Origin of the sequence: Burkholderia sp. 22PA0106 (genome assembly GCF_047497155.1) — a bacterium.
Lineage (GTDB): Bacteria > Pseudomonadota > Gammaproteobacteria > Burkholderiales > Burkholderiaceae > Burkholderia.
Genome location: NZ_CP163162.1, coordinates 803,062 through 917,697, shown reverse-complemented (window position 1 = coordinate 917,697; position 114,636 = coordinate 803,062). Strand labels below are relative to the sequence as shown.

The following is a 114,636-nucleotide window of genomic DNA, read 5'->3' as shown; positions in this document are numbered from 1 at the left end:
GTAGGCCTTGATCGCGTCGTCCGTCTTGCGCATCACGCCGGCGCCGGCATCGATGCCGACGATGCGGCCGGCGAAATCGGCCTTCTCGGCTTCCAGATCGGCGATGCTCTTCGCCTTCACGTAGGTCGGCACGATCAGGCCGATCTTCGCGCCCGGGTAGTTCACGCCGAGGTCGACGACCTTGGTCTTGAACTGATCCCAGTACGCGCCGTGCGTCACCGGCAGCCAGGCCGACAGCGTCGCGTCGAGGTCGCCGCGCGCCACGCCCTGCCACATCACGCCTGCCGCCACCGGCACCAGTTGCACCGGGTAGCCGAGCTTCTTCTCGATGATCTGGGCGGCGACGTTCGAGGTGCCGACGCTGTCGTCCCACCCTTCCACGTAGCCGATCTTGATGGTGGGCTTCGTGTCGGCGAAGGCGGAGGGGGCGGCGGCCGTCAACAGCGCGGCAAAGGCCCCGCACCAGGCCAGTTTTGCGATGAATTTCATGGTCGATCTCCTTGGGGTGGTCATTGGCGCGACGTTGCACGCCTTGTGGGTCTCTCTAGGTTCCGCAGCCACAATTCATCGGTATCGTCGTTTTCCGACACGTCCTTGTCGATAAGCGACGTGGGGTGTTGCCGGCTGCGTAGCCTCGCCCTACTTACTTGTCCACCACGAGATCGGACAGCGGCCTGCTGCAGCACAGCAGCACCATGCCGTTGTCGATTTCGCGCTGGCGAATCCCGCCGTTGTGCTTCATGTCCACCTGCCCCGACACCAGCTTGACCTTGCAGGTGCCGCACATGCCCTGCGAGCACGACGACGGCAAACGCACCCCAGCCTGACGCGCCGCGTCGAGCACGGTCTGGTCGGCGCCGCAGGCGATCTCGCGATGGCTCTTGGCGAAGCTGACCGCGTAGTGCGTGGTTTCCGGCACAGGCACGCCTTCCTCGACCAGCGTTTCCACGGTTTCGGGCGCGGCCTCGTCAAGCATGGTTTCGAACGAGAAACTTTCCTCGTGATACTGCTGGCGGTCGAAGCCGGCCTCGTCGAGCAGGTCGCGCACCGCCTTCATGTACGGCGCGGGGCCGCAGGTGAAGATCTCGCGCTTCATGAAATCCGGCGCGATCAGCTTGAGCAGCGGCAGCGACAGGTAACCCGTGATGCCCGGCCAGTTGGTTCGGCTTCCTACGCGTTCGCAGACGAACGCGGTGCGGAAGTTGTTCTGGCTCGACGCGATCATGTCGATTTCGCGCGGGAAGATGATGTCGTCCGGCGTGCGTGCGCTGTGCACGAACACGATGTCGCGATCCTCGGCCAGATCGTAGTGCGCGCGGCTCATCGACATCAGCGGGGTGATGCCCGAGCCGGCCGACAGGAACAGGAACTTGCGCGCGGGGTGGCGCGCGCAGGTGAATTCCCCGGCCGGGCCGAGCACGCGCACCGATGCGCCGGCCTGGAGGTTGTCGTGCAGCCAGTTCGACACCTTGCCACCCGGCACGCGCTTGACCGTGATCGACAGCGTATGCGGCCGCGCCGGCGACGACGAAATCGTGTAGCAGCGGTTGATCGTCTCGCCGTCGATATCGAGTTCGAGCGTGACGAACTGGCCCGGCTCGAACGCGAACGTGCGCCCCGACGGCGAGCGGAAAAAGAAGCTCCGCACGTCGTGCGTTTCCTGCCGCACATGGCAGCAGATCAGTGTTTCCTCGACGTCGCTCGTCCAGAGTTCGGGCAACGCCTTCCAGAAATCGGGCTGCGTCACGCGGCTGTCTACCGGTTCGAAATTCGCGGCATCTCGCATCATCTCTTGCTCCGCCTGTCCTGTCCGTGCTGGGGGTGTGCTGGGTGTAACGGCTATCAAGCGCCGAGGTGCGCGGCCATGCGGCCGATGTACCACGCCGAGAATTTCTCGACCAAACCTTCCGTGAACGGCGAGTACGGGCCCGGTTCGTAGGCGCTGCTCGATGCGCCGCGCTGCGAGAATTCCACGAGCGCGCGATCCTGATCGTTGGTGGCGTTCCACACGGCCGTGAGGTTCTTCACGTCGTAATCGATGCCTTCCTTCGCGTCCTTCTGAACCAGCCACTTGGTGCGCACCAGCGTCTTGCCGGCCGACAGCGGGATCACCGAGAACGTCACGATGTGATCGGCCATGAAGTGGTGCCACGAGTTCGGTTGCGTCCAGAACGACAGGCCGCCGAGGTCGGCGCGTTCGAATTCGCCGAGCAGCTTCTTCGAAGCCGCCTTGGCGTCGAGCGTTTGCGATTCGCCGGCGCGATCGAGCGGCAGGCGCTGAGTGCGGAAGCCGGTGACGTCGAGCAACTGTTCGACCTCGACCGACGGCAGGCCCAGCTCGGCCCATTGCTTCTCGCGCGTTTCGCAGGTCTGCTCGAACGCGGCCATGCCTTCGGCGGTGGCGGGCGACGGCTGATAGCCGAAGCCATATTCGTACAACGAAATGGTCAGCTCCGGATGGTTCGCGACGCAGTGGTAGCACTCGCGGTTGTTCTCCATCGTCAGCTTCCAGTTGCCTTCCTCGATGATGTCGATCTGCGCGGCGATCTTCGTGTTCGGCAGATCGTGCGGCAGCAGGTACGGCTCCATCGCGGCGCGCAGGTTCTCGAAGTCGGCCGGCGGCTCGTCGGCCAGGCAGACGAACAGCAGGCCGCCGAGGTTCTGCAGATGCACCGATTTCAGGCTGTGCTTGCAGCGGTCGAACTTCTCGCCCATGTGCTCGGCGAACATCAGCGCGCCGGTCAGGTTGTAGGTCCAGCTGTGATACGGGCAGACGATGTTGCCGACCGAGCCTTTGTCTTCGTTGCAAAGGCGCGCGCCGCGATGGCGGCAGACGTTATGGAACGCACGGATTTCCATGTCGTCGTCGCGCACGATCAGGATCGAATCGCTGCCGAGCTCCACGGTGACGTAGTCGCCCGGTTCCGGCACGTCCGGCTCGATCGCGACCTGAATCCAGTGCTTGCGGAAGATCGCGTCCATATCGAGCTGGAAAATCTCCTCGCTCAGGTAGAACGGGGCCTCCAGGCTGTAACCCGCTTTGCGGCGCTCCACCAGCGCGCGAATATCTACCGTTTGATTCATCGTTTGCTCCGGACTCTATGCTTGGTTCCCGCCGACTGACAAAGGGTCAGCGATTCAGTAATCGATCAGTTGATGCTCGCGCAAATACGCCAGGATCACTTGTGCTTTTTCGACCGAACTCCCTTCATTTACGACGTTGCCGCCGCGGCTTTCGGTGGTGGTCGCGGACAGCATGCGGGCATGCCCCGAGCGCTTCTCGGCGGCCACCAGCTTGACGGGTTTGCGTTCGGTCGGCGCTGTTTTCCAGGCCGCGAAATCGGCCGATTCGGCGCTCGCCGCCACCGCTTCGGCGGGCACCGGCACGACGCTGCCGGCGCGCTGGCGTGCATAGGCGTAACGCGGCTGCGCGTTGGCGAGCGGATGCACGGCCACCACCGCGGGCAGCATCACGGCCGCCTTGCGGCGCAGGCCCTTCGGCAGGAATTGCCGGATCACCGCTTCGCCGTTGCGCACCTCGATATCGACGGCCGTGCCGGCCAGCCGGTAGTCGAGCTTCGCCGCCACCTGATACGGCAGCAGGCCGGTATCGAACGCGCCTTCGGCACGCGTGCCGGTCAGCACCAGGTCCACACCGGCGAGGCGGCCCGCCAGCGCCGCGACCGCGTCGTCGCCGGGGCGGCATGCGATCACCTCGATCTTGCGTGCGCCGAGCGCCAGATAGTCGGCCAGCGCCGGATCGTTCGGGTCGCCTGCGTGCAGCACTTCGAGTTGCGCGCCGTGCTCGCCGGCCAGCGTGCGGCCCAGTTCGAGCGCGGCCGCGTCGTTGCGGCTGTAGCGCGGCGCGCCGCTGACCGGGTGCCGGCCCACCGACACCAGCACCGCGATGCGCGACAGTTTGCGGGGGGCGTTCATGCGGCCACTCCTTCCAGATGCCGCGCACCGTGCTCGCTCGCACGGCCGCGTGCCGCACGGGCGGCGGTCACTTGTTCGATCAGCGCGGCGATGGTCGCCTGCGCATCGCCCACCACCGTGAGGTTCGCGCGCTTGGCGATCGGCGCGCTGGCGTCGAGGTTCACGGCGATCACATGTCGGCAGTCCTTGATACCTTGCAAATGCTGGACCGCCCCGGAAATGCCGAACGCGATGTAGAGGCTGGCCTCGACCGTCTTGCCGGTCGCGCCCACCTGCTTGTCGCGCGTGAAGTGGCCGTTGTCCACCGCCACGCGGCTCGCGCCGATCGCCGCGCCGAACACGCCGGCCAGCGTCTCGAACGCGCCCACGTCGGTCACGCCGTTGCCGGCCGACACGATGAAATCGGCCTCTTCGAGCGCCACTTGCGCGGCGTCGAGTTCTTCCATGCCGAGATCGCGATAGCCGTTGGCGGCGCCGGCCGTGCCGATCGCGAACGGCGCGGCAAGCCGCTCGCCGGCCCCGACGAACGGCAGCTTCGGTTCGACCGCGTTCGGCGCGAGCAGCACCACGTCGGGCAAGGCCCGCGTGCAGAACTGGCGTTTGGCGTCGGCGTACGTGCCCACGTGCTTCGCGTCGATCTCCACCACCTGCGCGGCCACGCTCGCGCCGAGCGCGGCGGCATAGCGGCGGCCAAGATCGCCGTCGCCGGTGGCGTTGTCGGGCACCAGCACATGGCGCGGCGCCAGCGCGGCGGCGCAGGCCAGCAGCGCCTGAAGCTCGGTGTCGGGCGCGAAGCCGCGCCGGTCGAAACCGGGCAGCTCGATCAGCTTGTCGATGCCGAGTTCGTCGATCTCGTCCTTCAGTTCACCGAACGACAGCAGCACCACTTCGCTGCGCGCGTCGGCCAGCAGCGCGGCGGCGGCCGCCACCTGGCGCGTGTGATCGTCGAGCGAACCGCGCTCCGGGTGGCCCACCACCAGCAGCACATGCTCGGCGGCTTCCACGCTGCGTTTGGGCTTCGGTGCATCGTGGTGCGCGTGGCCGGTCCAGAGCGCGACGTTGCCGCCGGCCCCGCCCACCTCGCCCAGCGTGATGCGCTTGAGTCCGGCCGGCGTGACCACGAAGGGCCGGCGCGGATCGATACGTTTGAGGGTGTTCATCGATTCACTCCAGCGAGGCGGCGACGAGTTCGGCGACATCGAGCACGTCGGGGCGCGGGCCGACCACGCCTTCGAGCATCGCCGTGCAGTTCGGGCAACCCACCGCGACCACGTCGGCGCCGATCGCGCGCGCGTCCGCGATGCGGATATCCGGAATCCGCTGCTTGCCGGGGATGTCGGTCAGCGGCGCACCGCCGCCACCGCCGCAGCAGCGCCCGCGCATGCCGTTGCGTTCCATCTCCACCACCTGGATGCCGATCGTCTTGAGCAGCTTGCGCGGCGCTTCGATTTCGCCGTTGTAGCGGCCCAGGTAGCACGGGTCGTGATACGTGATCTTTTTCTCGCGCAGCGCCTCGTTGGCCTTCGGCGTGATGCGGCCCGCCTCGGCCAGCTCGGCCACGAACGCCGTGTGATGCTTGACCGTGTAGCGCGCGCCGAGCGCGCGGTATTCGTTGCGCAGGCTGTGCATCACGTGTGGATCGGCCGTCACGATCTGCTTGAACGACAGCGCGTCGAGCGTGCCGATCAGGCGCTTGGCCATCTGCTGGAACGTGGCCTCGTCGCCGAGCCGGCGCGCCGTGTCGCCGGTATCGGTTTCGGCGCGGCCGAGCACCGCGTAATCCACGCCGGCCTTGTTCAGCACCTTGATGAACGCCCGCAGCGTGCGCTGGTAGCGCATGTCGAACGCGCCTTCGCCGGCCACGATCAGCACGTCCACCGGGCGGCCCGGCTGGGCCACCGGCGCTTGCAGGTCCACCGACCAGTCGTAGCGCGCCGCCGTGTCGAAGCCGCCCATGGTGCCGGTTTCGCGCAGGTTCGCGATGGTTTCCGCGCCCTTGCCCGGCACCGTGCCGTGCACCAGCGTCTGGTTGCGGCGCATGTCGACGATCGCGTCCACATGCTCGATCAGCATCGGGCACTCCTGCACGCAGGCGCGGCAGGTGGTGCACGACCACAGCGTGTCGGCTTCGATCAGGCCCGAGACGATCGGCCCGTTCGGCTCGCCGCCGTGGCGGCCCACCGCGATGCCGGGCGTCGGGCTGCCGGCGTAGGCGGCGTCGGTGCCGCCGGCCATGCCGGTCACCAGATCCTGGATCAGCTTCTTCGGGTTCAGCGGCTGGCCGGAGGCGAACGCCGGGCAGGCGGCTTCGCACTTGCCGCACTGCACGCAGGCATCGAAGCTCAACAACTGGTTCCAGCGGAATTCCACCGGCTTGCCGACGCCGTATTCCTGCTGCTCGATATCGGGCAGCTTGAGCGCCGTGGGCGGCACGGCCGTGCCGTTGCCGGTGAAGCTCTCGCGAGTCGCCGCGAAACGTTCCTGACGCGGGTGGAACGCCAGATGCAGCAGGCCGGCGATGGCGTGCTTCATCGGGCCGCCGCGCGCCGCGCCGAACGTCATGGCGAACGCGCCGATCGCGATCAGCACCGCGCAGAGCACGGCCACCGCGCCCGACATCGCACTGGCCGGCACCACCGCGTACAGCGCGAGGCCGAACGCGAACGAGCCGAGCAGCCAGGGCAGCGTATTCCACGGGCCGCGCGACAGGCGCGCCGGCACGTTCTTCGCCGCACGGCGGCGCCACACGAACACCGCGCCCACCAGCATCGCGAGCGAGGCCAGCAGGATCAGCTTGTCGAGCCACGGCGAGTAGATCGCCAGGCCGTAGTTGACGAACACCAGCGCCATCGCGCCGATCGCCCCGCCCGCCGTCGCCACGTGGGTCTTGGCGATGTATGGGTCGCGGGCCACCACATGGTGCAGGTCGACGAAATAACGCTTCGGGATGGTAAATAAATGGCCGATGCCGAACGCGCCGGGCGCAGTGGCCCGGCCGACGCGCCAGAACGCCGAGCGCTTCGCGACGGCGAACGCAAGCCCCGCCACCGACAGCCACAGCAGGGCGGTAATCAAGAAAGCCGGATTCATCGTCAGAAGTCCTTCACGAGACGCAGCGAGTCGTAGATCGCGCCGTGGACGTTGTGCATCGAGATGCAGTCGCCGACGCGGAACAGCAGGAAGCGGCCGTTGCCGAGTTCTTCCGACAGGCACGGCTGCGGCTCGGCCGCGAACAGCGTGTGCGGATCGATCTGGCCGCGGTTCAGCGATTCCGGCTTGAGCTTCCAGTACAGCTCGTCGTTCGGCGACGAACCGTTCTCGACCACCACCTGATCGACCACGCGCTCTTCCTGCTCTTCCGTGTATTCGTTGCGCAGCACGGCGATCGTCTTGCCGTCTTCCACGTACACGCGATCGAGCATGTAGTTAGGTGTATGAATCACGCCGAACGCATACAGGCGGCGGTAGAAGATCGGGAACGTCGTGCCGCCGCAATCGTCGGCCACCTTCACGTCCGGCGTGACGATCTCGACCTGCGAGCCGCGGCTCGCCATGAAGTCGGCCACGCCCGCGCCGGCATGGGTGCTCACGCCGTCGAACAGCAGCACGTTCTTCTTCGGCTCGACCTTGCCGTTCAGGATGTCCCACGAGCTGACCGCCAGGCCTTCGTCCACGCCCCAGCCCGGCACCTGCCAGGTGAAGCTGGAGCCGCCCGTGGCCAGCACCACGATGTCCGGCTTCTCGGCCATGATCATCTTCTCGTCGGCGGCCACGCCGAGGCGGCGGTCCACGCCGAGGCGCTTGGTTTCCATGTCGAACCAGCGGATGATCCCCGACATCTGTTCGCGTTGCGGCGCCTTCGCCGCGATCATCACCTGCCCGCCCACTTCCGTGTTCTTCTCGAACAGCACCACGTCGTGGCCGCGCAGCTTCGCCACGCGCGCCGCTTCGAGGCCGGCCGGGCCGGCGCCGACCACCACCACCTTGCGCTTCGGGCCGCGCGACTTCTCGACGATGTGCGGCATCGTCGATTCGCGCGAGGTGGCCGCGTTCTGGATGCACAGCACGTCGAGGCCGTTGTACTGGCGGTCGATGCAGTAGTTCGCGCCCACGCACTGCTTGATTTCGTCTTCGCGACCGTCGCGGATCTTGATCACCATGTGCGGATCGGCGATCTGCGCGCGCGTCATGCCGACCAGGTCGATCATGCCGGTGGCCAGCAGGCGCTCGGCCTGGCCCGCGTCGCGAATGCTCTGCGCGTGCATCACCGGGATCTTCACGACCGACTTGATGCCGGCCGCGAGGTGGACGAACGGTTCCGGCGGCAGCGCCATCGGCGGCATGCAGTTGGCGATCGTGTTGTGGGTGTCGCCGCCCGAGCCGACCACGCTCAGGTAATCGATCAGGCCCGTCTCGGACATCGCCTGGGCGATTTCCTTGAGCGCTTCGTGATCGAGGCCATCCTCGTGGAATTCGTCGCCGCACATGCGCAGGCCGACGCAGAAATCCTTGCCCACCGCCTCGCGCACGGCCGTCAGCACTTCGATGCCGAAGCGCAGGCGGTTTTCGAGGCTGCCGCCCCATTCGTCGGTGCGGTGGTTCGAGCGCTTGCTCCAGAACTGGTCGATCAGATGCTGGTGAGCGGCCGAGATTTCGATGCCGTCCATGCCGGCGGCCTGCACGCGCTTCGCGGCGGCCGCGAAATCGCCGATGATGCGGCGGATTTCCTCGATCTCGATGATCTTCGCGTTGCCGCGGTGCACCGGCTCGCGCACGCCCGACGGCGACATCAGGTGCGGCCAGTGCTCGCCATGGAACGACGAGCGGCGGCCCATGTGGGTGGCCTGGATCATGATCTTCGCGCCGTGCTGGTGCATCGTGTCGGCCAGGCGCGTGAGCGGATCGATGATCTTGTCGGTCGACAGGTTGACCGACTTCCACCAGCCTTGCGGGCTGTCGACCGATACCGGGCTGGAGCCGCCGCAGATCGCGAGGCCGACGCCGCCTTTCGCCTTCTCCTCGTAGTAACGGATGTACCGGTCTCCCGGCAGGCCGCCCGGCTCCGCGTACACCTCGGCGTGCGCGGTGCTGACGATGCGGTTTCGCAAGGTCAGCTGGTTGAGCGTCATGGGCTTGAACAGGTTCGGGTAACGCATTGGGGGCGACCTCTGGCGGGCTCTGTCGTATTGGTATCGGGTATGAATCAGGCAGCGATCGGCGACACTTCGAACACGCAATGGCCGTGGTGGTCATGGTGTTCGCCGGCGCAATGCGCTTCGGTCGAGAACGCGCGCGGCGCGCCCTTGCCTTCCGGCGTGGTGTCGTTGACCCAGTCCATCGCGCCGGCGAACCAGCCCGCGAACATGTAGCAGAGCTTGCCGATCTTCTCCGGCTGCTGGAGCACGAACGACGAATGGCGCAGCTCGATGCGGGCGCGCGCGTTCACCGGGTCGGCCTCGATGATGCTGAACAGGCCCCAGCCGCGTTGCGACAGGCGGTTCAGGTAGTGCTCGAACACCGCCATGCCCTGGATGCCGTGCGCCGGCGCTTCCTTGTCGCACCAGTAGTAGGCGGACTTGTAGCCGGCCTTGTAGAGGATTTCGGCGTAGGCGTCCTGGCCCAGCGCTTCTTCCACGGCAACGTGGTTGTTCGTGAAGAAGTGGCGCGGCACGTACAGCATCGGCAGCGCGTCGGTGGTCCAGACACCGGTGTTGGGATCGACGTCGATGGGCAGTTGCGGTTGCATCGTTGACTCCGTGATGAGGCATGGCGCCCGGGTTCGGGCGCGACTTCGCCCGCGCGCCGTGGCTCGTGGAGCGGGCGCGTGGTGCGAATCGATTGAGTGAATGGCGGTGGGCCGGCCCGGGGCCGGCGTGGAATCAGGCGCCCCAGACGTCCTTGAACACGCGAACCCAGTTCTCGCCCATGATCTTGCGAATGCGCGACTCCTTCCAGCCGGCCTTTTCCATCGCCGCGGTCAGGTTCGGGAATTCGCCGATGGTTCGGATTCCTTCCGGGTTCACGACCTTGCCGAAATTGGTCAGGCGGCGGTAGCGGCCCTTGTCGTGCGTGAGCATGTCGAAGAATTCGGTGCTGTAGCCCTGCGTGAAATCGGTGCCGATGCCCACCGTGTCCTCGCCGATCAGGTTCACCACGTAGTCGATCGCCTCGATGTAGTCGTCGATCGTGGCGTCGATGCCGCGCTTGAGGAACGGGGCGAACATCGTCACGCCCACGAAGCCGCCGGCATCGGCGATCTCGCGCAGTTGCGCGTCGCTCTTGTTACGCGGGTGTTCCTTCAGGCCCGAGGGCAGGCAGTGCGAATACGTGACCGGCTTCTTCGAGAACGCGATCGCTTCGGACGACGTATTGCCGCCCACATGCGAGAGGTCGACCATGATGCCGACGCGGTTCATTTCGGTGATCACTTCGCGGCCGAAATCGGACAGGCCGCCGTCGCGTTCGTAGCAGCCGGTGCCGACCAGGTTCTGCGTGTTGTAGCAGAGCTGCACCACGCGCACGCCCATGTCGGCGAACGCTTCGATGTACGAGAGGTTGTCTTCGAACGCATGCGCATTCTGGAAGCCGAGGATCACGCCGGTCTTGCCTTCGCGCTTGGCGCGGGCGATGTCGTCGGTGGTGCGCACCAACGTCAGCAGTTCGCTGTTCTCGCGGATCGCCTGCTTCATCGTGCCGATGTTGTCGACCGTCTTGATGAAGCTGTCCCAGACCGACACGGTGCAATTGGCGGCCGTCACGCCACCCTTGTGCATATCCTCGAACACCGAACGATCGAACTTCGAGATGTTCAGGCCGTCGATGATGATGCTGTCCTGATGCAGCGTGCTCATGTGATTCTCCAGAATGGCGCGTAGTGTGGGCGATCGTGCGGGTTATCCCGGCGGCTGGCGCTTCCGGGAAAGGCCCGTCCTGCAAGGGATCGAGGCGGGTTTTCGCAGTGGCTGCCGACGGCTCTATTCTTGTCGTTCGGATTTTTGGCCGATTGATGAATTCAGACGCTTTCTTTGCCTTTTCCGACATGCGCGTCCGTTTTGTACAAGTCGGCCGGCGCGTCGTTTCCGGACAGGTGAGCGTCTACGGGTATGCACCGAGACGGCCCGCGCGAAAAAGCGCGCATGATCCGGCACCGGCACGGTGCTGCCCGCGCCTGGCGCGAGCCGGCGCGGTGCAGCGCATCCCCGCCGCGGTGCGCCGCCCCATCCGTTGCGAGGCCCGGCCCACGGTGCGATCAGGGTTTAGCCGTATGGCATGGTTGTTGCGCGGGATTCCACAATAACCGAGCCGTGTTCCCCCAGCGCGCCGATTCCCGATTCAAGGAACGCCCCATGTCCCCCGACCGCACCGCGAGTCTGTCTCACTTCGCGTTCGTTCCCCTGCCCAACTTCACGATGATCGCGTTCACCAACGCGATCGAAGTGCTCAGGATGGCCAACTACCTGAGCGGCCAGACGCTGTACCGCTGGTCCGTGGTGTCGCCGGGAGGCGGCCCGGTCACGGCAAGCAACGGCCTGAGCGTGGATACCGCGCCGGCCGAGACGCTGGGCATTCCCGACGTCGTGTTCGTGTGCGGCGGCGTGGATGTCCAGCGCGCCACCACGGCCGAGCATCTGGTCACGATGCGCCGCTTCGCGCGCGCGGGCGTGGCGCTCGGCAGCCTGTGCACCGGCACCTACGCGCTGGCCAAGGCCGGCCTGCTGTCGGGCTATGCCTGCGCGATCCACTGGGAGAACATGTCGGCGCTCAAGGAAGAATTCCCCGACACGCGCTTCCTGAAAGAGCTGTTCGTGATCGACCGCGACCGCATCACCTGCACGGGCGGCGTGGCGCCGCTCGACATGATGCTGAACCTGATCGCGCCGCGCGTCGGCACGGCGCGCGTCACGCAGATCGCCGAGCAGTTCATCGTCGAACACGTGCGCGATACCAGCGCGCAACAGCGCATGCCGCTCGTCGCGCGGCTCGGCTCGGCGAACAAATCGCTGTTCGAGGTGATCGCGCTGATGGAGAACAACATCGAGGAGCCGCTCTCGCGCGAGGAACTGGCGCGGCTCGCGAACATGTCGCAACGCCAGTTGCAGCGCCTGTTCCGCGAGCATCTCGGCATGACCCCCACGCATTACTATCTGACGCTGCGCCTGCGCCGCGCGCGCGAGCTGCTGCTGCAGACGGATATGTCGATCATGCACATTACAATGGCATGCGGTTTCCAGTCGGCCTGCCATTTCAGCAAGAGCTATCGCGATGCGTTCGGCACCGCGCCGACCCGCGAACGCCGCAAGCAGGTCGCACCGCTGGCGCAACCGATGCTGCCGATCGGCGCATCGCAACCGGCGCTCGTGCTGCACGCCTGACGCTCCCGCCCCGGCCGGACGCGGGTGGCGGCGCGCCGCCTCACCAGGACCGGATGTGCAACACGATACCGCGCTGGCGAACGCCTATCTCGCCTACCTGAACGCGCCCCACGGCGACGCCGCGCTGGCGCTCGCACGCCGGCTGCGCGAGGCCGGCCACGCCGCCGCCGCGCTCGAACAGGCCGAACGCGCCGCCGCCAGTGCATCCCGAAGCGGCACGCCGTTCGCACTGGCGCAGGCCGGCATCGAGATGAACTACCTCGGCCGCTTCGCCGACGCCGACGCGCTGCTCACGCGCGCGGAGGCCGGCCTCGCCGGCGACCCGAACCTCTACATCCTCCGCTTCGAGCAAACCGTCGCGCGTTTCGGCCAGGGCCGCTATCGTGACGCGCACCGGCTGTACCGCGAGCTGCGCGACGCGCCGCACCGGCGCACCATCGTCGAGACGCTGTATCCCGGCCACGGCGGCAGCTTCGACTGGGCCGAGCGCAAGTTCCTCGGCCACCACGATCCGGTCGAGGGCAAGCGCGTGCTGGTGTTGATGGAAGGCGGCGCAGGCGACCTGTTCATGCATGCGCGCTACCTGCAATGCCTGAAGGACGAGGGCGCCGCCTCGGTCGACGTACAGGTGGTGGACGCAGCGCGCGGCGTGCTGCGCCGCGACGGCTTCGTGCGCGAGAGCGGCCCGCATATCGGCGCACTCGCCGACGAATGCGACTACGTGACCTGGCTGTTCAATCTGTTCGCGCGCTACCAGCACACGCCGTACACGCCGCGCTTCGACACGCCCTACCTCGACGCGCCGCCCGCCTCCGCGCTGCCCGACGCCGTGCGCGACGCGCTCGACGCGCCGGGCCTCGCGCGCATCGGGCTCGTGTGGCGCAGCAATTCGGGCGTGCGCCATGAGCCGTATCGCTCCATCGCACTCGACACGCTCGCGCCCTTGCTCGGCCAGCCGGGCTGCCGCTTCTATTCGTTGCAGGTAGGAGAACAAAACGATGCCGAGCGCGAAACCATCGCGCGCCACGGCATCGTCGATCTCGCACCGGCGCTGCACAGCTTCGCCGACACGGCCGCCGTGCTCGACCGGCTGGACCTGCTCGTGTCGATCGATACCGGCGTCGCGCATCTGGCCGGTGCGCTCGGCAAGCCGGTGTGGCTGATGCTCTCGCAGGCGGGCGACAGCCGCTGGCTCAACCATGTCGATTACACGCCGTGGTATCCGAGCATGCGCCTGTTCCGCCAGCCGACGCTCGGAGAGTGGCACGCACCCGTGGCCGCCGCGGCCGAGACGCTGGCGGCACGCGATTTCGGCTGATTTCGGCCCCGCGTCGCTCCTCTCACAAACGCTTGCGCGCGCAACCAAAATGAAAACGGCCCGCGCCGAAGCGCGGGCCGTGTCTCTCAGGTTGCGGGCCTGGCGGCCTCAACCGATCGTCAAGCCGGGATCAGACCGTGCGGATCGATCACGAACTTGCGCGGCGCACCCCCGTCGAACTTGCGATAGCCTTCCGGCGCCTGATCGAGCGAGATCACCGTCACATTGACGATATCCGCGATCGGCAGGCGGTCGAACAGGATCGCCTGCATCAGGTTGCGGTTGTACTTGAGCACCGGCGTCTGGCCGGTATGGAACGAGTGCGACTTCGCCCAGCCCAGGCCGAAGCGGATGCTCAGGCTGCCGTGCTTGGCGGCCACGTCCTTCGCGCCCGGATCGTCCGTCACGTACAGGCCCGGGATGCCGATCGCGCCGGCCGGACGCACGATTTCCATCAGCGAATTCAGCACCGTGGCCGGCGCTTCCTCGTTGCTGCCTTCCGAACCGTGGCCATGCGCCTCGAAGCCCACGCAATCCACCGCGCAGTCGATCTCGGGGCGGCCGACGATCGCCGCGATCTGGTCGCCCAGCGGCGTGTCCTTCGACAGGTCCACCGTTTCGAAGCCTACCTTGCGCGCGTGTTCGAGGCGTTCGGCGTTCATGTCGCCGACGATCGTCACCGCCGCGCCGAGCAGGCGCGCCGAGGCCGCCGCGGCCATCCCCACCGGGCCGGCGCCCGCGATATACACCGTCGAGCCGGGCTTCACGCCGGCCGTGACGGCGCCGTGATAACCGGTGGGGAGGATGTCGGACAGGCAGGTCAGATCTCGGATCTTCGCCATCGCCTGGTCGCGGTCCGGGAACTTGATCAGGTTGAAATCGGCGTACGGCACCAGCACGTACTCGGCCTGGCCGCCGATCCAGCCGCCCATGTCCACGTAGCCGTACGCGCCGCCGGCGCGCGCCGGGTTCACGTTCAGGCACACGCCCGTGCTTTGCTCGCGGCACATCGGGCAGCGCCCGCAGGCCACATTGAACGGCACCGTGACGATGTCGCCGAGCTTCAGCGTTTCCACGTCGCCGCCCAGCTCGATCACTTCGCCCGTGATTTCGTGGCCGAGCACGAGGCCGACCGGCGCCGTCGTGCGGCCGCGCACCATGTGCTGGTCCGAGCCGCAAATGTTCGTGCTGACGACCTTCAGGATCACGCCGTGGCCGATCTTGCGCCCGCTCGGATCGACCATCTTCGGATAGTCGATGTTCTGCACTTCGACCTTGCCCGGGCCCTGATACACGACTCCTCGATTGCTGCTCATCGCTTCGTCTCCTGTCTCTCTGGCTTGGTGCTGCGCTTCGCCCGGCGCGGCCGCGCACGGGTCGGGCAGCAAGCCTTCAGAGGGTAGTCCGGGGGGCGGGGCGGGGGGCGTAGTAAACGCGACATGGGGTTGCTTGATGCCGACATGGGGGATGAGGCTCGAAACCCTCCATCGAATCGTTGTCGCGAAACGATCATGAGTTTTGTTGCGCTGCGATTTGCAGAAACACCCGGCGCGGCAGCAGGATTTTCATTTTGATGTTGGATGGCGTGCTGTAACGGATGAAGAATGGAGCCACGCGTATACACCGCAGCGACAAGACGAATCCCCCATTCGGATTCGTGCGTATATTTAATGCTCGCGGCTTTGACGATTGAACGATGAAGAACATTTCCAGGCTCTCCCCGCTCATTCTTTCCCTCGTGATCTGCGCATGCACGAGCAAGGAAAGTACCGTGGCGTCCACATTGCCTGACATCAATGCCGTGCGCGCCGATCTTGCCTTCACCTGCACGCACGAAGCCGACCATCTTCCGCCGCTCGATGCGAACGCCGACGCGCTTTTCCAATACGCAAGGTATCTTCAGAACGCCGATGGCTCGAAGGATTTCGACGCGATCGCCCGTTACTATCGGATCGCTGCGGCGTACGGGCACTACAAGGCCAATCACAATGCGCAGTTGCTGATCTCGCAGGGGCTGGCCGATTCGCCGGATGCGCCCAAGGAAAGCATCGACCTTGCCAAGCAACTGGTCGAACAGGGCATACCGGGCGGCTACTTCGACATCGGTCATTACCTGGAAGCAGGCTATGGCCTGAAGCAAGATCAGGAACTGGCCCTGCGCTATTTCCGCAAGGCGGCCGACCTGGGCAGCCCGGAGGCCCAAGCCTACGTCGCCGAGCAACTGGTGCCTCACGACAAGGCACCGGAGATTGCACGACAGATGCGCCAATGCGCCATGAATCAGGGTTATGGCGACGCGGCCACCTCGCTCGGCATCAATCAGAAGAACTCGGCGCATTATCCCGAAGCGATCGAGGCCTTCCAGAAAGGCACGATGGCCGGCGATACGCTCGCCGCGTTTTCACTGGAAAGCGCCTTCAAGGGCGTCCCGCCGTCGAATCGGATGTCGTATCTGGGCCTGACCGCGGATGCCGAGCGCGTCCGTCGATACAAGCTCATCGGGAAATTCATCGACAGTCACGACGGCCAGAATCCCAAGGTGCCCGATATCGACAAGATCGTCCCCTTGCCGCCGGCCAAGCTTCCCGCCTGGGACGGCACCTTCCAATGGGACAAGGAGCAGGCTGCCAAGATCGCGCCACTGGCGCCGCCGGAGGAACTGATCGCACAGCTCGCCAAGGCCCAGCACCTCGACCCGGCCACCGGCCTGCCGCTGGCGCACGAAACCAGGTAGATATGCCACATCAACCCAAACCACAACAATACAAGGCGCAGCACCACGCGCTATTGCGCAAAATCGCGCAGACATCCCAACATCTGAACCACGCCCAAAAAACCGTTAGTTCTGCCAGCTTGTTTCCAAACCCGGCTCTGCTAACTTGCCGCAGCCTATCCCCCCGCCCCAGGAAACCCGCCCAGTGAGCACGCCCACCTTCCTGTTCGATCTCGACGGCACGCTCGTCGATACCGACGCGCTGCACCTCAATGCCTTCAACGCCCTGCTCGCGCGCTGGCAGCGCAGCATCGATCTCGCCTATTACAAGACGCACGTGATGGGCGCGCCCGATTCGATGATCTTCGGCGGGCTGTTTCCGGGGATGCCGGTGGACGAATACACGGCGCTTGCGGCCGACAAGGAACAGATGTTTCGCGCGCAATTGAGCGCGCGGCTCACGCCCACGCCCGGCACCGAGGCCCTGCTCGACCATATCGAGCGAGCCGGCGCGCGCAGCGCCGTGGTCACCAACGCGCCGCGCGAGAACGCCACGCTGATGCTGGCCGCGCTCGGGCTCGACACGCGTTTCGAGGTGCTGGTGATCGGCGGCGAACTCGAACATGGCAAGCCACACCCGCTGCCTTATCTGACGGCGCTGGAACGCGTGGGCGGCGACGCCGCGCATGCGGTGGCGTTCGAGGATTCGGGCTCCGGCGTGCGCTCGGCCAGCTCGGCCGGCATCCACACGTTCGGCATGCTGACGGCATTGACCGACGCGCAACTGCGCGAAGCCGGCGCGCACGACACGATTCGCGATTTCGCCGATCCGACGCTGTGGGCGTGGATCGAGAACCAACGCGGCTGAAGCTCGCGCGTCAGCCGCCCTTGCGCGACGGCGCCTGCCAATGCAGTTCGAGTTCGTCCTGATCTTCCAGGAACGCAAACCCGTCGGCGGCCAGTTGCCGTAGATATTGGTCGAAGCCGTCAGCCAGCACGGCGTAACTGTCGGGATCGTGCAGGAAGCGAACCACCTGGCCGGGCTTGCCGCCCGGCGCGGGATCGAAATCGATATACAGCCGCGACGAGCCGCCGTTGTTCATGCAATGCGAAAAGCACAGGCGGCGGCCCATCGGCACGCCGGCATCGATGCGCGGGTCGAACAATTCTCCCGGCGCGAATTCTTCCAGATCGTAGATGTCGGCAATGCTTTCGCCGCCGAAAGCGCCGGCCGCCTCCTCGACGATCTGCTCGACCGACAGCAGATAGTAAGGATAGCTTTCGACATCGGAGCCGAGCACCAGCACGCCGATGCGGGTATCGCCGTACGTCTGGTGATACGTGCCGTTCAGGCGGCGAAGCAGGTCCACGAGCGTGGCCGGTGCGTGCGGATAGACGGCGCGGAGCACGTCGAGTTGCGATGGGCTCGCGCCGCTCGCATGGGCCAGCGCGGCGTTGCCTTCGTCGTTCAAGGCCTGGCGGAGCGCGGCGAGGTAAGTTTCGGCTGAGGTCATGAGTTGTCGTGGTTCAAACGCGATGGCACGTATCGATGGCAAGCAGGCGCGGTTACTTGTTCGCCCGAATCACCGCCGCCGCTGCCGCGTCCGCTTCCGACGCCACGCTGTCGTGCACCCGCGTGCTCTGCCCCGGCAACGGCTGCTCATTATCGAGCAAATGGCCGCCGCGCTCATGCGTATCCACCGTCACGCGCATCGACAGCCCGATCCGCAGCGGATGCGCGGCCAGATCGGCCGCATCGATCGAGATCACCACCGGCACGCGCTGCACGACCTTGATCCAGTTGCCGGCCGCGTTCTGCGACGGCAGCATCGAAAACGCGCTGCCGGTGCCGGCCGAAAAGCCCTCCACGTGCCCGCGATACACCACCTTCGATCCGTAGATATCCGAAACGATGCTGACGGGCTGCCCCGCGCGCATGTTGCGGATCTGCCCTTCCTTGAAGTTGGCCTCGATCCACAACGCGTTCAACTGGATCAGCGACAGCAGCGGCACGCCCGGCCCGACCTGCTGGCCGACCTGCACCGAGCGCTGGCCGACAGTGCCATCCACCGGCGCGACGATGGTGGTGCGCTTCAGGTTGCGCCACGCCAGCTTGAACTGCGCGGCGGCCTGCACGACGGACGGGTTGTCCTCCACGGCGAGACGGCTGCCGAGCACGCGCGCCGATTCGAGCTGCGCCTGCGCGGCGGCCAGTTGCGCCTGCGCGGCGATCACCTGCGCGCGGGCGCGCGCCGTCTCCTCCGGCGACACCACCTCCACGCTGGCATGCGCGCGCGCATCGTAGGCGCTGCGCGCAACGTCGAGATCGGCCTGGCGCGCGGCCACCGTATCGGCGTACATCGCGTTCGACACGCCCGCGTTGGCGGCCTGCCGCACCGCCTGCGCGAGCTGCGCCCTGGCCTGCGCCAGCGAAACGGCGGCCTCGGCATCGTCGAGCCGCACCAGCGTCTGCCCGGCGCGCACGCGCTGCGTGTCGCTGATCAGCACGTCGATCACGGTGCCCGGCACCTGCGCGCCCACCTGCACGATGTTGCCGGACATGTAGGCGTCGTCGGTTTCCTCGTAATAGCGCCCGCTCAGGAACCAGTAGATCGCGGCCGCGATGGCGAGTATCGACACGAGGCTGAAGAACAGCGCGAAGTGGCGCCGGCGCGCAGCGCGTTTCGCGTCGAGCCGGCCGGCATCGTGCGGGGCGCCGGCGGGATCGCGGCGCGCGTTGTTGTTGTCGTCCATGCGGTCAGTCGAAATGCGAGTCGGTCAGTCGGTCGTGGGGAGGGAATGCGAGTTCGTCGTGGGCAATCGCGGGCGCGGCCATCTTCGTCACGTCGAAGCCGCCGCCGAGCGCATCGATCAAGCCGATGCGCAGCGCGCGGCGCTTGGCGAGCAGGTCGATCAGTTGCGTGCGCTCGTCCACCAGCGTCAGGCGCGCGGTATTGACGTCCTTTTCCATGCCGAAGCCGCGGCGGTGGCGCTCGTCGGCGATATCGACGATCTTCTGCGCGGCGGCCACCGAATGCTGTTGCTCGGCAAGCAGGGTGTCGATGGTGCGCAGTTGCGTCAACTGCCGCGCGACCTGCCCGAGCGCCTGGTCGACACTTTGGTTGTAGAGCGCGATGCTCAGGTCGGCGTTGGCCACCTCGCCGGCCAGCTTGGCCTTCAGGCGGCCACGATCGAAGATCGGCAGCGTGACGGCCGGGCCGATCGAGCCGCCGAACGCGCGGCCACGCAGCAGCGCGGCCGGCGTCAGCGCGAACAGGCCGCCCACCGCCGACAGGTTCACGTTCGGATAGAACTCGGCCTTTGCGCCATCCACGGCCGAGAACGCGCCCTGCACGCGCAGGCGCGCGGCGACGATATCGGGCCGGCGGCCGAGCAGATCGACGGGCAGCTTCGGCGGCAACGGCGCATCGACCAGATCGCCCGGATGCGGGCGCTTGAGCGCGAGGCCGCGCTCGGGGCCCTTGCCGGTCATCACGCCGATCTGCACTTCGGACAGCGTGATCTGTTCGTCCATCATCGCGAGCTGCGCGATCAGCCGGTTGCGCTTGATCGCGGCATCGCTGGCGTCGTAGGCGTTGTCGATGCCGCGCGCGGCGCGCTCGCGCAGCACCGCGTTGATCTGGTCGCTCGCGGCGCGCTTCTCTTCGAGCAGGTCGCGCTGCGCGTAGGCCTGATCGAGCTGGCAATACAGCGTGACGAGCGTGACGGCCAGCGTGAGCCGCGCCTGTTCGGCATCGACGCGCGCGGCGTCGCGATTCGACAACATGCCGCGCGTGGCGGCGGCGTTGCGCCCCCAGAGATCGATCTGGTAATTGAATCCCGCATAGAGCGAGGATGACGAAATATTCGGATCGCTGAACAGATCCACCGGCACGTTGAAGCCACCCACCTGCACGTTCGCCACGCCGTCGCTGCGCGGCACACGCGCCTTGCTCAACGACGCGCCGGCCGTGCCGACCAGCCCCGTGGTCGACGCGTACTGCTGCAACTGAGCCTGCGCGATATCGATCCGAGCCCGGGCCGCCTGCAGGCTCGGGTTGTTCTCGTAGGCCTCGGCCACCAGCCGGTCGAGCTGCGGATCGCCGAGCTGCCTGACCCAGTCGGGCGCGGGCCATGCGCCGCCCGGCTGCACGTTGCCACTCACGCCGGCCAGCGCGTTCGCGCCGGGCACGTGCGGTTGAACCTTGGTCTGGAAACCGGACGGCACGCAGCCGGCCAGCGCGAATACCGCCGCGAGCACGCCGCCCGCGAGTGCCGGGCGCCCCGGCAAGCTGCATCGGCTCATCCGTGGCGCACCCTCTCGCCCGCGTGCGCGGCCCAGCCCGGGCGCGACTGTTCGAGCGGCCCGAGGCGGCCGAACAGGCCGTCGCTGACGCCGAACGCGATGCCCTTGAGCTTGGCGGCCTTGTCGTCCTCGCACAACACCACCTGCACCACCTGCCACAGCGTCAGCAGGCTCGGCACGATCGCCACCGGAAACCGCAGGCCGTATTGCATGCCGAGCTGCACCGCGTTGCGCGCGCTGTAATAGCGGCGATACGACGGGTGGTTCATCGCCGACATCTCGAACGGCCCGATCCGGTGCCGGCGCTTGTTGCCGATGCGGTGCGGCAACACCAGTTGCGGCACCACGTACAGCGGCACGTCGCGCGCCAGCGCACGGAAACAATATTCGGTATCCACATGATCGATGAACAGCGATTCGTCGAAACGGCCCAGGCGCGCATACGCCTCGCGCGAGATCACGCTGCCCGACGAGATCAGGAAGCCGCAGCGCTGCACGGGCGCATCGGCATGCATCGGCAGGCGGCGCACGCTCACGCCATCGGTGGAGAGTTCGGGCAGGTAGCGGCGATCGTTCTCGTCGAAGATGCGCGGGCCGGCCAGGAAGCCGCGCGTGTCGAAGCCGGCGCACACCGCGCGCATCGTCGCGAAGAACGGCGCGGGCACCGTCGAATCCTGATCGAACAGCGCCACCGCATCCACGCCGCGCGCGAACAGTTCGGCCAGCCCGGCGTTGTACGCGCCGGCAATGCCGCCGCGGTTGCCGTGATGGATCAATGCATAGCCATCCTGATCGGCCGCGCCGCGCGCGGCCAGGCTGGCGGCCGGCGTGTTGTCGACCACCACCAGCGCGTCGCAATCGCGCGCGACCTCGCGCAGGCGCGCCAGCTGATCGTCGCGCGGGTGATACAGGATGATCAGTGCCCCGAGTTTCATGGTGTTCCCCGTGTCGTTCGCGGTGGTTGCGGTCATGGCCGTGCCTGCCTCAGTGTCCGATCGTCATGGCCGCGCCGCGCTTCGGGCGCGTCAGCCACATCATGCAGGCCAGCGTCAGGCAGGTCATGCTCGCCATGAAATACATGTCGCCGGTCGCCATCATGTAGGCCTGCTTGTGCACCACGTTGCTGATCGACAACAGTTCGCGCGTGCCGGTAACGCCGGTGGCGTGCAGCGCATCGATATAGCGCTGCGTGTTGCCGTCGGATTTCGTTACGGCCTGCGAAACGATGTCGTAGTGATAGGTCGCGCGGTTCTCCCACAGCGTCACGCTCATCGCGGTGCCGAACGCGGCCGACAGCGTGCGCAGGAAGTTCGACAGGCTCGATGCGGCCGCCAGCTTGTCGTCGGGAATGCGCGACAGCGTGGCCGCCGTCAGCGGAATGAAGAAGCACGGCAGGCCCATGCCCTGGATCAGCCCCGGCGTGATGATCTGCACAAACGTCATGTTCAGCGTGAAGTGCGCGTTGTTCCATTGCACGCAGGCGAACACGAGAAAGCCGAAGGTGGCCAGCACGCGCGCGTCGAAGCGGCTCGAATAGAGCCCCACCAGGATCGAGAACACGAACGCGAGCACGCCGAGCGGCGCGGCGGCCAGCCCCGAATGGAACGCGTTGTAGCCCATCACGGTCTGCAGCCAGAGCGGGAACACCACGCCCACCACCGAGAACGCCATCATGCCGAGCGAGATGATCAGGACACAGAACGAAAACGTGCGATCGCGAAACAGGCTCAGGTCCACCGCCGGGTGGCTCTCGCCACGCTCCCAGATCAGCAGCGAAATGATCGCCAGCGCCGCCACGATCGCCAGCGTGCAGATCAGCGGCGAGCCGAACCAGCCGCGATCGTGGCCGAGGTCGAGCATCGCCTGCAACGCGCCCACGCCCACCACCAGCAACGCGATGCCCACCACGTCGATCGGCCCGGCCTGGCCGCCTTCGCGAGCGGGCTTCAGCAGCGTCATGCAGACGGTAAACGAGAACAGCCCGATCGGCAGGTTGATCAGGAAAATCCACGGCCACGAATAATTGCTGACGATCCAGCCGCCCACCACCGGGCCGAGGATCGGCGCAAGCAGCACCGTCATGGCCCAGAGCGCGAGCGCCAGCGTGCGCTTGTCCTTCGGGAATGCGCGCATCAGGATGGTTTGCGAAAGCGGCACCATCGGCCCCGAGCACAAGCCCTGCAACGCACGGCACACCACCAGCACATGCAGGTCGTTGGCCAGGCCGCACAGCATGGAGGTCAGCGTGAACAGCACGATCGAGGTGACGAACAGGCGCCGCTCGCCCACGCGTTTCGCGAGCCAGCCCGTCAGCGGCACGGCGATCGCCGCCGCCACCGAGTACGAGCTGATGACCCAGGTGCCCTGGCTGTTCGACACGCCGAGGCTGCCCGAGATCGACGGCACCGCCACGTTGGTGACGGTCGAATCGAGCACCTCGATAAAGGTGGCGAGCGACAGCGCGAACGTCAGCAGCGCGAGACGCGCGCCGCGCATCGGCGGCGCGGCGTCGGCGGATGGCGTGCCGCCGCCCTCGGTCGCGCCGGGGGGAACCGCGCTGCCGTCGTTGCGCGTCGCGGGTGTTTCGGGGCCGCCGGACGCCGGGTTCGCCAGGTTTGCGTACTGCGTGTCGCTCATGCGCGAGACGCCTGCGATGCCGGCAGCCCGGCGGCCGGCGCGGCGCGCCCGGTGGCGGCGCGGCCGGCGGCCGGCGCCACGCAATCCTCGATGATGCGCGCGGCCAGCACGCAGCCGTCGGCCGCCCCGGCCATCGCGGCCCGCACGGTCGCGCAACGCTCCACCATCGCGGTGTCGCCCAGCACGCGTGCGAGCGCATCGGCCAGTTGCGCGCCGTCCACCGGCGCGTCGAGCCGCACGCCACAGCCGCTGTCGGCCACGCGTTGCGCGTTGTCGAACTGATCGTGCGCGGACGGCATCACCACTTGCGGCAGCCCCGCCTCGTAAGCCAGCGACGCCGTGCCGATGCCGCCGTGATGCACCAGCGCGCGGGCGCGCGGCAGCAACTCGCGCAGCGGCACGTAACGGCGCTTGATCAGGCGCGACGCATCCGGCTCGCCGTCGCGGCGCGCCGTGTCGGGCGTGATCAGGACGCCGCGCACGCCGGTCGCGCGCATCGCCTCGCCCACTGCGTCGGCGAAGCCCGCGCCGTCGACAAGAGTCGAGCCGGCGGTAAACACCACGGGCGGCGCGCCCGCGTCGAGGAATGCGTCGAGTTCGGGATCGGGCGCGTGCGCATCGATATCGTTGAACAACGGGAAGCCGGCCAGCCGATGATGGGCCGGCCAATCGGGCTGCGGCGCGGCGAACCAGTCGGGAAACAGGCACAGCACGCCGTCGGTGGAATGCAGCCAGCGGCCGAGGATACGGCGCGCGGGGGCCAGCCCCAGTTCGGCGCGCAGCGCGTTCAGTTGCGGCCCGCATACCTTGTCGAGCACGCCGCGCTCGATCAGCGTCATCAGGCCGGCCTTGAACCAGAGCGGCAGCCAGCCGGGAATCGTCAGGCGTTGATGGGTGGGCGGCGCATGCGCCGACAGCAGCGTGGACGGCGACACTTGAACCGACACATAACGCACGCCGTCGCGTTCCTGCAACAGCCGTGCGGAAAATGCCCAGAGCGTGCCGACCAGCACCGTGTCGTCGTCGATCAGTTCGGACAACTTTACAAAGTGCGGGCGCAACGACGGTGCGATCACCGCCCACAGCGTGCGAAACGACGTACGCGAATCCCACAGCGCCGGGTTCGCCATCGCATCGGCGTATTCCTGCGCGGTGCCGATCGGCACGAACTCGAAACCGCAGCGCAGCGCGGGCGCCTCGAACTGCGGGTGAGTACAGAACACGACGCGGTGCCCGCGGTCCGCGAGCGCGCGTCCCACGCCGAGCAGCGGGTACACATCCCCCGCCGACCCGATCGCCGTGATGATCATCTTCGACATCGTTACCGCCTCTGCGTGACCGCTTCCGGTGCGCTCAGGAAGCCGGCCGGGCTGCGCGCGCGGCGGTGGCGCGGCGGCCGGGCCGGCCGTGGATTACGACAGCACCGGCATGGGCGCGAGCGTGTCGAACGAGCCGTCCGGAGCGGTGGCGCCGCGCTCTTCGCAGAAGTAGCCGAGGATCGCGTCGCGCACATGTTCCTGCTGCTGGCGCCCTTCGAGATCGAGGAAGTGGCCGGCCTTGCGGATCGTCTCGAACTCGGCGCGGCGCACATAGCTGCCGAGGCGGCGCACGTCGCCCGGCGTGGTGTATTCGTCGAGTTCGCCATTGATGAACTTGACGCCGCAGCCGATCCGTGTGAATTCGTCGAGATACTGCTCGGGGCGCATCTCGAGGATCTGGTTCACGTGGAAGGCCACCTGATCCTGCTCGTCGCGCGGCAGCTTGGTCAGGTAGCGGTAGTTGTAGAGCTTCATGATGCGCGGCAGATAGCGGCCGACGGTGTCGTTCAGCAGTTGCGCCGCGTGCAGGTTCTCGCCGGCCGCGATGTGGTCGCGCGCGCGCGTCACGTAATCGACCATCGCGTCGTTGAGGAACGGCGAGAACGAGGCCACCACCGCGCGGCGCACGCTCGTGCAGCCGCGCGACAGCGCGAACAGCGACGCCACCCCGCCCCACGACACCGACAGCAGATACGACGGGCGGAAGCGCTCGCTCAGGTGCAGCAGGATGTCCACTTCGTCGTCCTTGGTGAGCACGAACTGGCCGGGGTTGTGCTGGCGCGACTGCCCCGCGTAGGGCAGGTCGAAACAGATCGAGTTGAGCCGCTCGCCGAGATAACGCACCGTCTGGCCGAACGAGGCGGTGGTCGCCAGCGCGCCGTTGATCAGGATGACCGTCTCGAACGACGGATCGTAGACATGGTGCTCGACGTGGATTTTCAAGCCGTTCGGCAGTGGGACGACCTGTTTCTCGATAGGCATGGCGTGCTCCGGCAAGGACCGGCAGTCAAAAACGATACGCGCCCGCTTCCGCGAACGCTCCCCGTAACCGGACCACGAGACGACGACCCGCGGCGGCTACCTTCCCCTGTGCCAGGGTCCCGCATCGCCTAGGGACGATGCGGCCGCCATCGGTGCGACACGGATTTGGCTCCGTGCGACAACCTCGTGGCCCCCGGCGTCTCGTAACAATGACTTCAGACGCTGTCGTTATTGCCGATCGATGCGGCAGGAACACTGCCTGAACCTGTCGAACGGAGCTGCTTCATGGGTATGAATACTAATACGCGAAACCATAAAAATTCAACCAATTCGGATTAATTTCCCTCTTGAATAATTGCCTATCCGATACGCATGGTTCATGAAAAATTGTTTCTTAAATCCTCATCGAAAAACGGCTTTCATGCCTGCGTCATATTTTCTGTGGTATAGCCGACCATAGCGCCCTGTCAAATATGTCAGGTGCAGCACATCGTTATCGACCCAACAACAAAATCTCTTCGTTATCAATGGTGTATGAGATTTGTTGCAGAACAGCAACGAGACCATGCGCTACGCGCGCTCGGCTCGCCGCCCTGCCGCTTAGGCGTCGCAGGCCGCCAATCCCACCCCATATTCCGATTCAATATCCATTTGAATACGAAAAAATTGGCAGCTTGAAACGCTTTAAACATAATTCACTGTTTTACGGCCCGCATTCATTTTGTTTTATTCGCCAACGCTACGTAATGCCGACCGATGCATACACAACCACCGGTAATTCTTTCATCTCATGCCCGAGCGCGCCCACGACCCTGTTTTTCGTCGGCTTCGGCAGTTTTTTGTTGATTGAACGTTCAATAAAAAACCGGTAACCTGCGCTCTTTTCCTCCCCCGGCCCTTCGCCATGCCCAAGCTCGGAATGCGGGAAGTGCGGCGCGCGCAGTTGATCGACGCGACCTTGCGCACGATCGACGAGGCCGGCCTGCCCGGCACCACGCTCGCCTCGGTGGCGCAGCGCGCGAACATCTCGACCGGCATCGTCAGCCATTACTTCGGCGACAAGGACAGCCTGCTCGAAGCGACCATGCGCCATGTGCTGCGCGACCTCTGGCTCGCCACCACGCGCCGGCGCATCGCGGCGCACCGCGAGCCGCGCGCCCGGTTGCGCGCGATCGTGGCCGCCAACTTCGACGACACGCAGCTCAGCGCGCCCGTGATGAAGACCTGGCTCGCGTTCTGGTCGCAGAGCATGCATGCGCCGGCGCTCGGCCGGCTCCAGCGCGTGAACACGCGGCGGCTTCATTCGAACCTGTGCGCCGAATTCGCGAAGGCGCTGCCGCGCGCCAACGCCCGGCTCGCGGCGCTGGGCCTGGCCGCCTTGATCGACGGGCTGTGGCTGCGCGGCGCGCTGGCCGGCGGCCCGATCGACACCCGAACCGCCCAGCGGCTCGCCAACGATTACATCGACCTGCAGCTCGCGCCTCGCGACGTGGCGGCAGGCGCCACCATCGATTAGGAGAACGTCATGACTTCCAAGACGATTTACGGACTGCAGAAGCTTTACATCGGCGGCGAATACGTGGACGCCACCGGCGGCGCCAGCTTCGAGACCTACGACCCGGCCACTGGCGAGCATCTCGCCACGGTGCAGCAGGCCAGCACGGCCGACGTGGATCGCGCCGTGGAATCGGCGCGCGAAGGCCAGCGCGTGTGGGCCGCCATGACGGCGATGCAGCGCTCGCGCATCCTGCGCCGCGCGGTGGATTTGCTGCGCGAGCGCAACGACGCGCTGGCCGAACTCGAAATGCGCGACACCGGCAAGCCGATCGCCGAAACGCTGGCCGTGGACATCGTCACCGGCGCGGACGTGATCGAGTATTACGCCGGCCTCGCCACCGCCGTCGAAGGCGTGCAAATTCCGCTGCGCGAGGAATCGTTCGTGTATACGCGGCGCGAGCCGCTCGGCGTGTGCGCCGGCATCGGCGCCTGGAACTACCCGATCCAGATCGCCTGCTGGAAGAGCGCGCCCGCGCTCGCGGCCGGCAACGCGATGATCTTCAAGCCGAGCGAGATCACGCCGCTGTCGGCACTGAAGCTCGCCGAAATCTATACGGAAGCCGGCGTGCCGGCCGGCGTGTTCAACGTGGTGCAGGGCAACGGCGCGGTGGGCGCGATGCTGACGGCGCATCCGGGCATCGCCAAGGTGTCGTTTACAGGCGGCGTGGAAACCGGCAAGAAGGTCATGTCGCTGGCGGGCGCGTCCTCGCTGAAGGAAGTGACGATGGAGCTCGGCGGCAAGTCGCCGCTGCTGGTGTTCGCCGACGCCGATCTCGACCGCGCCGCCGACATCGCCGTCACCGCCAACTTCTTCAGCGCCGGGCAGGTGTGCACCAACGGCACGCGCGTGTTCGTCGATCGTTCGATCAAGCAGGCCTTCATCGAACGCGTGCTGACGCGCGTCGCACGGATTCGCATCGGCAAGCCGTCCGATCCGGCCACCAACTTCGGCCCGCTCGTCAGCGCCGCGCAACTCGACAAGGTGCTCGGCTTCATCGAGAGCGGCAAGGCCGAGGGCGCGAAGCTGCTGGCCGGCGGCGAGCGCCTGGTGCACGACCACTTCGGCGGCGGCCAGTACGTCGCGCCCACCGTGTTCGCCGATTGCCGCGACGAGATGCGCATCGTGCGCGAGGAGATCTTCGGGCCGGTAATGAGCATCCTCGATTTTGCTACGGAGGACGAAGCGATCGCGCGCGCCAACGCCACCGATTACGGCCTCGCGGCCGGCGTCGTGACCGAAAACCTCGCGCGCGCGCACCGCGCGATCCACCGCCTCGAAGCCGGCATCTGCTGGATCAACACCTGGGGCGAATCGCCGGCCGAAATGCCGGTGGGCGGCTACAAGCAATCGGGCGTCGGCCGCGAGAACGGCATCACCACGCTCGAGCACTACACGCGGATCAAATCGGTGCAGGTCGAACTCGGCCGCTACAACCCGGTGTTCTGAGGACAGGAGCCCAGCCATGACCCCACGCGAATACGACTACATCATCTGCGGCGCCGGCTCGGCCGGCAACGTGCTGGCCACGCGGCTGACCGAGGACGCCGACGTGAGCGTGCTGCTGCTGGAGGCGGGCGGCCCCGACTACCGCTTCGATTTCCGCACGCAGATGCCGGCGGCGCTCGCGTTCCCGCTGCAAGGCCGCCGCTACAACTGGGCCTACGAGACCGACCCCGAACCGCACATGGACAACCGCCGCATGGAATGCGGGCGCGGCAAGGGGCTGGGCGGTTCGTCGCTGATCAACGGCATGTGCTACATCCGCGGCAATGCGCTCGATTACGACAACTGGGCCACGCACCAGGGCCTGGAAAACTGGACGTATCTCGACTGCCTGCCCTACTTCCGCAAGGCCGAGACGCGCGACGCCGGCCCCAACGATTATCACGGCGGCGACGGCCCGGTGTCGGTCACCACCAGCAAGCCCGGCGCAAACCCGCTGTTCGAGGCGATGGTCGAGGCCGGCGTGCAGGCCGGCTACCCGCGCACCGAGGACCTGAACGGCTATCGGCAGGAAGGCTTCGGCCCGATGGACCGTTTCGTCACGCCGAACGGCCGCCGCGCCTCCACCGCGCGCGGCTATCTCGATCAGGCGCGCCCGCGCCCGAATCTGGAGATCGTCACGCACGCGCTGGCCGACCGGATCCTGTTCTCCGGCAAGCGCGCCTCGGGCGTGGCCTACCTGCGCAACGGCCGGGCCGTCACCGCGCACGCGCGCCGCGAAGTGCTGGTGTGCAGCGGCGCGATCGCCTCGCCGCAATTGCTGCAACGCTCGGGCGTCGGCCCGAGCGCGTGGCTGAAGGAACTGGAGATTCCCGTCGTGCTCGATCTGCCCGGCGTCGGCCAGAACCTGCAGGATCACCTGGAGATGTATATCCAGTACGCCTGCAAGGAGCCAGTGTCGCTCTACCCCGCGCTGAAATGGTGGAACCAGCCGAAGATCGGCCTCGAATGGATGCTGAAGGGCACCGGCATCGGCGCAAGCAATCACTTCGAGGCGGGCGGTTTCATCCGCACCCGCGACGACGACCTCTGGCCGAATATTCAGTACCACTTTCTACCGGTCGCGATCAATTACAACGGCTCGAACGCGATCGAGATGCACGGCTTCCAGGCGCACGTCGGCTCGATGCGCTCGCCGAGCCGAGGCCGCGTGAAGCTGACCTCGCGCGATCCGAACGCGCATCCGAGCATTCTGTTCAACTACATGTCGCACGCGCTCGACTGGCGCGAGTTCCGCGACGGCATCCGCGCCACGCGCGAGATCATGCGGCAGCCCGCGCTCGACCGCTTCCGGGGCGACGAGCTGCACCCCGGCGCGAAACTCCAGAGCGATGCCGAACTCGATGCCTTCGTGCGCCAGCGTGCCGAAACGGCGTTCCATCCGTCCTGCTCGAACAAGATGGGCTACGACGACATGGCCGTGGTCGACAACGAAGGCCGCGTGCACGGCCTCGACGGCCTGCGCGTGGTGGACGCATCGATCATGCCGATCATCACCACCGGCAACCTGAACGCGCCGACCATCATGATTGCCGAGAAGATCGCCGACCGGATTCGCGGGCGCCAGCCGCTTGCGCGCTCCACCGCCAGCTACTTCGTGGCGAACGGGCAGCCGGCGCGAGGCGGCCAGCCCGTGCGGGCGGCGACCGCCTGACCGCGCGCCCGGCCGGGCAAGCACACCGCATGGCCGGGCCGTCGTGGGTCAGCGCGCGAAGCGAATGTCCAGCGCGCGCAGGTAGGTCTGCAGGCCTGCGTCCTGCAACGGGATGACGAAGGCCGGCGCATCCGATTCGTTGTAGTGCGCGTGCCAGTACCCGGGCGGCGTGACGAACGCCATGCCGGGCGTCCAATCCACGCGCACCGGGTCGACGATCTGGCCGTTGTCATCCACTTCGGTGCCCACCAGCGTATAGACGCCCGGCTCGCAGGCCGGGATGAAGTCGAGCGCGATCGACTGATGACGGTGCGGCTTCTGCACGGCCTTCGCCGGCACGATGCCGAACATCGCCCACATCGTGTGCGTCACGGTGCGCGTTTGCGGGAAATGCCGATTGCCGAGCAACACGCTGACGCGATTGCGCTGGGCCGCGCCCGGCAAGCCGGCCACCTTCTCCAGTTCGTCGCGAGCGGTGGCCGCCGGGTAGAGCGTGGGCGCGAAGCGCTGCTGCGAGACGGCCGCGCCCAGGTAGGCGAGCAGCGGGCCATCGTTCACGTAATACAGGCGCGCCGTCGAATCGGCGGCCAACGTCACCGCGCTGCCGCCCGGCATCGCAAAGAAATCCCCCGCGCCGAATGCAAACGCCGTGTGTTCCTGCGAGACCGTGCCCGATCCCTCCAGCACGTAGAACACCTGCGACGTCGCGTTCGGGTTCACCGCGATCGTCTCGCCGGCCACGATGCGCACGAAATGGCCCAGCAGGCTCGGGCCGGTCGCCGGCACCTCGCAAGCCAGCTCGGCCGAGAGATCGAGCGGCACGATCCGCGTCGGGCCGTCGTCGTACAGCGACGAGGGGAACGTGCGATACGGCACGCGCGAAATCAGCTTCGCGCCGATCGGGTTCGCGGACGACGTGTACTCGAAATACTGTGCATCCCGAACGATTGCATCGTCGTCCGCTGGCAGCGCCGGTAATCTCGTCTTGTCCAACATGATGTCCTCCTGAGCGATTCATCGAAGGGCTTCGCCCGGTGCGAAGCCACGACATCACTGTAGGCACGCCGCCGCGTGGCCGGAATGGCGCAAAGGGGACATCAGCTTTGCATGAAAGGGATAACCGGGCCTGCCGGTTTCGCCTACAATCGGCCAGGCGCCGGGCCTTCCCCGGCCTCCCGAACCCGCCCTGCTCCCGCTTCCCTCATGGATTATTTCGCCGGCATCCGGTCGTTTCTCCACGCCGCGGAATACGGCAGCTTCAGCCAGGCCGCCGCGCGCCTCGGCGTGAAGACGTCCACCGTGTCGCGTCACATCACCGAACTGGAACACGACCTCGGCATCGCGCTGTTCAACCGCTCCACGCGCGGCCTGGTGCTGACCGAAGGCGGGCGCGTGTTCCGCCAGCAGGCGAGCGGCGTGATCCGCAGCCTCGACGAAGCCCGCGAGGTCACGTCCTCGCTGAACCGCTCGCCACGCGGCGTGTTGCGCATCACGATGCCGGCCGCGTTCGGCCGCCGGCACATCGTGCCGCACCTGCCGGCGTTCATGGCCCGCTTCCCGAAGATCGACGTGGATATCGACATGCGCGACGAGATCGTCAACCTGGTCGATGCCGGCTTCGATCTGGCGATCCGCATCGGCGCGCTGCCCGATTCGGAACTGATGGCGCGGCAACTGACGTCCCACCGCCGTGTTGCCTGCGCGAGCCCGGCCTATCTCGCCGAGCACGGCGAGCCGTCCGGCCCGGCCGAACTCGCGCGCCACACGGTGCTGCGCTTCGCGCTGGCGGCCGACGACCGCTGGCTGTTCGTCGACACGCGGGCGGCTCGAACCGTGCCGGCCGTGCCCGTGACGCTCAAGGGCCGGCTGCGCGTCAACGATACCGATGCGCTGTTCGACCTCGCGATTCACGGCTGCGGCATCGCCTTGCTGCCGGCCTGGGCCTGCAAGCAGGCGCTCGACGACGGCCGGCTGGTCGCGCTGCTGCCGGGATGGGAAGCCCGCCTGAAAAACGCCGCGCCGGCTGTCTGGGCCGTTTATCCACGCAAGAAAACCGTCTCGTCGAAGGTGCGCGCGTTCATCGATTTCTATGCCGGCCTGCTCGCGAACGATCGCGGCAAGCCGGCCGGGCACGCCGAGCCCGAATCCCCGCATTCATGAGTTTTTCTCAAAGCCTCATGCCGCTTCAGGCGGATTGTTGAGCGCGGCTCCAGAAAATACACTGTCCTCCTGATCAATTCGATGACGGCGCCCGCCCCATCGCCCGCATTCAGGAGAACCACATGCAATCACGTCAACTCGGCAACAGCGGCCTGACCGTATCCGCGATCGGCCTCGGCTGCATGGGCTTGAGCTTCGGCTACGGGCCGGCCACCGAAAAAGCCGCGAGCATCGCGCTGATCCACGATGCCTTCGAGCGCGGCGTCACGTTTTTCGACACCGCCGAAGCCTACGGCCCGTTCGTCAACGAAACCCTGCTCGGCGAGGCGCTCGCGCCGTTTCGCGATCAGGTTGCGATTGCAACCAAGTTCGGGTTCAGGAACGGCGAAGTGGCCACCGGCCTGGACAGCCGCCCGGCAAACATCCGCGCCGTGGCCGAAGCCGCCTTGAAGCGTCTGAACACGGACCGCATCGATCTGTTCTATCAGCACCGCGTGGATCCGAACGTGCCCATCGAGGACGTGGCCGGCACCGTGAAGGACCTGATCGCCGAAGGCAAGGTCAAGCATTTCGGCTTGTCCGAAGCCGGCGCGCAAACCATTCGCCGCGCCCACGCCGTGCAGCCGGTGGCCGCGATCCAGAGCGAGTATTCGCTGTGGTGGCGCGAGCCCGAGCAGAAGCTGTTCGCGACGCTCGAGGAGCTGGGCATCGGCTTCGTGCCGTTCAGCCCGCTCGGCAAGGGCTTCCTGACCGGCGCGATCGATGCGGGCACCACCTTCGCCCAGAACGACTTCCGCAACGTCGTGCCGCGCTTCTCGGAAGAGAACCGCCGCGCCAACGCGCAACTGGTGGACGTGCTCGGCGCCATCGCGAACGAGCACGGCGCGACGCGCGCGCAAATCGCCCTGGCCTGGCTGCTCGCGCAAAAGCCGTGGATCGTGCCGATTCCGGGCACCACGAAAATGGCGCGGCTCGAAGAAAACCTCGGCGCCGCGCAGGTCGTGCTGACCCCGGACGACCTGGCCGCCATCGAAACCGCGCTGGCCGCCGTCAAGATCGCGGGCGACCGCTATCCCGCGCAGTTCCAGCAGACCGTCGACAAGTGATGCGTGCCTGAGCCGGCTCAGTGGCGGCGCAGCCGCCGCTCCAGCAGGCTCTTGAACGCCAGCGTCGCCATCGCGGCGAGCGCCAGCAGGCTGGCCGCCGCGAACGCGCCCGCGAACTGGTAGCCGTCGTACATCACCTGCACGTAAAGCGGCAACGTGTTGGTCACGCCGGGCACATGCCCCGACACCACCGACACCGCGCCGAACTCGCCCATCGCCCGCGCATTGGTGATCACCACGCCATACAGCAGGCCCCAGCGCACGCGCGGCAGCGTCACGCGCCAGAACATCTGGAACGCCGACGCGCCGAGCACCAGCGCGGCCTCCTCCTCGTCCGAGCCCTGCGCCTCCATCAGCGGAATCAGCTCGCGCGCGACGAACGAAAACGTCACGAACGTGGTGGCCAGCACGAGGCCCGGCAGCGCGAACACGATATCGACGTGATGATCCTGCAGCCAGCCCCAGAACGGCCCCTGCGCGCCGAACACCAGCATGAACAGCAGCCCGGCGATCACCGGCGACACCGAGAACGGCAGGTCGATCACGGTCTTCAGCAGGCTCTTGCCGACGAAGTCGAAGCGCGCCACCACCCACGCCACGGCGAAACCGAACACCGTGTTGAGCGGCACCGAGATCAACGCCACGAGGCAGGTCAGGCGGATCGCCGAGATCGCGTCGGGGTCGCGCACCGCATCGAGGAAGGCCCGCAGCCCGGCGCTGAACGCGGCGATGAAGATCGACGCGACCGGAAAAATCAGCAGCACCGAGAGAAACAGCACGCCGGTTGCGATGATCAGGCGCCGCAGCCACGGCGGCTCGGTGGTCAGCGCGGCGCTGCCCACGCGCGCCGAACGCGTGGCCGGCAAGCCCTGTGGGGAAGCCGGGGCCGGCTGCGATGGCAGGCTGCTCATGCGGTGCGCCTCCGGCCGCCCGAACGCGGCTCCAGCCTGCGTTGCAGCAGGTTGATGGCCATCAGGACGGCGAACGATACCGCCAGCATCGCGACCGCGATCGATGCCGCGCCGTCGAAGTCGAACTGCTCCAGCTTGGTGACCACCAGCAACGACGTGATTTCGGACACGAACGGCCGGTTGCCGGCGATGAAGATCACCGATCCGTATTCGCCCACGCCGCGCGCGAACGCCAGGCCGAAGCCCGTCAGCAACGCGGGCCGCAGCGCCGGCCAGATCACGCGCCGGAACGTCGCCACCCGCGACGCGCCGAGCATGCCGGCCGCCTCCTCTTCCTCGCGGCCCATCTCCTCGATCACGGGCTGCAACGTGCGCACCACGAACGGCAGGCCGACGAAGGCCAGCGCGATCACGATGCCGTTGGCGTTGAACGCCAGCTCCACGCCGTGCGCGGCGAACCAGCCGCCGATCGCGCCGTTCGGGCCGAACAGCATCGCCAGCGTGATGCCCGCCACGGAGGTGGGCAGTGCGAACGGCAGGTCGATCAATGCATCGAGCCAGCGCCGGCCCGGAAACCGGTAGCGCGTCAGCATCCACGCCACCACGAAGCCGAACAGCGCGTTGATCGCGGCCGCGACGAACGCGGTGCCGAACGTCAGCCGGTACGACGCGAGCAGGCGCGGCGTCCAGACCGCCGCCGCGAAGCCGCTCCAGCCGCCCGCGCCGGCACGCAGCAACAGCACCGAGAACGGCAGCAGCACGATCACGCCGAGCCAGCACAGCGCATAGCCGAGCCCGAGGCCGAAGCCCGGCAGCGGGCTGGGCCGCCGCCACGCGCGCGGCCAGGACGAGAGGGAACGGGCCGTCATGACCTACTTCGGCTGGAAGATCTGGTCGAACACGCCGCCGTCGCCGAAATGCTTGGCCTGCGCGTCGTGCCAGCCGCCGAACATCGGGTCGTCGATGTCCACCAGCTTGATCGCCGGGAAGCTCTTGGCGAAGCGGGCCGCCACCGCCGGGTCGGCCGGACGATAGTAGTTCTGGGCAATCAGCGCCTGCGCTTGCGGCGAGTACAGATGTTCGAGGTAGGCCTGCGCGACGGCGCGCGTGCCGCGGCGGTCCACCACCGAATCGACCACCGCCACGGGCGGCTCGCAGCGGATGCTGATCGACGGCACCACCACCTGGTACTTGCCGGGCGCCAGCTTGTTGACGGCCAGCAGCGCGTCGTCTTCCCAGGCCACCAGCACGTCGCCGATGCCGCGCTCGACGAACGAGTTGGTCGCGCCGCGCGCGCCCGAATCGAGCACCTTCACGTTCTGGTACAGCGCCTTCTCGAACGCCTTCGCGCTGGCCTCGTTGCCGCCCGGCTGCTGGATCGCGTAGGCCCAGGCCGCCAGGTAGTTCCAGCGCGCGCCGCTCGACGTCTTCGGGTTCGGCGTGACGACGCCCACGCCCGGCCGCGCCAGGTCGTTCCAGTCGTGAATGCCCTTCGGGTTGCCGGCCCGCACCAGGAACACGATAGTCGACGTGTAGGGCGTGCTGCGATTCGCGAGCTGCTTTTGCCAGTCGGGGCGCAGCAGCTTGTGGGCCGCCAGCGCGTCGATGTCGGAGGCGATGCCGAGCGTGACCACGTCGGCCTGCTGACCGTTCAGCACCTGACGCGCCTGCGCGCCCGAGCCGCCGTTGGTGGTGCGCACCGTCACGGCCGTGTGCGCCGTCTGCTGATACCAGGCGGAGAACAGCTTGTCGTAGGCGGCGTACAGCTCGCGCGTCGGGTCGTAGGACACGTTGAGCAGCGTGGTGTCGGCCGAGGCGTGCAGCGAGGCGAACAGCGTCGCGGCGACAGCCGCGCCGCGCGCGACGACGCGCAGCCGTGAACGGAGCGTAAGGAGCGTGGTCATGGAGTGGGCCGAAGCGGCATCGTTTTTGTCAGGGAGGCGAGCTTACGGCCCGGCCTGCACGCGCCAAAGCAGGATTCCCCGAATGCTTATCGCGATTTCGGCTATGCACGGGCTTAACGATTTCTTGAAGCGGGGGGCGATAGAGTCGGGCCGCGGACTTATCGTCCGGCGTGGCGGCAGCCTTGTCGCCGTTCTTCTCTCATGACGCCGGAAGCCTTGCCGGGCCTGGCAGACAAGCAGAAACCGGCCGGTCCGGACGCAACGCCCGGCGCACCGAATGCGCGGCCCGGCTCGCGTCATTGCAACGCGGCCGATGTTGCGCGCTTGCGACTGCGGAACATCGCATCGACATGGCAACCCGGCCCGCTTCGATGCGGCGGAATCGTTTTTATTCTTCCGGAAACGATTTCATCGATCGTTTCGCATCCCGTAATACGTTACTATTCGATGAAAATCAGCTTTCAAGCTTAAAGGCAGGTTGCCGTCGAATGCGTCACACCCGTGACAATCCCCCCGAAGTCATGCGCTGTCAGGCATGCGAAACATTGCATCGCGCCGGTCCCCACGGCACCCCTCACGCCGACCTGTTGCCGAAGGGGCCTCGCAAGCGGTTTCGCGCACTGTTCAAGGCGCCGATCAACGTCTCCTACTATCAATGCGCGGTGTGCGGCACTTGGTGGCTGCACGAGGACAACCCGCGTCATGCCGTCGATGCCGGCTGGATACTACTGGGCGAAGAGAAAAGCCTCCTCAAGCCGCGGCGTGGCTGACGCCGCTCATCAGCCGCCCATTACCCGCGCTGCCCCTGCGGCGCGCCTTGCGCCGGCACGCGCGCGAGCTTCGTCAATTCCGCCATGACCACGCCCGCGATGGCCAGCGCGCCGCCGATCGCAACGGCCCAGGTGATCGCCTCGCCGAGAAACACGGCGGCCAGCAAGGCCGTGACGATCGGCACCAGGTTGAAGAACAGCGACACGCGCGCCGCCCCCAGCCGCGACGTGCCCAGCATCCACAACAGCGGCGCCGCGATCGACGCGCCCAGGCCCGCGTACGCGATGTAGAACCCGTCCATGCCCGTCACGTCGTGCTTCGGCCCGGCCACGAACAGCGGCACGAACACCACGGTCGATACCACCGCCTGCAGATACACCGACTGCATGGCGGGTACGTTCAGCTTCCATTTGTGCAGCAAGGTGCCGTACAGCGCGAAGCCGCACACGCCCACCAGCATCAGCGCGTCGCCGCGATTGATGCCTTGCCGCAGCAGCACGCCGGGCGAGCCCTTCGTCACCACCAGCAGCACGCCGACGATCGATACGGCCAGCCCGCACAACGCCGCCGCATCGGTCTTGTGGCGCAGGAACGCCATCGCCAGCACCAGCCCGATCAACGGCACCAGCGCCTGGATGATGCCCATGTTGGTGGCGCTGGTGTAATGCGCGGCGATATAGGCGATCGCCTGATACACCACGCCGCCCAGCAGGCCGAGCACCACCACCTTGCCGAGCGCGGGGCGAATCGCGCGCCAGTTGCCGAGCACGCCGGGCAGCACGAACGGCGTCAGCGCGACGACGGCCAGCAGCCATCGATAGAAACTGATTTCGAATGGAGACAGCGACGCCGCGCAAAACTTCGTCACGACGGTGTTTCCGCCCCAGAGCACGGCGGCGAGCAACGGAAAAAGATAGTTCATCGAAGGTCATTTATCGGAGTGTCGGGTGCGCCGATTCTAGGGACTGTCGTACTATCGGCATATCCCTGTTTCCCGACATTCGATTGCGAAAAGCCGACATGCCGCCGAAAGTCGCCATCCCCACCTCCGTCGATCTCTCCCAAGGGCTGTATTTCCGCCACCTCGCGCTCGAACCCGACATCTGGGATGCGCATGCGCACGACTGGGGGCAATTCAACTACCTGACGCGCGGCGTGATGCGCCTGGAAATAGCAGGCCGGACGTTTCTCTCGCCGCCCCACTACGCCGTGTGGATTCCGCCGGACGTCGAGCATTTTTCGGTCAACGAGATGCCGGTGTCCTATCGATCCGTCTATCTGTCGAAGGACATCTCGTCGGCGCTGCCCGCGCAGGCCTGCGCGATGACGGTCAGCCCGGTGCTGCGCGCGATCCTCGACACGTTCTCGACCATCGACGTGCGCGTGCCGGAAACGGCCGCGCAACAGCGCATGGCGCAGGTCGCGCTCGACGAGATCCGTGCCTCGACGCATGTGGATGCGTATCTGCCGCCGCCGTCGTCCGACTTGATGCAGGCCGTGCTGCAACGGATAGATTCGGAGCCGGGCAAGCGGCTGACGACCCGGTGGCTCGCCGCGCACTTCAACGTGACGGAGCGCACGCTCGAACGGCGCTGCCTCGCCGATCTCGGCATCGGCCTGGGCGAATGGCAGCAGCGCATCCGCTTCATGCGCGCGCTCGCGCGGCTCGATGCGGGGCAGTCCGTCAAACGGATCGCGTCGGAGCTGGGCTACGCCTCGCCGTCCGTCTTCATCAACATGTTCCGCGGCATCGCCGGCGAGACGCCGCACCAATACCGGCTCGGCAATGCCGAAGGCGGGGTTGCGCGGTTCGCCACCGCGCGCGGGAATCGACCGGCTCAGGCCGCCGAACGCGACGACACGCGATAGTCCTCGGCCAATTTGTCGAGGAATCCGAACAGCGTGTCGTTCATCGCGTCGTAGTCGTTGGCGCGCAGTTGCGCCGGTTGCTGAACGAAGCGGTGCGCCGCCAGCGCGTCGAACGCGTCGCCCGTGGCGGCGATCAGCAGCTCCACCACGCTGCGCGTGAATTCCATGTGGCATTGGAAGCCGTAAGCGAGCCGGCCATACTCGATGATCTGGCGCGGGCAGCCCTCGCTGGCCGCCAGCACCGCCGCCGTCTCGGTCAGGCCGGGCATGTCGCTGTGCCAATGGCCCACCGCCAGCGTGTCGCCGAAGTGCGCGAACTTGGGGTTCGCGCGGCCTTCGGGCGTCAGCGTGATCGGATACTTGCCGATCTCCTTCTCGGGGCTGGCGATGCAGGCCGCGCCGAACGCCTCGCCCATCAACTGCGCACCGAGGCACACACCCACCACCGCCTTGCCCGCTTGCGTACAGGCGAGGATCAGCGCCTTCTCGGCCTCGGCGTCGAAATGCGGGCACTCGGCCTGGGTGGTGGACGGCGATTGCGGGCCGCCGAGCACGACCAGCAGATCGATGTTCCGAACGTCCTGCGGCAGCGGTTCGCCCAGATAGACGCGCGAATAACGCGCCGTATGACCGCGCGTGACGACCCAGGTTTCGTAAGCGCCGGGCGCTTCGAATGCTTCATGGACAACGAAATGAATTTTCATCAGAACCCCGGTGGATGGCGCCCGAATCGTCGGGTGACTCTTCGTGGATTATATGACACATCGTGTCATATCGATCAAATATCCACCGCGACGGCGCAGGTTTGTGCGCCGGACCGATGCGCGCTTCAGCGGCGCGCTTTCGCCTTCCCGGCGCCAGTGGCCGGCGCGGCGGCACCCAACCCGCCGAGGATCAGATCGATGCCGGCCATGAAATCGGCCCGGTCGTCGTGCCCGCTCAATCCTGGCGCCATGCTGCGCACGAACGGATAGGCATCCGAATCGAGTTGCGACCAGGCGGCCGCCATCTCGGACAACAGCGTGACGCGATCGAAGCCCTGTTCGCGCGCCATCTCGGCGTTCGCGGCATTCTGCCCGCTGATGCCGACGATATAGCTGAACAGCGCCGACGCCACCATCCACTGCGAACCGGGCGCAACGCCGAGCGCGCGCACCTGCTGGCCGATGCGCTCGAAAATGCGCACCGTCGGCAACTGCCCCGGCGCATCCGTGAGCGCCGAGCCGACCCACGGGTGCCGGTCGAACGTATCGAACAAGGCCAGCGCCAACTGGCGGATCACGTCGGCCGGCGTGGCCGCGCCGGCCGTGGCCTCGATCGTGCGCGCCACCACCGCGTCGCACGCGGCGGTCAGCAATTCGCTCTTGTTCTCCACATGCCAGTAGATCGCCCCCGGCCCCGTGGCCAGCCGCTCGGCCAGCACGCGGAACGTCAAACCGCGCTCGCCATGCGCGTCGAGCAGTTCGATCGATGCTTCCACGATGCGCTCGCGCGATAGCGAGGCCTCCCGGCGTGATCCGGCACTGTCTTTCTTTTTCATCATTGACTTGACGACCACTGGAACAATGTTCCACAGTATCATGGAACGACGTTCCAGAGAATTGCCGTGGTCGCGGCAAGCGTCGAATTGTCATGGAATCCGAATGAACCCATCGATTGCCATCATCGGGGCGGGCCTGGGCGGCCTGATCCTCGCTCGCGTGCTGCACCGGCACGGCATCGCCGCTACCGTCCACGAAGCCGATCCGTCGGCCGATACACGCACGCAAGGCGGCCAGCTCGACATTCACGAACCCGACGGGCAACGCGCGCTGGCCGCCGCCGGCCTGCTACCAGAGTTCTGGGCGATCGTGCACAAGGGCGCGGAGGCCATGCGCGTGCTCGATCCGCAGGGCAAGGTGCTGCTCGACCAACCCGACGATGGCCAGGGCCGGCGGCCGGAAGTGCTGCGCGGCGATCTGCGCCGCGTGCTGCTGGCATCGCTGCCGCGCGGCGCGGTGCGCTGGGGCAAGAAGCTCACGGGCATCTCGGCCCTCCAGGGCGGCGAACGCCAGCTCGCGTTCGCGGACGGCACGACGGCCCGCGCCGCGTTGCTGGTGGGCGCCGACGGCGCCTGGTCGAAGGTACGCGCCTGCCTGACCGACGTGAAACCGGCCTATGTGGGCGAGAGCATCGTCGAAACCTATCTGTACGATGTGGATCGACACCATGCCGCCACGGCTCGGGCGGTGGGCGCCGGCGCGATGATCGCGTCCGTTCCCGACAAGGGGCTGTTCACGCATCGCGAAGCGAACGGCGTGCTGCACACCTACGTACAACTGAGGAAAAGCACCGAATGGATGGCCGCCATCGATTTCACGGATAAAGCCGCTGCGATCGCAACGGTCGCGGCCGAATTCGAAGGCTGGTCGCCGGTGCTCACCGCGCTGATCACGGCAGCCGATTCGGAGCTGACGCCCCGCCTGCTGCACGCGCTGCCGGTGGGCCTGCGCTGGCCGCGCGTGCCCGGCGTGACCTTGCTCGGCGACGCCGCGCACCTGATGCCGCCATCGGGCGACGGGGCGAACCTGGCGATGCTCGACGGCGCCGAACTCGCGGCGGCGATCGTCCGGCATCCTGACGATCTCGACGCGGCGCTGGCCTCTTACGAAACGGCGATGTTCGTGCGCAGCGAGGCCGTGGCGGTGCAGGCACACGACACGCTCGATCGTTGCACCGGGGAGCACGCGCCGTCCGGTTTGATCGAGTTGCTGGATGGCAAACCGGATCAGTGAAAATCCACGCGCTGCCGCACCAGCGCCAGCATCGCCGGAATGAGCCCACGCACGTCGCCGCGCCGCCATTGGAACGCATATTGAAGCGGCGCCAGCGGCGGATCGCTTTCCAGCGGCACGAGTTCGTCGCCCCACGGGCTGGCCGCCCAGCTGACCGGCAGGAAGCCGATGCCCACGCCTTCGCGCAACATGCCGGCCACCGCGCTCCAGCTGTTGCACGGCAACCGGCGCGCGTGATTGATGCCGCGCGCCAATAACCAATCATCGAGAATGCGCGTGATGCCGGAGCCCGACGGCAGGATCACGAGCGCGTGCTGAGAAATCAATGAGGATGTCAGCTTGCGCTGCGCTCCGACCAGACGCTCGGCGGCCATCCATGCGAACTGCGCTTCGCCAACCGGTTGCGACAGCACGCTGCTGCGCGACGATCGCCCTGCGATCACAGCGAAATCCAGTTCCCCGATATCGACTTTCTCTTCCAGGATCGCGCCCACGTCCACATGAGGTTCGATCGCGAGCTTCGGATGATGTTGCTGCACCGTCGCGATAAAGCGCGGCAACCATGTCATCGCCGACAGCTCGCCGACACCGAACCGCATGCGCCCCGTCAGCCCCTCGTCGTGCGCGATCGTGTTCTGCAAGGCGGCGACCGATTCGAGCACGCGCAACACGCCCGGGATCAGCTTCTCGCCCTCGCCGGTCAACACGGCGCGATGGCCGCTGCGATCGAACAGGCTGACCCCGACCACCTGCTCCAGTTCGTTGATGCGCTTCGACAATGAGGACACCGACAGGTGCAACCGCTGCGCGGCGGTCGTGAAGTTCTCGCAGGTTGCGGCCCAATAGAACGCGTCCAGTTGCTTGAGAGTCGGGGTGGCCATTTCCTTCGCTTTTTTCGAACGAACGTGTTGGCGGATTATCGCTTTTTATCGGACCCCCGCCTACCTAGAATCATGGAGTCCTGTTGAACGTGCATTGCGATGAATACGGTTGCCTCGCCCATCGATCACGAAAGCCCTGCCCCCGCTCGCGCGGCCCGGCCTCCGCGCGTTCTGCGGCGCATTCAGAATCTTCACGACTTCGAAGCGGCCGCGCGCCGCGTGCTGCCGCGCCCGATCTTCGGCTATGTCAGCGGCGGCACGGAAGACAATCGTTCTTGCACCGACAATCGCATCGCGTTCGAGCAGCACGGCTTCGTGACACGCGTGCTGCGCAACGTTTCCGGCCGCCATCAGGGCGTCGAGCTGTTCGGCCGCCGCTACGCCTCGCCGTTCGGCATCGCGCCGATGGGCATTCACGCGCTGTCGGCCTATCGCGGCGACATCGTGCTGGCCAGGGCCGCGCAACGGGCCGGCATCCCGTCGGTCCTGAGCGGCTCGTCGCTGATCCCGCTCGAAGACGTGGCGGCCGCCGCGCCCGATACCTGGTTCCAGGCCTACCTGCCCGGCGATGCGAGCCGGATCACGCCGCTGCTTGAACGCGTGGCCCGCGCCGGCTATCGCACGCTGGTCGTCACGGTCGACATCCCCGTGCCGGCGAATCGCGAGAACCATGTCAAAACCGGATTTTCGACGCCATTGCGTCCGAGCCTGCGCTTGTTCCGTGACGGCATCGTGCGGCCGCGCTGGCTGGCCGGCACCTTCGCCCGCACGCTGCTGGCGCACGGCATGCCGCATTTCGAAAATTCGTTCGCCACGCGCGGCGCGCCCATTGTGTCCGCGCATGTGCTGCGCGATTTCTCGGCGCGCGATCACCTCGACTGGCGGTATCTCGAGCGAATCCGCAACGAGTGGCGTGGCGAACTCGTCATCAAGGGCATTCTGAGCGTGGCCGACGCGGTGGCCGCGCGCGCGGCCGGCGCCGACGGCATCATTTTGTCGAATCACGGCGGGCGGCAACTCGATGGCGCGGTGTCGCCGATGCGCATCCTGGCCGAAACGGTCGGCGCCGTGGGCCGCGACTACCCCGTGATGATCGACGGCGGGTTTCGCCGCGGCGCCGACGTGCTCAAGGCGCTGGCGCTCGGTGCCCGGCTCGTGTTCGTCGGGCGGCCGTTCAATTACGCCTCGGCGGTGGCCGGCGAAGCGGGCGTGGCACACGCGATTCGCCTGCTGCGTGACGAGGTCGACCGGGACATGGCGATGCTCGGCACGTGCACCTGCGACGACGTCACCGCCGACCTGCTCGTCCGCACCCATTGAACGCGCTCATCTCCGCGCTTTTCTCGTCCGCCGCCGCCCGGCAACCGCGCGTGCGGGCCGGCCGGGCCCCACGCCACCCAGCCGGTATCGATACGGGGATGATGATGCGTTTCAAACCGTCGTGCGCGCACGGCTCGCTGTTCGTCGCGCTGTCGATGCTGGCCGCCACCGTGTCGCGTGCCGATGAAGGCATGTGGCAAGCCGCTCAATTGCCGTCGCTCGCGCCGCAATTGAAGCAGCGCGGGCTCGCGCTCGATCCCCGGCAACTCGCCTCGCTGCAAGCGTGGCCGCTCGACGCCGTGGTCTGGCTCGGCGCCTGCACGGCCTCGTTCGTCTCGCCCGACGGCCTGATCGTCACCAATCATCACTGCGGCTACGGCGCGCTGCAATACAACTCCACGCCGCAACGCAACCTGATCGAGCGCGGCTTCCTGGCCCGCACGCAGGCCGACGAATTGGCGGCCGCGCCCACGCAGCATGTTTACGTCACCGAGCAGGTGACCGACGTGACCGACCGCATCGAAGCCGCGGTACCGCCCGGCAGCGACGGCTATCGGCGTTATGTCGCGATCCGCAACGAGAAGGATCGGCTCGAACGCGACTGCACCACGCCCGGCTATCAGTGCGTCGTGCAAACCTTCAGCGGCGGCTACGACTATCAGTTGGTACGCCAAAGGGAATTGCGCGACGTGCGGCTCGTGTACGCGCCGCCCCAATCGATCGGCAAGTTCGGCGGCGAAGTCGACAACTGGATGTGGCCGCGCCACACCGGCGATTTCAGCTTCCTGCGCGCCTACGTGGGCCGCGACGGCAGCAGCGCGACCTATGCCAAGGACAACGTGCCGTATCGCCCGAAGCACTGGCTGACGCTGAACCCGCAAGGCGTGAAGGCCGGCGATTTCGTGATGACCGCCGGCTATCCGAAGCGCACGGATCGCCACCGGCTGCCCGAAGAACTCGGCGACGCGATCGATTGGCAATACCCCGCGCTGATCCGCACGCTCGGCGACATGAACCGCATCGTCGACGACGCCGGGCAGCGCAGGCCGGCCGTCGCGGTGGCGTACGCGCACCAGGTCGCGCACTTCGACAATTCGATCAAGTTCTATCGGGGCGCGCGCGACGAGCTGATTCGCGGCGACGCGCTTGCGATACGTCGCGCGCAGGAAACCGACCTGCGCCGCTGGCTTGCGCAGCAACCGGCCGGCGGCCGGCTCGACGGCCCGGCACTGCAAGCCAAGGTCGATACGCTGACACGGCTCGTGCAGGCGCACCGCGCCTATCGCGAGCGGCATCTGATTCTCCATCTGCTGCAACAGACGCAGCTGTATCAGGCGTCGTATCGGATCGTGCGGCTGGCGGCGGAACGGCAAAAACCCGACACCGAACGCGAGGACGGCTTCCGGCAGCGCGACGAGGCGAACCTGCTCGATCAACAACGGAGCATCGACCGCCGCTACGATCCGGCCGTCGATCGGCAATTGCTGGCCTACGTGCTGCAACGCTATGTGACGCTGCCGGCCGATCAGCATCTGCCCGCGCTCGATCGCTGGCTCGACGGCGCGAGCGACGCCGCCGCGCTGGCGAGCAAGGTGGAGGCGTTGTACGCCGGCAGCACGCTGACCGACGAATCAAGCCGCATCGCGGCGATGTCGGCCACCCCCGATCAACTCGCGGCAAGCCACGACAGCTGGATCGTGCTGATGCGTGCGCTGATGCCGGACCTGATCGCCGTCGAACATGCGGAACAGGCCGCCGACAGCGACGACGCCACCGCGCGCGCCGGCTACATGAAGGCATTGACGGCGTACGGCGATGCACACGGGCTGCCGGTTTACCACGACGCCAACGCCTCGCTGCGCGTGAGCTTCGGCGTGGTGCGCGGCTACCGGCCACGCGACGCGGTCGACTACGCGCCATTCACCACCACCGACGGCATCGTGCAGAAAACCACCGGGATCGAGCCGTTCAATGCCCCGGCCGCCGAACTCGCCGCCATCCGTGCGCATGCGTTCGACGGCCTGGCCGGCCCCGACGCGAACCCACTCCCGGTGGATTTCCTCTCCGATGTCGACATCGCCGGAGGCAACTCGGGCTCGCCCACGCTCGACCGCGACGGCAAGCTGGTGGGGCTGGTATTCGACAGCGCGTGGGAAGGCGTCAGTTCGGGCTGGCTGCTGGACCCGGCCGCCACTCGCGCGATTCACGTCGACATCCGCTACATGCTGTGGGTGATGCATCACCTCGATCATGCCGATTCGCTGTTGCGGGAAATGAACGTCGTTTTACCGAATTGAACATTACCGCGCCGTTAGTTTCGATTAAATGTCACGAAATGAAACCACATTCAATTCTTGAGCATTCTCGGCAAAAACAAAGGTACCATGTTTGAATCCAATTCAATCTGAATTGGCAAGACGAAAGCAGCCCCATAACAAAACAAATAAAGAAAGATTCTGACGCGATTCATCGACCAGCACGCAATCCTGCATCAGCAGGGGCGTGCCTTGTTGTGCGCAAGACTTTTCTTTATGTTGTTTAGCTTCACTTACTAAATAGCCGGCATCAGATAACTCTAATTCGGACCAGTCGTTTTTTTCGCGAAATCGAGCGAAGGGAGAACTGTTGTCTTTTTAATTTGCGTCATTGCCGTGGCTCGCCAGCGGTTTATCGCAGAACCACGTTTTCGACTCATCCAGCTACCGGTGCGAACAACACATTAATGCTGATGGAGAAATAAATTGGAGCCTGAAAAGTTCAAGGCATATACCGCGAAGCTGTTTCGCGAGTCTTCCTATTGGAAGCGATTGCCGCACGAAATGCAGGATGCACTCCGCGTGGTTTCGCAAGTGCTGCCATTCCGCACCAACGAATATGTATTACGCGATCTGATCGATTGGGAAAAAATTCCCGACGACCCGATGTTCCGGATGATCTTTCCGCATCCCGACATGTTGTCCGGGGAAGAATACGCATCCTTGAGCGACCTGATCGACAGCGGCAACGGCGATGCGCTCAAGGCGCGCGTCGAGGCCGTGCGCCGCCGCATGAATCCGCATCCGGCCGGGCAGATGACGCACAACGTGCCGACGCTCGACGGCGTGCCGCTGCACGGCATCCAGCACAAATACAAGGAAACCGTGCTGTTCTTCCCGAGCGCCGGGCAAACCTGTCATGCCTATTGCACGTTCTGCTTTCGCTGGGCGCAGTTCGTCGGCATGGAGGAATTCAAATTCAATGCCCGGGAAACCGACGAACTGGTCACCTACCTGCGCCGTCACCCCGAGGTCACCGATGTGCTGTTGACGGGCGGCGATCCGCTGGTCATGAACACGCGCTCGCTCGCGAGCTATATCGAGCCGCTGCTGATCCCGGAGCTGGAACACATTCGCAACATTCGGATCGGCACCAAATCCGTGTCGTACTGGCCGCACCGCTTCGTCACCGACAAGGATGCGGACGACCTGCTGCGCCTGTTCGAAAAGGTGGTGGCGTCGGGCAAGAACCTCGCGATCATGGGCCATTACAACCACCCGGCCGAACTGCGCTCGCCCATCGCGCAGCAGGCGGTCAAGCGCATTACCGGCTCCGGGGCGACGCTGCGCATGCAGGCGCCGCTGATCCGCAACATCAACGAGAACCCCGACGACTGGGTCGAGCTGTGGACCACCGGCACGCGCCTCGGCGCGATTCCGTACTACATGTTCGTCGAGCGCGATACCGGGCCGAGCCACTACTTCGAGGTGCCGCTGGCGAAGGCCTACGAAATTTTCCAGTCGGCCTATCAACGCGTGTCGGGGCTGTCGCGCACGGTGCGCGGCCCGTCGATGAGCGCGTTCCCCGGCAAGGTGATGGTGGACGGCATCACCACCATCGCCGGCGAGAAAGTCTTCGCGCTGCAGTTCCTGCAGGCGCGAAACCCCGATTGGGTGCGCCGCCCGTTCTTCGCCAAGTTCGACGAGCACGCGACCTGGCTCGACGATCTCGTGCCGGCCTTCGGCGAGGCGAATTTCTTCTTCGAGAAAGAACTGCAAGCGGAGCACAAACCTGCGCGGCACCCGGCTCATGCGGTTCATCGCATCGTGCCCGCCGCGCAACGCGACACGCTCCATCCCCGGCCCCCTCACCGCGAGTCCACCCGTGAACTACCTGAAATCCGATAAGGCGCGCAGCATTTGCGTCCAGGCCGCGCTGCGCCGCGGCGTGTCTGCCGAGCATGCGCACTGGTTCGCGCATGCGTTGATCGAAACCTCGCTGACGGGCGTGGACACGCACGGCTTGCGGCTGCTGCCGCTCTACCTGCGCGAACTCGACGAAGGCCGCAGCAACGCCGCGCCCGAGTTCAAGGTGCTGCGCCGGCGCGGCGGCATCGCCACGCTCGACGCCGACCGCGCGCTCGGCACCGTGGCGGGCACGCACGCGGCGCGGCTCGCGGCCGATCTGGCGGCCGAGCACGGCATCGGCGCGGTGGCCGTGGGCAACTCCAATCACTTCGGCGCGGCGGCCGTCTATGGCCGCGAAATCGCGGCGCGCGGCATGGCGGCGCTCGTCACCACCAGCGCGGCGGCCCGCATGGCGCCGTTCAACGGCAAGCGGCCGATGTTCGGCACCAATCCGGTGTGCTTTGCGGCGCCGGCGGGCGAAGGCCGGAACTTCGTGCTGGATATGGCCACCAGCCAGATCTCCTATTCGCAAATCAAGCACTACCGAAAGAACGGCATCCGGCTGCCGCTCGGGTGGGTGCTCGACCAGCACGGCGACTACACCGAAAGCCCCGACGAAGTCGTGTCGCTCGCGCCGCTGGGCGGCTACAAGGGCCAGGGGCTCGCGATGATGGTGCAGATCCTGAGCTGCGTGCTGTCGGGCATGCCGCTCGATCACGAGCTCGAACATCTCGACACCGGCCGCTTCGACACGGGCCGCCAGATCGGCCATTTCATGATCGCCATCGATGTGGGCGCCTTCATCGAACCGGCCCGCTTCCAGAGCGAAGTCGCCCGCCTGATGGACGCCGTGCGCGCCACCCCGGCCCGCGACGGCCAGCAGGTGCTGGTGGCCGGCGATCCGCAGGAACGCATCCGCGCCACGCGCCTGAGCGACGGGATTCCCGCATCGGACGAAGAAACCGAGGTGCTGCTGCGCGAAGCAAAGCACCTGAACTTGCCCGAACTGAACGAACTGCTGCATTTGACGGAGGAAGCATGAGCACGACCCAAGCTTTGCCATTCGATCTTCGCGACGGCTGGATCTGGCTGAACGGCGAGTTCGTCGAATGGAAATCCGCGAACATCCACGTCCTCAATCATGGCCTGCACTACGCGAGCTGCGTCTACGAAGGCGAGCGCGTGTATGACGGGCGCGTGTTCAAGCTGCGCGCGCACACCGACCGTCTGTTCCGCTCGGCCGAGCTGATGGATTTCGCGATCCCCTACTCCCGCGAACAGATCGAGACCGTGACGGCCGAGCTGCTGCAACGCAACGGCATCGCGGACGGCTACGTACGGCCGGTGGCATGGCGCGGCAGCGAGATGATCTCGACCTCGGCCCGCAAGAACAGCATCAAGATGGCGATCGCCTGCTGGCAATGGCCGAGCTATTTCGACCCGGCCGCGCGCATGGCCGGCATCACGATGCAGACCGCGGCCTGGCGGCGGCCGCCGCCCGCGAGCAGTCCTTACGAAGCGAAGGCGTCGGGCCACTACATGATCGCCACGCTCTCCAAGCACCAGGCCGAGGAAAACGGCTTTCACGATGCGTTGATGCTCGACTGGCGGGGCCATGTGGCCGAGGCCACCAGCGCCAATGTGTTCTTCACGCAAGGCAACCGGATCCACACCCCGGTGGCCGATTGCTTCCTGAACGGCATCACGCGGCAAACCGTGATCGCGCTGGCCCGCGCGCTCGACTACGAGGTGATCGAGCGGACCATCCTGCCCGAGGAGCTCGGCGCGTTCGAGGAGTGCTTCATTACCGGCACGGCCGCCGAAGTCACGCCGGTGCGCCGGATCGATGCGCACGATTTCGTGCCCGGAAAAATCTGCCAGGCGCTGATCGAGGCCTACAGCGCGGCCGTGCGCAACCCATCCTGATACCGACGAGATCAGCCATGAACCATCGCGACACGTTTGACGCAACCGAGACGATGCTGCTCCAGCATCAGGACGCCTTGCGCGAGCACGGGTGGACCGTGCTCGAACCGGAATTGCTGCGCGACGACGTGCCCGGCACGCTGCGCCGCTTCGGGGTGTTCATCCCGCAGTTCAACGGCCTGGAAACCTACGAAGTCACGTACAAGCCCGGCTTCGACGCGCTGCCCTACTCGCAAAGCAAGAACGGCATCGGGCCGCATACCGAAGCGCCCGTCTACGATCCGCCGCCGAAATACCTGGCCCTGCACTGCCACCGGCAGGCGGCGTGCGGCGGCGGGCAAACCCTGCTGTCGGACGGGTTCGCCTTTTTCAAGTCGTTGACCCCCGAACTGCAACAGTGGGCGAGAACGCATCCGATCGCGTTCAGCGCGACCACCGAGCCGGGCAGCACGCAGCGCAGGCAGCACGACGCGCCGATGATGCGCGAAGAGAACGGCGAGCCGGTGTTCCGGTTCAGCTACAACCTGTTCCGCTTCGGCGACGTCAACCCTTCGGAGTCCGACATGGCGGCGGCAAGCGCCGCCGACGACGCCGGCCCGCTGGCGCGGATCGCCCTGCAAGGCGAGGCGTTCTTTCTCGACAACATGATTTCGGTGCTGATTCCCGAAGGCAGCGTGCTGATCTGGGATAACCGGCGGCTGATGCATGCACGCAGTCAGTACACCGACCCGGTGCGCCATCTGACGCGCTACTGGATCAACTGAGGCCGGCGTCGCTCCCTTCGCTCGGCATTACCGGAGATTCACATCGTGATGAAGCTGTGCGTTCGTCAAATTCGACTGGTCGACAAGCACCTCTGGCGCTGTGCACGCGAAGCCATTCCCGTTCAGGATGCGTTGATCGTCGAACTGAGCCAGGGCGGGCATACCGGATACGGTGAAGCGTCGGCCTTCATGACCGACAGCTACAACTCGTCGCTCGACGCCATGAGCGGCGCGTTGCGCGGCGTCGCGCCGCTGCTCGCGCAGCTCGATCCGCTGCATCCGGAGCAGGCATGGGAACAGCTTGCGCAGCCGCTTGCCGGTTCGCCGTTCGTGCTCGCCGCGCTCGATTGCGCGCTGCACGACCTGCGCGCGCGCCTGCTGGGGTTGCCGCTCTGGCGCGCGCTGAACGTTCAGGACCCCTCGGGAACCGGCTCGACCTACAGCATCGGCCTCGACACGCCGGCCGTGATGCTCGACAAGCTGCGCGAGCGGCCGGGCTGGTCCGCCTACAAGATCAAGCTGGCCAGCCCGCTCGACCTCGATACGCTCGCCGCGCTGCGCGCCGCCACGGATGCACCGTTCCTGGTGGACGGCAATTGCGGCTGGAACTTCGACGACACGATCGCCGCCTTGCCGAGCCTGCAACGCCACGGCGTGGTGGCCATCGAACAGCCGTTCGCGCGCGACGCCTGGTCGGCCGCCGAGGCGTTCAGGCAACGCTCGCCCATTCCGGTCTACGCGGACGAGAGCTTCGTCAACGGCGACGACCTGGATGCGTGCGCGCGCGCCTTTCACGGCGTCAACCTCAAGCTGATGAAGGCCGGCGGCCTCACGCCCGGGCTGCGCCTGTTGCAGCAGGCCAAGGCCAGGGGCTTGCGCACCATGCTCGGCTGCATGCCCGAATCGTCGGCGGGCGTGGCCGTCACGGCGCATCTGGGCGCACTGGTCGACTACCTCGATATCGACAGCATCGCGTTGCTGGCCGTCGACAGCGGCACGTCGGTCGCGCTGGACGAAGCGGGCCGGCTCGCGCTGCCGGCACGCACCGGCAGCGGCTTCGTGCCGGACGACGACAGCCCGGCTTACGTTGTCCGAACCATTTCGGGCGAGCAGGTGCTGCCGTTGCGGCATCGCGTCCTGCGGCCGCAACAGCCGATCGAGGCCTGCCGCTATCCGGAAGACGACGATCCTCACGTCCTGCATTTCGGTGCGTTCGACGGCGGCCAACTGGTCGGCATCGCCTCCATCTACCGCGAATTGCCCCCCGAGGAACGCGTGCCGCGCCCGTTGCCGCCCGGCCAGGCCTGGCGGCTGCGCGGCATGGCCAGCCACCCCGAGAAGCGCGGCACGGGAATCGGCGCGGCGTTGCTGCGGCAGATCCTTACCTTCGTGGCATGCAACGACGGCGCGTTCGTGTGGTGCAACGCCCGCACGAGCGCCGAAGGCTTCTATCTGCGCGAGGGATTCCGGCAATACGGGCCGCCGTACGAGATGCCCGATATCGGCCCGCATGTCTTTCTCGGCTGGACATGCCGCTGAACGCGGCGAGAACGGCTGCGCAACGGACACCTCGTCATTCATTTACATCGGTGCTCAATCCTCATGATCCTTCTGCTCCTCAGTCCCCGGACAGCGCATCTCGATTATTCGGCATGGCTACACGATTGCGCTGACGAACTCCTCGGCATCGCGCCTCGCGATGCCGAGGTCGCGGCCGGCTTCCACGAGATCGCCCGCGTCGAACACTACGCCGACGACGCCGAAGTCCTGGCCGCCGCGCGTTCGCTGATGCAGCGGCACACCATCCGCCGCATCGTGGCGCTCGCCGAAGTGGACATCGAACGCGCGGCCCTGCTGCGCGCCGAACTGAACCTGCCGGGCCAGAGCCCCGACAGCGCGCGCGCCTATCGCGACAAGGTGGTCATGAAGCGCCATCTGCTCGGCAGCCCGGTGCGCGTGCCGCAGTTCGCGCCGGTCGAGACCGTGGCCGACATCGTCGACTTCATGGCGCGCTGCCCCGGCACCGTGGTGCTGAAGCCGCGCAGCGCGTCGGGCTCGACCGGCGTCGTGCTGGTCGAGCGGCCGTCCGATCTCGAAGGCCTGGCGCTGCCGCTGGACACCGTCGCCTACGAAGCCGAAGCGTTTATTAGCGGCGACTTCTTTCACGTCGATCTGCTGAAGATCGACGGCGAGCGCGTCTTCGCGATTCCGTCCGCCTATACCGGCGAAGGCTGCCTCGCGCACTGGACCGATTCCGGCAGCGGCAGCTACACGCTGGCGCGCGACGACTGGCGCCACGCGGCGCTCGTGGAGGCAAGCTGGGCCGTGGTGGACGCGTTGCCGGCCACCTCGGATCTGATCGCGCACGCCGAATTCTTCATCACGCCCGAGCGCGACATCGTGTTCTGCGAAATCGCGAGCCGGGTGGCGGGCACGCCGATCCCGACGATGCTGCAACGCTGCCTCGGGCTCGATCCGCGCGAGCTGTGGTGCCGCATCGCATGCGGCTTGCCGGTCGATCTGGCCGGCATCCGGGCCGAGCTCGACGCATCGCCGCTGGTCGCGAACTTCGGATTGCCGCCGCGCAACGGCGTGGTGCGCGGCTTGCCGGCCGACACGCTGCCGGGCATCGAGAGCCTGCAGATCCTCGTGACGCTGGGCGACGACTGGTCGGGCCAGCGCTACGAAACGCGCAAATCGGGCGACTTCGTGGCCACCTGGCTGGTGACCGGGCAGGACGAGCCGGCGCTGCTGGCGCGCCTTTCGGATTCCTGCGCATTGATGGAATCCGCCGTGACCTGGGCGGAATCGTCATGAGCGTGCCCATCGCCGCCCGCATCCTGACCGCGCAGCAGCGGCCGACCGACGCCACCTTTGCGGCCCTGCGCCGCCCGGCCATCGTCTGGGACGACCATCGGTGGTGGCGCTACGTGGAGCACACCGAGGAATATCAGGTGCGCTACCTCGGCATCGAACGCCATGGCGAACTGGCCGCGCTCGCGCCGCTGCTGCTGGCGAGCGCGGAAACCGGCCTGCCGTTCTACGACCTGCCCAAGATGACCGGCAACGACAACGCGTTCGGCGTGCCGGACTGGCTGTCGGACGCCGAGCGGGCCGCGTATCTGTCGCTGCGCCAGGCGTTGCCCGCGCTGCGCGCCGATCAATACCCCTCGCTGGCGCTGGCCACGTTCGGCGCGCATCCGGGCATCGTGTTCGCCGACGGGCTGCCGCCGTCCGCCCGTGCGCAGATCCTGGCCGCGCTGCCCGGCTTGCTTCGCCAGGCCGCCACGGAGCTCGGCTGCCGCAGTTGCGGCGCGCTCTATCTGTCGACGCAGGAACTGTCGGACGTCGGCAGCGCTGCCCGCGAACAGGGTTTCCAGCCGGCGGTAATCGGCGCGGAAACCATCCTCGATCTGCCCGAGGTCCCGTCGTTCGATGCCTACCTGAACACCTTGAACCGCAATCGCCGCCGCAACATCCAGCGCGAGCTGGCCGAGTTCGAGGCCGGCGCGTGGCAGGTGCGCGTGCACACCGGCGCCGACGCGATCACGCCGGAGCTGATCGCGCTTCAGGCGGCGCTGCGCATCAAGCACGGCCTGCCCGGCGACGCCGAGCGGATCGGCCGCGACCTGCACCTGATCGCCGCAACGTTCGGCGACGATTGCGTCGTGATCAGCGCGCACCAGGGCGAGCACATCGACGGCTTCGCGCTGTACCTGCGTTCGCACGATCGCCTGTATGCCCGCACCGGCGGCTTTCATTTCGACGAGAACGGCCGCAGCTGCTATTTCCCCGTCGCCTATTACGAGGCGATGCGCTGGGCGATGACGCAAGGAATCCGAAGCATCTACTACGGCCTGTCCGCCTACGAGGCCAAGCACCACCGCGGCTGCCGAATGGAGCCGCGGTGGGGCCTGTTCCGCTTTCACGGCAGCCACGCCGATGCGCTTCACACTGCCGTCGGCCTGCAAGGTGCGAGCGAGCAACGTGCCTTGAGCAAGCTCGGCGCGACATTTGCCGACGCGCCCGTCGAGATCCCCACCCTGTGCCAGGAGGAAACGTCATGATGCGTCGCGTTCACGGCATGCTGGCGATGGTGCTGCCCGCCACCCGCAACGGCAGGATCATCGCGGCCGGCGCCACGGTGGATTCCATCGGCAGCGGCATGTTCATGGCGGCCGCCACGCTGTTCTTCGTCACCAACGTCGGGATTCCCGCCTTGTTCATCGGCACCACGCTGGCAGCCGCCAACGTGTGCGGCCTGTTGAGCCCGGTGCCGATCGGCAAGCTCGCCGACCGGTTCGGCGCGGCGCGCGTGATGATCGTCCTGCTGGTGATCCGGGCAGCCGGTTACGCGGGCTACGCGTTCGTGGCCAGCCCGATTCCGTACCTGCTGCTGACCTGCCTGCTGACCGCATGCGATCGCGCGGCGCCGCCGCTGATGCAGGTGGTGGTCGGGCAGGTGGAAGGCCAGCACGACTACACGCGGACGATGGCGTCGATCCGGGCGATCCGCAACGTCGGCGTCACGGCCGGCTTCCTGCTGGCGAGCGTGGTGCAGGCCATGCATTCGCATGCCGCCTTCACCGCGCTGTTCCTGGTCAACAGCCTGTCGTTCCTGATCTTCGCCCGCTGCATCGCGGGCGTCGCGCGCACGGCCGGCCTGGCGGCACCCGCGCAGCGTCAGGAGGTGCCGGAGCCGGTTACGCCGCAAGCCGCAGCTCTGGCTCCGGCTCCGGCCGCCGCCGAATCGCCGTTCCGCAACCTCCGCTTCATGCTCGTGACGTTGAGCGAATCGTTGATGGCGCTTCACGACTCGATCCTGCTGGTGCTGATCCCGCTCTGGATCGTGCAGAAAGCGCACGCGCCGGCTTCCGTGTCGTCGCTCGTGCTGGCCGTGAACACCGTGCTCACCGTGTTGATGCAGGTGCATCTGTCCAGCTATGCCAAGGGCGTGCGCGCCTCGCTGCGGCTCTGGATCATCGCCAGCGGCCTGCTGGTCTCGGCCTGCCTGATCTTCGCGTTCGCCGAGGGCCACGCGCTGCCGGTGGTGATTGTGGGCGTGACGATTGCGTTGCTGCTGCTGACGGTGGGCGAAAACCTGCATTCGGTCGCCGGCTGGCAACTGTCGTACGAGATGGCGCCGGAGCGAAGCCGCGGGCGCTATCTGGCCATGTTCAGCCTCGGCGATACGATCCAGCGCATCGTCGGGCCGATCCTGATGACCGGCGTGGTGTTGACGGCCGGCACCTGGGGCTGGGCGCTCCTGATCGGCCTGTTCCTGCTGGCCGGCCTGATCACGCGCCTGGCCGTGCCGGTCGACCGGCTCGACCCGCGCCCCTCACCCGCCGCGTCGGCCGGCACCGTCAATCTCGAGAAGTCGACGTCGTGACGCACCCTGGCCCGGCTGCTTCGGCCGCCAACTTCGTTATCCGAATCATCGCTCTATTGGACACAGAAAATGGAAACCATCGATTACGCTTTCAATCTCGACTTCGTCAAGCGGCTCGGCACGGCGTGGCCCCGGCGCGCCACCGTTCGCTCGGATTTCTTCGAGCAACTGGCGAATGCCCCGCTCGATTCGACCGCCCCCGATTACCCCGCCTACATGGTGCCGTTCTGGGATCACCCGACGTTTGCCGCGGTATCCGACAAGACCCGCGAAGCCGTGCTGGCCTGGGCGTGGATCGTCTATAACCGCCGCACCATCGCGGCGGAAGAGCGCGTGGCCAACCCGGCGTTCGCGCTGCTGGTGGCCGGCCGCTTTCCGTGCGGCTCCGAGCCGGAAGTGCAGCAGCAGATCCAGCATTCGCTGATCGACGAGCATTTCCATTCGCTGATGCACATGATGGCGATCGAACGAACCAAAAAGATGCGCGGGATCGACTACGAGATCGCATTCCCCGATTCGGTGACCTACCGCGCGCTGCAACGCCTGCAGGCGCAGACGCAGGACCCTTGGGAACGCGACCTGCAAGTGCTGGTGTTCGCGATCGTGTCGGAAATCAGCATCAACGCCTATCTGGAACTGATGGCGCGCGATTCGACCATCCAGCCGTTCCACAGCCTGATCACCACGCTGCACAATCGCGACGAATATGCGCACGCCGCGCTGCTGGCCGAAATCTCCAAGCCGCTTTACGGGGAACTGAACGAGGCGCAGCGTGCGTTGTTCCGCAGCTACCTGCCGGTTGCGCTCGATGCGTTCTGGGCGCAGGACTATTCGGCATGGGAGTGCATCCTGCGACATCTGCAGGTGCCGCGTTACGCGGAGATGCTCGAAGATTGCAAACGCGACGCCAGCAAGTCGAAGCTGTCGCGCGATTATTCGGGGCTGGAGAAACTGGTCACGGAACTGGGCATCAAGGAAGAACTGAATTTCCAGTTCGCCGCCTGAGCACTCACCCGCCAAGCGTGCCGGCTCTGGGTCGGGCCGCCTGGCGGCCTACCCTCGCCGCTTCAGCGTCTGCGACGGCGTTTCGCCAAACAGCGCCTTGTACTCGGCCGAGAACCGGCCCAGGTGCGTGAAGCCCCAGGCGAGCGCCATGGTCGACACGTTGCGTGCCGAACCGTCGCTCACCAGGTCGCGGCGCACGCCCTCCAGCCGATAGCGCTTCAGACAGGCCATCGGCCCCTGCCCGACGTGCTGGCGGAAGCTGGCGAACAGCTTCTGGCGGGATACGCCGGCGGCCCGCTCGATGTCTTCCAGCGTCACGTCTTCCCGGGCGTGCGCCTGGATGAACTGGCGCGCCAGATGCACGTAATGCGGCACGGTCGGACGCAGCACGTCGGCGAGTTCGGTGGAATAGTTGTGCGGCTGCGCGATCAGCAGGCCCTTCAGCAAGGCCTGCTCGAGATCGCCCGCCATCTGAAGATGATTGAGCAAACCGCCCGAGCGCTCCATTTCGTCGGTCAGGAAGCGCACCATGCGCCACCAGGCGCCCGGCTCGCCGGCCGCCGCACTCATCTCCGGCTCGAACGTGATCGCGTCGGCGAACGGGCGCTGCAACAGGCCTTCCAGCACCTGCCGCAATGCCGCGCGCGGCACCGACATGATGATCTTCCGGCAATTGCCGCCGATCGACAGCGCCTGCGTTTCATGTGGCGAGAGGATCACGCCCTTGTCGGCATCCGACAGCCAGGTGCGCCCGCGCGCCGCGAGCTCCTGCTGGCCAATCAGCGGCAGGCTGATGCTGTAGCAGTTCAGTGGCTCGCCGTCCTCGACGGAGATCGTCACGTCGGTGCCGTATTCGACATAGCCGAGCGTGGTCGCCATGGAGCGCAGCACGGTGCCCGAGTGATTGAACTGGACACGGTTGGGACGGCTCACCTGCAGCCCGTGCGGGCCGCAGATATGCGCCATCCAGTCGTGTGCGCCTTCGAAGTCGTGCCGCGTGGCATGGATGCCGTGACCATCGATGGCGAGAGGGGGAGCCATGGCGTCGTCTGTCGTTCGTCCAATCCTGGCATGTTAGCCGAAACTTGCGGCTGGAAATAAATGCGTATCGGCGGGCCGGTCAGGCTGCCTGATGCACACTCCCGCTTTCCCCGAACTTCTCGAAGTGGAGCCGGACATCGTCGATGCCGGCCTCGCCAAGCCAGCCGCGAATCGCTTCGACCATCGGCGGCGGCCCGCACAAATACATATCGAACGGCGCCGCCATCAGCGACGCACGCGGCAGGTGATCGGGAATCAGGCCCGTCTTGCCCTGCCACTCGGGCGACGGCTTCATGACGACGATTTCATACGAAAATTGCGGAATGCTCGCCGCATAGGCCTTGATCCGCTCGATTTCGCACAGGTCGCGCGTGTGCGTGACGCCGTAATAGAGCCGAACCGGCTGCCCCCCGGCGCCGTTCGCCGCCAACTGGTCGAGCATGCCCAGAAACGCCGACAAGCCGGTACCGCCGGCCACCATCACGATCGGCCGCTCGACGTGACGCAGGTAGAACGCCCCGAACGGCGCCTCGAATTCGATCGTCTGCCCCGCCTCGCAACGCTCGCGGATATACCGGCTCATCATGCCGTCGGGCAGCAGCCGGATCAGGAACTGCAAGCGGTTGGCGTCGTTCGGGCAATGCGCGAACGAATAGGCACGCCATGCATCCGTGCCCGGGACGTTCAGGCGCGCATATTGACCCGGAAGGAAATCGAGCCGGCGTTGATGGGCGCTTGCGTCCACCTGCAGGATCGCGGTTGTCTCCGACACCTGACGCACCCCCACGACACGCCCGCTCAAGCGTTCGGTGCCGGCCGCGCTGCACAGCGTCGAATCGAAATCGTAGCTGAACGATGCGTCCGATTGCACGCGCGTCTGGCACGACAGCATCTTGCGCTGCGCCAGATCGTCGGCGGACAGCGCCTCGTCGTCCACGTAGTCCTGCGTATAGAGCCCCGAATCGCAGCGCCCCTGGCAGGTGCCGCACACGCCCTCGCGGCAATCGAGCGGAATCTGGATGCCGTTTCGCAGCGCGGCATCCAGCAGGATTTCGCCTGGACGCGCATCGAAGAACACGGTTTTTCCATCGGCAAAATTGAAGGCCACCTTATGACTCATCGCGCGTCCCTCCGCTTACAGATGATAGAAATCAAGCACCGCGTTGATGGTGTCGTTGAGCAGCAGCACGTGCTTGCGCATGATCTTCCAGCTCTCGCCATCGGGCCGCAGCCGGTAGGTCGCGCGACCGAAGAAATGCTCGGCGACGCCATGACGCGCATAGAACGTCGCCCAATTCGCCTTCACCTCGATCTCGCCGTCGGCACCGCCTTCGGCCGGTGCGATGCGTACGTTGGTGATCTGGTGCATGGTGCGCGGCATCGGCGTGCAAGCCGCCGACTTGCCGGTACGCACACGGAACACCCGGTCTTCCAGGCCACCGCGATTGGCGTAATAGACGAGCGACATGCCGCGCTTCGGGTCGGTGGTGTATTCGTGCTCGGAATCCCATTGCGGCACGTGGTATTCGCTGTTCTCGTCGAACAGCGCGACGTATTCGTCCCATTGCTGCAGATCGCACAGCTCGGACTTGCGATACAGGAATTGCTCGACGGAATACTGGATGGCTTGATTCGACACGGTTCAGGCCTCCTGACGATCGGCGGTCATTGCACCGAGACGCTTGAGCAGCGCGTCGCGCCAGGCACCATGCTGATTGACGTACAAGCCTTCGTGCGTCAGCTCGGTGCCGGTCAGCGCCGGCGCGATACCGAGCAGTTCGGCGTTGACCGTCATGCCCGCCACCCACTTCTGGTGGCCTCGCGAGATGTCGCTCCAGCGCTCCAGGCGCGCCTGGAAACCGCGCTGCTGCTCGCGAAACTCCACGAGGTCGTCGGGCGTGCCCATGCCCGACACATTGAAGAAATCCTCGAACTGCCGGATGCGGTTTTCGCGATCCTGGTCCGATTCGCCCTTCACGCCGATGCACTGGCTGATCACCTCCGTCTTGTTCCAGCTGATCGGACGCACGATGCGCAATTGCGAGCTGATCTGATCCATGAAAAACAGGCTCGGATAGATGTTCAGATTGCGCAGGCGGTGCATCATCCACTCCGCCTTTTTCTGGCCATGCGTTTCCACGAGGCGCGGCATCACGCTCGCGTAGCCGGGGCGCACGGCAGGATTGGGCATGTCGCTGAACAACAATGCGTGGCCGTTTCGGAATGCGAACCATCCGTCGTCGGTTTCGGTATCGCCCGCGCCGAGCTTGCTGTAGTCGAGCGTTGCGCTGCCGCCGGCGCCCTTCTTGAGGTTCTCTTCCTGGCGGTGCTGGACCGTCGCCACGTAGTTGAAATGCACGGTGCTGACGTGATAGCCGTCGAGGCCGTTCTCGTTCTGCAGCTTCCAGTTGCCGTCGAACGTGTAGGTGGACCTGCCGGGCAACACTTCGAGTTCTCCGGTCGGCGATTGCGCCACCATCATGTCCAGGAACACGCGGGCGTCGCCGAGATAATCTTCCAGCGTATCGGTGCCTTGCGCATCGAGGCTGACGAACACGAAGCCCTTGTAGCTCGCGATGCGCGCCTTCTTGAGGCCGCGCCCGGCCTTGTCGAAATCGTCGCCGTACTCGTTCGGCGCCTTGATCTTGACGAGGCGGCCGTCGCTCTTGTAGCACCACGCATGGAACGGGCACGTGAAGGTGGACTGGTTGCCCTTGCTCATGCGCGTGAGCGTGGCGCCCCGATGCTGACAGGCGTTGATCATCGCGTGCAGCGCGCCGTTGCCGTCGCGCGAGACGATCAACGGCTGGCGGCCCGCGCGTATCGTGATGAAATCGTTGGGCTTCGAAATCTCGCTTTCGTGGCACGCGTAGATCCAGTTCTTCTCGAAGATCAGTTCCATCTCGAGATTGAACAACTCCGGCTCGGTGAACATCTCGCGTGCAATGCGATAGATGCCGTCGTCCGGACGAAAGTCGATGCAGCCGCTGACGAAATCTCGCCAGCGGACCGGGTTCATTTCAGCGTTCACGATTGCATCTCCAATGGCATCTCGGCCAGGTTGTGGGAAGCGGGTGGGGGACGAGATGCATTAGAAACCGGACTATTTGCGGCGGCTATCCGGTTGGTGGGGGAATGCTATCCAGTTAGTTTGGAAGGAGCGTGAAATCGATACGTTTGGCGGACTTCTCCGGCACCACCGCTCGCCGCGATCCGCCCCTTTCACGCTCAGGCGCCTGCCTTCACGCTCATGCCGCCATCGGCCATCACGACCGATCCGACCATGAAGCTGGCTCGCCCGGAGGCAAGGAACAACACCACCTCCGCGATTTCCCCGGGATGCGCCGCGCGTCCAATCGGCGCACGTTCTCCGTGAGCCGCCAGCGCGGCGGCGCCGTTGCCGTCGGGCGCAACGTGATCGAGGATGTGGGTGAGGACATCGCCGGAACCCACGGCATTGACCCGGATGCCGTGCTCGATCGCCTCCAGCGCAAGCGTTCGCGTCAATTGCGCAAGCGCCCCTTTCGATGCGGTATAGGCGGCAATCGTCGGGAATGCGAAATACGACGCATAGGACGCCACGTTGACGATGGCGCCGGAGCACCGCGGCATCATCGCTTTCATGGCTTCGCGCGAGTGCAGGAAGGCGCCTGTCACGTTGACGCTCATGATCCGCTCCCAGTCGTCGCGCGACATGTCCACCACGAGCTTGTTGATGATGATGCCGGCGTTGTTGACGAGCAGATCCAGCCGGGAAAACCGTTCAACGGCAAGCGCCACCGCTTTTTCCGCGCTGCCGTCGGCCGAGATATCGGCAACCAGCGGCACGACATGCGGCCCGGCCAGCGCTTCGACGGCGGGATCGATATCCTCGGCCACCACGCAGGCGCCGCGTGCCACGAGAAGATCGGTGATGGCACGTCCAATGCCGCTGGCCGCGCCGGTGACGATCGCGACTTTTCCTTCAACCTCGTTGATATCCTGCATGGTCGTTTCCTCGAAAATCGATTTACCGAGTCACCTGACGATCAGGGTTCGAAATCGTGAAAACGAATGTACCTGCCGGATTTTCGACGAGCCATGGCTGTGGTTCTCGGACTCTTGCCTATAAGTATCAAACGGGCATCCCGGCCTCGCATATCGCCTATATTGGCGAGGGTCAGTGAAAAACGCGGGAGAGAAGATGCCGGAACGGCAGAAGCAAATCGTCAGGCAGATCGAACGGCTCGCGCCCAACGAGGGATATACGGCGTCGATGCTGGATGCGGTCAGCTTTGTTCGTGCCAACCGCTCGCTCGGCCGCACGCCGGTTTTGTACGAACCGAGCATCGTGCTCGTCTGTCAGGGCCGCAAGCGCGGCTTCCTGGGCGATGAGGTCTTTCTCTATGACACCCATCACTATCTCGTGCTTTCGGTACCGCTGCCGTTTTCCACGGAAACGGAAGCGAGCCCCGAGGAGCCGTTTCTCGCCGTCACCGTTCGCCTCGATGCCAGCGTCACTGCGGATCTGATGCTCGACGTGGATACGCCCGGCAGCCAAGCACCCGCGACGCCGCGAGGCATTTATTCCACACCCTTGAACGATCGGCTTTCAAGAACGCTGCTTCGTCTTCTGGAAGCGCTCGGCTCGCCGCTGGAGGCGCGAATCGTCGCCCCCCTCGTGGTGCGCGAGCTATGCTTCCTGGTGCTGACCGGCGAGCAAGGCGATGCCATGCGTGCGTCGCTTGCGACGACCGGCCATTTCTCGCAGATTGCACGGGCGCTTCGCCGCATCCACAGCGATTACGACAAGCGTATCGACGTCGACAGCTTGAGCCATGAAAGCGGCATGAGCGTGCCGACGTTTCACCGCCATTTCAAGGCCGTGACTCACACGACGCCGGTTCAATATCTGAAATCGACGCGCTTGCACCAGGCGCGCCTGTTGATGATCCGCACCGGCCTGACAGCCGCCGCGGCGTCCGCCACGGTCGGCTACGAAAGCCCTTCGCAATTCAGCCGGGAATTCAAGCGGGAATTCGGTCGATCGCCGACCGAAGAAGTCGGCCATATGAAGGCGGCATTCGGCTGGTCCGCATCGACGCTCGACGCCGATCCTCGGTGATCGATTGTCGATAGGTTCCGAGCCGCGATCGGCGCACCGTTCGCAGCCGAACGCCGCCCGGAATCGAACCGCGATGCTTCGTTCAGGCAAACACGAAATACTTCCGCACCGTCTCCACCACCTCCCACGTGCCCTTCATGCCTGGCTCGATCACGAACACGTCGCCGCCCTTCAGATGCACGGGCGCCTCGCCTTCGGGCGTGATGATGCAATAGCCTTCGAGGAAGTGGCAGAACTCCCATTTCTCGTAGTTCACTTCGAACTTGCCCGGCGTGCAGATCCACGTGCCCATGATCTTGCTGCCGTCCTTGGAAAGATACGCGTTGAGATTCACGGTGTGCGGATCGCCGCCGATGCGCTTCCACTTCGTGGCGTCGACAACGGGAACGGGGCAGGTTTCGCGCAAAACGGTGATGAAGTCGGACATGTCGGTTCCAGGCGGTCGGATGAGAAGGCGTTCACGTTATGCCAAAAGCCCGGCCCGGGCTAGTACGCTTGCGACACCGTTCCATCCAATTTCGACATCGCGCCGCCGGGACCGGCACATCGCCTTCCGGGCCGCCCATCCAACGAACCATCAATCCGGCGTATTCAGGCCGTCCACGTCAGTCCGGGCATAGCGACGCGGAGAACAGCCCACCACCCGCTTGAATGCCGTATTGAACGCATTCTCCGATTCGTAGCCGAGTGCGGCCGCGATCTGTCCAAGCGTCTCGCGGCTGTTCAGCAGCTTGTCTTTCGCCAACCGCATGCGCCAATGCGTCAGATAGGCAATCGGCGTTTCGCCGACCCGCTCCCGAAATCGCTGCGCGAAAACGGATCGCGACAGGCCTGCATGGTCGGCCAACTCGGCAATGGTCCAGCGATGCGCCGCATCGAGATGCATCGCTTCAATCGCCTTGCCGACGTGCGGATCGGCAAGCGCATATAAAAGACCGACCCGTTCGGTCGCCTGCCGAGACAGATGCAATCGAAAAGCCTGCAGCAATATGAAATGCGCCAGATGACGCGCCGCAAGCGCGCCACCCAGCCTTCCCGGTTGCACCTCGATCATCATGTGTTGAATGCACCAGTGCATGGCGGCACGATCTTCGGCCTGATGCAGATGAATCAACGGCGGCAACGTGCCGAGCAGACTTCCGGCTTCGCGCGCATCGACTTCGAAGCGCGTGCCGACAAACGCGAAACCGCCGCCGCCGTTGTGAACGAGGACATCGCCCGGTTGTATGCCGGCCAACACGTCTCGCGCCTGCACCGGATGCAGGGCGAGATCGCTGGCCAGCGTGAAGGGCAACCCGGCCGGCAGGATGATGCAGTCGCCTTCCGTCAGGCGGACCGCGTGGTCGATACCGTCCATCGCCAGCCAGCATGCGCCGGCTATCACCGCATGACACTTGATCGTGCCGGGCCGGCTGCCGAAACGGATGGCCCATGCGCCGCCTGCATCGACGCCGGCGGTCAGAAAGCTTTCGGGCTTGAGAATCGAGAGGATTTCGGAGAGTGGGTCCACGGTGCTCGGACGATTGCGAAGAAATCAGCGACGATGGACTATAGCTCGACGATTGCACGGCAGGTAGGCTTCCATTTTCATTGGAGGCGCCATGATCGTTGTCACTACCCCCACCGGAAATATCGGCCGTCATGTCGTTCGGCACCTGCTCGACGCCCACGCGGCAGTGCGCCTGATCGTGCGCGACGCCAACACGCTGCCACCGGCTGTTCGCGAACGCGTCGATATCTTCGAAGGGTCTCACGGCGACGCCACGATCGTCGATCGGGCCTTGCGCGGGGCCGATGCGGTTTTCTGGCTGTGCCCACCCACGCCATCGGCAACACCGGATGCCGCCACGGTCGACTTCGCCCGGCCGGCGGCAGACGCAATACGTCGGCATGGCGTCGCGCATGTGGTGGCCGTCACCACGCTGGGGCGTGGCACGCAGTGGCAAGATCGCGCGGGGAATGTTACCGGCTCGATCCGGATGGTCGATCTGATGCGGCAGACCGGGGCCTCGGTTCGCGGGCTCGCCCTGCCGGCATTCATGGACAACGCGCTGCGGCAGATCGAAGCCATCCGTCACGGCAAGATGGTCGGGCCGATCGACCCGCACCGGAAGCTGCCCCACACCGCGACGCGCGATTCCGGCCTCGCCGCCGCCGGGCTGCTGCTCGATCGCTCGTGGTCGGGCCAGGAGGACATTGCCGTGCTCGGTCCGGAAGAACTTTCGTATGGCGAACTTGCGGCGATCGTCTCGGAGACGATCGGGAAACCGGTGCAATACGAACGTCAGTCCTACGAAGCATACAAGCAGGCTTGCATCGGTCGCGGTTTCACCGAGGCGTTCGCACAAGGTTTCGTCGACATGCTGCGCGCCAAGGAAGAAGGGATGGACAACGCAGCGTCGCGCGCCACCGCGATCATCGGTCGGACAAGCTTCCGCCAATGGGCCGAGGAGGTGTTGAAACCGGCTATTTTCGATGGACAAAAAAATGCCGGGGGACCGAACAATCGATCCACCGGCTAACACCTTAGATAAGGTACGAGGCTCAAAGCAGTTGACCTCGATGTGCTAATCGTACGCGGAATACGGCGGCAATTGTGGCGTGACTGTGAGGATATGTGGCAGAAGTTTGTGCTACGTCTGAACCACCGCGCAACTGCTCCCGCAACGCCTCACTCGCCTGCCGCCACGCGCGCCGGCAACGCCAGCCATTCGCCCGGCCGGTCGAGGCTCGCCAGGAACGCATCGAGCGCCGCGCGCGACAGTGCGACGCTCGCCGTGTTCTCCAGCGGATGAAACAGGAAAACGGGTTCGCCTTCGAGGTCGGTATCGAGAATCAGGCGCACGCGCCGCGCGTCGTCGTTGACCAGCGCGAGCGGGCTCAGCGAGCCGGTGCGAATGCCGAGCAGTTCGAACAAGCGGTCGCCGGACGCGAACGACAGCCGCTTGCTGCCGATCGCCTCGGCCGCCGCCCCCAGGTCGAGCGCCTTGTTCGACGTGGTGACCACCAGGAAGTACTGGCCCTTCTTGTCCTGCAGCAGCAGGTTCTTGCAACGCGCGCCGTCGAGCGTCAGCGTCAACAGGCCCGACTCGGCCATGTTGAGCACGGCGTCATGCTGCTCGTACGCAAACGGAATGCCGCGTTGCGCCAGCCACGTCAATACTTCGTCTTTTCCCAACATGCCGATCGTTCGCTCCACCATGGGCACGCCCGCCCGGAACCGTTCCGGGCGGGCGCGGGCCGTTATCGCCAGGCTGCCATCTTACGCACCGAACACCGGATGCGACGCCACGTCGATTTCCTTCAGCGTGTCCTGCTTCGACAGCAGCCCCGTTTCTTCCAGAATGCTGACAAGCGGGCGCCCTTCGGCCACCGATTGACGCGCGAGCTTGCTGACGCGCGCATAGCCGATCTTCGGCACCAGCGCGGTAGCCACCGCCATCGATTCGATCAGATGCCGCTCGTTGCGCGCCGCGTCGGCCTGGATGCCCGTCACGCATTTCCGCGCGAAGCGTGCGATGCCATTCGTCAGCAGTGCGATGCTGTCGAACACGCGCGAGGCCACCACCGGCTCGAAGTGGTTGATTTCCAGTTCGCCGTATTGCACGGCCTGCGCCACGGCCACGTCGTTGCCGACCACCGCGAAGCTCAACTGGATCATCGCCATCGGCAGCACCGGGTTCACCTTGCCCGGCATGATCGACGAGCCGGCCTGCGCCTCGGGCAGGCGCAGTTCGCCCAGCCCGCCCACCGGGCCGGACGACAACACCATCAGGTCCGAGGCGATCTTGGCCAGCGACACGGCGCAGGTCCGCAGTTCGGCCGAGACGCGCGAGAACACGTCCATGTTCTGCATCGCGTCGAACGAATTGGCCGGCGCTTCGTAATTCACGCCGGTGACTTCGCGCAGATGCGTGTAGGCCGCGGCGCGATAGCCGGCCGGCGCGCCGAAGCCGGTGCCGATCGCGGTGCCGCCGAGCGGCAGCGTGCGCAGCTTGTCGCGCACGGCGGCAAGCTCGTCGGCCAGGCGATGCGTCAGCGCCGCGTAGCCGCCGAACACCTGGCCGAGCCGCATCGGTTGGGCATCCTGAAGACAGGTGCGGCCCAGATGCAGGATGCCGGCGAACTCGGCGGCCTTGGCGTCGAACAGCGCGGCGAGCTGCGCCACCTCGTCGATCAGCGGCGCGAACATCGCGTAGGTCGCGATCTTCAGCGCGGCCGGATACGCATCGTTGGTCGACTGCGAACGGTTGACATGATCGTTCGGATGCACGACTTCATAGCTGCCGGCCGGGTGCCCGAGAATCTGCTGGGCGCGGTTGGCGATCACCTCGTTGAAATTCATGTTGGTCGAGGTGCCACCCGAGCCTTCCATCAGGTCCACCACCAGCGACGCGTCGAAGCGGCCTTCGATCACTTCCCGGCACGCCTGCACGATGGCGTCGCATTGCGCCGAGCCGATCACGCCGTTGTCGCGATTGGCCAGCGCGGCGGCCCATTTCACTTGGGCGAACGCATCGCGAAACGCCGGATAGTGGGCGATGCTCAACGGCGACACGCTCAGGTTGTCGACGCCGCGCACGGTGTTGACGCCATACAGCCGGTCGCCGGGAATCGTCACGTCGCCCACGTAATCGCGCTCGGTACGTTGTCCGGCCTGGTTCTGCTCACTCATAAGTTTCCCTGTTTCCTAAGCTGATCAGTTGTTCGATCTGTTTGCCGACGGCCTTCACCCTCGGCAGGAACGACGTCTCGATCACGCCGTGCGCGGTATCGCAGGCATCATCGAAAAATGCGTTGTATTCGTCGCGGCGCGCCACCAGGTACAGCGAGCGCTCCAGCTCCAGCTTCTCCACCACATGCACGGCCACGTTCGATGCATGCGTGATGCCTTGCAGCAGGCACATCGGCGAGGTGATCGCCCAGCCGATGCCCTCGGCCACCATCGAGGTCAGCGCGTCGGCGTTGTCCAGTTCGAGCCGGTTCGGCAGCCGCAGGTCGATGCGGCGCAGATAGCGGTCGATCTGCAGGCCGACCTGCGACGAGCGGTTGAAGCGCACGATCGGCAGGCGCGCGCCCAACTCGCGCAACTCGTCGACATTGCGCACCGGCTTGCGAAACTCCTTCGGCGTAATGACGAAGTAGCGCTCGGAAAACAACCGGTAGCGCACCACGTCGTTCGCGTCGATCAGCGGGTCGCTGGTCACGATCAGGTCGAGATCGCGCCGCAGCAGCGCCTCGCCCTGCTGCGGGCTCAGGCCGGTGCGGATCGACAGTTGCGACACCTTGCCGAGCAGCGCCTTGGTGAACACCGAGCCGCAGGTCGAGGCGAACGAATCGACCAGCCCGATGCGCAGGTCCGGCTTGATGCCGCGCCCGGCCTCCACCACCTGCGCCTTGAGGTTGGCGATTTCCTCGCTCAACACCGCGCCCCGGTTGCGCAGCGCGATGCCGAACGGCGTCAGCGTGAGCGGCCGCGTGGTGCGGTTCACGAGCACCACGCCCAGTTCCTCTTCCAGTTGCCGGACGATCTGCGAGACGCCCGATTGCGACATGCCCATGCGCGTCGCGGCGGCCGACATGCTGCCCTCCTCGGCCACGGCGACGAACACGTGGACGGCATGCATATCGATCGGTTTGTTCAGCGGCATCTCGGTTCCTGGTGGAAGCCCGTGCGGCACGCGCTTGCGTTGCCGGTCAGGCTCGGGTTCGATGGGGGTTCACGCCGGCGGACGTGCCGTGTGCCGATGCGCTGGCCGCGGGATTGTCGTCCGTCATGTCGGCAAGGTTGTCGCGGCCGGTTTCCGGCGCCAGCTTGTGGCAGAAGACACCGCCGAACAGCAGCACGGCCACGCAGGCGCCGAGCGCCGCATGCACGCCCACGTGCTGCACCGCGAGCGGCAGCAGGAACGTGCTGATCGCCGAACCGAAGCGGCTCGACGCGACGGCCAGGCCCACGCCGGACGCACGCAGGTGGGTGGGGAACAGCTCGGGCGGATAGACGAATTCGAGGTTCGCGGCCGCCGACAGCACGCAGGCGAACAGCCCGAACGCGAGCATGGTGCCGACCGGCCCGAAGTTGCCGTAGGCGAGCACGGCGAGGCCCAGCGCCGCCAGATAGAACGTGCCGATCAGGAATTGGCGGCGCGAGATCCGGTCGATCAGCAGCAGGCCGATCACCGCGCCGGCCAGGATCAGCACGTTGTAGACGAGGCCGCCGAGGAACTTGTCCTTCACGTGCAGCGCTTCGAGCACCTTCGGCGCGAACGTGCCGAGTGCGAAATAGGGAATCACCTGGCACGCGTAGAACACGCAGCCGACCAGCGTGTTGCGGCGCCAGCGCGGCGAGAACAGCTCGGCCCAGGCGCCGCGATGCGCCTGCGGCACGGCGGCCGGCTCGGGCAGCATCACGTTCGGCCCGAAACGGCGCGCGATGATGGCGCGTGCTTCGTCGGCCCGGCCGCGCTTCATGAGCCACATCGGCGATTCCGGCACGATCAGGCGGAACGGCAGGATCAGCAAGGCGGGCACGCCGCTCGCGGCGAGCATGATGCGCCACGCGTCCGGCCCGATGTCCTTCATCGTGAAGCCGGCCAGATAGGCGCCCACGTAGCCGGCGGCCCATGCCGCCGCGAGCACGCTGAGCAGGCGGCCGCGATAGCGGCGCGGCGAACATTCGGTCACCAGCGATTTGCTGACCACGTAATCGGCGCCGAGAATCAACCCGAGAATCACGCGCAGCACCAGCAATTGAGTGGGCGAGGTCACGAAATACTGCGCGGCGGACACCACCGCGAACAGCAGCATGTCGTAGGCGAAAATCGTACGGCGTCCGTAACGATCCGCGATCGGCCCGGCCAGCATGCTGCCGAAGAACAAGCCCGCCAGCGAGGCCGCGCCAAGCAGGCCCATCCACACCGCATCGAGATGCAGCGGGCCGGCCGCCATGCTGACGGCAATGCCGATGATGCCGAGCACGAAGCCGTCGCTGAATTGCCCGCCCGTTCCACTGAAGGCCACCCCGACATGAAAGGGGCGCAGCGGCAGGTCTTCAAGTAATTGTCTGTTCACCATCGTCTCCGGTCTCCAAGGCGGCGCCTATCGGCCATGTCTGGCGATGCGCCGTGGAAACGAGTGTAGGGCGACAGGTTCAGGAAAACAGCATAGGTGTACCTAGTATCAGGAATTCTAATAGTGTAGCGCGGCATGCCTGATGGTGCGGCGTGCCCGTTGTACATGGATTACACGGGCATCGGCCGGATTATGGCCACGGTATGATGGCGCGCCCACGCCGCGCAACGCGCCGGGGCGTGCCCGACCTCTTCCCGGTATCGACATGGCCGAGCCATCGCCCCAACGCTATCCCGAATGGGAGCCGCTGCTCACCTGGGTCACGCTGATCCAGACAGGCTCCTTTGCCGACACCTCGCGCAAGCTCGGCATCTCGCAAGCAGCCGTCTCGCAACGCATCAAGCTGCTCGAGGAAATCATGGGCACGCTGCTGCTGGATCGCACCAGCCGCCCGGCGCGCCCGACGCCGGCCGGCGATCGGCTGTTCGAACACGCCAGCGGGCTGCTGCGCGGCGCCGATCAGATGATGGAAGCGGTGCGGCGCATCTCGCGCTCGCGGCGGCCGGTGGTGCGCATCGGTTGCGTCGATTCGTTCGCCGCCACCGGCGGGCCGATCATCATTCGCGCGCTGTCCTCGGTGGCGCACCAGATCCGCCTGTGGTCCGGCTCGGCCGACCTGCTTCAGCAGGAACTGGAACAGCGCCAGGTCGACATCGCCATCACGCCGGTCGGCGGCCCGGCCACGGCCGGCATCCGGCGCGTGAAGCTGTTCTCGGAAGCGTTCGTGGCGGTCTTGCCGGCGTCCGCCGAAACCGGCCAGCCCGGTTCGCTGGCCGAGCTGGCGCGAACGCTGCCGCTGATCCGCTACTCGGCGCGCAGCAACAACGGCCGGGCCATCGAGGCCTACCTGGGCGCAAACGGCGACGCGATCGAGAACACCTGCGAATTCGACACGACCGAGCCGCTGTTGAGCATGGTCGGATCGGGCCTGGGCTTCGCCCTCACCACGCCGCTCTGCATCTGGCAGGCGCGCCACCATATTCCGCAGCTTCGGGTGCTGCCGCTCGGCGCGTTCCGGCGCAAGGACAAGCCCTACCCGGACCTGTCGCGCACGTTCTACCTGCTGTATCGCGAGAACGACCTCGGCCCGCTCGCCGACGAATTGCGCGGCCTGATCGTGCAAGCGTTCACGCGGCAGGTGATCCCCGCGGTAGCCACCGCGTTGTCGTTCAAGGAAGCCGACTTGATCTCGATCGCGTCGTAAGCGGCGGCAGGCGGCGGCAGGCAGGTCAGAAGCGATGCGTGATGCCGAAGTAGGCGCCCAGTTGCGAGCCGCTCGCCGACTGCAAGCCGCCATCGCCGATCGACGCCGTGGCCGGCACCGCGAGCTTGCCGCTCAAGGTTTGCCCAGCCGAGCGCTGATAGCCCACCAGCGCGTACAACGACGTACGCACCGACAGCAGATACTGCGCGCCCGCGCCCAGCTGGTTGTAATGCGCGGACTGCGATCCGTTCGAATTCGTGTAGCTGTACGAAAGGCCCGCGATGACGGCCGGGGTGAACTTGTAGTTGACGAACGCCGACCACGCGTTGAAGGCCTCGGTTTCGGAAAACGCCGTTTGCAGCGCAACGGCCGGCTTGTAGCGCGTATTGCTGTAGCCCGCGCCCACCGTGAGGCCGCCGATGTCGTAGGTGGCCACCGCCCGCGCGATCTGCAGCGATTGCGCCGCCAGCGCGTAGGCGCCGCTCGCGAGCGAGTTGTTGATCACGTCCGACGTGTTGAACGCGGTATTGCCCGGATTGAATTTCGCGATGTAGTAGCCCGCGCCGAGCGTCACCCCGCCGAACTTGTAGGTGCCCGCCACGGCGGCGGTCTGGCCCATGCTGATGTCGCCGGCCGCGCCGCCGAACGCGTACATCGCGACCAGCTTCAGGTTGTCGCGCGACGGGCTCGTGTACTTGATCGCATTGCTGACGCGCCCGCTGTTGTCGTAGTTGTCGAGATCGCCCGGCGTCACGTTCACGGTGCCCCACACGTTGTCGGCCGACAGCGGTTGCAGCAGATCCTTCAGCGCATCGTACTGACGGCCCAGCGTGACCGTGCCCCACGCCTGGCTGCCGATCCCCACGTAGGCCTGACGCCCGAACTCCCGGCCGCCCTGCCCTAGCGCGCCGGTGCCGGGCCGGAAGCCGCTTTCCAGCACGAACACCGCCTGCAGGCCGCCGCCGAGGTCTTCACGGCCGCGCAGGCCCCAGCGGTTGCCGATCAACTGACTGTTGGTAAACGAAACCTGATTGGCGTTGCGGCTCTTGTCGGCCGCGCTGGCGACGTTATGCGTGAAGCCGATGCCCGCATCGATGATGCCGTACAGCGTGACCGAGCTTTGCGCATGCGCGGCGGATGCCGCGCCCAACGCCATCAGCAGCGCGGCGGCCGAAATGATTTTCCGTTTCATGGTGATCTCCAGTGTGGGTAACGACCGATCCGGTGTTCCGCATCGCTTCGGGGTGGATTTGAATTTAGTATCCCGAATTAATTCGAGCGGTCTGACGGAACGGCTTTCAGGAACAACAGCTTGCCAATTCGGGAGGCCGCGAAGCGCCGGAAAACCGGTCGTTCGCGGCCTTTTGTCAGACCCTCACTTCCACACCTGACGCGCGACGCGCAGGTGATTGACGCCGAGAATCTTCACGATCGCATCGGCCGGGTAACCCTTGTCGAACAGCATCCTCACCAGCGACGGCAGACGCTCCGGCTCGACCATCGGCGCGGGCGTCGGATAGCCGCGCGACGGCGGAAACAGGTCGGGACGCGACGTGTAGAACGACACCAGTTCCTCGATATCGAACACGTAGTCGAAGCCGAGGCCCACGTGATCGGGGCCGACCAGTTCGACCATGTGATCGAGATGCCGGAAGATCGCCTCGTTGCGGCTGTCGAGATCGCCCTGCGCATCCTTGCCGACGAAGCGGCCAATGCCGTTGATCCCCACCACCCCGCCCGACTGCGCGCAGGCCACGATCAGTTCATCGGGAATGTTGCGCGGATGCTCGTATACGGCATGCGCATTCGAATGCGAGAAGATCACCGGCCCGCGCGCGTGATCGAGCACGTCGCGCGCGGTGCGCCAGCCGGTGTGCGAACAGCACGGCACCATGCCCACTCGCGCCATCTCGTCGATCACGCTGCGGCCGAACGCGGTCAGCCCCGTGTCATCGTCCAGGCAGCCGCCACCCACGTCGTTGTTGCGGTTGTAGGCCATCAGCATCCAGCGCACGCCCAGCTCCGCGTACATCTCGACCATGCTCAATTGCCCGCCCAGCAGGCCCGCGCCCTCGATGTCGAAGCAGATGCCGAGCCGCCCCTCGGCCTTGGCGCGCTCGATGTCGGCCACGCCACCGATCAGCAGGAAACGGTCGGCGTGACGCTTGACCCAGTTGCGGAAATGGGCGAGCGTGCCGACGGCCTCGTTGATCGTATTCAGGTCCATGCCGATATTGAGCGTCACGACCGAATAGCCCGCCTGCCGATAACGCTCGAGCTGCGGCAGGAAATCGTCGTCCGCACGCAGCGGCATGCAACCGTGATTGTCCCAGGCGATCGCCTGGTCCAGGACTTGACGCACATCCAATTCAGTTTGCATAACTAAGTGATATGAATTCGTTGAAAATGAAAATCGGCGCGAGCGCGTCGCGCCGCCCGGAACGTCAGTGCGATTCAGTGGCGAACGGATCCTCGATGTCGTCACTCAGCTCGCGCAGGCGTCGCGTGTAGTCGGTGGCGATGCGGCGTTCGCGCAAATCATTGGCCGAGAGCGTTTCCACGATCTCGCCGTTTTGCATCACCGCGATCCGCTCGCACAGGTGCGCCACCGCTGCCAGGTTGTGGCCCACCATGATGTAGGTGAGCCCGAGCGACACGCGCAGGTCGGCGAGCAGGTTCAGCACCTCGGCCTGGATCGACACGTCGAGCGCGCTGGTCGGCTCGTCGAGCAGCAGCACCTTCGGCCCGGCGATCAGCGCGCGCGCGATCGCCACGCGCTGGCGCTGGCCGCCCGACAATTGATGCGGATAGCGAAAACGCACCGACAGCGGCAGCGCCACCTCGCTCAGTGCGCGCGCCACGCGGCTGTCCACGTCGCCCAGGCCGTGGATCGCCAGCGGCTCGCTGAGGGCGCGGTCGATCGTCTGGCGCGGGTGCAGCGATCCGTAGGGGTCCTGAAACACCATCTGCACGTCGCGATAGAACGCCTTGCTGCGCTTCGCGCCTTCCGCCCGCCCGCCAATGCGCAGCGTGCCGCTCCAGTCGCCGTTCAGCCCGGCCAGCGCACGCAGCACGGTGGATTTGCCCGAGCCGCTCTCGCCGACCAGCCCGAAGGCCTCGCCCTTGCCCACCGTGAACGAGGCGCGCTTGACCGCCTGATACGGGCCGAACCGCACGTCCAGGTTCTCGACTTCGATCATTCGCTCCATGCCGCGCTCCGCTCCAGTGTCTTCAGCCGCGCGCGGGGGCGCGCGAGCGACGGCATGCATTCGAGCAGGCCGCGCGTATAGGGATGGCGCGCCTGCGCCAGTTCGCTCGCCTTCAGTTCCTCGACCACCCGGCCCGCGTACATCACCATCACGCGGTCGCAGAAGCGCGAAACCAGCGGCAAGTCATGGCTGATCAGCAGCAGCGACATGCCGCGCTGCGCCACCAGCGTTTCGAGCAGCCGCAGGATGTCGGCCTGCACCGAGACGTCGAGCGCGCTGGTCGGCTCGTCGGCGATCAGCATTTCCGGATCGGGCGCGAGCATCATCGCGATCATCACGCGCTGGCCCATGCCGCCCGACAGCTCGTTCGGATAGGCGGCCGCCACGCGGCGCGGGTCGCGGATCTTCACCTGATCGAGCAAATCGAGCGCGGCCTCGAACGCGGCCTTGCGGCCCTCGCCGCGATGCGCGCGCCAGGTTTCGGCGATCTGCGCGCCCACGCTCATCACCGGGTTCAGCGAATACTTCGGGTCCTGCATGATCAGGCCCGCGCGCTTGCCGCGAATCCGGCGCATCTGCGCTTCGTCGGCGGCCTGGATATCGATGCCGTCGAAGCTCAGTTGCTCGGCCGACATCGTCGCGCGGCTCGGCAGCAGCTTGAGGATCGAGCGCGCCGTCAGCGATTTGCCCGAACCCGATTCGCCGACGATGCCGAGCTTCTCCTGGCCGAGCCGGAACGACACGCCCTTGACGGCCTCCACTTCGCCGGCCGGCGACGCGAACTTCACCCTGAGGTTGTTGACCTGGATTTCCATCGATTACTCCGATTTCGGGTCGAACACGTCGCGCAGACCGTCGCCGAGCAGGTTGAAGGCGAGCGAGGCGACGAAGATCGCCAGGCCCGGGATGGCCGGCACCCACCATTGCTGCAGGATGAAGCCGCGCGTGCTGGCGATCATCGCGCCCCACTCGGGCGACGGCGCCTGCGCGCCCATGCCGAGAAAGCCGAGGCCGGCCGCGGTCAGCACGATGCCGCTCACGTCGAGCGCCACCCGCACGATCACCGACGAGATGCACAAGGGCATGATGTGACGCAGCACGATGCGCGCCGCCGAGGCGCCCGTCAGGCGAATCGCCGAGACGAAATCGGCCTGCCGGATCACCAGCGTTTCGGCGCGCGCGATCCGCGCATACGGCGGCCACGCCGTCAGCGCGATCGCCAGCACCACGCTCGTCAGGCCGGGCTTCAGCGCCGACACGAAGGCGAGCGCGAGCACCAGCTTCGGGAACGCCAGGAACACGTCGGTCACGCGCATCAGCACGCGGTCCACCCAGCCGCCCGCGTAGCCGGCCACGCTGCCCACCAGCAGCCCGAGCGGCGCGACCATCGCGACGATCATCACGGCGATGCCGAGCGTGATGCGCGCGCCGAACAGCAGCCGGCTGTACAGATCGCGGCCGAGCTGGTCGGTGCCGAGCCAATGCGCGGCCGACGGCGGCGCGAGCCGCAGCGCCAGGTCCTGCGCATCGGGATCGTGGGTGGCCAGTTGCGGCGCGAAGATCGCCACCGCGAACAGCGCGAGCAGGATCACCAGCCCGGTCATGGCCAGCCAGTTGCCGCGGAACTGCAGCCAGCCGCGATACGCCATGCCGATCGCCGCCTGACGCCGCGATTGCGGCGTGTCGGTCAGCACCCAGTTGCGCCAGTTGCGCATGCGTCGCCCTGTCGAGAGCGTATTCATCGTCATGTCTCCTCCTGTCTCACTTCACGCGCGGGTCGAGCCACCGGTAGGCCAGATCGGCCAGGAAGTTCGAGCCGACGTAGACGGCGCCGATCACCAGCGTGGCGCCCAGCACCGCATTCATGTCCGCGTTCAGCAGCGAGCGCGTCAGGTATTGCCCGAGCCCCGGCCAACTGAACACCGTTTCGGTCAGCACCGAGCCTTCGAGCAGGCTCGCGTAGGCCAGTGCGATCACCACCATCAGGCGTCCTGAAATATTCGCGAACGCGTGGCGCCAGAGAATCCGCATCGGCGACAGCCCCTTGGCGCGCGCGGTCACCACGAACTCGCCGGCCAGCGCGTCGAGCATGAACGTGCGCGTCATCCGCACCAGCATCGACATGCTGACGAAGGCCAGCATCAGCGCGGGCATCGCGAGGTGGGCGAGCGCGTCGCGAAACACATCCCATTGCCCGTCGAGCGCTGCGTCGATCACGAGCGCACCGGTGGTGAACGGCACCATGCCCTCGTAGGCGACGTCCTGCTGGCCCACGCCTGGCGCGAGGTTCAGCTTCACGTAGAACACCAGCAGGCACAGCAGCGCCAGCACGAACGCCGGAATCGACTGGCCGCTCAGGCTGACCAGCCGGATCAGCCCGTCCAGGCGCGAGCCTGCGCGCGCGGCAGACAGCACGCCGAGCGGCACGCCCACCATCACCGCGATCAGGATCGCGGCGGTGGCCAGCTCCAGCGTGGCCGGGAAAAACTGGCGGATATCGGCCACCACCGATTGCCCCGTCATCACCGAGGTGCCGAGATCGCCGTGCGCGAGGTGCTGAAGGTAGATCCAGAACTGCGTCAGCAGCGGCTTGTCGAGCCCCAGTTCGAGCCGCACGCGCGCCACCACGTCGGGCGTGGCGCGGTCGCCGACGATCGCCAGCACCGGATCGACCGGCATGGCGCGGCCGATCAGGAACGTGACGAGCACCAGCCCGAACAGCGTGGCGGCGATCGCGGACGCCGCCGACACCGAGGTGCGCAGCCGCAGGCCCAGCGGGCCGGTCTTGAGCGTGCTCATGATTTACGGATTCCCGAATAATGCGTGTAGGCATCGATCGGCCCGATCGACAGGCCCGTCACGCCGGCGCGCACCGCCACCACGTTGCGCTTTTGCAGCATGAACATGATCGGCGCGGTCTCCCAGAAGTCGCGCTGGATCTGCTGGTAGATGGCGAGCCGCCTGGCCGGATCGAGTTCGCGATCGGCGGCGGCCGAGGCGGCGGTCAGCTTCGCGTCGACGAAATGGTTGTTCCAGGCGCCGTTGCGCACCTTGGCGCTGTCGCTGTCGTCGGGGTTCGACACGAAGTACGACACGAACGAGCTGGGGTCGAGGTGATCGGCGGCGAAGCGGCCGAGCTGCATCTGGTGCTTGCGCGCGCGGCGCTTGGCCAGCACCTGCGCGTAATCGCCGGCCAGCAGTTGCAGGCGGATGCCGACCTGGGCGAGATCGGCCTGCATCGCCTGCGCGATGTCCGGGTACGGCCAGATGTTCGGGTGATCGAGCGTGACCGTGAAGCCGTCGGCGAAACCCGCCTTGGCCAGCAGCGCCTTCGCCTTCGCCACATCCTTGTGGAACGGCTTGTCGGTCAGCGCGCCGGGCGTGCCCTTCGGCAGCACCGCCTGCGCCGAGGCCCAGAGCCCCGGCGTCACATGCTGCGCGATCGCCTCGTAATCGATCGCCCACTTGACCGCCTGCAGCACCTCGCGCTTCTGGAACATCGGCGCGGCCATATTCATCTGCAGATAGATTTGCGTGAGCGCGTCGGTGCCCGTCACCGTGATCGACTTGTCGGCGGACGCCGCGCGCAGCTCGTCGGAGCCGAGCGTGCGGGCGATGTCGAGATCGCCCTTCTGCAATTGCAGCAGCTCGGCCGACGGCTCCGCCATGTGGCGGATCACGAGGCGCGGCACCTTCGGCTGCACCGCCGCGCTCGGATTGGCCGCCAGCGTGATACGCGAGCCGGCCTGCCAATCGAGGAGACGATAAGCGCCCGCGCCGGCCGAATGCTTGCGCAGCCACAGGTTGCCCATGTCGCCATCCACCTCGTGCTGCATCACCACCTTCTGCTCGACGATGCCGGCCACGGTGGTGGACAGCGTGGCCAGCACCAGCCCGCTGGCCAGCGCGCGCGGCAGCGTGATCGTCACCACCTTGGCGTCCACCGCGCGCACGGCGGTGTCGGCGTTGGCGGCGCTCAGGCCGATCTGGGTCAGCAGGAAGCTCGGCGACTTGTTCAGCTTGACGGCGCGCTGCAGGCTGTACGCCACGTCCTGCGCCGTGACCGGTGCGCCGCTGTCGAAGCGGGCGTCGCCGCGCAGCGTGAAGCGGTATTCGAGGCCGTTCGGCGCGATCTCCACGTGCTCGGCCAGGTCGCCCGCCAGGCCGCCGGGCTTCGACGGGTCGTAGCCCATCAAGGCGCGGTACATGTTGGGCAGGATGTCGGCGCTCGCATCGTAGGCCTCGGCCGGATCGAAACCGTTGACGATTCCGTCGATCGCCTCGCCGAGCACGACGATGCCCTGCGGCGTGGCATGGGCATACAGCGGGTAAAGACTGGATGCGCAGGCGAGTGTCGCACTCGTCCTGAGGAATCCGCGGCGTGTGAGCATCGTGCATCTCCTATTTGATGAATAACCGTGGCCGGCGGCCGGAGGCGGAATGAGCCGCGACGAGCGCCGTTTCAAAAAGCGTAGTCATCCAAAAAAATGTCACACGCAACTTCAGCCATGCTTATCTTGAACATCAGCCGCGCTTAAAGCGAAAGTGCCGCGTCATGGCGGTGTCATTGTGTTTCCGGTCCATCCAACCCACCGGAGATTTCCATGATCAAGCGCTTTGGCAGCGGCCGAAGAATTTCGGATGCCGTGACATTCGGCGGGGTGTTCGAGTCGTCGGGCCAGGTTGCCGACGACATGAGCGCCGACATCGCGGGGCAGACGCAACAGGTGCTCGACACGCTCGACCGGCTGCTGGCCGACGCCGGCTACGCGAAGGCGGACCTCACGCGCGTGCAGGTCTGGCTCGCCGATATCGGCGATTTCGGCGCGATGAACCGGGTGTACGAGGCCTGGCTGGCCGACAGCCCGAAGCCCGCGCGCGCCTGCATCGAATCGAAGCTGGCCGACCCGCGCTACCTCGTCGAGATGCAGGCCTTCGCGTACCGCGACCACGACACCGTTTGAATACCCCACCCACCATGGCACAAACCCTCTACGACAAACTGTGGAACACGCACGTGATCCGCACCGAGGAAGACGGCACCTCGCTCCTCTACATCGACCGTCACCTGCTGCATGAAATGACCAGCCCGCAGGCCTTCGAAGGCCTGAACCTGGCCGGCCGCCCGGTGTGGCGCGTCGGCGCGAACCTGGCCGTGGCCGACCACAACGTGCCGACCACCGACCGCAGCGTCGGCGTGGACGACCCGGTGGCAAAGCTGCAGCTCGACATGCTCGACGTCAATTGCGACGCGCACGGCGTGCTCAAGTTCGGCATGAGCGACCCGCGCCAGGGCATCACGCACATCATCGGGCCGGAGCAAGGCGCGACGCTGCCGGGCATGACGATCGTCTGCGGCGATTCGCATACCTCCACGCACGGCGCGTTCGGCGCGCTCGCGCACGGCATCGGCACCTCGGAAGTGGAGCACGTGCTGGCCACCCAGACGCTGCTGCAACGCAAGAGCCGGAACATGCTGGTGACGGTCGGCGGCAAGCTGCCGCCCGGCTGCACGGCGAAGGACCTGGTGCTGACCATCATCGGCCGGATCGGCACGGCGGGCGGCACCGGCTACGCCATCGAATTCGGCGGCGAAACGATTCGCGCGCTGTCGATGGAAGGCCGCATGACCGTGTGCAACATGGCGATCGAGGCCGGCGCGCGGGTCGGCATGGTGGCGGTGGACGACACCACCATCGATTACCTGCTGGGCCGCCCGTACTCGCCGCAGGGTGCGCGCTGGGAGCGTGCCGTCGAACACTGGCGGCAGTTCCGCTCCGACGACGACGCGCAGTTCGACCGTGTGATCGAGATCGATGCCGCCGAGGTGGTGCCGCAGGTCAGTTGGGGCACCTCGCCCGAAATGGTCACGTCGATCGAAGCGCGCGTGCCGGACCCCGCCAACGAACCGAACGCCGTCAAGCGCGAGGCGATGACGCTCGCGCTGAAATACATGGCGCTCGAACCGAACCTGCCGATCGAGTCGATCCGCCCCGACAAGATCTTCATCGGCTCCTGCACGAATTCGCGGATCGAGGACCTGCGCGCCGCCGCCGACGTCGTGCGCAAGCTGGGCCGCCGCATCGCGCCGACCATCCGCCTCGCGATGGTGGTGCCCGGCTCCGGGCTGGTGAAGGCGCAGGCCGAGCGCGAAGGGCTGGACCAGGTGTTCAAGAATGCCGGCTTCGAATGGCGCGAGCCCGGCTGCTCGATGTGCCTCGCGATGAACGCCGACCGGCTCGAACCCGGCGAGCGCTGCGCGTCCACCTCGAACCGCAACTTCGAAGGCCGTCAGGGCGCGGGCGGCCGCACCCATCTGGTCAGCCCGGCGATGGCCGCGGCGGCGGCGATCGAAGGCCATTTCGTCGACGTCCGCAAGCTCGCCTGAGCGTTCCCGTCACAAGGTCGCGCCGCGCATGGCGGCGGCGCGACCGCTCTCAATCTGGTGATCAATCATGGATCAATTCGTTGTACATACCGGTGTGGTGGCGCCGCTCGATCGCGAGAACGTCGATACCGACGCCATCCTGCCCAAGCAGTTCCTGAAATCGATCAAGCGCACCGGCTTCGGCCCGAACGCGTTCGACGAATGGCGCTATCTCGACCGCGGCGAACCGGGCCGGGACAACACGCATCGCCCGCTGAACCCCGATTTCGTGCTGAACCAGCCGCGCTACCAAGGTGCGACGGTGCTGATCGCCCGCACCAACTTCGGCTGCGGCAGCTCGCGCGAACACGCGCCGTGGGCGCTCCATCAGTACGGCTTCCGCGCGCTGATCGCGCCGAGCTTCGCCGAAATCTTCTACAACAACTGCTTCAAGAACGGCCTGCTGCCGATCGTGCTGAGCGAGGCGCAGGTCGATCATCTGTTCCAGGCCACCTACGCGCAGGAAGGCTTCGCGCTGACGATCGATCTGGAGGCGCAAGTGGTGCGCGCGAGCGATACGGTGTCCTATCCGTTCGAGGTGACGGCGTTCCGCAAGTACTGCCTGCTGAACGGCCTCGACGATATCGCGATGACGCTGCGCCACGCCGATGCGATCCGCCAGTTCGAGGCCGGGCGCGTTGCCGAGCAGCCCTGGCTGAATCTTCAGGATGCCGAAGCGGCTGACCAGGCCTGAACTGGGAGACCCTGCCATGACATTCAAAGGCGTGTTCGCCAACCTGCCCACTGCGTTCGATGCGCACGGCCGCCTCGACCTCGCCACGCTGCGCGCGCGCATCGGCTGGCTGCTCGAACAGGGCGTGCACGGCCTCAGCGCGCAACTGTCGGCCGGCGAGTTCACCTACCTGAGCCTGGAGGAGCGGATGGCGCAGGCCACCGCCGTGATCGAGGCCGCCGAGGGCGCGGTGCCGGTGCTGATCGGCGTGTCGGCGGACCCGCTGGCCGACACGCTGCGCCTCGCCCGCCACGCGCAGGCGGCCGGCGCAGCGGCCGTGATGGTGATGCCGAAATCCTATTTCCGCCTGAACGACGACGAGATCGTCGCGCTGTATGCGGCGGTGGGCGAGGCCGTGTCGTGCCCGATCGGGATCTACAACAACCCGTTCACCACCGGCGTGGATCTGTCCGCCGCGCTGCACGGCAGGATCGCGGCGGCCTGCCCGATCGCCGTCACCAAGGACGGCAGCGGCGATATCGGGCGGGTGTCCGAGTTGCGCGCGGCCGGCAGCGCGTTCGCGTATCTGTGCGGCACGGAGTTCCAGTCGCTGCCGAGCTTCCTGCTCGGTGCGGACGGCTGCTGCAACGGCATCAACAGCGTATTCCCGGGCGTGATCGTCAGGCTCTACGACTGCGTCAGGCAGCAGCGCCTGGACGAAGCGGACGAGATCTTCCTGTCGCTCGCCCCGCTGTTTCGCTTCGTGCGCACGCACGGCGTGGTGAGGACAACGAAGGCTGCCGCCGAGATCGTCGGCCGCTCCTACGGCCCGCACCGGCTGCCGATGCGCGCGCTCGATGCCGATGCGATGCGGCAATTGCGCGACATCGTCGAAGGCTGCGAGTTGTTTGGCCTGCGCGGGGCGGGCCTGCATTGACACGGCAACGGCAACGGAAAATGATGCGCGGAATTCAGCAGACTTGCGCCGCCCCCGGCTAGCGTGAAAACACCATGCAGACAGGGCTGCCAGACTTCACGACGAGGCCGGTAGGCGCCAAGCTGCCATCCGCCGCATTCACCGAGAATGCGACGATCGTGTCGCTCTCCTCATTGAGCGCATACATGAATCGACCGTTCGGGCTGCTCGTGATGAAACGAGGTGTGCGACCGAGCGTCGACTGCGCGCCAACGAAGCGCAACGCCCCTCCGGACGGCTCGACGGCAAAGACCGAAATGGTGTCGTCACCCCGGTTCGATACGTAGACAAAGCGGCCGCTGCGATCCAACTCGATCTCCGAGGCTCGACTGTTGCCGGTGAAGCTCTCGGGTAAGGTCGAAAGCACCTGAAACGGATGGAGCGCACCCGTTACCTGATCGTAGCGATAGCTTGTGACGGTTGAGTCGAGTTCATCGACGACCCATGCTACCCGACCGTTCGGAGCAAACGCGATGTGGCGTGGGCCGGCCCCCTCGCGCGACACGACGAACGGCGTCGGCGCCGGGCTCAGCGTGCCATCCATAAAGCGGAAAGAGAAAATCCGGTCCAAGCCTTTGTCCGGGACGATCACATGGCGGCCGCTCGGATCAAACGGATTCGAATGCGGCTTCGACTGCGTTTGCTCAATGCGATGCGGCCCGATCGGACCATCGAGATGGACCCGTTGCGATACGGGTTCGAGCGATCCGTCGGCAGCGATAGGCAGGACCGCAAGGCTTGACCCCTGATAATTCGACACCACGACAAAACGCCCCGTGGGATCGATCGCGAGATAAACCGGATTCCTTCCTTGCGTGCTTTGTCGGTTCACGAACGTGAGTTGTCCGCTGACGGGATCGACGGACATCGCACTGATGTCACTCAGATCACCATGCACGGCATACAGATGCCGACCATCGGCACTCAAGGCAAGAAAGGACGGGTTCGCGAGGCCGCCGAGCACTTGCACCAACGAAAGCGCCCCTGTTTGCTCATCCACCCGGAACACGCTGATCCCATCACCGTGGGCATTGCGCTCCCGTGTAGTACGAGAGCCGACATAGGCAAACTTCGGATTGGGCCCATGCCGGCTCGGAACTTGTGACGGCATTTGAGCAAACGCAGCGCTCGTCTGCCCATCCAGCACCGCTGCGGCGCCGAGCGCGAGCACCTTCGTGATCCATCGGCGCCGCGCACTGCCTTGAGCATCGCAATCACGCGTCGACAGGGCATCGAAGTCCTGACCACAAGATCGATCGGTATGGTTCATCGTGTTCCCATGTAGTTGCAAACGCACCTTCTTTCGATTCGCATTCTGTTGTACTTAAATGCACTTTGCAGCCATGGAAAACACTACTCGATAGGTATCGATTTCTGCGGTATTTGCTGCGATTCATCGCACTATCACCCATATTTGAAGGCAATGCATATTTTTACTAAAAATGCATTTGAAAATAAAAAAGTGCAATCAAGGCCGAACTCGCCAACAGGCGATGCGCGTGGGTCGAGCGTTGCTGCGTGACGTTCGACCCCGCCATGGCGGCAGGTATGCCGCGAGAGGCCAGGGTGAACTGCGACCCGATCGCATCAAGGCCTCGCACCGCAAACCCGATGCAAACAGCCGGATTCCCAATCCGGCGGGACGGACGATCGGTCATCCGACCCAGGCTCGACGACCGTAGGGGTTCCCCTATAATTGTACGATACAATAACAAAGTACAATTCAAACCCAAGCACCAGGGTTACTACGGATCCTGGTGGGACCCGATGGCAGAACGCCGCCATCATCACGCGTTGCTGGGCAACCAGCAGGGTATCAAGCGAGGCTGGAGATGAAACTAAGTGCTCATTTGGGTTTTCAATTCAACGAGGTTCCATTCCTCGGCCGGTTCGCTGCCGCAGCTCAGGCCGGCTATCGGTATGTTGAATTTCCGGCGCCGTACGATTACGACATCGCTGTTTTGCGAGAACTCCTCGCCAGGAACAAACTTGAAGTCGTTCAGATCTGCACCCCGATGGGATCGGGCCTCAAGGAAAAAGGCCTGGCGGCGCTCTCCGAGCGCTGTCGCGAATTCAGGGATGGCGTGGATATCGCTCGCGAGGCCGCATTGGCCTTGAACAGCCCTCGTGTGCATGTGATGGCCGGCGTGGTGACCAACGAGACCGACGCCAACTGGCGAACATACGTTGAAAACGTGCGCATCGCCGTTCAAACCTTCGGCGCCGTCGGATTGAAAACGCTGGTCGAAGTCATGAGCCCGGTCGAGGTGCCCGGCTACTACATGTCTTCGTACGAATTGGCGGCGTCGCTCTTCGAGCTCGTCGATGATCCGAGGCTGGAACTGCTTTTCGATACCTATCATGCCGCATCGATCACCGGCGACACCGTGACCACGCTAAAAGCGTGGCTGCCCCGCATCGGCCACATCCAGATCTCGGATTTTCCAGGCCGACATGAGCCAGGGACCGGCACGCTCGCCTTCGATGAAATTCTTTCGGTTCTCGAGGAATCGGACTATCGCAACTGGCTGGGATGCGAATACCGTCCCAAGGCAGACACCGTCGCGGGGCTTCGGAGCCTCCCCCCGAACCTGCGCAACAAGCTGTAACGAGGCCCAACAACGAGGATGCGGAAAGTCGAGATTCTTCGTTGCGAATCCTCAACCAAAATTGTACTCTATAAAGACATGGTACATTTTGAGCGCCGAATCATGACCTTGTTTGTGCAAACGAACTCGTCATGGATCGAAGCTCCTCACCCGTCACGACTGAGCCAACGTCCAGTCGCGCTGCCTGATCGAAGCCCATCAGTCAGTTGATCGCGCCAGCATTTATCGCATTCGGTATCGTATGCAATAATCTCGCAGTCAATCTGAAGGCGGATCGGGAAGATTCCCCTTCAAATGGAAGAGACAACATGAAACTCGCAGTTCTCCCCGGCGACGACATCGGCCCGGAAATCATGGATGCAACCCTCGCAGTCGTTCGCGAGGCCGATAAAAAGTTCGGACTCGATCTCTCCCTGGAGATTCACGAAGTCGGCATGTCGCTGCACCGCAAGCGCGGCACGACGCTTCCACCGGAGGTCGTCGAGGCGGCCCGCGCGGCCGACGGCGTTCTGCTTGGGCCGGGCGGCATGACGCTGTATCCGCCGGCCGGCGAAGGTGGCATCAACATCCCGGGGACCATCCGCAAGCAACTGGATCTCTTCGCGAACATTCGTCCCGCACGCTCGCGCCCGGGCGTGCCGATGGCCCACCCGGGCCTCGATTGCGTGATCGTTCGCGAGAACACCGAAGGCTTCTACGCAGACCGCAACATGTTCAAGGGTTATGGCGAATTCATGCCGACGCCCGACTCCGCCATCGCGCTGCGCCTGATCACGGCAAAAGCCTCCCGCCGCATCGCGGAAACGGCGTTCAAGGTGGCGATGACCCGGCGCAAGCACGTCACCGTGGTCGGCAAGCGCCATGTCATGCAGGTCACCGATGGCCTGTTCATGAGCGAAGTCGACAAGGTCGCCGCGCAATACCCCGAGGTCAAGCTCCGCGAAATCGACGTGGACGCGATCGCGGCCGAGCTTTACACCAAGCCCGGCGCATTCGATGTGATCTTGACGACGAACATGTTCGGCGACATCTTGTCGAACCTGGTGAATGCGCTCGCAGGCGGGCTCGGCATGGCGTCGGCGCTCAACGTGGGTGAAGAGCATGCGGCTGCCAACGCGGGCCACGGCTCGGCGCCCGATATCGCCGGCAAGGGCATCGCCAACCCGATCGGCCTGATCCTGTCGGCTGCGGCCCTCCTCACCCACCTCGGTTTGCGCCCGGGTGCGCAGGCCTATGGCAAGGCAGGCCAAGCCATCGAACGCGCTGTCGACGCCGCACTCGCGCATGCGGAATCGCGCACCGGCGACCTCGGCGGGACCGCCGGGACCCAGGCCGTCACGGCCGCAATCTGTGGATATATCCGAGACCAACAGTGATTGATAACTCGACAGGCTGTAACTCAAGCGAATTCGACGCCGACGCGTCGAACCCGGCAACGCGCGGCCCGAACAACGCGATGCTGGCTTATCAAGAGATCAAGCGCCGAATCATGGACAACGTCTATACGGTCGGCGCACCGGTATCCATGCAGGAAACCGCCGATCTTCTGAACATGAGCCGCACGCCGATTCGCGACGCGCTGATCCGGTTGCAAGAGGAAAAGCTTGTCAGGTTCATCCCCAGGCATGGTTTTCAGGTGCTGCCGATTTCGGTCAAGGACACCGCCGAAATCTATCGGATCCTCGCTTCGCTCGAACTTCTGGCGATCGAGGATCTGCTCGCGAGCCCCCCTTCGCCTGAAATCATCGCGGAGCTGGACGCGAGCGTTGCCGGCCTGGAGCATGCGCTCGCAATCGGAGATCTCGACGCGTGGGCGAGGTTCGACGCCATCTTTCACGAGACCTTGGTCGAAGCCTCCGGAAATCAACGACTCATGATCCTGATTCGTCAGTTTCAGGATCAAACCCGGCGCGCACGACGCATCACACTGCACCTGAGATCGTCGCCGAAAGTGTCCACGAAGAACCATCGGAATCTCGTCGAAGCGATCAAGCTGAACGACGCCGAGAGCGCGTATGCGATCCACAAAGCGCAGCGATCGAGAAGCGCTGGCGAGCTGACCTCCATCCTGAAGACGCTGGATATACGACATCTATAAACGGACCAAGGCGCTGCACGAGCAAGAAAGAGGAGCGGCGCCTTGCGTACCCTCAGAGGTGCGCGTCGACGTCCAGTTGCGAGACATCGGCCACCACTTCACCGGCCATAACCGGCCCCTCCGCCTTCATCTTGCTCGCCACGTCCAGATGCTTGCGCATGAAGGCGGCGGCTCGGTCCCGGCTACCCGACTCGACCAGGTCAAGAATATGGAGATGTTCCTCGCATTGCTGCACGAGCCTCGAACGCTCGGTAGCGGCCCGATACTCCATGAAACGGCGCAGTTGGTTCTGCCGCTCCAGTGCCTCGATGAAGAAGCGATTCCCGGAGCATTTGATCAGGACCTCGTGGAAGTCCGAGCCGTTTGTAAACAGCCTCGATCGAGGCAGCGTGAAGATGTCGCCATCCAACATTTCGGCTTGCGCGCGACGCACCCTCGCGAATTCGGCCTTGTTCACCCTGAAGCTCGACTCCATCAACGCAGACGGCTCAATCGCCATCCGAAATCGGTAGCTTTGAATATAGGCCTGGCGATCCTGGAGGAACGGGTTGATCCGCCAACCTTGGCCCATTTTTCGGGTGACCATGCCTTCATTGGCAAGACGTTGCAGCACCTTGAGCAGCGAGCCGCGGGACACTTCGTATCGGCGGATCAGCTCGGCTTCGTTGAACTCCTCCGCGATGACGCCGCCCAGGCAATCGTCGGCGACACGCAGGTAGAACTCCTCATGAGGATCCGACCCGAAAGGCAGGGACGAGGTATCGATCGCTTTCGCATCGACGGCCAGGAAAATACCTCGATTGACCTCTTTGACCACGATGCCGTGTTGAGCGAGCAGCGCAAGTCCGCGACGCACCGGTGAGCGCGAGAGCCCCAACTCGTTAGCCAAGGCCTCCTCGCGCAAATGCTGGCCAGCGGCAAAGGATCGGGCGCGCACGATATCCACGATCTTCGCTGCGACCTGATCGGCCAACGCGCCAGTGTTTTCCGATTTCATGATGAGAAGTAAGGGTTAAACAAAACCGACCAAGCTGCCTGCCACACTTAACTAGAGGAACGGGCGAACAAATTTCCCCACCTGGGACATGCCCCTGTTGACGTCCACATCAAACCGACCAACAATGTACTTTATCGAAACGCCATACAATTTACAGATCCTCCGACGATGAAGACTTCGCCCCGTATCCACCTGATCCACGCCACATCCGTCGCCATTGCGCCGATCAACGACAGTTTCTCACGTCTGTGGCCGGAGGCCGTCGTCTTCAACCTGCTCGACGACGCCCTGACGCCCGACCTGAAAGCCGCTGGCGGCAACATCGACGCCATGACGCCGCGCTTCGTCGAGCTGACTCGGTACGCCGTACAGTCCGGCGCGGATGGCGTGTTGTTTACCTGCTCATCGTTCGGACCCGCGGTTGAAGCAGCGCAGTCAAGTGCCGCAGTGCCGGTGCTCAAACCGAACGAAGCCATGATCGAAGAGGCCGCCGCCATCGGAACGCATATTGCCTTGGTGGCCACGTTCGAACCGGCGCTTGCCCCTATCAGAGCGGAATTCGGGCTTCATGCGCAGCAGAACGAACTGTCCCTGCAGATCGAGCCGTTCCTGGTTCCAGGCGCATGGGAGGCGATTCAACGTGGCGATCAAGCGACCCACGACCGATTGATCGTCGAAACATGTGCCGCAGCGGCGCATTGCGACGTGGTGTGTTTCGCGCAATTTTCAATGACGAAAGCCCAACCAGCGGCCGAACAGGCCTCCGGCAAGCCGACGCTCGCGACACCCGATAGCGCGGTTCGGAAGATGAAAAGCCTTCTGGGCCAAGAGCGACGCACCTTGGATACGCGCATTTAAGCTCGCCTTTAATTGTACTAATTTCAAATAAAAGACACAAATACACGTACTAATATGCTCGGTCGTTTCCAACGACTTCCTAAATTCAAGCGTCATTGGCGAAAAACCTGGCGAGAATTGTCGGATTTTTACGTATGCAATATGGCATGCGGAAGAATCCGATCGCATGACGGGGGCGACATCGCTCTCGCTACAGCCACCAAAGTGCTGATCTAAATGGAGACACGCATGCCTCGCCGCCGATACTGGATCGCCGCGCTCCTCTTCGGGCTGTCGACGATCAACTATATGGATCGCATCGCCCTGTCCATTGCTGCCAAGCCGATTGCACGTGAATTTCACCTGAACTCGGTCAGCATGGGCTACCTCTTTTCATCCTTCATCTGGAGCTACGCGTTATTTCTGCTGCCGCTTGGGCTGATGATCGACAAGTTCGGCACCAAGAAAATGGCGGGATGGGGCATTCTCGTCTGGTCCGCGGCGACTGCCTTGACGGGTATGGTCTCGAGCTTTGGCGGCCTGATGGTGGCACGACTCGTCATGGGAGCGGGGGAATCGGTGAGTAATCCCGTGGCCGCGAAAGTGATTCGACAGTGGATGCCGGCAAGCGAACGGGGGATGACGACCGCCATGTTCGCCAGCGGCTCCTACGCCGGCCCCGCGATTTGCTCCCTGTTTCTCGGCACGTTGATCGGAGCCTTCGGCTGGCGAGTGTCCTTCATCATTGCGGGCGCGATCGGCTTTGTCTGGCTTGCGCTTTGGTACGTCTTCTTCAATACGCCCGAAAAGGTCACCTGGTTGAGCACCGAGGAGCAGAACAAGATCTTGTCGGAGCGAGACTCGGTGCAGCCCGGCGCGGTTGGCGAGCAGCAGGCCTTTGGACTGGCGACGCTGCTCAAGTCGCCGACGATGTGGGCACTGGCCGTGACGCAAGGCTGCCAGGTGTACACCCAATATTTGCTGCTCACGTGGCTGCCGAGCTACCTGGAGACGACTCGCCATCTCAGCCTGACGCACACCGGCCTGTTCTCCTCGCTGCCCTACGCGGTTTCGGTAATTCTGTGCATGCTCGCCGGCCGCCTGAGCGATCGCCATCTCAAGCACTCGGGCGTGGCAACGGGGCGCCGTCGCAACGCAGTCGCGCTCGCACTGCTGGTCGGAGCGTCGATTTTGGCGGTCCCATTCACCTCCAACCTGATCGTGCTGATGGTCATCTTCGCCGCCACGCTTACGGGCATTTCGTCGACCGCCTCGTTGAATATCGCACTGCTCAGCGATTTGCTGCCGAGTTCAAGGGATGTGGCAAAAGCGATTGCAATGCTCATCATTGGCGGACAAGTGTTCGGCATGATTGCACCGATCGCGACGGGATACGTCGTCAATGCGACGGGGAGCTACAACTGGGCATTCGGCATCGCCGGGATATTGCTGGTGACTGGCGCCACGGTCGTATTGACGTTGACGCACAAGCCCATCGCACCTCCGCCCAACTTGTCCGGGCCAAGCCATGGATAGCGAGACGTGCAATCGTCACCGCATGTTTCGGTTGATGCACGCGCGGCGCGTGCTGCCACGATCAATCGTGAGGATGGCAAATCACGAAAATCCCTTGGCATGCCGCCACTCACCGAGCCTATGCCGATCAGCCGAACCGAGAAACTTGCTGCCCGGTTCGGCCGCGCTAGCCAACGAGGCTATCGCGTCTTGAACACCGCGCAGACGGGGCTGCCCGTCTTGATGATCTGCCCCGTCATTTCCAGCCCCTTTCCGTTCGCCGCACATGCGAACTCGACGATCGTGTCGGAACGCTCATTGGCGACGTACAGTCGCCGGCCGTCGGGGCCAAGGCAAATGAATCTCGGGAAGTCGCCGTGGGTGGGAACCCAGGCGGACAACCTCGGCATCCCGTTGAACGGATCCAGCGCAATCGTCGCCACCGAATCGTGCCCGCGGTTCGATACGTAGACTGCCCCGCCATCGGGCCCAATCACGATACCGGCCGCGGACGACTCGCCGTCGAACGAAGCCGGCAGAAGGGAGATCGTTTCAAGCGGCGTCATCCCGCCTGTTTCGACGTCGAACTCCCATGCCGTCATCGTCGAGTCGAGTTCATTGGCCACGTAGATCAAAGGCAGAACCGGATGAAACGCCACGTGACGCGGCCCTGAACCCGGCTTCCATCGATGCGCAACGACATCGGGCTTGCCCTCATCGTGCCAACGAATGACGAACACGGTGTCGAGCCCCTTGTCGGGGACGATGTGCCAATTCGTATCGCTCGATCGGGTCACATATCGCGCGATCTGATGCGGATGCGAGCTGCCCTGCTCCTTGGGATGGGGGCCCGGCTCACCCGGCAGTTGAATGAGCGGCCCCGCATGCCCGAGCGCACCGTCGGCACTGATCGGCAATCGCGTCACCGAGCCGGTGGCGTAGTTCGCAATGGCGAGCCAAGCACCGTTGGCCGAAAGCGCCAGGTGAACCGGATTGCGCCCCTCGCACGACACCGCGCCGAGGTCGGTCAAGCGCCCTGTTTCGGAGTCGATGCGGTACGCGCTCACCTGGCTGCCATCGCCGTGGATCGAGTACAAGACGGTTTGCTCGTCGTTGAGCGCCAGGAACGACGGGTTATCGAGGGTCGGGTGGATGTCGACCAACGTCCACGCCATCGTGCCGGACGCCACCGCATAGATGCCGATCCCCTTGCCTCGGGCGTTGCGCTCACGCGTTGTGCGACACCCCACATAGGCGAACGTCTGCATCACGCCTCCTGCCTTGCACCGCTGCGGCCAACCATCGCCGCCCAAGGTCTATTTCCACTCGAAAGCACGTACCAGACTGCCTGCATTGGGGTTTTCTCCTACTGTGACGCAAGTCTCTTGCAATTGGCATTTATGCATTTTATGCTCACGAAAATCTTATCGCAAAGCTGCACGATGCTAGCGTAAACGCTGATGTCCGTCCATGAAACTGCGTCTCGTTGCAGGCCGGAATGAATGAAGGATGAATCATCCAGCCTTTATGGCAGCAGAAAAGACGGAGTGCGAGCAGATCTGTGCGGATGTAGGACGAGCCACGTTCCGATGTCGTGTCTCACGCACCGGTTCGGGCGTGAATGGCATCTCGCGCCCTATATTGCACTTTATCTTCACATAACGCTTCCAAATACACACCTCCCCTCAGGAGACAACGATGTCCTATCGCCGCGGCTGGATAGCCGCCTTCCTCTTCTCGCTCGCGATGATCAATTACATGGATCGCATCGCGCTCTCCATTGCCGCGGTGCCGATCGCGAAAGAGTTCGGCCTCTCGACGGTCAGCATGGGCTACCTGTTTTCCTCGTTCATCTGGAGCTATGCGCTGTTCCTGATCCCGATGGGCTTGCTGCTTGACCGCTTCGGTCCGAAAAAGATTGCGGGCGTCGGCATCTTCATCTGGTCGGCCGCAACCGCCCTGACCGGATTCGCAGGAAGTTTCGCCAGCCTGCTGAGCGCCCGCCTCGTCATGGGTGGCGGCGAATCGTGCAGCAACCCGGTCGGCGCCAAGGTGATCCGTCAGTGGATCCCCGCCGGGGAGCGCGGCGTGGTCACCGCGCTGTTCAATAGCGGCTCATACGCGGGCCCGGCGATTTGCTCGATCTTGCTGGCCTGGTTGGTGACGAGCTTTGGGTGGCGACTTTCTTTCGTCATCGCGAGCGGCATCGGCTTCGTGTGGCTGGGCGCCTGGCTGCTGTTCTTCGACACGCCGGAGAAAGCGCGTTGGCTCGGCGCGGCAGAACGCGAAAAGATTCTGCGTGAGCGTGACGTCAAGCCGGCCTCGGCAAGCGCGGCCGCCAACGGCGACCAGCCGTCCCATGGCCTGCTCTCGCTGATGCAGAGTCCGACGCTCTGGGGGCTTGCACTGACCCAGGGCTGCAACGTCTACACGCAGTATCTGTTTCTCACCTGGCTGCCCAGCTATCTCCAGGCAACGCGTCACCTGTCGATCACCAAGACCGGGATGTTCGCGGCGGTGCCGTATGCCGTGTCGGTCATTCTCTGCATCGTCGCCGGCCGTCTGAGCGACATGTACGTGAAACGAGGCGGCGTATCGACCGGCCGGCGTCGCAATGCGGTCGCGCTCGCCATGCTGCTCGGCGCGGTGATCCTGGCCGTACCGTTCACCGAGAACTTGACGGCGCTGCTCATCGTGTTCTCGATCACCTTGACGGGCATTGCGTCCACCACATCTCTGAATTTTGCGTTGCTCAACGATCTGCTGCCCAGCTCGCGCGATGTCGGCAAGGCAATGGCGTTCGTCGTTGTCGGCGGCAACATCTTCGGCATGATCGCGCCGATTGCGACGGGCTACGTCGTGGCCACCACCGGCAGCTATGACTGGGCGTTCGGCATCGCAGGCCTGCTGCTGGTATCGGGCGCGACGATCATCGTCACCATGACACGCCGTCCGATCGTCGCGACCAAGCCGCTGCAAACGTCGACGTCAAACGCTTGATCCCGCGCCGAATCGACATCTCGAAGATTACATTCTGTAATCAAGGCAGGCACCTCAAAATCATCGCGCCTCCAGGCGGCTAGGGAAATTAAATGTCTTTCATCTGAACGACTTTCCTTAATTGCTTTTTTTGATCACATAATGCTATATTGATTTGATGGATGGGGAGCGTTGCCAGACCCCGGTCCGGATTCGGTTCCTTGCGTACCGATTTCCGGATTCCTCATCCACCTCAAACAATCCGCCTCCGTGGCGAGCTTCCCCCTTACTTTGAGTGGAGACGAGCATGTCCATCACGACTCCTTCCGGCGCAGCCCTTCTCAAGCCGGAAACCCTGACGAAGCACGATCGCGGAGGCGGCGCCAGCACGACGCCTCTGGTTGGCAAGGCGATTGGCACCACCAGCTTCATCACCGGCTATACCTCGTTCGGTCCCGGCGTCGAGATCCCGTTCCACAGCCACAACGTGCAGGAAAGCGTCGTGCTGATGGAAGGCGAAGCGATCCTGGACATCGACGGGCTGGAATACGAGCTGAAGGCTCATGACGTCACCTTCATTCCGCCCAACGTCAATCACCGCTTTCGCAATCTGTCGAAGACCAACGGCATGAAGATCCTGTGGATCTACGCGACGCCTGATGCGACGCGCACGTTGACCGATTCCGGCAAGACGCATCCGGTCTCGGCCGAACACGGCAAAGCATGATTTTGGGGGGACCAGGGTGGTCGCGCTCGGCGCTGCCGCCTCCTCCAGCACTTACACCGGCATTTCCAGGAGAGATCAATGCCTTTCAATGCTCAAGCGGACGCGCTGATCCCGTTCGGCGCGGCCGTCCTCAAGTCGCTCGGCGTGCCGACCTCCAACGCCCACCTGCTTGCGGACAGCCTCGTGACCGCCGAACTCTGGGGGCATTCCTCGCACGGGATGCTGCGACTCCCCTGGTATGTCGATCGCCTGCGCAGTGGCGCGATGACCGCGGTCACCGCGCCTGAAACGGTGATGGACGGTGGCGCAATCACCGTGCTCGACGGCCGTCACGGCATCGGTCAGGTGCTGACCAAGCAAGCCACGGAGCTCGGCATCGAGCGCGCACGCGAGCACGGCATCAGCGCCGTGGCAGTCCGCAATTCCAATCACTTCGGCACTGCGGCGTATTTCACGCGCATGTCCGCCGAAGCCGGCTGCATTGCCATTCTCGCGACCAATGCGAGCCCGGCAATGGCGCCGTGGGGTGGCCGTGAAAAGACCATCGGCACGAATCCCTGGTCGGTCGCGGCGCCTGGCGGCAAGCGCGGCACCGCGGTTCTCGATATTGCCAACACGGCCGTTGCGCGCGGGAAGATCTATCTCGCGGCAGAGCGCGGCACGGAGATTCCGGCCGGCTGGGCCGCTGACGAAAACGGCGTGCCGACCACGGACGCCAGCAAGGCCGTTCACGGCCTGATCCTTCCGATGGCCGCCCATAAGGGATACATCATCGCGTTCATGATGGATGTGCTCGCCGGCGTGCTGACCGGCAGCAAATTCGGCAAGGATGTCGTCGGCCCGTACGACCCGACCCGCCCGAGCGGCTGCGGCCACCTGCTGATCACGATCGACATCAAGTCGATGATGCCGCTCGCCGAGTTCGAACAGCGCATGGAAACGCTCATCGACGAAGTCAAGAGCTCGCCGGCCGCACACGGCGTCGAAGAGATCTTCTTCCCCGGCGAAATCGAGGATCGCAACACGATCAAGTTTCGCGAATCCGGTATCACGATCGCCGACCACACCTGGCAAAGCCTGATGAAACTGAGCGTCGAGACCGGCACGGATCTCCCCGCCTCCACTCGTATCTGACGAAACAGGACACAACATGCTCTCGCTTATCGTTTCCCTGAAGGTCCATGAAGAGCGTCTCGACGAGTTCCTCGCCGCCATTGAGCAAAACGCGAAGAGCACGTTCAACGACGAAGCCGGCTGCCGCTACTTCGACGTGACGCGCGACACCAAGGATCCGCTCCACTTCATGTTCTACGAGCTGTACGACGACGAAGCCGCGATCGATGCGCATCGCGCCGCGCCGCACTTCGCGAAGTGGCGCGAAGCGGCCGGGCGCTGCGTCGTGCCGGGCAGCCAAGTCAATACGATCGCTCACCGTCTCTTCCATCACGCCTGACCGGATCGCTTTCACGATCCGTCGACTCGGACCGGTGCCGTCATGTGCCGGTCCATGACAGGACATCCGTCATGACGCACACGATTACCACCCTCGATCCGGTCAACGGCGAAACGCTGGCCACCTATCAGAGCTGGACCGCCGAGCAGGTCGAGCAAGCCGTCGCCAAGGGCCACGCAGCGGCGCGCGCCTGGGGCGCGGTGCCGGTCGCGCAACGCGTCGATCTGCTGCGCGCCCTTGCTGAAACGCTGCGCAGCCAAAGCGACAAGCTCGCCGCGCTGACCACCGCCGAGATGGGCAAGATCCTTCCCGAAGCCGCCGGCGAAGTCGAGAAGTCGGCTGTCACGGCCCTCTATTACGCGGACAACGCCGCACGCATCCTGGCCCCCGAAGCGGCCGCCATCGAAGGCGTCGATGCATGGATTCGCCACGAACCCATCGGCCTGATTCTTGCCGTGATGCCATGGAACTTCCCGGTGTGGCAAGTCATGCGCTTCGCCATCCCGACCCTGGCCGCGGGCAACGGCGTCATCCTCAAGCACTCCCCGAACGTGACCGGCAGCGCGCTGGCACTGCAACAGGTGTTCATCGACGCGGGCTTCCCCGAGCATCTCGTCACGACCCTCGTGGTTGCCGAGCCCGACGTCCCGGCAACGATCGAGGCCTTGATCGAAGACGACCGCATCGCCGCCGTGACCTTGACCGGCTCGAATCGTGCAGGTGCCGCTGTCGGTGCTGCCGCTGGCCGCGCATCGAAGAAATCGGTGCTCGAGCTGGGCGGCTCGGACGCATTCGTGGTGCTCGACGATGCGGATCTGCCGACGGCCGTGGCGGCCGCCATCAAGGCACGCTTCAACAACGCCGGCCAGAGCTGCGTGTGTGCGAAGCGCTTCATCGTTTCGGCTTCGATCGCCGAGGCCTTCACCACCCGATTCGTCGCTGGCGTGCGCGCCTTGGTCGTGGGTGATCCCACGCAGACCGGCACCCACATGGGCCCGGTTGCACGCGGCGATCTGCGCGACGCACTCGACCGTCAAGTGCAGCGCTCGATCGAAGCAGGCGCAACGCTGCTCACCGGCGGCAAGGCCGTCGCAGGTGATGGCTACTTCTATGAGCCGACCGTGATCGGCAACACCGGCCCGGGCATCGCCGTGTTTGACGAAGAGACCTTCGGCCCGGTCGCAGCGATCGCCGTTGCGCAAGACGATGCGGATGCCATTCGCCTGGCGGGCGCCACGCAGTTCGGCTTGTCGATCAGCATCTGGTCGGCGTCGGTCGATCGTGCGCTGTCGATCTCGAACGGAGTCACGACGGGTGCAGTGTTCATCAATGCCATGACCGCCTCGGATGCCCGCGTGCCGTTCGGCGGAACGAAGAAGTCGGGTTACGGCCGGGAACTGGCTACCGCGGGGATTCGCGAGTTCACCAACACCCGAACTTATTGGTCGGTGCCGCGCAAGGCGTAATTGCTCTCGAGCGCATGGTCAGGCGCCGCGGCTCTGCCTCGGCGCCTTTTCTTCAAGGGGACCATGCAGCACGTCCTCCCTTCAATATCCTTGCATTTCATTATCAAATAATGCAAATTAGTGCGTAAATACCGTCATCGCACCATCCCCATGGGGCCATCCTTCCGCCCTGCAGCAATGGCAAAATCACGGTAATTCGACTCCCGAGCGGGTTCACTGCCCGCTGCGCAAAACGCACGTATGCCGCCCAAAGCCCAGATGGAAGCCGTCGCCACGGATCATCGCACCCCGCTCACCCAACTCCAGTTTCGGGTGGCGAGGGAAATTTTGACGCTCGCTCGTCGCGATGATCTCGCGCTTGGGGATCGCCTGGCCGAATCGCTGCTGGCGGAGCGCATCGGCACGTCCCGCACGCCGGTGAACGTTGCGCTTCACCATCTCGCCTCTCTCGGGGTGGTGCATTACGACGCGAATCGGGGCTTCTTCATGGCGCGCGCCGCCCGCGATGTGGGCGACGTCTCCGAGCAATTCTTCAACGAACCGGACGATCCCCTGTACCTGAAAATCGCCGACGACCGCCTCGCGCAACGTTTGGCCGACGTGGTGTCGGAAGCCGACCTGATGCGGCTCTACGATGTCTCGCGCAGCGAACTGCGCCGCATTCTGTCGCGCATCCAGGAAGAAGGTTGGATCGAGCGGCAGGTGGGCCATGGCTGGCAGTTCACATCGTTGATTGATTCGGTCGAAGCTTACGAAGAGAGTTATCTGTTCCGGTCGGCAATCGAGCCGACCGGCATCATGTCCCCTTCTTTCGCCGCAAATCGCGTCGAACTGGAAGAGCTGCGTCGGCGGCAAAAGTACATTTCCGAGGAAGGCTATCTCGCCATGAACTCGGTCGAGCTGTTCGAAGCGAACAGCGATTTTCACGAGACCATTGCGCGCTGGTCCGGCAACCGCTTTATCGCGCAATCGGTTCGCCGCATGGATCGGCTGCGGCGCCTGGTCGAGTATCGTCAGGCCAAGGACCGCAAGCCACGTCGCGAGCACGCACTCGAGCACCTCGAAATTCTGGAGGCGATTGCCCAACACGACCTGCTTCGCGCGGCCGCATTGCTGCGCAAGCACCTCGAGGAAGCACGACGCAGCAAGGTTCATGCACGAGAGGTGTTCACACAGTCGGCTTGAACTCCGCCCTCACCACGCGGCCATCCGGCCGTTTTTTTGCATGTCGATGCGTTTTGTCGCTACATAGCGCTTTGCGACGAATCATGGGTGGCGCTGGATCCGCCGATTCCGGAGTTCACGCCGTCGCCCAAGAGCGGACGGCGGCGCGGCATCAAGGCTCGGATAGCGCCTAGCGACTCGGGCGACATCGTTGGGGCGTCGAGCGCACGCCTGCCTGGTTCGCCGGATTCGGCAAGCTACGGTTTTGCTTCGAGCCGCGCCTCGATATTCACGCCGCTTTGCTCGTCCTGGCTGCCGCCGTCATCTGCTCGAGAATCGTGGATGACTTGACAGTCCGTATCACAGCGATACGAAATGCGGATTGGTTCGGCCGGGCCGGCGCGGCGATGATACCAACGCCTGCCGCTCCGAGCGATGCGCGGCCGGCAGCCCTCTCCATCGCCCGCGTTCGGAACACCATGGTCGACATCATCAGCGAAACGCTCGAACTCCGGGTTCGAGGCCTCGATTTGCAAATCGCCGCGATTCACCGGCCCGGCGCCGGTGCACCGGTGGTATTCCTGCACGGCTTCGGCTCGACCAAGGAGGACTACGCCGATTTCGCGCGGCTGGCCGCGTTCTCGGGCCGCCCGTTCGTGGCCTACGATGCGCCCGGCTGCGGCGACAGCATCTGCAGCGACCTTCGCGCGATCGATATCCCGCTGCTGGTGGACACCGCCCGCGCCGTGCTCGCGCACCTGGGCGTGCAGCGCTTTTACCTGGTGGGGCATTCGATGGGCGGCCTGACGGCGCTGCTGCTGGCCCGCGACGAAGGCGAGCGCGTGCTCGGCTTCGTCGATATCGAGGGCAACGTCGCCCCTGAGGATTGCTTCCTGAGCCGGCAGATCTTCAGTCATCCCGATGAAGATCCGCAGGCGTTCCTCACCGCGTTCATCGTGCGGGCGCGGCAATCGGCGGAGTTCTCCAGCTCGTTGTATGCGGCCAGCCTGGGCCTCAAGGTGCGGGCGCAGGCCGTGCGCGGCATCTTCACGTCGATGGTGACGCTGTCCGACCACGGCGCGCTGATGGACGCGTTGCTCGGCCTGCCCTGTCCGACGATGTTCATGTACGGGGAGCAGAACGACCACCTCTCCTATCTGCCGCGACTGGAAGCGGCCGGCGTCACGCTCGCGCGCATCGCGCGCTCGGGCCATTTTCCGATGTACTCGAACCCGGTCGCGATGTGGGATCGGATCGCCGGGTTCGTCGGCGCGCCAGCGCGCTAGACACCGCTAGACACGCCGCTTGACGCCGGCTGTCTGGCCGCGCGCCCATGCCACCACCGCGTCCACCATCGGATGATGGCGGGCCGGGTTCCAGGCCAGCGCCGCCGTGACCACCATCACGCGCTCCTTGAGGGGCCGGAACACGACGCTCTCCGACGCCAGCTTGCGCATCGACGCCGGCACCAGCGCCACGCCCTGCCCGCAGCCGACATAGGCGATCTGCGAGGTGACCGATCGCACCTCGTGCAGCACGCGCGGGCTGAAGCCGTTCTCGCGGCAGATCGCGGTCAGCAGGTCGAAATAAGCCGGACTGACCTGCCGCGACGACATCACCAGCGATTCGTCGGCCAGCGCGCGCAGCCGCACTCGCGACAGCGCCGCCAGCGCATGCCCGCGCGGCAAGGCCACGGCGAGCCGGTCCTCGGCCAGCGGCAGGCTGTCGATGCCGTGCGCGGCCGCGCCGTCGAGCCGGACGAACGCCACGTCGAGTTCGCCCGATTGCAGCGCGGGGATCGCCTCGACGCTGTCGATCTCGCGCACGAACACGCTCAGGCCCGGATGGTCGCGCTTCAGCGCGGCCTGCAACGCCGGCACCGTGTCGAGCATCGCCGAGGTGATCGCCCCGACCTGCAGCACGCCCGACTGGCCGGCCGCCACCTCGCGCACCACGCGTTCGAGCCGCTCCACCTGATCGGCGAACTGCCGCACGGCCGGCAGGATCGCGGCGCCGGCCGCGCTGAGCCGCGTGCCGCGCCGCGAACGCTCGAACAGCGTCAGCTTCAGCGACTGTTCGAGCACCTTGATCTGCTCGGTCAACGGCGGCTGCGACATGTTCAGCCGCTGCGCCGCCCGCCCGAAATGCTTTTCCTCGGCCACCGCCAGAAACATCCACAGCTGGCGGATCAGCCGGAAATCGATGCTTGCCATCGCGTCCTCCACGTTCGGCCGGCGTGGACTAGACCACGCCGGTGCCCGACAGCCTAATCCGAAAAACGTATCAGTACGATATCGAATCGAGAATTTACGGATCAGTAGCGCACCGCCACGATGAGGGCCTTGCCACCCGATCCCATCACCGCCGCCATGACCGACGCCTCGCCCCTCGACCGGCTCGCCTCGCTCGATACCAATACCGTCTCGGACGCCCTCGATTTCCTCGGCCTGCCCGGCGCGACCGTCGGCCTGCGCCCGCTGTGGGATTGCCGGAAGATCGTCGGCCGCGCCAGCACCGTGCAGCTCGGCCCGAAGCGCGACGCCGCGCCCACCGCGCACCTGATCTCGCCCGTCATCGACGCCGTGCGCACGCCGGACCGCGTGCTGGTGATCGCCGGCGGCCTGGAAGGCATTTCGTGCTGGGGCGACATCCTCGCGAACGCGGCCGTCGCGAAGCAGATTCGCGGCTCGGTGATCGACGGCCTGTGCCGCGACATCGAGGGCAGCGAAGCGATCGGCTACCCGGTGTTCGGGCGCGGCGTGACGATGATCAGCGCGCGCAATCGCGTGATCCAGCTTCATGCCGGCCAGCCGGTCGAGATGGCCGGCGTGATCGTGCACGAACACGATTACGTGATCGCCGACCGCTGCGGCACGGTGTTCGTGCCGGCCGCGCGCATCGGCGAGGTGCTCGAGCTGGGCGAGCGCATCGCGCGCCGCCAGGACGGCATGGTGGCGGCCGTGCGTGCGGGCCGCCCGGTGGCCGACGTGATGCACGACACGGCGTTCGAAGCGATCCGCGCCGGTTGATTTCTCTTTCTCAGGATGCCAAAACAATCATGACGAACCCGAAACAAGCTTGCGCCGACGATCGTGCGCTGGTCGCGCTGTTCGCCGGCCTCGATACGCCCGGCGTATCCGATGCGCTCGACAAGCTCGGCCTGCACGGCCAGGCGCTCGGCATCGCGCCGCTGGCCGACTATCCGCACGCCGTGGCCGGGCCGGCCTTCACGGTGCGCTATGCCCCGGCCAGCGCGCCGGCCGGCACGGTGGGCGATTTCATCGACGAGGCGGCCGAGGGCGACATCGTCGTCATCGACAACGGCGGACGCACCGACTGCACGGTGTGGGGCGACATCATGACCCAATACGCGGGCCTGCGCGGCATCGCCGGCACCGTGATCGACGGCGTCTGCCGCGACGTCGGCAAGGCGCTCGGCGACGGCTATCCGCTGTTTACGGCCGGCCGCTTCATGCGCACCGGCAAGGATCGCGTGCAGGTGGAAGCGGTCAACGCCACGGTGTCGATCGGCACGGTGCGCGTGGCGGCCCGCGATATCGTGGTGGCCGACGCGAACGGCGTGGTGGTGGTGCCGCGCGAGCGGGCGGCGGAAGTGGCCGCCACGGCGCGCGCGATCGAGGCGGTCGAGAGTGGCATTCGCGAGCGCATCGCCGCGGGCGCCACGCTGCGCGAGGCGCGTCAGGCGCTCGGCTATCACACGCTCCAGCGCAAATCATGAGCGCCCCCGCCCTGAACCGCTTCCTCGCGGCGGCCCGCCCGTCCGCCACCTATCGCGTGATGGACCGCGTCGCCGCGCATCGCGCCGAAGGCCGGCCGATCGTGTCGCTGTGCGCGGGCGAACCCGATTTCGATACGCCGTCGCACATTCGCGAGGCGGGCGTCGCGGCGATCCGCTGCGGACACACGCGTTATACGCAGGTCGCGGGCCTGCGCGTGCTGCGCGAGGCGATCGCCGGCAAGTTCGCGCGCGAGAACGGCATCGACGTCGACTGGCGGCACACGCTGGTGTGCAGCGGCGGCAAGCAGGTGATCTTCAATGCGATCGCGGCCACGCTCAACGAGGGCGACGAGGTGATCGTGCCCGCGCCCTACTGGGTCAGCTATCCCGAGATCGTGCAGTTGTGCGGGGGCCGGCCGGTGATCGTCGAGTGCGGCGCGGCCAGCGGCTTCAAGCTCGTGCCGGCCGCGCTCGAACGGGCCATCACGCCGCGCACGCGCTGGCTGATCCTCAATTCGCCGTCCAACCCGACCGGCGCGGTGTACCGGCGCGAGGAACTGCTGGCGCTGGCCGAGGTGCTGCTCGCGCACCCCGGCGTGATGGTGCTGTCGGACGATATCTACGAGCACCTGACGTTCGATGGTCAAGCCTTCCACACGCTCGCCCAGGTCGAGCCGCGCCTGCGCGAACGCACGCTGACCATGAACGGCGTGTCCAAGGCCTATGCGATGACGGGCTGGCGAATCGGCTATGGCACCGGGCCGGCCTGGCTGATCGATGCAATGGAAAAGTTGCAGGGGCAACAAACCTCGGGCGCCTCGACCATTTCGCAGTACGCAGCGCTGGCCGCGCTGAACGGCCCGCAGGATTTCGTCCGCGAATCGCGCAGCCGCTTCCAGCGCCGCCGCGACACGCTGGTCGAGCGCCTGAACCAGATCGACGGGCTGCATTGCGCAGTGCCGCAGGGCGCGTTCTATGCCTTTGCCTCGTGCGAGGGCTTGATCGGCCAACGCAGCCCGGCCGGGCTGCGGCTCGATTCGGACGAGGACGTGGCCGACGCGCTGCTCGACGAAGCCGGCGTGGCCGTCGTGCCCGGCAGCGCGTTCGGGCTCGGGCCGTACTTGCGCATCGCCTACGCGCTCGACGATGCCGCACTGGCTCGCGCCTGCGAGGCGATCGAGCGGTTCTGCGGCAAGCTCGCGGGCTGAGCGCCGGGCCGCAGCAGAATCGACGAATCGACACATCATGCGATATTCGACCGCAACGCTGCGTTCCCGAAACCGCTGCTATCGAAGGCGGCCCGCCGCTCATCCGAACGATTTTCAGAACAAAACAATATAAACAGAACGAATTGTTTGGAAAATCACGCCAAACAGGCGATCATTGCGCCTGCCTCGGCCCGCCGCTGACGGCACCCGCCCGCCTCGCTATCCTGTCACGCACATATCGATAGCGCGATTGATAACATAGCGTTCCCGTCACCGGCCGGCCCGGTGCCGCGCGGCCATCCAGCCCGCGCGCGTACCGGCCGCCGCACCGCACCGATTCGACCGTGAGCCAAGAACCGATACTGACCGTTTCCCATCTGTCGAAAACCTACGCGTCCGGCTTCAAGTCGCTCGACGACGTCAACCTGTCGATCCGCCCCGGCGAGATCTTCGCCCTGCTCGGCCCGAACGGCGCCGGCAAGACCACGCTGATCAGCGCCATCTGCGGCATCGTCACGCCGACCGAAGGCAGCGTCACCGTGGGCGGCCACGACATCCGCACGCACTACCGCGCCGCGCGCGAGATCATCGGCCTGGTGCCGCAGGAGCTGACCACCGATTCGTTCGAATCGGTCTGGGCCACCGTGTCGTTCAGCCGCGGCCTGTTCGGCAAGGCGCCGAACCCGGCGCACATCGAGAAGGTGCTGAAGGCGCTGTCGCTGTGGGACAAGCGCGACAACAAGATCATCACGCTGTCGGGCGGCATGAAGCGCCGCGTGCTGATCGCCAAGGCGCTCTCGCACGAGCCGCGCCTGCTGTTCCTCGACGAGCCGACCGCCGGGGTGGACGTCGAACTGCGCCGCGACATGTGGAAGCTGGTCGATCAACTGCGCGCCGACGGCGTGACGATCGTGCTGACCACCCACTACATCGAGGAAGCCGAGGAGATGGCCGACCGCATCGGCATCATCAACGGCGGCAAGATCATGCTGGTCGAGGAAAAGACCGAACTGATGCGCCAGCTCGGCAAGAAGCAGCTCACGCTGCAGCTCGACGCGCCGCTCGATGCGATTCCCGAGGCGCTGGCGGGCTTCGGCCTCGAACTCGCCAAGCAGGGCACCGAACTCGTCTACACCTACGAGGTGGAGCGCGATCAGGCGATCGCCACGCTGCTGGCCGCGCTCGCGCAGGCCGGCGTGCGCTTCCGCGATCTGCAAACCTCGCAAAGCTCGCTCGAGGAAATCTTCGTGAGCCTGATCGACGGCGGTCGTACCGCGTCGGCCACGCCCGCCTCCGCCTGACCGCTCGACAGGACCCCGAATGATCAATCTGCATGCGATTCGCGCGATCTACCGCGCGGAAATGGCCCGTACCCTGCGCACCCTGACCCAGAGCATCATCGCGCCGGTGATTTCGACTTCGCTCTACTTCGTCGTGTTCGGCTCCGCGATCGGTTCGCGGATCAGCTCCGTGAACGGCATCAGCTACGGCTCGTTCATCGTGCCGGGGCTGGTGATGCTGTCGCTGCTCTCGCAGAGCATCTCGAACGCCTCGTTCGGCATCTACTTCCCGCGCTTCACGGGCACCATCTACGAGGTGCTGTCCGCGCCAGTGTCGTACTGGGAAATCGTGACCGCCTATGTGGGTGCGGCCGCAACCAAATCGGTGATCCTCGGCGTGATCATCCTGATCACGGCCAGCCTGTTCGTGCCGATGCATATCCTGCATCCGGCCTGGATGGTGCTGTTCCTGATCCTGACCTCGATCACCTTCAGCCTGTTCGGCTTCGTAATCGGGATCTGGGCCGACGGCTTCGAGAAGCTCTCGCTGGTGCCGATGCTGATCGTCACGCCGCTGACCTTCCTCGGCGGCAGCTTCTATTCGGTGGACATGCTGCCGCCGTTCTGGCGCATCGTGTCGCTGTTCAACCCGATCGTCTATCTGGTCAGCGGTTTCCGCTGGGCGTTCTTCGGCCTGGCCGACGTGCACGTGGGCATCAGCCTGGCGATGACGCTGGGGTTCCTGGTGGCGCTGCTGTTCGTGGTGTCGTGGATTTTCCGCACCGGCTACCGGCTCAAGAAGTAAGCGCCGAATGGCGCATCGCATCGCGGCCAACGCGCGCCGCGATGCGTTTCCCGATGACTCGGCGTTTACACCGAGTTTGCCCGCCCCGCGATTGCACCACGCTTTGGCCCGGTTGTATGATGACGTAACACTTGTGGCGGCAAGCCACCCAGCCGCCCGCGTCTTCCTTCACATCCCGAACCGCGATCCCCCGATGACCACTCCGCTGTCCCCCACCCACGTCGTTATCGTCTCGAACGCCGAGGACGGCGACCTCGGCCTCTATCATCTCGACGCCGCGCAGGCCCGCCTCGCCGCCGTCACGCGCACGCCGGCCGGCAGCGTGGTGATGCCGCAGGCGCCCACCCGCGACGGCAAGCAACTGTTCGTGGCCACGCGCGGCGCGCAGCCCAGCATCGTCGGCTACGACATCGGCGCCGACGGCACGCTCACGCAGCGCTTCGCCACGCCGATCGACGCGAGCCTCGCCTACCTGACGGTGGATCGCGATGCGCGCCTGCTGTTCGGCGCGTCGTACGGCGGCAGCCGCCTGTTCGTGTTCGACGCGCGCCGGCTCGAAAGCGGCGACGGCACGCCGCTGCAATTCATCGATCGCATCCAGAACGCGCATTCGATCATCGTCTCCGACGACGACCGCTACGTGTACGCCGCCTCGCTCGGCTCGGACCGCGTGCTGTTCTATGGCATCGCGCGCGCCGGCAACGAAGCGGCGCTGATCGCGCGCGGCGAGCTGGCCACGCCGGCCGGCTTCGGCCCGCGCCATCTGCGCCTCGCGGCGGACGGCGCGACGCTCTACGTGATCGGCGAATTCCACGGCACGGTGCTGGCCGTGCCGCGCGATCCGGTCACGGGCGAGCTGGGCGAGCCGGTGGTGTCGGACCTCGCGCCGAGCATCGCGCACCTGGCGCACGGCGCACCGCGCCCGCCCGCGCCGACCCAACCGGTGGTCTGGGCCGCCGACCTGGCGGTCACGCCCGACAACCGCTTCGTGTTCGCCACCGAGCGCACGGCGAACCGCCTGATCACGTTCCGCGTCGGCGAGAACCGCGCGCTGCACTACGCAAGCTGCATCGAGACCGAACCGCAGCCGCGCGGCATCCGCCTCTCGCCGGACGGCACGCTGCTGGCGGCCAGCGGCGAGCTGTCGGATTCGATCTCGCTGTACCGCGTCGATCCGGCCACCGGCGCGCTGACGCAAGCCGACCGCATCGCCTGCGGCAAGGGCGCGAACTGGATCGAGATCCTGCCGCTGCAAGCGGCCTGAGCCAGCGCCTGACGTCGTCCGCCTCGTAGTCCAGCAAGCGCCCGCTCGTGGCGCTTGCTCCCCCGCCTTCCCCGCTTCCCCCTCCGCTCACTGCTTCGCAATCCGAAACAATTACCGCATGCCGTTGCCGTCCGAGAAACGGCCGGCGATACGGCCTCGATCCCCGTGGCACCCGCGTGACAGCGCGAAAGCCATTCCGTCGCCGAGCCACGACAATCGCGCACCACCGGCGTGAATCGCCGCCAGCGGAATATTTTTCCGATTTCTCTGTGCTATCTGTTTGAAACAGACGGCGCGTGGCCGGCGGCTGCGTCACCGCCGCCCGCGCCGGTTTCCACATCGTCAGGAGAACTCAGTATGGTCAAGCAACGCATGCGCGCTGTCGTCGCCACCGTCTTTCTGGCCGCCTTGACGCCGGCGGCCCTTGCGCAAACCTCGACGGACTGGATCGCCAACACCTACGGCACGATTGCCTCGCACGTCGGCAACGGAGCGCGCTCGATGTGGGTCGCGCCGGAAGGCACGATCTACACGGCGTCGTTCTGGGACGAGAACGCCGGCGGCGTGGGTGTCTACCAGGCGGGGAAGACGCTCGGCTCGATCGGTTCGCATGCCGAATTCCAGGGCGGCGCGATCACCGGCAACGCCACCTCGATCTTCACGCCGCTGCAAGGCACCAAACTGAGCGGCACGGTGGCGCGCTACAACCGCTCGACGGGGCTGCGCGACCTGGCGATCAAGGTCAGCGTGTGGGACACCATCAGCAAGGCCGACGTGATCACCGGCCTCGCCACGGCCGGCACGCTGCTGTATGCGAGCGACTACTTCAGCAACCGCGTGCGCGTGTTCACGACCGACGGCGTCTGGCAGCGCGACATCACCATCGCCACGCCCGGCGCGCTCGCGCTCGATGCATCGGGCAACCTGTGGGTCGCGCAGAAGAACAGCGGCACGATCGTCGAGATCGGCCCGGCCGGCGCGCAGCTCAACACCATTCAGCTCGGCGCGAGCGCGCGCCCGTCGGCGCTCTACTACGACGCGCCGACCGGCCAGTTGATGGTGGGCGACGCCGGCCCGGACATGAACATCAAGCAGTATTCGATCGCGGGCCAGCCGGCGCTGGCGGGCACCTTCGGCGTGACGGGCGGCTATCTCGACGCCACCACCGGCATCAAGGGGCAGGTGGGCGCGAAACGCTTCACGCGGGTGGTCGGTATCGGCCGCGACGCGGCCGGCGTGCTGTACGTGCTGAACAACCCGTGGGGCGGCGGCTGGGACCTGGGCCGCAACGGCCCGACCGACCTGCAGGCCTACGACGGCAGCGGCAACCTCGCGTGGGCGCTGCAGGCGCTGAACTTCGAGGCGGTGGCCGCGCCCGACCCGGTGACCGACGGCGCGCTGTTCTACAGCGGCATGAACATCTATTCGGGCAGCGCGGGCGGCCAGTTCGTGGCGAACACGGTCGATCCGTTCAGCTATCCGAACGATCCGCGGCTCTCGATGACGGACTACCAGCGCGGTCAGCATTTCGGCCAGCTCGCCAGCGTGGGCGGCAACCGGATCCTGGTCGCCACCGGCCAGAACCCCGATATCTACAACTTCTATCACTTCAACCCGGCGTCCAGCGGCTACATCGCGATTCCCGACGGCTCGCTGCCCGGCGCGCTGTTCGGCACCAATGCGATCGTCACGGGCGGCTTCTCGATCGACGAAAACGGCGACGTGTGGGCCGGCATGTCCGGCTCGAGCCAGGTCACGCGCTACCCGTTCGCGGGCTTCGACGCCAACGGCAAGCCGTCGTGGCGCGCGGGCGTGGCGATGCCGGTGCCGGGCACCGTCAAGCCGATCACGCGCGTGATCTACCAGGCGACCGCCGACACCATGGTGCTGGCGCAGGGCATAGCGGGAAGCTGGGATTGGACCGCGATGAACGGCCACCTGGAGGTGTATCACGGCTGGCTCGCCGGCAACCGCACGCCGAACCCGGTCATCGACCTGAGCAGCCCGAACCCGAAGACGATCGCGGTGGCCGGGCGCTACCTGTTCGTCGGCTACGTGCACACCGTGCCGAACATCGACGTGTTCGACCTGAGCACCGGCAGCCTCGTCACCACGCTGGTCAACACCAACCCGGCGGCGATGGATGTGGGCAACGACGTCGATTCGATGTTCGGCCTGCGCGCCTACCTGCGCTCGACCGGCGAGTACGTGATCACCAAGGACAACTACAACGGCTCCAGCATCGTGGTGTATCGCTGGACGCCGCAGTAGTCGCTCAACCGGCCCGACACTCAGCCGGCGGCGCTCGTCAGGGCTGCGAACTTCTCGAGATCGACGTTGCCGCCGCTGACGATCACGCCCACCCGCTTGCCGGCGAGGCGCTCCTTCATCTGCCGCACGGCCGCGAAGCCGAGGCAGCCGGTGGGTTCGACCAGCATCTTCATGCGCGACGCGAAGAAGCGCATGCAATCGACCAGTTCCGCGTCGCTGGCGGTCAGGATGCCGGTGACGTCGCGGCGCAGGATCTCGAACGTCAGTTGTCCGAGATATTGGGTTTGCGCGCCGTCGGCGATCGTCTTCGGCGTGTCGATGCGCACGATGCTGCCGGCCGCGAGCGACTGCTGGGCGTCATTGCCCGCTTCCGGCTCGACGCCGTAGATCTCCGCGCCCGACGACAGCTCGCGCGTGGCCAGCGCCGTGCCCGACAGCAGCCCGCCGCCGCCGAGCGGCGCGAACACCGCGTCGAGCGGGCCGGTTTCGGCGATCAGCTCGGCCGCCGCAGTGCCCTGCCCGGCGATCACGTCGGCGTGATCGTACGGCGGAATCAGCGTCAGCCCGTCCTTCTCGGCCAGGTCGCGGCCGATCTGCTCGCGATCGTCGCGGTAACGGTCGTAAGTCACCACGCGGCCGCCATAGCCGCGCGTGGCCGCCACCTTCGCCTCGGGCGCGTCTTGCGGCATGACGATGGTGGCCGGCATGCCGAGCAGCCGGGCCGACAGCGCGATCGCCTGCGCATGGTTACCCGACGAGAACGCCACCACGCCGGCCTTGCGCTGCGCGTCACTGAACTTCGACAACGCATTGAACGCGCCGCGGAACTTGAACGCGCCCATGCGCTGGAAGTTCTCGCACTTGAAGAACACCTGCGCGCCGAGCGCTTCGTCCACCGTGCGCGAGGTCAGCACGGGCGTGCGGTGGGCGAAACCCTCGATGCGGGCGGCGGCGGCGGCGACATCGGCGTAGGTGGGGAGATTCGGCTGGCTCATCGATGGCTCACTGGAAATGGAGGCAAGGAACGGGGACGGAGAATCGGAACGAAGAATCGGTCTTGACTGAATTCGAGACATTGTGTCCAATTCAATACATTCTGTCAATTTGACTCGACCGGCGCGCGCCGCCTCGCGGCGCAGCCCTTTTACCAGGTTCCGTCACGATGCCACTCGATACGCTCCCTACTCCGTCGGCCCTGATCGACGTTCCGCGCATGACGCGCAACATCGCGCGGATGCAGCAACGCCTCGACGCGCTCGGCGTGCGGTTCCGCCCGCACGTGAAGACCACCAAGTGCGAGCCGGTGGTGCGCGCGCAGCTTGCGGCCGGCGCACGCGGCATCACCGTGTCCACGCTGAAGGAAGCCGAGCAGTTCTTCGCGCAGGGCATCGGCGACATCGTCTACGCGGTCGGCATGGCCGCCACCAAGCTGCCGCAGGCGCTCGCGCTGCGCCGGCGCGGCTGCGACCTCAAGCTGGTGGCGGACAGCCTCGCGTCGGCCACCGCGATCGCCGCGTTCGGCCGCGAGCACGGCACGGCGTTCGAGGTGTGGATCGAGATCGACGTGGACGGCCACCGCTCCGGCCTCAAGCCCGACGACGCGGCGCTGGTCGAGGTCGGACGTGCGCTGATGGCGGGCGGCGCGACGCTCGGCGGCGTGATCGCCCACGCCGGATCGAGCTACGACTATCACACGCAGGCCGACCTGGTGCGGATCGCCGAGCAGGAGCGCGCGGGCGCGGTGCAGGCCGCCGAACGGCTGCGCGCGGCGGGGCTGCCGTGCCCGGTGGTCAGCATCGGCTCGACGCCCACCGCGCTGTCGGCCGAGCGGCTCGACGGCGTGACCGAGGTGCGCGCGGGCGTGTACGTGCTGTTCGATCTGGTCATGCACAACGTGGGCGTGTGCCGCACCGACGAGATCGCGCTGAGCGTGCTGACCACCGTGATCGGGCATCAGGAAGACAAGGGCTGGGCGATCGTCGATGCGGGCTGGATGGCGATGAGTCGCGATCGCGGCACGCAGCGCCAGACGCGGGATTTCGGCTACGGGCAGGTGTGCGACGAGAACGGGACGCCGCTTGAAGGTTATTTGCTCGGTAGTGCGAACCAGGAACATGGCATCATTTCGCGCAGTGGCGACGAACCTGATCGCGATATCGCGGCGCGTTTTCCGGTGGGTACGCGGTTACGGATCTTGCCGAACCATGCCTGCGCGACCGGGGCGCAGCATCCGGAATACCAGGCGATTGGAGAGGATGGGCCGGTGGGGGTTTGGGCCCGGTTTTATGGATGGTAGGACCCGACCTTCAAGGACGTAAGGCCGTAGACACATCGAATCCGTTCGCCACCTCATGACCTTAACGAAAAACCTGGCGCTCATTCTGGCATGCGTGTTTGCCTTTTCCCGGCACGGCCACGCGCAATGTGTCGACCTGGTCGCCAGTATTGACGACGAGCAGTTGATGCAGTCGCGGATTGCACTGATCGACCGCGCCACGCCTGCCGAGCCGATCCGCATCCTCGCCTACATCTTCGAAATCGATCAGACCGGCGGCCTGCTGATGCGCCATCTGGTCGAGGCCGCTCGCCGGGGCGTGCCGGTCAAGCTGCTGATCGACGGCATCGGCCCCGAGCCCCACTTCCCGTTCGAAGACGAGTTCATCGTCGCCCTGCACGACGTGGCGCCCGGCATCGACCTCAGAATCTTCCATCCACGATCGGATCTTGCCGAGCTTCCGCATCGCATGCACGACAAGCTGTTCCTGGTGGGCGACACGGCCGTGATCGGCAGTACCTCGATCTGGGATTCGAGCTTCCGCAACTGGCTCAGCGAGCGCGATCTGATGGTGTCGGGCGACGCCGGACAGGATGCGTCCTCGCTGCACGCCATGAACCAGCATTTCGCGTTGTTCTGGAATAGCCCGCAAGTGGCTCGCCCCGAGCCGGAAAAATTCCTCGAAGTCGACAGCCCTTATCGCGACTCGCGGGGTTATCTGACGCTCGACCCGGCACGCATCCGATATTGGCGCGAATGGCTGCTGGCGCCGCTCGACGCTGCGGCCGGAGCGACCGCTGCCGATGTACCTGCTGCCTTCGATACGCCCGACGATGCCGGGGTGTCGGTCGATCCCGCCTGGACGCCGATCGCCTGCGATCGCCTGCGCTATGTTCACGACTGGCCCGACAAGCGCTCACCCGGCACCTTGCAGGACATGTTGCAGGCGTTCGATACGGCGCGGCACGAGATCCTGATCATCAACCCCTACCTGATCCTGGTGCCGGAACTGCGCGAGGCGCTTGAACGCAAGCAGCGCGAAGGTGTTCGCGTGATCCTGGTGAGCGCCTCGCTGGCGAGCGTCACGCAGGAATTCCCCGCGGTCGGGAGCGCCTATGCCGACGATCTGCCCGGCCTGGTGAATGCAGGGATCGAGGTGCGCGAATATTCCGACCGAAAGAACCGCATGATGCACGCCAAGCTGATCCGCATCGACGGCCATCGGTATTATCTCGGCAGTTTCAATTTCGATTCGCTGTCGGCCCGCTTGAATACCGAAAACGGTCTTTGGATCGACGTTCCGAAGGATGGGATCGATCCCTTGCAAGACAGCGTGGCGTATTTTCTGAGCAACTCGAGTTCGGTGAGCGACGCCAATGGCCATCTTCTGGCGAATCCCGAGGCGCGCTGCCAGGCCGCTGGTTGCGGGGGCGCGTGGCGGTGGGTGGCGGTTTTGATCAGGGGGTTGCTGTGAGCGCGAGCGTGGCTTGGCGTGGAGTTATGCGGCGAGTTCGGCACGCGCGGTGGTCGGCCAGTTGTCGACGTTCGACATCGTGCGGGAAACCGTCGACAATCCGGTGCACGAAGGTATTCTCGTGGCCCGGGTCAGGTACCGAACCGTCACATCACATTGCCGGAACAACATGTCGTGTTCTTGTGGGGAATCTAATGTTGCGATTTGTTTTAGTCCGTGGCGTCTTGACGTGGGGTATTAGCACGGCGCTGATTTTCACTGCGATACAGGTATTCCAGGACCACCAGGTCGGAGCAATGGAAGTCGCCAGGAATATCGGCATTTTCATGGTCGGCGGCGTTGCTTGGGGTCTCTCCACGTGGTGGTGTGGTGGGCGAGAAAAGGGAAAATCGCGACGCGAAAAATGAGTCGAAGCCTTTAAGGGCATTCCAAGCCCATGCGTCGGGCAATACGCGGCCAGGAAGGAAATTCGAGGCGATAGTCAATTCGTTACGGCCAGGCCGAACGGATCGACAGCCCACATTTCGCCTGCGCAGAGATAAGGCCGTGACTGCACGAGCCACGCTTCCAGCGGCATCAGACTGATGCCCGGTGAGACTGCACCGCAGTACGACTCGGAAACAAACGGCGCACCATCCTCAGGGCGGCACACCACCTGGACAATGTGGGTGATTCCGCGAAGACGAGGATGGTTGTTCGCCCACGACGGCGCTCCCATTTTCAGACCAAGGGTGGCGTAGCGCGGGAGACTGCGTACGGTAATTTCGCCGCCTTCAAGAACAAAGCCCGTTCGGGTCTCGATTTCCTGAATGATTCGATCCGACCACACCTGCAAGGCTTCGAGGTCGCCGGAACCAAACACCACGCGGCCCGCGGCTTCGTTCTCTGCCTGCATTGCCCTGGTGAGGAGCAATCTGACCCATCCCGAGCAGTCGATGACGGGCGGGTCGGCCGACAGGCCTTCCGACTTCGCGCCACGCTGGTAACCAACCCGGCCTGTATAGGCTTGCACGAGCGCCCACATCGTTTTCTCTGCTGTCTCGAATTGCATGGTCCCTCCTGAGTGACTGCGGCCCGCATCGGTTAGGCTTAATTCGCAACGCGCCAACCCAGTGGTCGCGCTCGCAGCATGCCCCTATTGTGCGGAACAAAAGCCTGTCCAGCGTGCCACGGCAACGCCACGGTGTGACCCGGACAATCAGTCAACCCGGTACCAGCGACCCGATTCCGGACACACAGCGGCGGGGGCGCCGTTCGACCAGACTTGCTCCTCATCCAGGTTCAGCGAGGTCGAAGGGGTGGTGTCGAAGACGACCTTCAATGCTTGCCCAACCTGGGCGTCTTCGATGGGAAGCTCCCAAGTCAGGAATATCTGGATGCAATCGCGGTCCGGCGCGAAGTCGGCCACGTTAAAGCCGCTACTGCCGCGCTGAATCACGCCATGAGGCTGGCCGGTATCGAATATCA

Annotated in this window: 103 protein-coding genes and 1 pseudogene (2 of these 104 cut by a window edge); 52 read left to right on the top strand and 52 right to left on the bottom strand. The window is 65.6% G+C overall.

Features of this window, described 5'->3' with window-relative positions:
- The 9 genes from AB4850_RS03990 to AB4850_RS03950 form a co-directional block, all read right to left on the bottom strand.
- On the bottom strand, positions 1–489 hold the 5' portion of the coding sequence (locus AB4850_RS03990) for a glycine betaine ABC transporter substrate-binding protein (RefSeq protein ID WP_414441310.1). 378 nt of this gene lie to the left of the window's left edge; only the first 489 of its 867 coding nucleotides appear in the window; it begins with the start codon at positions 487–489; its stop codon lies beyond the left edge, outside the window.
- 154 nt (positions 490–643) lie between these two features.
- Positions 644–1,882, bottom strand: coding sequence for a 2Fe-2S iron-sulfur cluster-binding protein (locus AB4850_RS03985; protein ID WP_414441309.1), 1,239 nt, complete (start codon positions 1,880–1,882; stop codon positions 644–646).
- Entirely contained in the window at positions 1,843–3,084 is a 1,242-nt protein-coding gene (locus AB4850_RS03980) for an aromatic ring-hydroxylating oxygenase subunit alpha (protein ID WP_414441308.1), read from the bottom strand. Before AB4850_RS03980 ends, AB4850_RS03985 begins: the two co-directional genes overlap by 40 nt.
- 54 nt (positions 3,085–3,138) lie before the next feature.
- Positions 3,139–3,936, bottom strand: coding sequence for an electron transfer flavoprotein subunit beta/FixA family protein (locus AB4850_RS03975; protein WP_414441307.1), 798 nt, complete (start codon positions 3,934–3,936; stop codon positions 3,139–3,141).
- Positions 3,933–5,096 carry an electron transfer flavoprotein subunit alpha/FixB family protein gene (locus tag AB4850_RS03970; protein WP_414441306.1) on the bottom strand — a complete coding sequence of 388 codons (1,164 nt, stop codon included), beginning with the start codon at positions 5,094–5,096 and terminating at the stop codon, positions 3,933–3,935. Before AB4850_RS03970 ends, AB4850_RS03975 begins: the two co-directional genes overlap by 4 nt.
- Positions 5,097–5,100: 4 nt before the next feature.
- Complete coding sequence (locus AB4850_RS03965; protein ID WP_414441305.1) at positions 5,101–7,026, bottom strand: (Fe-S)-binding protein; 1,926 nt, start codon at positions 7,024–7,026, stop codon at positions 5,101–5,103.
- Positions 7,027–7,028: 2 nt separating this feature from the next.
- Positions 7,029–9,092 carry an FAD-dependent oxidoreductase gene (locus AB4850_RS03960; RefSeq protein WP_414441304.1) on the bottom strand — a complete coding sequence of 688 codons (2,064 nt, stop codon included), beginning with the start codon at positions 9,090–9,092 and terminating at the stop codon, positions 7,029–7,031.
- Positions 9,093–9,139: 47 nt separating this feature from the next.
- The gene (locus AB4850_RS03955; protein WP_206125783.1) at positions 9,140–9,682 is read right to left on the bottom strand and encodes a DUF5943 domain-containing protein; all 543 of its coding nucleotides are present in this window, start codon (positions 9,680–9,682) and stop codon (positions 9,140–9,142) included.
- Between the two features lie 133 nt (positions 9,683–9,815).
- On the bottom strand, positions 9,816–10,787 hold the full coding sequence (locus AB4850_RS03950) for a dipeptidase (protein ID WP_414441303.1): 972 nt from the start codon (positions 10,785–10,787) through the stop codon (positions 9,816–9,818).
- 495 nt (positions 10,788–11,282) lie between these two features.
- On the opposite strand from AB4850_RS03950, the gene AB4850_RS03945 reads away from it, so the two are divergent.
- Together AB4850_RS03945 and AB4850_RS03940 are read left to right on the top strand one after the other, a co-directional pair.
- Positions 11,283–12,308, top strand: a complete 1,026-nt coding sequence (locus AB4850_RS03945; protein ID WP_414441302.1) for a GlxA family transcriptional regulator — start codon at positions 11,283–11,285, stop codon at positions 12,306–12,308.
- A gap of 55 nt (positions 12,309–12,363) precedes the next feature.
- Entirely contained in the window at positions 12,364–13,626 is a 1,263-nt protein-coding gene (locus tag AB4850_RS03940) for a glycosyltransferase family 9 protein (protein WP_414441301.1), read from the top strand.
- Positions 13,627–13,745: 119 nt separating this feature from the next.
- Here AB4850_RS03940 and fdhA read toward each other — a convergent pair whose 3' ends face one another.
- A complete protein-coding gene (fdhA, locus tag AB4850_RS03935) occupies positions 13,746–14,942 on the bottom strand; it encodes a formaldehyde dehydrogenase, glutathione-independent (RefSeq protein ID WP_414441300.1) in 1,197 nt (398 codons plus the stop codon).
- 380 nt (positions 14,943–15,322) lie between these two features.
- On the opposite strand from fdhA, the gene AB4850_RS03930 reads away from it, so the two are divergent.
- Positions 15,323–16,360 carry a sel1 repeat family protein gene (locus AB4850_RS03930; RefSeq protein WP_414441299.1) on the top strand — a complete coding sequence of 346 codons (1,038 nt, stop codon included), beginning with the start codon at positions 15,323–15,325 and terminating at the stop codon, positions 16,358–16,360.
- A 184-nt stretch (positions 16,361–16,544) separates the two neighbouring features.
- A complete protein-coding gene (locus AB4850_RS03925; protein ID WP_414441298.1) occupies positions 16,545–17,207 on the top strand; it encodes an HAD family hydrolase in 663 nt (220 codons plus the stop codon).
- Positions 17,208–17,217: 10 nt separating this feature from the next.
- Here AB4850_RS03925 and AB4850_RS03920 read toward each other — a convergent pair whose 3' ends face one another.
- From AB4850_RS03920 to AB4850_RS03890, 7 genes are all read right to left on the bottom strand, one after another.
- Entirely contained in the window at positions 17,218–17,853 is a 636-nt protein-coding gene (locus tag AB4850_RS03920; RefSeq protein WP_414441297.1) for an SMI1/KNR4 family protein, read from the bottom strand.
- Between the two features lie 52 nt (positions 17,854–17,905).
- Positions 17,906–19,093, bottom strand: coding sequence for an HlyD family efflux transporter periplasmic adaptor subunit (locus tag AB4850_RS03915; protein ID WP_414441296.1), 1,188 nt, complete (start codon positions 19,091–19,093; stop codon positions 17,906–17,908).
- Positions 19,094–19,097: 4 nt separating this feature from the next.
- Positions 19,098–20,645 (bottom strand): efflux transporter outer membrane subunit, encoded by a 1,548-nt coding sequence (locus tag AB4850_RS03910; RefSeq protein ID WP_414441295.1) that lies wholly within the window; start codon positions 20,643–20,645, stop codon positions 19,098–19,100.
- A complete protein-coding gene (locus tag AB4850_RS03905; RefSeq protein ID WP_414441294.1) occupies positions 20,642–21,616 on the bottom strand; it encodes a glycosyltransferase family 2 protein in 975 nt (324 codons plus the stop codon). Before AB4850_RS03905 ends, AB4850_RS03910 begins: the two co-directional genes overlap by 4 nt.
- 13 nt (positions 21,617–21,629) lie before the next feature.
- Positions 21,630–23,141 (bottom strand): DHA2 family efflux MFS transporter permease subunit, encoded by a 1,512-nt coding sequence (locus AB4850_RS03900; protein WP_414441952.1) that lies wholly within the window; start codon positions 23,139–23,141, stop codon positions 21,630–21,632.
- A 137-nt stretch (positions 23,142–23,278) separates the two neighbouring features.
- On the bottom strand, positions 23,279–24,601 hold the full coding sequence (locus AB4850_RS03895; protein WP_414441293.1) for a glycosyltransferase: 1,323 nt from the start codon (positions 24,599–24,601) through the stop codon (positions 23,279–23,281).
- A 93-nt stretch (positions 24,602–24,694) separates the two neighbouring features.
- Positions 24,695–25,582, bottom strand: coding sequence for an alpha/beta fold hydrolase (locus AB4850_RS03890; RefSeq protein WP_414441292.1), 888 nt, complete (start codon positions 25,580–25,582; stop codon positions 24,695–24,697).
- A gap of 904 nt (positions 25,583–26,486) precedes the next feature.
- Here AB4850_RS03890 and betI point away from each other — a divergent pair.
- Genes betI through betA form a run of 3 tightly spaced genes read left to right on the top strand, consistent with a single transcriptional unit; the run spans position 26,487 to position 30,297 of the window.
- Positions 26,487–27,098 carry a transcriptional regulator BetI gene (betI, locus tag AB4850_RS03885; protein WP_414441291.1) on the top strand — a complete coding sequence of 204 codons (612 nt, stop codon included), beginning with the start codon at positions 26,487–26,489 and terminating at the stop codon, positions 27,096–27,098.
- A 9-nt stretch (positions 27,099–27,107) separates the two neighbouring features.
- Positions 27,108–28,586: a betaine-aldehyde dehydrogenase gene (betB, locus tag AB4850_RS03880; RefSeq protein ID WP_414441290.1), complete on the top strand. Its 1,479-nt coding sequence runs from the start codon at positions 27,108–27,110 to the stop codon at positions 28,584–28,586.
- 16 nt (positions 28,587–28,602) lie between these two features.
- Entirely contained in the window at positions 28,603–30,297 is a 1,695-nt protein-coding gene (gene betA / locus AB4850_RS03875; RefSeq protein WP_414441289.1) for a choline dehydrogenase, read from the top strand.
- Positions 30,298–30,345: 48 nt separating this feature from the next.
- Here the strand turns inward: betA and AB4850_RS03870 are convergent, their stop codons facing one another.
- Positions 30,346–31,293, bottom strand: a complete 948-nt coding sequence (locus tag AB4850_RS03870; protein WP_414441288.1) for a cupin — start codon at positions 31,291–31,293, stop codon at positions 30,346–30,348.
- A gap of 207 nt (positions 31,294–31,500) precedes the next feature.
- Between AB4850_RS03870 and AB4850_RS03865 the strand changes: the two genes are divergently transcribed.
- A complete protein-coding gene (locus AB4850_RS03865; RefSeq protein WP_414441287.1) occupies positions 31,501–32,457 on the top strand; it encodes a LysR substrate-binding domain-containing protein in 957 nt (318 codons plus the stop codon).
- A gap of 122 nt (positions 32,458–32,579) precedes the next feature.
- On the top strand, positions 32,580–33,563 hold the full coding sequence (locus AB4850_RS03860; RefSeq protein ID WP_414441286.1) for an aldo/keto reductase: 984 nt from the start codon (positions 32,580–32,582) through the stop codon (positions 33,561–33,563).
- Between the two features lie 17 nt (positions 33,564–33,580).
- Here the strand turns inward: AB4850_RS03860 and cysW are convergent, their stop codons facing one another.
- The 3 genes from cysW to AB4850_RS03845 are packed head-to-tail and all read right to left on the bottom strand — an operon-like array spanning position 33,581 to position 36,378.
- Positions 33,581–34,474, bottom strand: coding sequence for a sulfate ABC transporter permease subunit CysW (gene cysW / locus AB4850_RS03855; RefSeq protein ID WP_414441285.1), 894 nt, complete (start codon positions 34,472–34,474; stop codon positions 33,581–33,583).
- The gene (cysT, locus tag AB4850_RS03850) at positions 34,471–35,343 is read right to left on the bottom strand and encodes a sulfate ABC transporter permease subunit CysT (protein WP_414441284.1); all 873 of its coding nucleotides are present in this window, start codon (positions 35,341–35,343) and stop codon (positions 34,471–34,473) included. The genes cysW and cysT overlap by 4 nt, the downstream gene beginning before the upstream one ends.
- Before the next feature lie 3 nt (positions 35,344–35,346).
- The gene (locus AB4850_RS03845) at positions 35,347–36,378 is read right to left on the bottom strand and encodes a sulfate ABC transporter substrate-binding protein (RefSeq protein WP_414441283.1); all 1,032 of its coding nucleotides are present in this window, start codon (positions 36,376–36,378) and stop codon (positions 35,347–35,349) included.
- A gap of 182 nt (positions 36,379–36,560) precedes the next feature.
- Between AB4850_RS03845 and AB4850_RS03840 the strand changes: the two genes are divergently transcribed.
- On the top strand, positions 36,561–37,148 hold the full coding sequence (locus AB4850_RS03840) for a hypothetical protein (protein WP_414441282.1): 588 nt from the start codon (positions 36,561–36,563) through the stop codon (positions 37,146–37,148).
- A gap of 20 nt (positions 37,149–37,168) precedes the next feature.
- Here the strand turns inward: AB4850_RS03840 and AB4850_RS03835 are convergent, their stop codons facing one another.
- Positions 37,169–38,071, bottom strand: coding sequence for a DMT family transporter (locus AB4850_RS03835; protein ID WP_414441281.1), 903 nt, complete (start codon positions 38,069–38,071; stop codon positions 37,169–37,171).
- A gap of 98 nt (positions 38,072–38,169) precedes the next feature.
- Between AB4850_RS03835 and AB4850_RS03830 the strand changes: the two genes are divergently transcribed.
- Complete coding sequence (locus tag AB4850_RS03830; protein WP_414441280.1) at positions 38,170–39,018, top strand: AraC family transcriptional regulator; 849 nt, start codon at positions 38,170–38,172, stop codon at positions 39,016–39,018.
- Here the strand turns inward: AB4850_RS03830 and AB4850_RS03825 are convergent.
- Together AB4850_RS03825 and AB4850_RS03820 are read right to left on the bottom strand one after the other, a co-directional pair.
- The gene (locus AB4850_RS03825; protein ID WP_414441279.1) at positions 38,988–39,722 is read right to left on the bottom strand and encodes a type 1 glutamine amidotransferase; all 735 of its coding nucleotides are present in this window, start codon (positions 39,720–39,722) and stop codon (positions 38,988–38,990) included. The two genes, AB4850_RS03830 and AB4850_RS03825, sit on opposite strands and share 31 nt — an antisense overlap.
- A 125-nt stretch (positions 39,723–39,847) precedes the next feature.
- Complete coding sequence (locus tag AB4850_RS03820; protein WP_414441278.1) at positions 39,848–40,498, bottom strand: TetR/AcrR family transcriptional regulator; 651 nt, start codon at positions 40,496–40,498, stop codon at positions 39,848–39,850.
- A gap of 163 nt (positions 40,499–40,661) precedes the next feature.
- Between AB4850_RS03820 and AB4850_RS03815 the strand changes: the two genes are divergently transcribed.
- Positions 40,662–41,792: an FAD-dependent oxidoreductase gene (locus AB4850_RS03815; protein ID WP_414441277.1), complete on the top strand. Its 1,131-nt coding sequence runs from the start codon at positions 40,662–40,664 to the stop codon at positions 41,790–41,792.
- Here AB4850_RS03815 and AB4850_RS03810 read toward each other — a convergent pair.
- Positions 41,786–42,673 carry a LysR family transcriptional regulator gene (locus AB4850_RS03810; RefSeq protein ID WP_414441276.1) on the bottom strand — a complete coding sequence of 296 codons (888 nt, stop codon included), beginning with the start codon at positions 42,671–42,673 and terminating at the stop codon, positions 41,786–41,788. The two genes, AB4850_RS03815 and AB4850_RS03810, sit on opposite strands and share 7 nt — an antisense overlap.
- Positions 42,674–42,772: 99 nt before the next feature.
- Here AB4850_RS03810 and AB4850_RS03805 point away from each other — a divergent pair, with 99 nt between their 5' ends.
- From AB4850_RS03805 to AB4850_RS03755, 11 genes are all read left to right on the top strand, one after another.
- Positions 42,773–43,993: an alpha-hydroxy acid oxidase gene (locus AB4850_RS03805; protein WP_414441275.1), complete on the top strand. Its 1,221-nt coding sequence runs from the start codon at positions 42,773–42,775 to the stop codon at positions 43,991–43,993.
- Between the two features lie 101 nt (positions 43,994–44,094).
- Positions 44,095–46,290 carry a S46 family peptidase gene (locus AB4850_RS03800; protein ID WP_414441274.1) on the top strand — a complete coding sequence of 732 codons (2,196 nt, stop codon included), beginning with the start codon at positions 44,095–44,097 and terminating at the stop codon, positions 46,288–46,290.
- Positions 46,291–46,812: 522 nt separating this feature from the next.
- Positions 46,813–48,156, top strand: a complete 1,344-nt coding sequence (locus AB4850_RS03795) for a KamA family radical SAM protein (RefSeq protein ID WP_414441273.1) — start codon at positions 46,813–46,815, stop codon at positions 48,154–48,156.
- Positions 48,134–49,198, top strand: coding sequence for an Ldh family oxidoreductase (locus tag AB4850_RS03790; RefSeq protein WP_414441272.1), 1,065 nt, complete (start codon positions 48,134–48,136; stop codon positions 49,196–49,198). The genes AB4850_RS03795 and AB4850_RS03790 overlap by 23 nt, the downstream gene beginning before the upstream one ends.
- Positions 49,195–50,082, top strand: a complete 888-nt coding sequence (locus tag AB4850_RS03785; RefSeq protein WP_414441271.1) for a branched-chain amino acid aminotransferase — start codon at positions 49,195–49,197, stop codon at positions 50,080–50,082. Before AB4850_RS03790 ends, AB4850_RS03785 begins: the two co-directional genes overlap by 4 nt.
- 17 nt (positions 50,083–50,099) lie before the next feature.
- A complete protein-coding gene (locus AB4850_RS03780) occupies positions 50,100–50,846 on the top strand; it encodes a TauD/TfdA family dioxygenase (RefSeq protein WP_414441270.1) in 747 nt (248 codons plus the stop codon).
- A 48-nt stretch (positions 50,847–50,894) separates the two neighbouring features.
- Positions 50,895–52,385, top strand: a complete 1,491-nt coding sequence (locus tag AB4850_RS03775) for a GNAT family N-acetyltransferase (RefSeq protein WP_414441951.1) — start codon at positions 50,895–50,897, stop codon at positions 52,383–52,385.
- 63 nt (positions 52,386–52,448) lie between these two features.
- On the top strand, positions 52,449–53,663 hold the full coding sequence (locus tag AB4850_RS03770; RefSeq protein ID WP_414441269.1) for an ATP-grasp domain-containing protein: 1,215 nt from the start codon (positions 52,449–52,451) through the stop codon (positions 53,661–53,663).
- Positions 53,660–54,913 (top strand): GNAT family N-acetyltransferase, encoded by a 1,254-nt coding sequence (locus AB4850_RS03765; protein WP_414441268.1) that lies wholly within the window; start codon positions 53,660–53,662, stop codon positions 54,911–54,913. The genes AB4850_RS03770 and AB4850_RS03765 overlap by 4 nt, the downstream gene beginning before the upstream one ends.
- Positions 54,910–56,238: an MFS transporter gene (locus AB4850_RS03760; protein WP_414441267.1), complete on the top strand. Its 1,329-nt coding sequence runs from the start codon at positions 54,910–54,912 to the stop codon at positions 56,236–56,238. Before AB4850_RS03765 ends, AB4850_RS03760 begins: the two co-directional genes overlap by 4 nt.
- Before the next feature lie 69 nt (positions 56,239–56,307).
- The gene (locus AB4850_RS03755) at positions 56,308–57,243 is read left to right on the top strand and encodes a diiron oxygenase (protein WP_414441266.1); all 936 of its coding nucleotides are present in this window, start codon (positions 56,308–56,310) and stop codon (positions 57,241–57,243) included.
- Positions 57,244–57,291: 48 nt separating this feature from the next.
- Here AB4850_RS03755 and AB4850_RS03750 read toward each other — a convergent pair whose 3' ends face one another.
- The 5 genes from AB4850_RS03750 to AB4850_RS03730 form a co-directional block, all read right to left on the bottom strand.
- Positions 57,292–58,284: a helix-turn-helix domain-containing protein gene (locus AB4850_RS03750; RefSeq protein WP_414441265.1), complete on the bottom strand. Its 993-nt coding sequence runs from the start codon at positions 58,282–58,284 to the stop codon at positions 57,292–57,294.
- 79 nt (positions 58,285–58,363) lie between these two features.
- Entirely contained in the window at positions 58,364–59,404 is a 1,041-nt protein-coding gene (gene antC, locus AB4850_RS03745) for an anthranilate 1,2-dioxygenase electron transfer component AntC (RefSeq protein ID WP_414441264.1), read from the bottom strand.
- Positions 59,405–59,419: 15 nt separating this feature from the next.
- On the bottom strand, positions 59,420–59,923 hold the full coding sequence (gene antB, locus AB4850_RS03740) for an anthranilate 1,2-dioxygenase small subunit (RefSeq protein WP_414441263.1): 504 nt from the start codon (positions 59,921–59,923) through the stop codon (positions 59,420–59,422).
- 3 nt (positions 59,924–59,926) lie between these two features.
- Positions 59,927–61,303, bottom strand: a complete 1,377-nt coding sequence (gene antA / locus AB4850_RS03735; protein WP_414441950.1) for an anthranilate 1,2-dioxygenase large subunit — start codon at positions 61,301–61,303, stop codon at positions 59,927–59,929.
- A gap of 209 nt (positions 61,304–61,512) precedes the next feature.
- On the bottom strand, positions 61,513–62,271 hold the full coding sequence (locus AB4850_RS03730) for an SDR family NAD(P)-dependent oxidoreductase (RefSeq protein ID WP_414441262.1): 759 nt from the start codon (positions 62,269–62,271) through the stop codon (positions 61,513–61,515).
- 196 nt (positions 62,272–62,467) lie between these two features.
- Here AB4850_RS03730 and AB4850_RS03725 point away from each other — a divergent pair, with 196 nt between their 5' ends.
- Positions 62,468–63,388 (top strand): AraC family transcriptional regulator, encoded by a 921-nt coding sequence (locus AB4850_RS03725; RefSeq protein ID WP_414441261.1) that lies wholly within the window; start codon positions 62,468–62,470, stop codon positions 63,386–63,388.
- A gap of 82 nt (positions 63,389–63,470) precedes the next feature.
- Here the strand turns inward: AB4850_RS03725 and AB4850_RS03720 are convergent, their stop codons facing one another.
- The gene (locus tag AB4850_RS03720) at positions 63,471–63,815 is read right to left on the bottom strand and encodes a cupin domain-containing protein (RefSeq protein WP_414441260.1); all 345 of its coding nucleotides are present in this window, start codon (positions 63,813–63,815) and stop codon (positions 63,471–63,473) included.
- A 150-nt stretch (positions 63,816–63,965) separates the two neighbouring features.
- Entirely contained in the window at positions 63,966–64,898 is a 933-nt protein-coding gene (locus AB4850_RS03715) for an AraC family transcriptional regulator (protein ID WP_414441259.1), read from the bottom strand.
- 91 nt (positions 64,899–64,989) lie between these two features.
- Between AB4850_RS03715 and AB4850_RS03710 the strand changes: the two genes are divergently transcribed.
- Entirely contained in the window at positions 64,990–65,910 is a 921-nt protein-coding gene (locus tag AB4850_RS03710; RefSeq protein ID WP_414441258.1) for an NAD(P)H-binding protein, read from the top strand.
- A gap of 149 nt (positions 65,911–66,059) precedes the next feature.
- Here AB4850_RS03710 and AB4850_RS03705 read toward each other — a convergent pair whose 3' ends face one another.
- The 4 genes from AB4850_RS03705 to AB4850_RS03690 all read right to left on the bottom strand — a co-directional run bounded on the left by AB4850_RS03705 (position 66,060) and on the right by AB4850_RS03690 (position 70,462).
- Positions 66,060–66,569, bottom strand: coding sequence for a prolyl-tRNA synthetase associated domain-containing protein (locus AB4850_RS03705; protein ID WP_414441257.1), 510 nt, complete (start codon positions 66,567–66,569; stop codon positions 66,060–66,062).
- Between the two features lie 81 nt (positions 66,570–66,650).
- Complete coding sequence (locus AB4850_RS03700) at positions 66,651–68,063, bottom strand: aspartate ammonia-lyase (RefSeq protein ID WP_414441256.1); 1,413 nt, start codon at positions 68,061–68,063, stop codon at positions 66,651–66,653.
- On the bottom strand, positions 68,056–69,039 hold the full coding sequence (locus tag AB4850_RS03695; protein WP_414441255.1) for a LysR family transcriptional regulator: 984 nt from the start codon (positions 69,037–69,039) through the stop codon (positions 68,056–68,058). The genes AB4850_RS03700 and AB4850_RS03695 overlap by 8 nt, the downstream gene beginning before the upstream one ends.
- Before the next feature lie 46 nt (positions 69,040–69,085).
- The gene (locus AB4850_RS03690; RefSeq protein WP_414441254.1) at positions 69,086–70,462 is read right to left on the bottom strand and encodes an MFS transporter; all 1,377 of its coding nucleotides are present in this window, start codon (positions 70,460–70,462) and stop codon (positions 69,086–69,088) included.
- Between the two features lie 262 nt (positions 70,463–70,724).
- Between AB4850_RS03690 and AB4850_RS03685 the strand changes: the two genes are divergently transcribed.
- Positions 70,725–71,723, top strand: a complete 999-nt coding sequence (locus tag AB4850_RS03685) for a LysR family transcriptional regulator (protein ID WP_414441253.1) — start codon at positions 70,725–70,727, stop codon at positions 71,721–71,723.
- A 25-nt stretch (positions 71,724–71,748) separates the two neighbouring features.
- On the opposite strand, the gene AB4850_RS03680 is transcribed toward AB4850_RS03685, so the two are convergent.
- From AB4850_RS03680 to AB4850_RS03650, 7 genes are all read right to left on the bottom strand, one after another.
- Positions 71,749–72,915 (bottom strand): porin, encoded by a 1,167-nt coding sequence (locus tag AB4850_RS03680; RefSeq protein WP_414441252.1) that lies wholly within the window; start codon positions 72,913–72,915, stop codon positions 71,749–71,751.
- A gap of 183 nt (positions 72,916–73,098) precedes the next feature.
- Positions 73,099–74,085: a dipeptidase gene (locus AB4850_RS03675; protein WP_414441251.1), complete on the bottom strand. Its 987-nt coding sequence runs from the start codon at positions 74,083–74,085 to the stop codon at positions 73,099–73,101.
- 82 nt (positions 74,086–74,167) lie between these two features.
- Entirely contained in the window at positions 74,168–74,923 is a 756-nt protein-coding gene (locus AB4850_RS03670) for an ABC transporter ATP-binding protein (protein WP_414441949.1), read from the bottom strand.
- Entirely contained in the window at positions 74,920–75,747 is an 828-nt protein-coding gene (locus AB4850_RS03665) for an ABC transporter ATP-binding protein (protein ID WP_414441250.1), read from the bottom strand. The genes AB4850_RS03670 and AB4850_RS03665 overlap by 4 nt, the downstream gene beginning before the upstream one ends.
- 3 nt (positions 75,748–75,750) lie before the next feature.
- Positions 75,751–76,674 (bottom strand): ABC transporter permease, encoded by a 924-nt coding sequence (locus tag AB4850_RS03660; protein WP_414441249.1) that lies wholly within the window; start codon positions 76,672–76,674, stop codon positions 75,751–75,753.
- Positions 76,675–76,693: 19 nt separating this feature from the next.
- Positions 76,694–77,731: an ABC transporter permease gene (locus tag AB4850_RS03655; protein WP_414441248.1), complete on the bottom strand. Its 1,038-nt coding sequence runs from the start codon at positions 77,729–77,731 to the stop codon at positions 76,694–76,696.
- The gene (locus tag AB4850_RS03650) at positions 77,728–79,323 is read right to left on the bottom strand and encodes an ABC transporter substrate-binding protein (protein WP_414441247.1); all 1,596 of its coding nucleotides are present in this window, start codon (positions 79,321–79,323) and stop codon (positions 77,728–77,730) included. The genes AB4850_RS03655 and AB4850_RS03650 overlap by 4 nt, the downstream gene beginning before the upstream one ends.
- 213 nt (positions 79,324–79,536) lie before the next feature.
- On the opposite strand from AB4850_RS03650, the gene AB4850_RS03645 reads away from it, so the two are divergent.
- From AB4850_RS03645 to AB4850_RS03630, 4 genes are all read left to right on the top strand, one after another.
- Positions 79,537–79,896 carry a RidA family protein gene (locus tag AB4850_RS03645; RefSeq protein ID WP_414441246.1) on the top strand — a complete coding sequence of 120 codons (360 nt, stop codon included), beginning with the start codon at positions 79,537–79,539 and terminating at the stop codon, positions 79,894–79,896.
- Positions 79,897–79,910: 14 nt separating this feature from the next.
- On the top strand, positions 79,911–81,320 hold the full coding sequence (gene leuC / locus AB4850_RS03640) for a 3-isopropylmalate dehydratase large subunit (RefSeq protein WP_414441245.1): 1,410 nt from the start codon (positions 79,911–79,913) through the stop codon (positions 81,318–81,320).
- A 67-nt stretch (positions 81,321–81,387) separates the two neighbouring features.
- A complete protein-coding gene (gene leuD, locus AB4850_RS03635; RefSeq protein WP_414441244.1) occupies positions 81,388–82,053 on the top strand; it encodes a 3-isopropylmalate dehydratase small subunit in 666 nt (221 codons plus the stop codon).
- A gap of 16 nt (positions 82,054–82,069) precedes the next feature.
- Complete coding sequence (locus AB4850_RS03630; RefSeq protein ID WP_414441243.1) at positions 82,070–82,969, top strand: dihydrodipicolinate synthase family protein; 900 nt, start codon at positions 82,070–82,072, stop codon at positions 82,967–82,969.
- 58 nt (positions 82,970–83,027) lie between these two features.
- On the opposite strand, the gene AB4850_RS03625 is transcribed toward AB4850_RS03630, so the two are convergent.
- Both AB4850_RS03625 and AB4850_RS03620 read right to left on the bottom strand, forming a co-directional pair.
- Positions 83,028–84,119 (bottom strand): lactonase family protein, encoded by a 1,092-nt coding sequence (locus AB4850_RS03625; protein ID WP_414441948.1) that lies wholly within the window; start codon positions 84,117–84,119, stop codon positions 83,028–83,030.
- Positions 84,120–84,444: 325 nt separating this feature from the next.
- Positions 84,445–84,666, bottom strand: a complete 222-nt coding sequence (locus tag AB4850_RS03620; RefSeq protein ID WP_414441242.1) for a hypothetical protein — start codon at positions 84,664–84,666, stop codon at positions 84,445–84,447.
- 174 nt (positions 84,667–84,840) lie between these two features.
- On the opposite strand from AB4850_RS03620, the gene AB4850_RS03615 reads away from it, so the two are divergent.
- From AB4850_RS03615 to AB4850_RS03605, 3 genes are all read left to right on the top strand, one after another.
- Positions 84,841–85,617: a hydroxypyruvate isomerase family protein gene (locus tag AB4850_RS03615; protein WP_414441241.1), complete on the top strand. Its 777-nt coding sequence runs from the start codon at positions 84,841–84,843 to the stop codon at positions 85,615–85,617.
- Positions 85,618–85,925: 308 nt separating this feature from the next.
- The gene (locus AB4850_RS03610; RefSeq protein WP_414441240.1) at positions 85,926–86,993 is read left to right on the top strand and encodes an isocitrate/isopropylmalate dehydrogenase family protein; all 1,068 of its coding nucleotides are present in this window, start codon (positions 85,926–85,928) and stop codon (positions 86,991–86,993) included.
- Positions 86,990–87,715 carry a GntR family transcriptional regulator gene (locus AB4850_RS03605; RefSeq protein WP_414441239.1) on the top strand — a complete coding sequence of 242 codons (726 nt, stop codon included), beginning with the start codon at positions 86,990–86,992 and terminating at the stop codon, positions 87,713–87,715. Before AB4850_RS03610 ends, AB4850_RS03605 begins: the two co-directional genes overlap by 4 nt.
- Positions 87,716–87,767: 52 nt before the next feature.
- Here AB4850_RS03605 and AB4850_RS03600 read toward each other — a convergent pair whose 3' ends face one another.
- Positions 87,768–88,712 carry a GntR family transcriptional regulator gene (locus AB4850_RS03600; RefSeq protein ID WP_414441238.1) on the bottom strand — a complete coding sequence of 315 codons (945 nt, stop codon included), beginning with the start codon at positions 88,710–88,712 and terminating at the stop codon, positions 87,768–87,770.
- A gap of 168 nt (positions 88,713–88,880) precedes the next feature.
- Between AB4850_RS03600 and AB4850_RS03595 the strand changes: the two genes are divergently transcribed.
- Positions 88,881–89,570, top strand: coding sequence for an aspartate/glutamate racemase family protein (locus AB4850_RS03595; protein ID WP_414441237.1), 690 nt, complete (start codon positions 88,881–88,883; stop codon positions 89,568–89,570).
- A 228-nt stretch (positions 89,571–89,798) separates the two neighbouring features.
- Entirely contained in the window at positions 89,799–91,085 is a 1,287-nt protein-coding gene (locus tag AB4850_RS03590) for an MFS transporter (RefSeq protein ID WP_414441236.1), read from the top strand.
- Between the two features lie 179 nt (positions 91,086–91,264).
- Here AB4850_RS03590 and AB4850_RS03585 read toward each other — a convergent pair whose 3' ends face one another.
- Positions 91,265–92,332, bottom strand: coding sequence for a lactonase family protein (locus AB4850_RS03585; RefSeq protein WP_414441235.1), 1,068 nt, complete (start codon positions 92,330–92,332; stop codon positions 91,265–91,267).
- 430 nt (positions 92,333–92,762) lie between these two features.
- Between AB4850_RS03585 and AB4850_RS03580 the strand changes: the two genes are divergently transcribed.
- From AB4850_RS03580 to AB4850_RS03545, 8 genes and pseudogenes are all read left to right on the top strand, one after another.
- On the top strand, positions 92,763–94,064 hold the full coding sequence (locus AB4850_RS03580; protein ID WP_414441234.1) for an MFS transporter: 1,302 nt from the start codon (positions 92,763–92,765) through the stop codon (positions 94,062–94,064).
- 286 nt (positions 94,065–94,350) lie between these two features.
- Complete coding sequence (locus tag AB4850_RS03575; protein ID WP_414441233.1) at positions 94,351–94,770, top strand: cupin domain-containing protein; 420 nt, start codon at positions 94,351–94,353, stop codon at positions 94,768–94,770.
- 78 nt (positions 94,771–94,848) lie between these two features.
- Positions 94,849–95,904 (top strand): Ldh family oxidoreductase, encoded by a 1,056-nt coding sequence (locus AB4850_RS03570; protein WP_414441232.1) that lies wholly within the window; start codon positions 94,849–94,851, stop codon positions 95,902–95,904.
- Positions 95,905–95,920: 16 nt separating this feature from the next.
- Positions 95,921–96,223 carry a putative quinol monooxygenase gene (locus AB4850_RS03565; RefSeq protein ID WP_414441231.1) on the top strand — a complete coding sequence of 101 codons (303 nt, stop codon included), beginning with the start codon at positions 95,921–95,923 and terminating at the stop codon, positions 96,221–96,223.
- Positions 96,224–96,294: 71 nt separating this feature from the next.
- Positions 96,295–97,689 carry an aldehyde dehydrogenase family protein gene (locus AB4850_RS03560; RefSeq protein WP_414441230.1) on the top strand — a complete coding sequence of 465 codons (1,395 nt, stop codon included), beginning with the start codon at positions 96,295–96,297 and terminating at the stop codon, positions 97,687–97,689.
- Positions 97,690–97,947: 258 nt separating this feature from the next.
- Complete coding sequence (locus tag AB4850_RS03555) at positions 97,948–98,874, top strand: GntR family transcriptional regulator (RefSeq protein ID WP_414441229.1); 927 nt, start codon at positions 97,948–97,950, stop codon at positions 98,872–98,874.
- Positions 98,875–99,047: 173 nt separating this feature from the next.
- Positions 99,048–99,197: pseudogene (locus AB4850_RS03550) on the top strand (IS5/IS1182 family transposase); the annotation flags it as partial.
- Between the two features lie 135 nt (positions 99,198–99,332).
- Positions 99,333–100,139: an alpha/beta fold hydrolase gene (locus AB4850_RS03545; RefSeq protein ID WP_414441228.1), complete on the top strand. Its 807-nt coding sequence runs from the start codon at positions 99,333–99,335 to the stop codon at positions 100,137–100,139.
- 6 nt (positions 100,140–100,145) lie between these two features.
- Here AB4850_RS03545 and AB4850_RS03540 read toward each other — a convergent pair whose 3' ends face one another.
- On the bottom strand, positions 100,146–101,066 hold the full coding sequence (locus AB4850_RS03540; RefSeq protein WP_414441227.1) for a LysR substrate-binding domain-containing protein: 921 nt from the start codon (positions 101,064–101,066) through the stop codon (positions 100,146–100,148).
- A 156-nt stretch (positions 101,067–101,222) separates the two neighbouring features.
- On the opposite strand from AB4850_RS03540, the gene AB4850_RS03535 reads away from it, so the two are divergent.
- From AB4850_RS03535 to AB4850_RS03505, 7 genes are all read left to right on the top strand, one after another.
- Positions 101,223–101,882 (top strand): RraA family protein, encoded by a 660-nt coding sequence (locus tag AB4850_RS03535; protein ID WP_414441947.1) that lies wholly within the window; start codon positions 101,223–101,225, stop codon positions 101,880–101,882.
- A gap of 29 nt (positions 101,883–101,911) precedes the next feature.
- Positions 101,912–102,592 (top strand): RraA family protein, encoded by a 681-nt coding sequence (locus tag AB4850_RS03530; RefSeq protein WP_414441226.1) that lies wholly within the window; start codon positions 101,912–101,914, stop codon positions 102,590–102,592.
- Positions 102,589–103,800 carry a pyridoxal phosphate-dependent aminotransferase gene (locus tag AB4850_RS03525; protein ID WP_414441225.1) on the top strand — a complete coding sequence of 404 codons (1,212 nt, stop codon included), beginning with the start codon at positions 102,589–102,591 and terminating at the stop codon, positions 103,798–103,800. Before AB4850_RS03530 ends, AB4850_RS03525 begins: the two co-directional genes overlap by 4 nt.
- A gap of 344 nt (positions 103,801–104,144) precedes the next feature.
- On the top strand, positions 104,145–105,101 hold the full coding sequence (locus tag AB4850_RS03520) for an ABC transporter ATP-binding protein (RefSeq protein WP_414441224.1): 957 nt from the start codon (positions 104,145–104,147) through the stop codon (positions 105,099–105,101).
- A gap of 19 nt (positions 105,102–105,120) precedes the next feature.
- Positions 105,121–105,885 (top strand): ABC transporter permease, encoded by a 765-nt coding sequence (locus AB4850_RS03515; RefSeq protein WP_414441223.1) that lies wholly within the window; start codon positions 105,121–105,123, stop codon positions 105,883–105,885.
- Between the two features lie 193 nt (positions 105,886–106,078).
- On the top strand, positions 106,079–107,149 hold the full coding sequence (locus AB4850_RS03510; RefSeq protein ID WP_414441222.1) for a lactonase family protein: 1,071 nt from the start codon (positions 106,079–106,081) through the stop codon (positions 107,147–107,149).
- A 357-nt stretch (positions 107,150–107,506) separates the two neighbouring features.
- The gene (locus tag AB4850_RS03505) at positions 107,507–109,420 is read left to right on the top strand and encodes an SMP-30/gluconolaconase/LRE-like region family protein (protein WP_414441221.1); all 1,914 of its coding nucleotides are present in this window, start codon (positions 107,507–107,509) and stop codon (positions 109,418–109,420) included.
- Positions 109,421–109,440: 20 nt separating this feature from the next.
- Here the strand turns inward: AB4850_RS03505 and AB4850_RS03500 are convergent, their stop codons facing one another.
- Entirely contained in the window at positions 109,441–110,415 is a 975-nt protein-coding gene (locus tag AB4850_RS03500) for a threo-3-hydroxy-L-aspartate ammonia-lyase (RefSeq protein WP_414441220.1), read from the bottom strand.
- Between the two features lie 167 nt (positions 110,416–110,582).
- Here AB4850_RS03500 and AB4850_RS03495 point away from each other — a divergent pair, with 167 nt between their 5' ends.
- A complete protein-coding gene (locus AB4850_RS03495) occupies positions 110,583–111,716 on the top strand; it encodes a DSD1 family PLP-dependent enzyme (RefSeq protein ID WP_414441219.1) in 1,134 nt (377 codons plus the stop codon).
- Positions 111,717–111,771: 55 nt separating this feature from the next.
- Positions 111,772–113,169, top strand: a complete 1,398-nt coding sequence (locus AB4850_RS03490) for a phospholipase D-like domain-containing protein (protein ID WP_414441218.1) — start codon at positions 111,772–111,774, stop codon at positions 113,167–113,169.
- Positions 113,170–113,378: 209 nt separating this feature from the next.
- Here AB4850_RS03490 and AB4850_RS03485 read toward each other — a convergent pair whose 3' ends face one another.
- The 3 genes from AB4850_RS03485 to AB4850_RS03475 all read right to left on the bottom strand — a co-directional run.
- Positions 113,379–113,654: a hypothetical protein gene (locus AB4850_RS03485; protein WP_414441217.1), complete on the bottom strand. Its 276-nt coding sequence runs from the start codon at positions 113,652–113,654 to the stop codon at positions 113,379–113,381.
- Positions 113,651–114,220 (bottom strand): hypothetical protein, encoded by a 570-nt coding sequence (locus tag AB4850_RS03480; protein ID WP_414441216.1) that lies wholly within the window; start codon positions 114,218–114,220, stop codon positions 113,651–113,653. The genes AB4850_RS03485 and AB4850_RS03480 overlap by 4 nt, the downstream gene beginning before the upstream one ends.
- Before the next feature lie 147 nt (positions 114,221–114,367).
- A protein-coding gene (locus AB4850_RS03475; RefSeq protein WP_414441215.1) for a hypothetical protein crosses the window boundary here: on the bottom strand, positions 114,368–114,636 show its final stretch. The gene runs 436 nt beyond the window's last position; only the last 269 of its 705 coding nucleotides appear in the window; its start codon lies beyond the right edge, outside the window — the gene reads right to left on this strand; the stop codon is at positions 114,368–114,370.

What these genes read in the sequence shown, in the direction of transcription:
- AB4850_RS03580 (WP_414441234.1), top strand. Translation starts at nt 92,763, where the DNA reads ATGTCCTATCGCCGCGGCTGGATAGCCGCCTTCCTCTTCTCGCTCGCG.
- AB4850_RS03595 (WP_414441237.1), top strand. Translation starts at nt 88,881, where the DNA reads ATGAAGACTTCGCCCCGTATCCACCTGATCCACGCCACATCCGTCGCC.
- AB4850_RS03540 (WP_414441227.1), bottom strand. Translation starts at nt 101,066, where the DNA reads ATGGCAAGCATCGATTTCCGGCTGATCCGCCAGCTGTGGATGTTTCTG.
- leuD (WP_414441244.1), top strand. Translation starts at nt 81,388, where the DNA reads ATGGATCAATTCGTTGTACATACCGGTGTGGTGGCGCCGCTCGATCGC.
- AB4850_RS03755 (WP_414441266.1), top strand. Translation starts at nt 56,308, where the DNA reads ATGGAAACCATCGATTACGCTTTCAATCTCGACTTCGTCAAGCGGCTC.
- AB4850_RS03730 (WP_414441262.1), bottom strand. Translation starts at nt 62,271, where the DNA reads ATGCAGGATATCAACGAGGTTGAAGGAAAAGTCGCGATCGTCACCGGC.
- AB4850_RS03725 (WP_414441261.1), top strand. Translation starts at nt 62,468, where the DNA reads ATGCCGGAACGGCAGAAGCAAATCGTCAGGCAGATCGAACGGCTCGCG.
- AB4850_RS03695 (WP_414441255.1), bottom strand. Translation starts at nt 69,039, where the DNA reads ATGCCGCTGAACAAACCGATCGATATGCATGCCGTCCACGTGTTCGTC.
- AB4850_RS03575 (WP_414441233.1), top strand. Translation starts at nt 94,351, where the DNA reads ATGTCCATCACGACTCCTTCCGGCGCAGCCCTTCTCAAGCCGGAAACC.
- AB4850_RS03555 (WP_414441229.1), top strand. Translation starts at nt 97,948, where the DNA reads ATGGAAGCCGTCGCCACGGATCATCGCACCCCGCTCACCCAACTCCAG.
- AB4850_RS03500 (WP_414441220.1), bottom strand. Translation starts at nt 110,415, where the DNA reads ATGAGCCAGCCGAATCTCCCCACCTACGCCGATGTCGCCGCCGCCGCC.
- AB4850_RS03685 (WP_414441253.1), top strand. Translation starts at nt 70,725, where the DNA reads ATGGCCGAGCCATCGCCCCAACGCTATCCCGAATGGGAGCCGCTGCTC.
- AB4850_RS03895 (WP_414441293.1), bottom strand. Translation starts at nt 24,601, where the DNA reads ATGTCGAAGATGATCATCACGGCGATCGGGTCGGCGGGGGATGTGTAC.
- AB4850_RS03900 (WP_414441952.1), bottom strand. Translation starts at nt 23,141, where the DNA reads ATGCGCGGCGCGCGTCTCGCGCTGCTGACGTTCGCGCTGTCGCTCGCC.
- AB4850_RS03495 (WP_414441219.1), top strand. Translation starts at nt 110,583, where the DNA reads ATGCCACTCGATACGCTCCCTACTCCGTCGGCCCTGATCGACGTTCCG.
- AB4850_RS03630 (WP_414441243.1), top strand. Translation starts at nt 82,070, where the DNA reads ATGACATTCAAAGGCGTGTTCGCCAACCTGCCCACTGCGTTCGATGCG.
- AB4850_RS03765 (WP_414441268.1), top strand. Translation starts at nt 53,660, where the DNA reads ATGAGCGTGCCCATCGCCGCCCGCATCCTGACCGCGCAGCAGCGGCCG.
- AB4850_RS03625 (WP_414441948.1), bottom strand. Translation starts at nt 84,119, where the DNA reads ATGCCGTCACAAGTTCCGAGCCGGCATGGGCCCAATCCGAAGTTTGCC.
- AB4850_RS03670 (WP_414441949.1), bottom strand. Translation starts at nt 74,923, where the DNA reads ATGATCGAAGTCGAGAACCTGGACGTGCGGTTCGGCCCGTATCAGGCG.
- AB4850_RS03910 (WP_414441295.1), bottom strand. Translation starts at nt 20,645, where the DNA reads ATGAGCCGATGCAGCTTGCCGGGGCGCCCGGCACTCGCGGGCGGCGTG.
- AB4850_RS03955 (WP_206125783.1), bottom strand. Translation starts at nt 9,682, where the DNA reads ATGCAACCGCAACTGCCCATCGACGTCGATCCCAACACCGGTGTCTGG.
- betB (WP_414441290.1), top strand. Translation starts at nt 27,108, where the DNA reads ATGACTTCCAAGACGATTTACGGACTGCAGAAGCTTTACATCGGCGGC.
- AB4850_RS03815 (WP_414441277.1), top strand. Translation starts at nt 40,662, where the DNA reads ATGAACCCATCGATTGCCATCATCGGGGCGGGCCTGGGCGGCCTGATC.
- AB4850_RS03795 (WP_414441273.1), top strand. Translation starts at nt 46,813, where the DNA reads ATGCAGGATGCACTCCGCGTGGTTTCGCAAGTGCTGCCATTCCGCACC.
- AB4850_RS03915 (WP_414441296.1), bottom strand. Translation starts at nt 19,093, where the DNA reads ATGGACGACAACAACAACGCGCGCCGCGATCCCGCCGGCGCCCCGCAC.
- AB4850_RS03535 (WP_414441947.1), top strand. Translation starts at nt 101,223, where the DNA reads ATGACCGACGCCTCGCCCCTCGACCGGCTCGCCTCGCTCGATACCAAT.
- leuC (WP_414441245.1), top strand. Translation starts at nt 79,911, where the DNA reads ATGGCACAAACCCTCTACGACAAACTGTGGAACACGCACGTGATCCGC.
- AB4850_RS03570 (WP_414441232.1), top strand. Translation starts at nt 94,849, where the DNA reads ATGCCTTTCAATGCTCAAGCGGACGCGCTGATCCCGTTCGGCGCGGCC.
- AB4850_RS03615 (WP_414441241.1), top strand. Translation starts at nt 84,841, where the DNA reads ATGAAACTAAGTGCTCATTTGGGTTTTCAATTCAACGAGGTTCCATTC.
- AB4850_RS03830 (WP_414441280.1), top strand. Translation starts at nt 38,170, where the DNA reads ATGCCGCCGAAAGTCGCCATCCCCACCTCCGTCGATCTCTCCCAAGGG.
- AB4850_RS03835 (WP_414441281.1), bottom strand. Translation starts at nt 38,071, where the DNA reads ATGAACTATCTTTTTCCGTTGCTCGCCGCCGTGCTCTGGGGCGGAAAC.
- AB4850_RS03775 (WP_414441951.1), top strand. Translation starts at nt 50,895, where the DNA reads ATGAAGCTGTGCGTTCGTCAAATTCGACTGGTCGACAAGCACCTCTGG.
- AB4850_RS03645 (WP_414441246.1), top strand. Translation starts at nt 79,537, where the DNA reads ATGATCAAGCGCTTTGGCAGCGGCCGAAGAATTTCGGATGCCGTGACA.
- AB4850_RS03865 (WP_414441287.1), top strand. Translation starts at nt 31,501, where the DNA reads ATGGATTATTTCGCCGGCATCCGGTCGTTTCTCCACGCCGCGGAATAC.
- AB4850_RS03620 (WP_414441242.1), bottom strand. Translation starts at nt 84,666, where the DNA reads ATGACCGATCGTCCGTCCCGCCGGATTGGGAATCCGGCTGTTTGCATC.
- AB4850_RS03965 (WP_414441305.1), bottom strand. Translation starts at nt 7,026, where the DNA reads ATGAATCCGGCTTTCTTGATTACCGCCCTGCTGTGGCTGTCGGTGGCG.
- AB4850_RS03710 (WP_414441258.1), top strand. Translation starts at nt 64,990, where the DNA reads ATGATCGTTGTCACTACCCCCACCGGAAATATCGGCCGTCATGTCGTT.
- AB4850_RS03920 (WP_414441297.1), bottom strand. Translation starts at nt 17,853, where the DNA reads ATGACCTCAGCCGAAACTTACCTCGCCGCGCTCCGCCAGGCCTTGAAC.
- AB4850_RS03660 (WP_414441249.1), bottom strand. Translation starts at nt 76,674, where the DNA reads ATGAATACGCTCTCGACAGGGCGACGCATGCGCAACTGGCGCAACTGG.
- AB4850_RS03490 (WP_414441218.1), top strand. Translation starts at nt 111,772, where the DNA reads ATGACCTTAACGAAAAACCTGGCGCTCATTCTGGCATGCGTGTTTGCC.
- AB4850_RS03905 (WP_414441294.1), bottom strand. Translation starts at nt 21,616, where the DNA reads ATGACCGCAACCACCGCGAACGACACGGGGAACACCATGAAACTCGGG.
- AB4850_RS03780 (WP_414441270.1), top strand. Translation starts at nt 50,100, where the DNA reads ATGAACCATCGCGACACGTTTGACGCAACCGAGACGATGCTGCTCCAG.
- AB4850_RS03600 (WP_414441238.1), bottom strand. Translation starts at nt 88,712, where the DNA reads ATGAAATCGGAAAACACTGGCGCGTTGGCCGATCAGGTCGCAGCGAAG.
- betA (WP_414441289.1), top strand. Translation starts at nt 28,603, where the DNA reads ATGACCCCACGCGAATACGACTACATCATCTGCGGCGCCGGCTCGGCC.
- AB4850_RS03970 (WP_414441306.1), bottom strand. Translation starts at nt 5,096, where the DNA reads ATGAACACCCTCAAACGTATCGATCCGCGCCGGCCCTTCGTGGTCACG.
- cysT (WP_414441284.1), bottom strand. Translation starts at nt 35,343, where the DNA reads ATGACGGCCCGTTCCCTCTCGTCCTGGCCGCGCGCGTGGCGGCGGCCC.
- antA (WP_414441950.1), bottom strand. Translation starts at nt 61,303, where the DNA reads ATGAACCCGGTCCGCTGGCGAGATTTCGTCAGCGGCTGCATCGACTTT.
- AB4850_RS03690 (WP_414441254.1), bottom strand. Translation starts at nt 70,462, where the DNA reads ATGGTGAACAGACAATTACTTGAAGACCTGCCGCTGCGCCCCTTTCAT.
- AB4850_RS03980 (WP_414441308.1), bottom strand. Translation starts at nt 3,084, where the DNA reads ATGAATCAAACGGTAGATATTCGCGCGCTGGTGGAGCGCCGCAAAGCG.
- cysW (WP_414441285.1), bottom strand. Translation starts at nt 34,474, where the DNA reads ATGAGCAGCCTGCCATCGCAGCCGGCCCCGGCTTCCCCACAGGGCTTG.
- AB4850_RS03650 (WP_414441247.1), bottom strand. Translation starts at nt 79,323, where the DNA reads ATGCTCACACGCCGCGGATTCCTCAGGACGAGTGCGACACTCGCCTGC.
- AB4850_RS03870 (WP_414441288.1), bottom strand. Translation starts at nt 31,293, where the DNA reads ATGTTGGACAAGACGAGATTACCGGCGCTGCCAGCGGACGACGATGCA.
- AB4850_RS03560 (WP_414441230.1), top strand. Translation starts at nt 96,295, where the DNA reads ATGACGCACACGATTACCACCCTCGATCCGGTCAACGGCGAAACGCTG.
- AB4850_RS03610 (WP_414441240.1), top strand. Translation starts at nt 85,926, where the DNA reads ATGAAACTCGCAGTTCTCCCCGGCGACGACATCGGCCCGGAAATCATG.
- AB4850_RS03890 (WP_414441292.1), bottom strand. Translation starts at nt 25,582, where the DNA reads ATGCCTATCGAGAAACAGGTCGTCCCACTGCCGAACGGCTTGAAAATC.
- AB4850_RS03655 (WP_414441248.1), bottom strand. Translation starts at nt 77,731, where the DNA reads ATGAGCACGCTCAAGACCGGCCCGCTGGGCCTGCGGCTGCGCACCTCG.
- AB4850_RS03515 (WP_414441223.1), top strand. Translation starts at nt 105,121, where the DNA reads ATGATCAATCTGCATGCGATTCGCGCGATCTACCGCGCGGAAATGGCC.
- AB4850_RS03545 (WP_414441228.1), top strand. Translation starts at nt 99,333, where the DNA reads ATGGTCGACATCATCAGCGAAACGCTCGAACTCCGGGTTCGAGGCCTC.
- AB4850_RS03530 (WP_414441226.1), top strand. Translation starts at nt 101,912, where the DNA reads ATGACGAACCCGAAACAAGCTTGCGCCGACGATCGTGCGCTGGTCGCG.
- AB4850_RS03770 (WP_414441269.1), top strand. Translation starts at nt 52,449, where the DNA reads ATGATCCTTCTGCTCCTCAGTCCCCGGACAGCGCATCTCGATTATTCG.
- fdhA (WP_414441300.1), bottom strand. Translation starts at nt 14,942, where the DNA reads ATGAGCAGCAATCGAGGAGTCGTGTATCAGGGCCCGGGCAAGGTCGAA.
- AB4850_RS03720 (WP_414441260.1), bottom strand. Translation starts at nt 63,815, where the DNA reads ATGTCCGACTTCATCACCGTTTTGCGCGAAACCTGCCCCGTTCCCGTT.
- AB4850_RS03510 (WP_414441222.1), top strand. Translation starts at nt 106,079, where the DNA reads ATGACCACTCCGCTGTCCCCCACCCACGTCGTTATCGTCTCGAACGCC.
- AB4850_RS03800 (WP_414441274.1), top strand. Translation starts at nt 44,095, where the DNA reads ATGATGCGTTTCAAACCGTCGTGCGCGCACGGCTCGCTGTTCGTCGCG.
- AB4850_RS03565 (WP_414441231.1), top strand. Translation starts at nt 95,921, where the DNA reads ATGCTCTCGCTTATCGTTTCCCTGAAGGTCCATGAAGAGCGTCTCGAC.
- AB4850_RS03975 (WP_414441307.1), bottom strand. Translation starts at nt 3,936, where the DNA reads ATGAACGCCCCCCGCAAACTGTCGCGCATCGCGGTGCTGGTGTCGGTG.
- AB4850_RS03930 (WP_414441299.1), top strand. Translation starts at nt 15,323, where the DNA reads ATGAAGAACATTTCCAGGCTCTCCCCGCTCATTCTTTCCCTCGTGATC.
- AB4850_RS03700 (WP_414441256.1), bottom strand. Translation starts at nt 68,063, where the DNA reads ATGAGTGAGCAGAACCAGGCCGGACAACGTACCGAGCGCGATTACGTG.
- AB4850_RS03805 (WP_414441275.1), top strand. Translation starts at nt 42,773, where the DNA reads ATGAATACGGTTGCCTCGCCCATCGATCACGAAAGCCCTGCCCCCGCT.
- AB4850_RS03525 (WP_414441225.1), top strand. Translation starts at nt 102,589, where the DNA reads ATGAGCGCCCCCGCCCTGAACCGCTTCCTCGCGGCGGCCCGCCCGTCC.
- AB4850_RS03590 (WP_414441236.1), top strand. Translation starts at nt 89,799, where the DNA reads ATGCCTCGCCGCCGATACTGGATCGCCGCGCTCCTCTTCGGGCTGTCG.
- betI (WP_414441291.1), top strand. Translation starts at nt 26,487, where the DNA reads ATGCCCAAGCTCGGAATGCGGGAAGTGCGGCGCGCGCAGTTGATCGAC.
- AB4850_RS03945 (WP_414441302.1), top strand. Translation starts at nt 11,283, where the DNA reads ATGTCCCCCGACCGCACCGCGAGTCTGTCTCACTTCGCGTTCGTTCCC.
- AB4850_RS03860 (WP_414441286.1), top strand. Translation starts at nt 32,580, where the DNA reads ATGCAATCACGTCAACTCGGCAACAGCGGCCTGACCGTATCCGCGATC.
- AB4850_RS03810 (WP_414441276.1), bottom strand. Translation starts at nt 42,673, where the DNA reads ATGGCCACCCCGACTCTCAAGCAACTGGACGCGTTCTATTGGGCCGCA.
- AB4850_RS03505 (WP_414441221.1), top strand. Translation starts at nt 107,507, where the DNA reads ATGGTCAAGCAACGCATGCGCGCTGTCGTCGCCACCGTCTTTCTGGCC.
- AB4850_RS03680 (WP_414441252.1), bottom strand. Translation starts at nt 72,915, where the DNA reads ATGAAACGGAAAATCATTTCGGCCGCCGCGCTGCTGATGGCGTTGGGC.
- AB4850_RS03785 (WP_414441271.1), top strand. Translation starts at nt 49,195, where the DNA reads ATGAGCACGACCCAAGCTTTGCCATTCGATCTTCGCGACGGCTGGATC.
- antC (WP_414441264.1), bottom strand. Translation starts at nt 59,404, where the DNA reads ATGAGTCATAAGGTGGCCTTCAATTTTGCCGATGGAAAAACCGTGTTC.
- AB4850_RS03585 (WP_414441235.1), bottom strand. Translation starts at nt 92,332, where the DNA reads ATGCAGACGTTCGCCTATGTGGGGTGTCGCACAACGCGTGAGCGCAAC.
- AB4850_RS03760 (WP_414441267.1), top strand. Translation starts at nt 54,910, where the DNA reads ATGATGCGTCGCGTTCACGGCATGCTGGCGATGGTGCTGCCCGCCACC.
- AB4850_RS03960 (WP_414441304.1), bottom strand. Translation starts at nt 9,092, where the DNA reads ATGCGTTACCCGAACCTGTTCAAGCCCATGACGCTCAACCAGCTGACC.
- AB4850_RS03950 (WP_414441303.1), bottom strand. Translation starts at nt 10,787, where the DNA reads ATGAGCACGCTGCATCAGGACAGCATCATCATCGACGGCCTGAACATC.
- AB4850_RS03750 (WP_414441265.1), bottom strand. Translation starts at nt 58,284, where the DNA reads ATGGCTCCCCCTCTCGCCATCGATGGTCACGGCATCCATGCCACGCGG.
- AB4850_RS03705 (WP_414441257.1), bottom strand. Translation starts at nt 66,569, where the DNA reads ATGTTGGGAAAAGACGAAGTATTGACGTGGCTGGCGCAACGCGGCATT.
- AB4850_RS03825 (WP_414441279.1), bottom strand. Translation starts at nt 39,722, where the DNA reads ATGAAAATTCATTTCGTTGTCCATGAAGCATTCGAAGCGCCCGGCGCT.
- AB4850_RS03845 (WP_414441283.1), bottom strand. Translation starts at nt 36,378, where the DNA reads ATGACCACGCTCCTTACGCTCCGTTCACGGCTGCGCGTCGTCGCGCGC.
- AB4850_RS03665 (WP_414441250.1), bottom strand. Translation starts at nt 75,747, where the DNA reads ATGGAAATCCAGGTCAACAACCTCAGGGTGAAGTTCGCGTCGCCGGCC.
- AB4850_RS03480 (WP_414441216.1), bottom strand. Translation starts at nt 114,220, where the DNA reads ATGCAATTCGAGACAGCAGAGAAAACGATGTGGGCGCTCGTGCAAGCC.